Genomic DNA, 114637 nt, shown 5'->3' on the forward strand with positions numbered 1-114637 from the left:
ATGGATACGGCCTGGGGCTTCACGAAGCGGGAGTAATGATTCATGCTTCCCGGCCTGGTTTAGAGGCCGCGCGCTTTGTTTCAATGTACCGGCGCAACAACGGCTTTTTGCAAAACAGTATGGAGATCGCGGAAGCGTGGCTGCATAAATGGCCGGCGGCCACCAAGAAGGCGCTTTGCGGCATTCCGCTGGTACGCAGAATATACGGATCGGAACGCATCGAGCGCATCGAGCTGGGGCTGGACAGCAAAGTACTCGAAGCCGCCGTCACGGGCGTCGTGGCGATGCTCGGGCTTCAGCACGGTTACTACCGCGCGTTCATGGACGAACCGCTGCCCGAGCTGGGAGCGTTCACCATCAACCAGATAATTTCGGGTTGGCGCGTGCTGCAGTCTTTGGCCATGGCGATCTTCGATTCGCTCGGCCCGGTTTCGTCTAGCAACCCGCGCGAACTATTACGCTTTTCGCCCAGCATTCCGCATCATGTGCTGCGCGCCACGTTCGCCAAGGCGCTGGGTCTGGATGCCGAACGGGCCGAAGCGTTGCTCGATGTTTTCGTCTTCCGCCGCAACCGCTCGCAAGACATGTGGACACGGCCGTTGATGCGCATTGGGCAGGACTACTTCCTGGTCGTTTCATGCATTCATTCGGTTCACCTGGAGCGCATCTTGGAAGGCTGGATGCGGCAAGGCGGCCTGGACCTGGAACGGCGCGGCCCCGAGTTCGAAAAATACTGCCGCGAGCAACTACAACAGTATGCCAAGGCGTCTCCCATTGCAGCGGCCGTGACCATTCTGGACCGGGAACTAAAGTTCACGCCGGCTGGCGGCACGCAGGAAGAAATCGATATCGTCGTGTTGATTGGCGACGCGGTGTTGCTGGTTGAGGCAAAGTGCATTCTGTGGCCTGACGATCCACCGCAGTTCGCGAATTATCGGGCCACGGTCGAGAAAGCAGCGGCGCAGCTACGCCGCAAGCAAGAAGCGGTGGCGTCGGATTACCCTGCGTTCGCGCGGCGCCTGCGCGAACTGGGCCACGCCGCCCCCGCACCAGGAAAAATCTTGGGCTGCGTGCTAACCAACTCGGCCGTTTATGCGGGGTTTTCGATCGACGGCGTTCCGGTCATCGACCTGCCGATACTTGCCGCGTACCTGGAAAACCGCTACGTCAAGGCAGAAGTGCGCCAGGGAAGCAAAAGCCTGCATCAGCACCTGCTGCACTTCTATGACGATGCTGTGCAGGCAGGCATGCGACTTGAGCGCTACCTGGCCGACCCGCCGCAGTTGTCGGACATGAAGCGATATGTGAAGCCGCGAGACCTGGTCTTTCCGGTTGAAAGCCCCGCCTTTGGCAAGCTGGTGCACCGAAGCTACAGCGTAGAAGTGGATATTGCCGAAATGAAGCAGCGATACGGCCCGGCCGCGGCGGGCGGCGACGCTAGCGGGTAAGCACCGGGAATTTCATGTCGTGGTAACGCACGAAGCGCGACCCGCGCGCCAGGCGATAGCCGGCCCAGATCAGCAGGAACACGGGAATGCCTATATAGGTAGCCGCGGCACCCACCCAGTCGATGCGGTCTTGCAGGAAAGCCTGGTAATTCTGGCCCAGCGTGATGATCAGGCACAGCACGAAGGCGAACACCGGCCCGAACGGAAAAAACGGCGACACATACGGCAGGTCGGCCAGCCGGTTGCCCTGCGCCACGTAGCCGCGGCGAAAACGATAATGGCTGATGGCAATGCCCAGCCATGCAATAAAGCCCGTCATGCCCGACGTGTTCAGCAGCCAGATGTACACCTTGTTGGGGCTGAACACGAACGACAAGAAGCACAGCGCGGCCAGCGCGGTGGTTGCCAGCAAGGCCAGCACCGGCACGCCGCGGGCCGACACCCGCCCGAAGACGGCCGGCGCCTTGCCTTCGCACGCCAGCGCGTACAACATGCGCGTGGCCGCGTACATGCCCGAATTTCCGGCCGACAGCACCGAGGTCAGCACCACCGCGTTCATGACCGAAGCCGCGGCCAGCAGGCCGGCGCGATCGAAGATCAGCGCGAAGGGGCTGACGCTGATGTCGGTGACTTCGTTGCGCAGCAGTTGCGGATCGGTATACGGAATAAGCAGGCCGATCACCCCGATGGCCAGCACGTAGAACAGCAGGATGCGCCAGAACACCTGGCGCACCGCGCGTGGAATATTGCGGGCCGGGTCTTTCGATTCGCCAGCGGCAATGCCGATGAGCTCGGTGCCCTGGAAAGAAAACCCCACCACCATGGCCACGCCTATCATCGCGGCGAACCCGCCCGCGAAGGGCGCATCGCCCACCGTCCAGTTCTGCCACCCGCCGGTTTCGCCGCCGCGGATGATGCCCAGCAGCATCAACACGCCCAGCGTAATGAAGACCAGCACGGCAATGACCTTGATTAGCGCGAACCAGAACTCCGCCTCGCCGAAACCGCGCGCCGACAAGGCATTCAGGCCAAAGGTAATGGCAAGGAACAGCGCGCTCCAGTACACGCCCGGCACGTCGGGAAACCAGTAGGCCATGACAAGCTGCGCCGCCACCAGGTCCACGGCCACCGTCACCGCCCAGTTGTACCAATAGTTCCAACCCAGCGCGAAACCGAAGCCCGGCTCGACATAGCGCGAGCCGTAAGTGGAAAACGAACCGGCCACCGGCATGGCGGCGGCCAGCTCGCCCAGGCTGGTCATCAAAAAATAAACCATCAGGCCGATGAGCGCATAGCCCAGCAAGGCGCCGCCCGGGCCGGCCTGCGCGATGGTGTTGCCCGACGCCACGAACAGCCCCGTGCCAATGGAGCCGCCCACGGCGATCATGGACAAGTGGCGGGACGCCAGCGTGCGCCGCAGCCCTCCGGGCGTGGACACGTCTTTGCTGGGCATGCCGGCGGCGTGACGGGGTTCGGATTCGGCCAAGATGGTGGGTTCCTGTACGTGGCGGGGCGCCGGAACGGCTTGAAAACCCGCGAAAACCCGCAAGAATAACGCGTTTGACCCGTTTCCCGGCCCGCCCCCGGGGCGCCGCGGCCTTATTGCTGGGCGCCCACCCGATCTAGCGCGGCCACGGCCTCGGCCGGCAACGACAGCGAACCGGCGGCAAGGTTTTCCCGCAAATGCGCCAGCGACGACGTGCCGGGAATCAGCAGGATATTGGGCGAGCGCTGCAACAACCATGCCAGCGCCACCTGCATGGGGCTGGCGCCCACGCTTTGCGCCACCTGTCGCAGGCCGGACGATTGCAGCGGGCTGAAGCCGCCCAACGGAAAAAACGGCACGTAGGCGATTCCATCGCTGGCCAGGGCGTCGATCAGCGAGTCGTCATCCCGGCATGCCAGGTTGTACTGATTCTGCACGCAGACAATGGGGCACAACCGGCGGCCCTCGGCCACCTGCGCGGCAGTCACATTGCTGAGCCCGATGTGCTTGATCAGGCCTTGCTGACGCAGGCCCGCCAGCACGCTCAGCGGCGCTTCTATAGACCCTTCCGCCGGGCCGTGCACATCGAACATGATGCGCAAATTGACCACATCCAGCACGTCCAGCCCCAGGTTGCGCAGATTGTCGTGCACGGCCTGCGTCAGGGCCTCGGGCGAGTATGCCGGCAGCCAGTTGGCCTGGGCGTCGCGCACGGCGCCTACCTTGGTCACGATGGTCAGGCCTGGCCGGTAGGGGCTGAGCGCCTCGCGGATCAGCTGGTTGGTAATGTGCGGCCCGTAGAAATCGCTGGTGTCGATGTGCGTAACGCCAGCCTCTACCGCCGCGCGCAATACGGCCACCGCCGCATCACGATCTTTCGGCGGGCCGAAGACCCCGGGGCCGGCAAGCTGCATGGCGCCGTACCCCATGCGGGACACTTGCCGCTCGCCCAGCTGATACGAGCCGGCCTTCTCGACTTGGTTCATGACAGTCACCTTGAATAATGAAAGGCCCAGTCTAGGCCTTGACCCGTTGCTCGATAAGTACCCACAATCTGCACAGTTTGTGCGGAAAACCGAACAATGAAACCTAACCTGAGTGACCTGAACGCGTTCGTCGTCGTGGCGGCCAAGGGTTTTCGCGGCGGCGCCCGGCAAAGCGGGGCCAGCGCCTCGGCCGTAAGCGAGGCGGTGCGCCGCCTGGAAACCCAGCTGGGCGTGCGGCTGCTGCACCGTACTACGCGTTCTGTCGTGCCCACCGAAGCGGGACAGCGCCTGCTTGAACGCCTGGCCCCGGCGCTTGGCGAAGTCGAGGCGGCGCTGGACGTGGTGAACAATTTTCGTGAGCGGCCGGCCGGCACACTGCGCCTGAACGTGCCCATCAGCGCCGTGCGCCTGGTGTTGCCGGCTATCGTGCCGGGCTTCCTGGCGGCGTATCCCGACATCGTCCTGCACGTGGTGGCCGACGACAACTTTGTCGACGTGCTGGCCGAGGGCTGCGATGCGGGCATCCGCTACGACGAGCGGCTGGAGCAAGACATGATCGCCGTACCAATTGGTCCGCGCGTGCAGCGTTTTGCTTGCGCGGCGGCGCCCGGCTATCTGAAGCGCCACGGCAGGCCCAGGCATCCGCGCGAGATACTGAAACATTCATGCCTGCGTTTCCGCTTCCATAGCGGAGTCATGCCCGCCTGGGAGTTCACGCGGAAAAAAGAGACGCTGAAGCTCGAGCCCCCGGCCAGGCTGATCGTACAGGCGGGAGCGGCCGTCGATCTGGCTATCGAGACCGCGGTGGCAGGCACCGGAATGATTTATTTATTCGAGGACTGGCTGCGGCCTTACCTGGATCGTGGAGAACTCGAACCGGTACTGGAAGACTGGTGGCCCGCGTTTTCGGGGCCGTTTCTTTATTACCCGGGGCGGCGATTCGTACCGGCGGCGTTGAAGGCATTTGTGGCCTACGTGCGGCAATGCAATATCAACCAGGGGCAGGCACTGGTCTGACCACTTCCCGCAGTAGAAAGGCCTCCAGCGCGTAACTTTCCGTTTATTCTGATTGACATTTCATAACCATCGGAGCAATGTCACCAACGTTTCAACCTGGGGATTAATTTCGATTTACTGGGGCGTGGGTTTGTAGATTTATCAGCACGGACTGATAGACGCGGCACATGCTAGCTCGCCACAACAGGAGACGGTTCTAAATGAACGACAGAGTGGACGACACAAGCAATTCGAAAGGAATCAGCCGCCGCACCCTTCTCAAAATGGCAGCCACAACAGGCGCTGCCGCGATAGTTTCGCCGCGTATAGTCATGGCGGCCGGCGAGCAACCCGTGAAGTTCGGCGTGGACAACCCCGTCACGGGAACCTACGCAATCACCGGCAGGAACGAGCTGCAAGGCATGCAGCTTGCCATCGAGGAAATCAACGCCAAGGGCGGCATCCTGGGGCGCCAGGCCGTGCTGATCGTTGAAGACTCCACCAGCGGCGACGCTGGCGTAGCGGTGCAAAAAGCGCGCAAACTCATCGAGCGCGACCAGGTCGATTTTCTGATCGGCAATGTGAACTCCGGCCTGACCGAAGCCATTTCCCAGGTGGCTCACTCCAAAGGCGTATTCATGCTGGACCCGGGCGGGCACGCCGACCCCATCACCGGCACCGAATGCCACTGGAACGTGTTCCAGACCTGCCCGTCGACCACCTTGCTGGTCAACGCCATCGCGCCCGATCTGATCAAGCGCTTCGGCAAGAAGTTTTATTTCCTGGTGCCCGATTACGCGTTCGGCCATGGCCTGCTGGAAGCCTATAACGCCAACCTTAAAAAGTACGGCGCCACCAACGTCGGCGCCGACCTGATCCCCCTGGGCACCGCCGACTATTCTTCTTACCTGATCAAGGCGCAGTCGGCCAGCCCCGATGTCATCGTCATTCTGCAGAACGGCGACGACCAGACCAACGTGCTGAAGCAGGCCGTGCAGTTCGGCCTGGACAAGCGGTTTCACATTGCCGGCGCGAACATCGAGCTGGAAACGCTCGAAGCGCTGCCGCCCAATGCGCGCATCGGCAACTGGGTCATCGAGTGGTATTGGAACCAGCCCGACGTGCCCCATGTGAAGGCGTTCGTCGACGCCATCAAGAAGAAAACCGGCCGGGTGCCGACGGCGCGCACCTGGTTCGGCCACACCTCGATCCACGCCTGCGCGCTGGCAGCTGCCAAGGCAAAGTCGCTGGACGCGGTGAAGATGGCCAGAGCGCTAGACGGGCTGGTACTGCCGCCCGAAGTCGCCCTGCAACCGGGCGAGGCCGTCTACCGGGCCGGCCAGCACTTGCTTATCGGCACGCTGTGGGCCGGCCACGCCCAGACGCAGGGCAACGGCGACGACGACCTCTTCCATATCGATACCATCATCGATAGCAAGACCATCGCGCCAACCATAGAAGAAGCCGGCTGCAAGATGACCTGGCCCGCCTGACGGGCTGCGCCATGGGATAACCGGGCACATCCGCGCACTGTCGCGGATGGCCCGGCCCGCATCAACCCCGTCATACCTTGAGCCAGGCTGCCTCCCCTGCCGGGGACGAATCTTGCCTATTTAATGGAGAGCTGGCGTGACCCAGTTGATTCTTTTCAACATATTCAACGGGTTGGTCATCGGCGCGTTCTATGCATTGATGGCCCTGGGCTTGTCCCTGATCATCAACCTGACCAATGTCATCAACTTCGCGCACGGCGAATTCCTTGCGCTGGGCGGCTACATTGCCTACACGCTCGACCCTTACCTGGGATTCTGGTGGGCGCTGATCGTGTCGCCGTTCATCACGGCCATCATAGGGCTGGTCGTGGAGCGCGTGCTGATACGCCCCCTGTACAACCGCGACCCGCTCTACAGCCTGCTGCTCACGTTCGGGCTGGCCTACGTGCTGCAGGATTCGATCCGCTTCATCTGGGGCGCGCAAGGCTTGCCGCTGCAAACCCCCGCCGTTTTGAACTCGCCACTGAGCCCCACGCTGTTTTTCCTGACGGGCTACCGCGTCTTCATGGTGGCCCTGGTGGCGGTGGCCGTAGCGGTGCTGTTCTACGTGCTGAAGAAAACCCGGGTAGGCATGCGCATACGCGCCGGCACGCTCGACCTGGAAATGGTGTCCGCGCTGGGCGTCGACGTGCGCATTCTGCGCAACCTGAACTTCGGCCTGGGCATTTTTTTCGCGGGGCTGGCCGGCGTGCTGGCGGCCGGCATGCTGGGACTAACGCCCACCATTGGCGAAGGCCTGATCATGCCCAGCTTCGTGGCGGTCATTGTGGGCGGGCTGGGCAGCCTGGTAGGCACCCTGTTCGGCGGCCTGGTGATCGGCGTGGCGGCGGGCGTGGTAACGGTGTTCTACCCATCGGCCTCCGAAGCTTCCATCTACGTAATCATGGCGATCGTGCTGCTGTTCCGGCCGTACGGCCTGTTTGGCGAGAAAGGCGGGACCAAACTGTGAATCACCGCATGAAAATAGCAAAACACTCGCAGTGGGTCCTGTGGGCCGTGCTGTTGAGCATGCCTTACTGGATGACGCTTCTGGGAGGGTATACGGACCTGGCCTCGCGCCTGCTGGTGATCGGGCTGGCGGCCATGGCAACCAACCTGCTGGTCGGCCATACCGGGGTCAACTCGTTCGGCCATGCCGCGTACTTCGGGCTGGGCGCGTACGCCACGGGCCTTACGCTGAAGTACCTGATGCCCAGCACCCCCACGGCCTTCGTCATGGGCGTGGTGGTCGGCACGCTGGGCGGCATGCTGATCGGCGCGTTGATCGTCAGGCTGCGCGGCATCTACTTCGCGCTGGCCACCATTGCCTTCGGGCAGGTGTTCTACTTCATTGCGTTTCGCTGGAACTCGGTCACGGGCGGAGACAACGGCTTGCGGGGCTTCCAGCGCCTGGCCATAGACCTGGGGTTCACGCAGCTAGACATTACGTCCAGCCTGGCCTTCTACTATGTGGTGCTGGCCATCCTGGCGCTTTGCGCCTATGCCATGGCCACTATCTTGCGGTCGCCGTTCGGGCATACGCTGCAGGCCATCCGCGAAAACGAGCGGCGCGCGCAGTTCCTGAGCATTCCCGTCAACCGCCACATCTGGATCGCCTACACGATCTCGTGCTTCTTCGTGTCGATAGCGGGGTCGCTATACGCCCTGCTCAACAACTTCGCCAGCCCCCACGACCTGTACTGGACGCAATCGGGCGACTTCGTGCTTATGGCGGTCATTGGCGGCATGCGTTCCTTCTGGGGGCCGCTGCTGGGGGCCGCGATTTTCGTGTTGGCGCAAGACTATCTTTCCGGCGTCACGCAAGACTGGATGTTCTTCATCGGGATGATATTCGTGCTGGTCGTGCTGCTAATTCCCCGTGGTATCGCCGGACTTTTCCAACGGAGGGCGCAATGAGCCTTCTACAAGTCCATAACGTTTCCCAGCACTTCGGCCAGCTCGTGGCGGTAAACGACGTTTCGCTTACCGTTGAACCCGGCGAGCTGCACGCCATCATCGGCCCGAATGGCGCGGGCAAGACCACGTTCTTCAACATGATCAGCGGGTTCTACCGGCCCACGCACGGCCGCATCGTGTTCGACGGCGTGGACGTCACCGACGTGCAGCCGCAAGACCGCGTGGCCATGGGCATGGCGCGAACCTTTCAAATTACCGAAGTTTTTCGCGAACTGACCGTGCGGGAAAACCTGCGCGTCGCCGTCGAAGTCACGCAGGGCCTGCGGCTTAAGCTGTTCCGGTCGCGGCAACAGAGCAGCGAAACCGAAGACCGCATCGACGAACTGCTGGACATGGGCGGGCTGACGGACAAGGCGGATCGTCACGTCGGCGAACTGTCGCACGGCGACCAGCGCTCGGCCGAAATCATGATGGCGCTTGCCCTGAAACCCAAGCTGCTGCTGCTGGATGAACCGGCGGCCGGCATGGGCAACAAGGAAACCTACGAAACCGCGCTGCTGATACGCAAACTGCACCGCGCGCAAAAACTGACGATTGTCCTGGTCGAGCACGATATGCGCGTCATTTTCAACCTGGCAGACCGCATTACGGTTCTGACCGAAGGCGAAGTGCTGGAACAGGGCACGCCCGACCAGATCGCCGCCAGCGAGAAAGTACAAGTTGCCTATCTGGGAGAATCGCATGAAGGCGCTTGAGGTACAGCAGCTGAATACCTTTTACGGCAAAAGCCACATCCTTCACGGCATTGATATTGAAGTCAACGAAGGCGAACTGGTGACGCTGCTGGGCCGCAATGGCGCGGGCAAATCCACCACCCTGCGCAGCATCATGGGGCTGACGCCGGCCCGCAGCGGCCACGTGAAGATATTCGGCACCGATTCCACCCACCTGCCGCCCTTTCGCATTGCCGGCCTGGGCGTGGGCCTGGTTCCCGAGGGACGCCGCGTCTTCGCGAACCTGACCGTGGAAGAAAACCTTAAGGTGCCCGTGGACCGGCCAGGGCCGTGGGATATTGCCCGCATCTACAAAGCCTTTCCGCGGCTGGCCGAGCGCAAGAGCCACAAAGGCGGGCAGTTATCCGGAGGCGAGCAGGAAATGCTGTCCATCGCCCGCGTTCTGCTGCTGAACCCCAAGCTGCTGATGCTGGACGAACCCTCGCAGGGCCTGGCGCCGCTGATCGTGCAGAACGTGTTCGACATTATTGTTGCTGCGCGTAATGAAGGCGCTGCGGTGCTGTTGATTGAGCAAAACGTACGCGCGGCGATTGGCGTGGCGGATCGCGCGTATGTGCTGGATCGGGGGACGATTACGTATAGCGGCGTTGCGTCGGAGTTTGGTAAGGATGAGCAGCGGGTGCAGGAATTGGCGGGGGCGAGTGCGCAGAAGTGGGAGTTTCCGGGGGATTGATTTTGGGGGTGGGGAAGAAGTGGATTCTTGCGAATGGCTGCTTGCGGCCAGAAGCTGAAGTTCAAAAGATGCAATTGAGGGTCTGTTTTGCGGCGGTTGCTGTCCTTTGCTGGGGCAGCTCGTACTTACGGCGGAGTTCCGTCAAGCGGTCGTTCGCTCCGACGAGAAGCGATTGCACCTGGGGATCCTGCCCCTGGTGAAGTCCCTTCGATTATGCGAAGTCTTTTTGCCACCATTCACCTCAAGCAAGCGTTGCGCATGCACTGCTGTGCTAGTGTCTCCACTGCGCCGTGAGAGCTAGAACTCACCAACAGGTAAATATTCAATTACATCGCGGAGGTATCGTGGGCAGAAAGTCAAGGGAGAAGCGCGACGATCAGTTTGGCAAACGCAAACAGCTGAAAGACGCTTTCCTTGTCCAAGTGAAGCAGACCCGCACTCTCCTCAGTCAGTACGACGCCTCAGACGTCGCTCTTGCGATTTGCGTGTCCGAGCTCTGGCCGGCGAATGCCGGAAGTCACGTCAAACATGCGTTCGCATGGTGCGTGTTCTTGGACACCCCGCTCGAAGGACGCGGTGGTAGAAGAATCGAGAGCTATGCAGACTTCCAACAGTTTGCCGAAGCACTATATGCAACCTGGCCCCACTTTCCTACCCTTGAAGACTTCTCTCCTGAGGCTGACTGGGGACAGACCAAGGTGAGCCTCAGAGGCCGGTTCGTACCGGTCTTCTACGGCAGCAGCATCGAGCGAGTGCCAGACTTCATTGAAGCCTTTCGAATCACCTACGCCGATGTGCCCGACGCCCTGGCCCAAATGGACCTAGTCGTCGTGCTGCAAGCAATGATCATTGAAGCCATTCCACACCTCGCACAGCACCCTGTCGTCGATGCGGAACGTGGCCACGTAGAGCTTCCCCCCGAAGATTTCTGGCTCTTGTGCAGGGATGTGCTGCGGAACATCGGTCAGCAGAGTATCTCCTGGCGCCAGCGCGCGAGGACCTCTCTCGATGCGGACGTTGGTGGCTACAAGGCGCCGCTGACGTGGGAATCGTTCGGCAACGCAGCATTTACTGGCGATGCCGTTCCATTCTTGGGCGTCAACGTTGCCTCGACCTGGTACCCGCTGGCGGTACGAAGCGCTCCGGGGACGGTCGTCGACCACTGGGCAAAAAGGAGCGCGTCGGGTGTCGGCCCTAAGGTGCACAGGAGGCTTGGTCAGTTTATCTTCGAGCGCTTTGACGGCACGCTGCCAGGACCGGTGATGTTGATTCTCGGCGGCGAGATATGCAAAGAGCTGCCCATCAGCAGCGTGACATCCGCGCCGACAGGTGTGTACCTTGTTTGCGCTTGCGATCATAAACTGCTCGACAAGCAGTCGGCGGTTGCCGCCGCCGTTCTGGCCAAGGCCCGACAAGCGAAGGATATTCGCTTCAAGATCGTTGGAGGCCCAGAGGTCCTGCTCTCAGAGGACGGAGTCAACGGCCTGTCAGCCGATGAGCTGCACATCATCCTCGTTCCTATTTTGGCGGGTACCTCTGCAGGGCTACTCAACTGTCCTGACAAACCCGTGCGACTCCTGGCGCTTGCGGATCTCATCACCATCTTCGACAGCCTCGAGAATCTGGAGGATCTGCAGCGCTATTGGGCTTTTTGCGATGGGCAACGATCGGGCTTGGCTCCCTTCTCTCGTGGTCCTGCCGATCTATTCGCTTCATTCAAGGACACCGACGAGGTTCTGGTTGATGGCGCCATCGAGCCTACGATGATTAGCCTCGACCCAAGCTGGGGCACATCCTGGCGGTTCAAGGTACTAGCAGAATTCTGGTCGCGTGCGCCTCGCATTTTTCCTGACCGTACATCCGGCTGGCAGTTAAGTGGTGGGACTGAAGGCGTCACAGAAATGAAGTCCCGCGGCCATAAGGTCATCGCCTACTCCACCCTTGTCGGTGATTGCACCGTTCAAGCCTTGCTGGAAATCAAGGACGACCTAGACCTAGAAGACGGGCGCATGGTCGATCTGTTCATTCAAATCCTCGCCGACAGCTTATTCAGGTGTCGAGGACTTCTTGCCACTGCGCCATTGTTCCAGTTGGACCATGTTCTGTTCGTCTGCAAACGCAGCGCGTCCAGCACCATCATTGGCGATGATGGAACGGACTTCGGCACGGCCAAGAATACAAGCCCGGTCGTAACTGCTGCCGAAGGAAGCTTCGGCAGAGCTGCGGTTGTTCACCTTGATGTCGATGTACGTGCGGTACTCGGGGGCTTGACCGATGCTACCGACGGGAGTTTCGAGGTGCAGTGCCTTGTGGAGACAATTCGCAAGAGCCACGACGCCCTTGGTATGGCACTTCCAGAGGGTCTGAATGAGGCGGTTGTGTCAACGGCGGGTGAGCTCGCCCGATACACACTGCGGGTTGCCAATCGACGCGTCGACGTTCCCGACCACCCACCGACGGTTATCCCAAGGATGTCCGACTACAAGCTGGCTCGCAAGCAACTCGCTGAGGTGATCCGAGACCTGGACTTGGCACCTGGCCGATACGCGTTGTCGGAGGCCAAAGAGAAGATTGACCTGGCCAGCGCCAAATTCAGGCTTCGCATCGAAGGGCGGCTCGCTCAGCTTGACCGCCTTCAACTGATTCGAGCTTGCATCGAACAGCACGATGCGCTTCTGGCCACTGAGCGAGGCCAGATTGAAAGAGCGCGCCAGAGTCTGTCTCACGAGGTGGATTACGATCGAGTTGACACCGTTGAAGAGGCGCGTAAGCAATACGGCACTCTAGCTCGTCACTATCGATACCTGCTGGAGAAAGTCGTCAGCAACCAGGCATCTGGAACCCGAGAGGTCACTCACGATGTGCTGCGTGAACTGGTCGGAAAAGTTGACTGGCTCATGGCGCTTGCAGGCGCCAGCGACGTCCTCCACAACGGGGTCGATGTTGCAGGCGTTGCCATCAGTGATTCCTTCATCCCGGAGGTCTTCTACTCCGATGGTTCCAACGATCGGGAGGTTAGGTTCGCGAGAGAGTACGCCAAGACACGCCTGGGTCTGGGTGAGAACCGCAAGGATGTGGTCGAGGGAGAGTCGGAGGCCCTGTTGGAGTCAACCGATTTCAACAACGCTTTCGAGGCCGACCTTGGGTTCAACCTCTCGGATCTGTTCACGTCCCTATCCGTGCTGGCCCACGCGCAGCACTACGGTTTCGCGAAGGAGCTGTCACTTTCCTACGGCGCCAGTCCAAACAAACTGGCAGAGAAGCTTGCTTCCGAGATCAAGGACCTTGGACAGGAAAAATCAGAGCGCATCGTTGCCTTCCTGACCCTCTCAGAGACGGGGCTTCTGCGGCTCGCCGGCCGGGACGTCCAAGAGGAGGAGGTACCCTACTGGGAGCACAGCAAGCGTGTTCACCGATACGCCATCCGACCACTGGTGCAGGTAGGTGATGAGCTGCGCTGGGGCGCCGAGGCGGCGAGTCGCTGCATGTTCAATTGGATGTCGTCGGTGCGCGATGGGTACCTACCTGCCGATTTCGGTTGGCCTAACATCGAATACGTCGTTCGGCAGGTGAAGGCTGGCATCGAGAAGCGGCTGGAATTCCGCAGTGAAGAGATCTTCCGCCGGCATACCTCGTGTGTCGCGCGGGGCATCGACTTCCACCGGAAGTTTCGAGCAGAAGGATTCGAAGATGTTGGCGACTTTGACGTCCTCGCATATTGGCCCGATCAGAATCTGTTGGTTGCGGTCGAGTGCAAGTACAACCAGCCGGCCTACACAATGAAGGACGGTCGCCGGATTCGTGACAAGATCTTTGGTCGCAAGCACGACGACAAGGGTCAGATAGGAAAGGTGCTTCGCAGAGGTGTCTTCTTGGAGCTGCACCGAACCCGGATGCTAGAGCTCCTCGGATGGCCGAAGCCCGTCAACGCTGCAGAGCGATATGTCGAACTCTACGTCAGCCGGGATATCTCCTACTGGATGGTTCACCCTCCTTACCCTGTGCCAACCCACTTTGTGAGAGTTTCGACGTTAGATTCTTGGCTGAAGACCGAGCTCTTCACGGCTGCAGGCCTACCTTGAGCCTGTTAAATCAAGCAATCCCACCGTACTCCTCACAACAAAGGCTGCTTCCATATGACCCGTCGATTCAACATGGCAACACTAAAGGCCCTCGCACAGCCTCCAACTGACAAAGCCGCGGACTGGCTAGTTGGCGCGGAAGATTCGGTCACGTTCCTCAAGGCGAATGCGCAGAGTGAAGAAATCGTCATCTACGCGAGTGGCCCGGCCGTTCTGATACACGGCGTGCTCGCGCCCGTCCAGCAGGTGACGCCGGCAGACCAGGAAGACTTGATGCACTGCTTTATCCAGACTGACGAGAGCTGGGTAATCCAGAAGAGCTACGGGGGCGGTGAAGGTCACAAAGTCTACCTTGAGCCGCCGCTGAGGCAAGGGGGCAAGTCGCTCTCTGGCGGCGAGAAGCTGATCTTTCGCAGATCGTTCCAGGGTGTGCAGAAGGGAGAGAACCCTATCGAGTTGAGCCAGAAACTGGTGCATTCGCTTGGCCTACACTTTGTATCCGAACGCAATGCCTACTGCCGACTAGATGACCGCGGCGACATCGAAGACGTGATCCGCGTCCTGCGCACCGAGGTCGGAGACGGCCGCGAAAGCCTCACGGCCGTCACAATTTCCGCCAGAGATCTTTCGACGTACATGACATTGGCGGAGATGGCGCTGGTGTTCATGTTCGACTTCACGCGCTTTGCCCCGGACAGCTTCAACGGTTGGGCGATCATGACCGAATTGACCGAAGGGCTCCTGATCTTTTCTATCACGGTGGCGGCATTGCTAATGCCAGCTACGTAAACGGCCGGATGATCGTCCGCTCCGCCATTCCACTGCAGCAACTGATCGACGAGTGGAAGGAAGAGTCGAACCCGACCAAGCGCGAGTACGCGACTTTCAAGATATTCGACCGCAAGAATGGCGTCGAGATCGAAACATCCTGCGCTCCCGAGTTCCTCTCCAACTACTTCCAGGAGTCAGACCTTCCTTGGGAGATATCGCCGGCCTTCTTCCGGCCGGATGTCCTGCACCGCTTCAAGTCTGACCCTGAGAAGTACACGCTCGACGACCGCACGATCAGCTGCCGCAATGCGTGGTATCTGAAGGGCTACGACATTAACGAAGCAGGGCAGGTTCACGCCTATATCGGCGATCTCGCACGCCTCCCAATTGAAGAACAGCGCTACTGGCAATCGTTCAACGAATGGTCGAAGGGTCCCATCTCAAAGCGAGCGCATGAAAACGACATCATGGGCGAGTTCAGTTCTGAGTACGACCCGCTCCACCTCTTGAAATACAAGATTAGAAAGCTCAACGACACGCCGCCCGCATGGTGGCTGCCACGAAGCTCCGAGCATCTCGATGCCGCCCGCTACCCGGCAACCGATTCGACGTTTGAGTGGGCCAACGAGATCATGGCTCTCGACCAGCTAGTGGTCGAGGGGTTCCAACTCAAGCCATTGCGCAAGGTCCTCGAAGACAAGGGCGCGAAAGCGGAGTCCAGCTGGGCGTCGCTCCGGGTTCTAGGGGCCATTCTGGTTGCTACCGGACTATCCGAGGGCCAGGCTAAGACCACGCTCACGCCGCTTTCAAGGCTGCACGGATTGCGGAGTACGCTCCGGGCTCACAGCTCGGTCACTGAGAAGGACAAAGAGGAAAAGCTAGCACGATCCACCCATGGGACGCTGCGCGCTCACTTCAAGTGGTTGGCGGGTGAGTGCGACAAGGCTTTCGACGCCGTACTACAGGCTCTGGAAGCAGGAGATCTCAATCCCTGAAGGTCCGCGCATCGGCGCTTTCTGAACTAACTACGACTCTACGAAAAAGTGGGGGCGTTTGGCACCTCACGGCATCCACCCCTCTCGGCGGACTTGCAGATTCAGAAACATCAGGAATAAGTAGTTATGGACGATAAAAAATGGAAAGAGGCCGCGGCTTCCTTATTGAAAGACATGGAAGCCACATCCGCCCGCATGCGCGACCTGATCGTCGCTATGCCTCCGCATGATTTGCTCGGCTATATCTATGCACAGCGCATGATGAAAGCGATGGCAGACCAAAGCGCCGCCAAGGAGCAATGCCAAACGGACACCTCGCACGACCTGATCAACGAAAATCAGTTCTTGCTGGAGTACGTGCACGCGGGTCTCGCGTCAGATGCCGCTCCTGTGAATATGACATTCGACGAAGCCCAGTGTGCAGAGCTGTTTGAACTTGGCCGCAAACTGCGAGAGCAGGCCATGTTTTTCGCCATGGCCACGTCGGCTGAGACCAAAGATGGAATCTTTGGTCCCGACACCGCCGACATTGAATTTCACGCGAAATCTAATTGGGTCATGATGCGCGGGAACCGCTACCAAGTTTTGGAAGGCGAATTCTACCGCTACGTTCTGGCGCCTCACAATGATGTCCTAGAAGAAGTGTATGGCGTGGGTGCCACCGATATCGCGGAAGGCTTTCAGGCCATGGCTGACGCCACGCGTTCTGGGCATGCCGAAGCAACTATGGAGATGGTGAAGCAGTTTGAGTCGGCTCAGGTCTTCGCTGCGGCACAGGACAAGCCTCTGGAGGAGATTATGGAGGCATGGTTCGCGGCGAATGCGGAACAGGTGAAAGCCGCCGGACAGGCAATGGATGATATGTTTCGGGGCGGCATCGCCAACGTGAGCCGTCACACGAAGCTACCACCAACACTGCTCGCAGACTTGGCGTACCGACGCGGCGAGGAAACCGAGTTCTTCGCTGCTGGCGATTTTGCAGGGACACCCTATCGGACGCTACCGGTCCGGAAGAAGCCCCTAATTCAGCTTGGGTCAGATTACTACGCCGTCGATCCGTGTTTCGCCCGCGATGCGGGGTATCGTGCTCTTCTCTACAACCTGCTTCAACGAAAACCGGACTACAAGAAGACCTTTGAGGATCGTCAGAAGACGATGAGCGAAGCTGCCTTCGCCGACATCCTGGCCGATCAGCTTCCTCGCGCCACAGTTCTCCAGGAGATCTACTACAAGGATCCTGTCAGTAAGCAGTGGTCCGAAAATGACACACTCATCCTGATTGATGATGTGCTGTTTTTAGTTGAGGCCAAGGCAGGTGCGGCCGCCACCATAGCATCGCCAGCGCTTGATTTCGGCCGCCACGCCCAATCCGTTCAGGACTTGGTGCTTAAAGCGTACAAGCAATGTGAGCGCTTCTTCAATTACCTGAATTCGGCGGATGAAGTATCCCTCTATCGTCTAGTGAACGGCAAATATGAAGAGTGTGGCCGCGTCCGCCGCTCCGACTACCGAGTGATGGTGCCGATTGGGCTGACGGTCGAGTCATTCTCGCCCTTTTCAGCGTATTGCAAGAAACTGCCGCAGGTTGAGCCGCTACTTGGAAGGCATGCCTTCATTTCGCTGTCCATTGACGACCTGTTTGTACTCAAGCGACTGCTGCCCACACCCGGCCAGTTCGCCCACTACATGGAGGTGCGGCAAGCCGTCGCGGGGATGCGCCGGGCTCATCTCTTCGACGAGCTTGACCACCTTGGCGCGTACCTGAAGAAGAACCGTTTCGATCAAGAGATCGCCAAGCAACTACAGGACGGCAAGGTGAACATGCTTATCTGGGACGGCATGAGCGACATCGTTGATAGGAGCTTCGAGGGGGAAGGCTGGGAGGCCAGGCCGTTTCCGACCCAGGACTTCCCTGAAGAGGTGCTAAAGCTGCTTGATGCTCTTGACGTAACCCGAGTACAAGGTTGGCTTTCGGCGGAGAGCAATATCCGTGACCTAGGAGAAGAAGGCCGGAAAGATCTGGCCAAGATGCTCATCGACCTTCGCCGAACCCTGATTCAACATCCCGCCCGTTACTTTGTTCTGGCTGGGGACGGAGAGCCGCTCTTTGTCTGGCTACAACAACACGGCCGGCAAATTGACTGGAAAAAAGTAAATGAGAAGGCCAGTGCAGCTTCGTTAGCTGTTAAGGCTTCTAATATGGTCGGCGTCGTTGGAGATATTGGTTCCGATGGAACCTATCATCGGGCGCAATCGTTCGCAGTTCACATACCAACAGAGCGAACGGAAGAAAACGCCTCTATCTACGAAGACGCTGCCCGAATGACTCACCCAACGCGGGTGGTGAATCTTAAGCAACCGGAAAACGCGCCCTCTTTTGGGAAGATCAAAAAACCGGGGACGAAATGAGCCCTGTCCATGCGGCAGTGGCGCGAAATTCAAGAGGTGTCATGGCCGTTAAGAGCGCGCCGAAGCTGTCCAGTAACCAGTCGCGACGAATGTCTCTTGCGGGCCTTGTGCATGTTCAACCACTGCTGATCAACGACCGCAACCAGCCTCCACTGGACATTGGAGCCTGCCAACTGAATTTCCGCAATGGGTCGGAAGCGGGCTGTCGTCAAAGACTGCTCCCGACCCTGAGCCGCCATCCAACCAGAAGCTCCAAAGAGGTCAGTCATGGGGCGGCATAGCCTGAAAAACCTCGATTTGCTGCCGCTCCATGTCTCGGGATGCCGCAAACCGCGCCATTTCGCAAACGTGCGTACCCATTGCACATAGTCCAGCTCCGGGCATAGAGTATTAAAATATGTAACAAGTTCGCTCGCGCATCTGATCCAGTAACCTTGTAGCTCGCAACACAGGAGGGGTGGCGGGTTTATGGCGAAATTTAGTACAGCACTCTCAGACAGTTGGCACGTCGCAGCGCCAGGCTACAAGCCCCTTGCAGCATTTTTTAGCGTACCAATTTAGATCGCAAGCGCCAGATATGGTCTGCGCTTGTTCGCGGTCCACATTACGTTAGGCGTCGCAACCCAAAACATCCTATGCATATCGACTGGCAACTAGTACTCTCGTGGCTCTCAACCGCAATAGCTGGCGGTTGGTTCGCGTCTTGGTTGGCGCTTCGCAAGGACGAGCGCGCAGTTCAGATCGAGCAAGTCACAAAGGAACGAGCAAAGTGGCGCGACAGCATCCGCGTATTTGCGGAGGCTACCGCTACTGCGTGGGAAGAGCACCAAGTCGCGCCCAATCCAGCCAAGACGGCGGCGCTCCGAGCCAGGCTTGCCACCTCCATCAATCCAAAGGACGACGAGCAGGACGCGAAGATCCTGAGCCACTTCGACGACCTGTTCTCCGGGAAGGACGAGAATCTTGCTTTGTTCGGCCGCCGGCTGGCGCTTCTCCTCAAGCACGATTGGGAGCGAGTCAAGTGGGAGTGCACCCCTCTCTATATCAAGCCTTTTGTCCGCTACACCAAGAAGCAACGACTCTGGCGTGATAGCAAATATCGTGACGCCTAACCCTTCGCACGAGCGGACGGCCAACGGCATGGCGCCATCCGCCGCTGAGCTCAAACGCTAGGCATTCATTTAGAGACAATCAAGTCATGTCAATCGTCTTCCTTGCCATTTCACGGAATGGCCTTAAAGAAGCAATTGAGCTAGCCTCAGTCACAGAAAGTGCCATTTGGTGCAGTTCAGATGCCGTATCTGAGGCAGAGTACAAATCGCTTCAAGGTTTATCCGTCTCGCGCTTCAGCTACCCGCTGAGTGGTGAACCGCTGGATAAGTTACAAGATGCCATCTACACAATCGAAGAGCATCACCCGGGCGCCACCATCTGGGCGGAACAATCCAAGGCACAACAATGAGTGCAGCGGGTAATTGCGCATCTGCCACCGGCCTAACCAGTTGGTCAAGCCGACCTCCACAGGCTGCGCTTGCGGGTACCCTCCGTGCTGTGCACTCTGGCGCGGCTTATCGCAGGCGTTAGAGACCCCTCATGACCGCCCCTGTCGCACTCACCGTATCCGGTCTTGGCGCTTGCCGTATCTATCGTCACGGTGTGGTTGACGTTGTTTCGTCGCGGCCTCGTATGAATGACTCAGCCGACGGTCATATTCTTCAGCCCGGATGTGCCGCGTCCTGGCGCACGCACCGGCAAACCAAAGATCTATCTCCGCACATTGCTCTTCGCCACTTCAAAGCGCGGTCGGAAACCCACCAGAACTTCAACATTTGGGTGCATGGGGAGACCGACAAACTTGTCCGAGGCAGCGGCCTGTTCGACGGGGAAATAGGGGTTTCTGCCAATCGCCACTTCCTTGCACCCCAGGACGGAGGGCACTTCCAGTGGCTAACGGGACACTACCGGCTGACTTTCAATTGGGCTCCTGACTCATCGCACTACCTTCGGCGTGTTGATCGACGCCTCCGGGTGACGGGCCCGCATCAGCCTTTCGAAGCGCTGGGTCGAATCCTTCCTTCCAGCGGAACGCCTTCGGCGGCCGCTGAGGTAAAACGTTAGAACTCTTGGGGAGGTTCAGTGAAAATCACGTGGCGGCGCTGTCGCACATACGAGGAAGCTAAAGACCACTGCCGTGTGATTTATCTTCATGAATGGGACGACAAGCCTTTCTACTGGGGAAAAGCCCATAACAGTTTCTTTGGTGGGCACTCCCGGCAGATTGGGGATCTCCGTGCAAGTGGCCGGTACAACGCTGGCTATCGTCACTGGATCGAAGGATGCCAGAGGCATGGCGCGAAGCTGTATGTCGGGCGTCTTAGCGAGCTCGCGCTGGCAAACATCAACGATGTGGAGAATTGGCTCATACATACCTACGGGCATGAAATGAGCACGAGAGTTCGCACTCCAGACGTAGCGTTATGTGTTGAGCATCTCGGGGAGGTACCGGCATCAATTTCGCGGGCGAGAGCTAACCTGCAGGTCCAGTCGACGCCTAACGACGCGGCTGAATGCAATCGTTGAATGTCCGCTTTTACTCGCAGCCACCGGCAGTTCCTGGCCGGCAAGCGACCGCCCGCCGGCCAGGATGCATTAAACCTCTGTTTATTCAGCGATCTCAAGAGCATCGTCGACCTCGATGCCAAGGTAGCGAACTGTGCTTTCCAGCTTCGTATGCCCGAGCAGCAGCTGTACAGCCCGAAGATTCTTCGTCCGGCGGTAGATCAGCGAGGCTTTTGTACGGCGCATAGTGTGGGTTCCATATGCGGTATCGTCGAGGCCAATCGATGCTACCCAGCGATGCACAATCCGGGCGTACTGCCGCGTCGACAGATGCGGCGACGTATGCAACCGGCTCGGAAACAGAAAATCCGCCGCCTTTAGCCCTCGCGCTTCTATCCATGCTTCAAGGCTCTCACGGGTTTGCTCCGTAATCTCGAATTGGACCGGACGCTGGGTCTTCTGTTGCATCACGGTAGCTCTCGCGGCTACGTGGCTTCCGAGACGGATGTCCTGTACCTGCAATCGCGTGAGATCGCACGCTCGAAGCTTGCTATCAATTGCGAGATTGAACATCGCGAGTTCCCGGATGTTCGAAGCCATCTGTAGTCTCATTCGAATTGCCCAAATTTCTCGAAGCTTTAGGGGCGGCTTCTGCCCGGTGAGCTTTCCCTTGTTCCATGGCACACGACGGTCAACGGCGGCATTCGCGGATTCCATGGCAATCTCCTTTTGAGTAAAGGGAGATTCAGTGTGCTCCTACGGAGGGGCGCTATCCGACCCGATACGGCCACCCGAAATCGACCCAAAGTGGGCATTCCGCATCCATTCGACCGGCTCTACATTCCTGGCCTTTACCCGCGCGGGCACAGCGCTTGCTGGTCACGCGATTTGCCCCGCTATACCTCGAGGTTTCGCGGCGATGCCTTCTCCACGCATCGCAGGAGATATGCAATGAGCGACCCAGCCCAATTCCTTGTGTTCCTGGCAGCCGCTGGCGCGCTAGCCGTCATGCCGGGCCCAGGTTTGCTATATCTGACCGTTCGCACTCTAAGCGAGGGGCGTGCCGTGGCCCTGCGGTGCTGCGTGGGATCTTTCAGTGGTGGCTTGGTGCACGTCGTGGCCGGTTCGGCGGGCTTGTCGGCGTTGTTGCTGGCGAGCTCCACGGCTTTCAGCGTCCTTAAAATGGCGGGCGGTTTTTATCTGCTGTGGTTGGCATGGAACACGTGGCACCGTGCTGGCGTTTCCCAGGGCGTGCCTTGCATTCGAGGGCGCGGCGGACCGGTAATTCAGGGGTTCATTGTGGAAGCCACAAATCCGAAAACGGCTTTGTTCTTCCTGGCCTTCATTCCACAATTCATCGATGTGGAAGTCGGCCATGTCGCGATGCAGTTCATCGCTTTGGGCGTTGTATCCGTCGTGCTGAACACCGCTGTGGCACTCCTCGTAATTTTCACGGCGGCGAATATGCACCTACGCATCGCTCATCGTCGTGGCATGGTGGAGTACACGCAAAAGGGCTCAGCCCTATTGCTTGCAGCGCTTGGATTTGTCACTTTACTCGTTCGCAAGCCGCAAACGTGAAGGTTTACATACCGTTTTACGTCATCGCTGCACCGTTCGGTGAAGCAGCAAACCCATTGATCGACTGCCATCGCCCGATACCGAAGCAAGATCCGGATAGCTGCTCCCTCTCCTTTTCCGTACGCTGCAACTGGCGGATGCATCCTGGTCCGTGGCCAGATGAGACACCCATCGGCCCGCGTCCGCCAAGGGAGAACAAATGCGCCTCTACTATCACCCGGTTTCCTCCAACTCGCGCCGCGTTCTTCTGACGGCAATCGCATTGGAGGCCAAGCTGGAACTCATCACCGTTGATCTCCTCAAGGGGAAACATAAAGCTGAGGCGTATCTCCGGGTCAACCCGAACGGTAAGGTCCCCCTGTTGGAGGACGACGGTTTTTATCTTTGGGAATCTCACGCGATCATGCAGTACCTTGCCGACACGCAAGATGGGCACGCGCTATATCCCCAAGACGTAAAAATGCGCGCGGACGTCAATCGATGGCTTTTTTGGTCTGCGTACCATTTCACTCCCGCTGTGGGCATGATTAGTAGGGAGCGCGTATCCAAAAAGATGGTTGGTGGAACGGGCGGGCCTGACCCGGTGGAGATCGCGCGTGGCGAGGCGTTGCTGTTGGCGGCGGCGCAGGTGCTGGATGCGCATCTTGCTGATAGGCGCTGGATTGCTCAGGAAAGGCTTACCCTGGCGGATCTGGCGATTGCAGCGCCGCTTATGCATACGGAGGCCGCCGAGCTGCCGATTAGGGCATTCGAGCATCTGCAGCGGTGGTTCGCGCAGGTTTGTGGGTTGGAGGCTTGGAGGGCTTCGGAGCCTGCGCGGTCTGGTGAGCTGCGTGGGGTTTTGAGTGGGGGCCGGGGTGGGGACGACGGCGTGGGGGTCTGACGGCCTTGGAGGGCTGCTGTGTTTGTAGCGGTGTCTGACACCCTTCGGGAGTCAGACACCTATGGGGGCCCGTCAGACACTCGTGGCGCCAGTGGCGTCAGCCAACCACTTGTTGCGCCCCGTCAGACACCTCGGGCGCCCGGCAGACACCTGTGGGGCTCGTCAGACAACTGTGGGGGTCGTCAGACACCTGTGGGGCTCGTCAGTCCCCTATGCTGGTTATCTGCGGCGCCCTTGCTGTTTGCTCTGTCAGGCCAGCGGCACGCTTGGCATGGATGCCGACCGCGTTCCGGGCAGGGGCGTACAGCTCTGCGGGTAATAGGTGTGCACCAGCGACAGCTTTACCTGCTGGCTGCTGTTCTGGCGGGCGGCGTGCAGGGTGCGGCAGTGGAAGAATACGACGTCGCCGGGCTGCAGGTCGGGGCATACGGCGCGGCTGATCCAGGGCTGGTTTTCGGGCAGGTCGGCGCGGAAGAATTTCTTTTCGTCGAATTGTTCTGCCGAAAACGACTGGGCGTGCGATTCGGGAATGAAGAACAGGCCGCCGTTGTCGGCGGTTTCGTGGCCCAGCGCCAGCCAGGTCGACACCAGGTCGTCGTCGCTGAACGACCAGTAGCGGATGTCCTGGTGCCAGCCGGTCAGGCTGCCGTAGGCGGGGTGCTTGGTCATTACGCAGTTGTGGTGAGCGGTGGACAGCACCGGCGTGTCGGCGAAGTAGGCGCGCAGCCATTCCGCCACGGCCGGCGAGGTGGCCCAGGCCTGGAACAGCGGGCCGCGCCGGTAGGCGTTGAGCAGGCGCCGCACGGTAGAGCCGCCTTGCGCCTGGCGCGAGGCGGGCGCGCCGGGGTATTGCAGGTCGGCTTCGTATTCGATGGGTTCGTTTTGCCGGGCCAGTTCCTGCCGGGCCTGGTCGCGCAGCGCGGCCACGGTGTCGGGCGTGGCGAACTGCCGGGCCACCACGAAGCCTTGTTGGCGCAAAGTGGCCACCTGCTCGGCCACGGATGATGCAGACATTCTCAACCTCGGACTGATAAAAGCCAAACCTCGTTCAGCTTAGCCGCATTTGGCCCTGCGACCGCGCGCGGGCCTAGTCGCCGCGCGGTTCGGCGGCGGCGTTGACGTTAAGCCGCGCGGTATCGCGTTCGCGCTCGACGTTGCGCACCCATTCGCGCCACACCGCCACCAGCAGGGCCATGAGCACGGGACCGACGAACAGGCCGACGATGCCCATGGTCTTGACGCCGCCGATCAGGCCGAAGAAGGTGGGCAGGAATGGCAGCTTGACGGGCCCGCCCACCAGCCGCGGGCGCAGGGTTTTGTCGACGATGAACAATTCGATGGTGCCCCAGGCCAGCAGCGCCAGGCCCGCCACCAGGTGGCCCGAGCCGATCAGGTACAGCGACACCAGCGTGAACGACAGCGGCGCGCCGCCCGGAATCAGCGCCATGAAGCCGGTGACCACGCCCAGCAGCACGGGGGATGGCACGCCGGCCAGCCAGTAGGCCACGCCCAGCACCACGCCCTCGCCCACGGCGATGAGGCTCATGCCGGTAACGGTAGAGCCCACCGTGGCCGGCACTACGCGCGAAAAACGCTGCCAGCGCGTGGGCAGGATGCGCTCGCCCAGCACGTCGAGCTGGGCGATCATGCGATCGCCGTCTTTATAGACAAAGAACAGGGTGATCAGCATGAACACCACGTTCAGCAGCAGCTGGAAGGCGTTGCCGGTGGCCGACAGCACCATGCGGTAGATGTTGCCCAGGTGCTCGCCGCTGACCAGTTCGACCAGGGCGCCCAGGGCGTGCGGTTCGCCCAGGTAGGTTTGCCAATACACCGCCAGGCGCGGCCCGACGGCGGGCAGCGAGGAAATCCAGTCGGGCACCGCCATGCCGTGGCGGTTGGCGGCCAGGGCCCAGGCGAAGAAGTTGCTGGCTTCCTGTACCGCGTACGACAGCGCCAGGGCCAGCGGAACAATAATGACCAGGATGACGCCGATGAGCGCCAGGGTGGCGGCCAGGGTGGCGCGGCCGCCGCATTTTTGGACGATGCGCTGGAACAGCGGCCAGGTGGCCAGGCCGATGATCAGCGCCGCCAGGGCGGGCACCAGGAATCCGCTAAGGAAATAGGCGCCCGCCAACAGCACCAGCAGCAATAGCCAGCGGGCGATCAGGTACGCGGGTAGGACGGGCTGGTGCATTGGGGGGCTGACAAGGCTGCGTGACGCGACGCCCAAATATACAGTAAGGGAATCGCCCACCGCCCGGCGGCCCCCGCCGGGGCGGCTTTACAGCACGTATTCGGCCTCGACGGTGACGCCGCGCCGGGTGGCGCGTTCGGCCGCCGGCGTGAGTTCGGCCTTTTCGATGCCGTTGCAGCCTTCGGAGCCGTCGCCGCCGCTTAGCAGCGGGCAGCGCGCGAACAGTTCGGCCACCCAGTCGGAAAACACCCGCACCTTGGGCGAGAGCTGCCGGCTTTGCGGGTACAGCAGCGAAATCGGCACCGGACGCGGCTTCCATTGGGGCAGCACTTCGATCAGTTCGCCGGACTGCAGGTGCGGCAGCGCCATGAAGCGGGCGGTCTGCACCAGGCCGAAACCCTGCAGGGCGCAGGCCAGGTGGGCGCTCCAGTCGTTGACCGACACGCAGCCGGGCACGTCGACTTCGCGGGTCTTGCCGTCGATGACGAAGTCCCAGTTGCAGTTGCGCCCGGAACGGCTGGAAAAGTAATGCACGGCGTAGTGGCTTTTCAGGTCTTCCAGCGTATGGGGCATGCCCTGCCGTTCCAGGTACGACGGCGCCGCGCAGGTCAGCACCTGGAAGGTGCCGATGCGGCGCGCGACCAGGCTGGAGTCTTCCAGTTCGCCGCCTCGAATTACGCAATCGACGGCTTCCTGCACCATGTCGACCCGGCGGTCGCCCATGCCCAGCACCAGTTCCACGTCGGGATAGCGGGTGTGGAATTCACACAACGAAGGAATCAGGATCAGCCGGCCGATGCTGGCCGGCACGTCGATGCGCAGTTTGCCCTTGGGCCGCAGCGCCGCTTCCTGGAAGCAGGCCTCGGTTTCTTCGACCTCGGCCAGGATGCGCGTGCTGTGTTCGTAATAAGCGGCGCCGTCGGGCGTGAGACTGATGCGGCGCGTGGTGCGGTTGAGCAAGCGCACGCCCAGGCGGCGCTCGAGATTCTGGACGGCGGTGGTGACGGTGGTGCGAGGCAGCGCGAGGCTGTCGGCGGCCCGCGTGAAGCTGTTGGCGTCGACAACGCGCACGAAGACCTGCATGGCTTGAAAGCGGTCCATGGTCGTGTCCTGGATGGCAATAAATAAAGGAAGTGCGCCCAGCATACCGCGCTTTGGGCCGTTATTGTTCGGTTGGCTCGACTAGTGTTGACGATCCAGCAATGTTTATCCCCTGGTGGAAAACATTCAAAATGCAATCGTCTTGAATTGACCGATAGCCTCAGGCCAACGCCCCCCGCTGGCCCCTGTCCCCTGCGGGACGCCTGTTTTCCCCGCTGCCGCCGGTCATTCGTCCCCATATTATGTACAAGGAAACATCATGACTGTTTCGCGCCAACGTATTGTATTGCTGGCGGTTTTCGTGACCCTGGTCGCAGTCGGCGGCAGCTACACGCTGCTGCGCGGCCCGGCGGGCGGCGGCACGGCCCAGGCCCAGTCGGCCCCCGCCGCGCCCGCCGTGGACGTGGCGCCCGCCCTGGGCAAGACCATTGTCGACTGGCAGGATTATTCCGGCCGGCTGGAAGCCATCGACCGGGTGGATATCCGCCCGCTGGTGTCGGGCACGCTGACCGCGGTGCATTTTCAGGACGGCAGCCTGGTTCACAAGGGCGACCCGCTGTTCACGATTGACCCCCGCCCCTACGCCGCAGAAGTAGACCGCGCGGCCGCGCAATTGGCGGCTGCCCGCGCGCGGGTGGCCTTCACGGCGTCGGAATTGGCGCGCGGCAAACGGCTGCTGGCCGAAAACGCCATTGCCCGCCGCGATTTCGAGTCCAAGCGCAACGACGCGCGCGAGGCCGCCGCCAACCTGCAGGCGGCCGAGGCCGCGCTGGACGCCGCCAAGCTGAACCTGGGGTACACGGAAATCGTGGCGCCGGTGGACGGGCGCGTGTCGCGCGCCGAGATCACCGAGGGCAACGTGGTGGCCGCGGGCGCCGGCTCGGTGCCGCTGACCACGCTGGTGTCGGTATCGAAAATGTACGCCTCGTTCGACGTGGACGAGCAGGCCTACCTGAAGTACGTCAGTCCGGCGCGGGTGGCCGGCGTGTCGGTGCCGGTGCAGCTGGGCCTGTCCAACGAAACGGGTTATTCGCGGGATGGGGTTGTGCATTCGGTGGACAACCGCATCGACACCTTGTCGGGCACGATCCGCGTGCGCGCCGTGTTCGACAACCCCGACGGCCTGCTGGTGCCGGGTATGTATGCCCGCATCCGACTGGGCAGCACGCAGCCGCGCGAGGCGGTGCTGGTTGAAGAACGCGCCATAGGCACTGACCAGGACAAGCGCTTCGTGCTGGTGGTGGACGACGCCAACAAAACCGCGTACCGCCGCGTGTCGCTGGGCGCCAGCCAGGGCAACCTGCGCGTCATCACCAGCGGCCTGAAGGCTGGCGAGCGCATTGTGGTCAACGGCCTGCAACGGGTGCGCCCGGGCGACACCGTGGCGCCCAACCTGGTGTCGATGGACGCCTCGCCGGCCGCCGTGCAAACCGCCTCGGCCAGCCTGAACTAAGCGATCGGAAGCAAGCATGAATATTTCTAAATTCTTCATCGACCGGCCGATCTTCGCGGGCGTGCTGTCGGTGATCGTGCTGCTGGCGGGCCTGTTGGCCATGTTCCAGCTGCCGATTTCCGAGTACCCGGAAGTGGTGCCGCCCTCGGTGGTGGTGCGGGCGCAGTATCCCGGCGCCAACCCCAAGGTTATTGCCGCCACGGTGGCTTCGCCGCTGGAAGAGTCCATTAACGGCGTCGAAGACATGCTGTATATGCAGTCGCAGGCCAACAGCGACGGCAACCTGGCGGTCACCGTGTACTTCAAGCTGGGCGTCGACCCCGACAAGGCCCAGCAGCTGGTGCAGAACCGCGTGTCGCAGGCGCTGCCGCGCCTGCCGCCCGACGTGCAGCGCCTGGGCGTGACCACCACCAAGAGCTCGCCCACCCTGACGCTGGTGGTGCATTTGATCTCGCCCAACGACCGCTACGACATCACCTACCTGCGCAACTACGCGGTGCTGAACGTGAAGGATCGCCTGTCGCGCATCGGCGGTGTGGGCGAAGTGCAGATCTGGGGTTCGGGCAGCTACTCGATGCGCGTATGGCTGGACCCGCAGAAAGTGGCCCAGCGCGGCCTGACGGCTACCGACGTGGTCAACGCCATCCGCGAGCAGAACGTGCAGGTGGCCGCCGGCGTAATCGGCGCCTCGCCCACGCAGGGCGACGTGCCCATGCAGTTCTCGGTGAACGCCCAGGGCCGCCTGCAGAACGAGACCGAGTTCGGCAACATCATCCTGAAGTCGTCGCCCGACGGCGCCGTGACCCGGCTGTCGGACGTGGCGCGCATCGAGCTGGGCGCGCAGGAATACGGCCTGCGCTCGCTGCTGAACAACAAGCCCGCCATCGGCATGGGCATCATGCAGTCGCCCGGGGCCAATGCGCTGGATGTGTCGGCGCAGGTGCGCGAGACCATGAAAGAGCTGTCGGCGGATTTCCCGCCGGGGCTGGAATACCGCATTGAGTACGACCCCACGCAATTCGTGCGGTCGAGCATCAAGGCGGTGATCTCGACGCTGCTGGAAGCCATCGCGCTGGTGGTGCTGGTGGTGATCGTGTTCCTGCAGACCTGGCGCGCGTCCATTATTCCGCTGCTGGCGGTGCCGGTGTCTATTGTCGGCACGTTCTCGCTGTTGCTGTTGTTCGGCTATTCGATCAACGCGCTGTCGCTGTTCGGCATGGTGCTGGCCATCGGGATCGTGGTCGACGACGCGATCGTGGTGGTGGAAAACGTCGAGCGCAACATCGCGGCCGGGCTGACGCCGCGCGAGGCCACGTACCGCGCCATGCGCGAGGTCAGCGGGCCCATTATCGCCATCGCCCTGACGCTGTGCGCGGTGTTCGTGCCGCTGGCGTTCATGACCGGGCTGTCGGGCCAGTTCTATAAGCAGTTCGCCATGACCATCGCCATCTCGACGGTGATCTCGGCGTTCAACTCGCTGACCTTGTCGCCGGCGCTGTCGGCCCTGCTGCTCAAGGGTCACCACGACAAGCCCGACTGGCTGACGCGCGGCATGAACCGGGTGTTCGGCGGCTTTTTCAACTGGTTCAACCGGTTCTTCGGGCGGGCTTCCGACTCGTACGCCACCGGCATTACCGGCGTGATTCGCCGCAAGGGCGGCGCGATGGCGGTGTATGCGGTGCTGCTGGCGGCCACGGTGGGTATTTCGTACCTGGTGCCTGGCGGCTTCGTGCCCGCGCAGGACAAGCAATACCTGATCGGCTTTGCCCAGCTGCCCAATGGCGCCTCGCTGGACCGCACCGAAGACGTGATCCGCCGCATGTCGGACATTGCGCTGAAAGAGCCTGGCGTGGAAAGCGCCATTGCCTTCCCGGGGCTGTCGATCAACGGCTTTACCAACAGTTCCAGCGCCGGCATCGTGTTCGTGACGCTCAAGCCGTTCGACGAGCGCCACAGCGCGGAGCTGTCGGGCAACGCCATTACCGGCAGCCTGAACGCCAAGTTCGCCAGCATCAAGGACGCCTTCATCGCGGTGTTCCCGCCCCCGCCCGTCATGGGGCTGGGCACCATGGGCGGCTTCAAGCTGCAGATCGAAGACCGCGCCGCGCTGGGCTATGCCGAGCTGGACAAGGCCACCCAGGCCTTCCTGGCCAAGGCGCGCCAGGCACCCGAACTGGGCCCCACGTTCTCGAACTACCAGATCAACGTGCCGCAGCTCGACGTGGACCTGGACCGCGTGAAGGCCAAGCAGCTGGGCGTGCCGGTGACCGACGTGTTCGACACGCTGCAGATCTACCTGGGCTCGATGTACGTGAACGACTTCAATCGCTTCGGCCGCGTGTTCCAGGTGCGGGCCCAGGCCGACGCGCCGTTCCGCGCGCACCCGGACGACATTCTGCAACTGAAGACGCGCAGCGACTCGGGCCAGATGGTGCCGTTGTCGGCGCTGGTGGATGTGAAGCAGACCTTCGGCCCGGAAATGGTGGTTCGCTACAACGGCTATACGGCCGCCGACATTAATGGCGGCCCGGCGCCGGGGTATTCGTCGGACCAGGCGCAGGACGCGGCCGAGCGCATTGCCGCGGAAACGCTGCCGCGCGGCGTGAAGTTCGAATGGACCGACCTGACCTACCAGCAGATTCTGGCGGGCAACGCCGGCATCTGGGTGTTCCCCATCAGCGTGCTGCTGGTGTTCCTGGTGCTGGCCGCGCTGTATGAAAGCCTGACGCTGCCGCTGGCGGTGATCCTGATCGTGCCGATGAGCATTCTGGCGGCGCTGACCGGGGTGTGGCTGACGAGCGGCGACAACAACATCTTCACGCAGATCGGCCTGATGGTTCTGGTTGGGTTGTCGGCGAAGAACGCGATCCTGATCGTGGAATTCGCGCGCGAACTGGAAATGCAGGGCAGCACGCCGCTGCAGGCGGCCATCGAGGCCAGCCGGCTGCGCCTGCGCCCCATTTTGATGACCTCGATCGCATTCATCATGGGGGTGGTGCCGCTGGTGCTGTCCTCGGGCGCCGGCTCGGAAATGCGGCATGCCATGGGTGTGGCGGTGTTCTTCGGCATGCTGGGCGTGACGCTGTTCGGGCTGTTCCTGACGCCGGTGTTCTACGTGCTGTTGCGCACCCTGAGCGCGCGCAAGCTGCATTCGGCCGCGCAGCACGAGGCCCCGGTCACCGCGCCGCATACCGGCCATTGAAGAGAAACATGATCATGAAGCACTTATTGACACGTGCCCCCGCCCTGTTGGCCGCGCTGCTGGTGCTGGCCGGCTGCGCGGTGGGCCCCGAGTACCAGCGGCCAGAGGTTGACACGCCGGCGGCCTACAAGGAAGCCCTGCCCGCGCATGAAGCCGGCAGCTGGCAGACAGCCCAGCCGGCCGAAGAGGCGCTGCGCGGCGAATGGTGGAAGCTGTTCGGCGACGACACGCTGAACGCGCTGGAAACGCAGGCGCAGCAGGCCAACCACAGCCTGCAGGCCGCGGCGGCCCGCCTGAAGCAGGCGCGCGCGCTGCTGGGCAATGCCCGCTCGGAGCAGTTCCCCACCGTGGATGCCGGCTTCGGCCCCACGCGCCAGCGCCCTTCGCCGGCCTCGCAGGGCCTGTCGGCCAACGACTCGACCGACCCCTCGACACTGTGGCGCGCCCAGGTGGGCGTGTCTTACGAGGTTGACCTGTTCGGCCGCGTGGCGTCTACCGTGGACGCCGCCACCGCCGACGTGCAGCAAAGCGAGGCCCTGTACCGTTCGGTGCTGCTGGCCCTGCAGGCAGACGTTGCGCAGGCTTATTTCCAGGTGCGCGAGCTGGATGCCGGCCTGCAGCTGTACCGCCAGACCGTCGAACTGCGCGCCGAGACGCTGCAGCTGATCCAGCGCCGCTATGACGCGGGCGACATCAGCGAGCTGGACCTGGCGCGCGCCCGTTCGGAACTGGAGTCGGCGCGTTCCGAGGCGCTGGGCTTCGAGCGCCGCCGCGCCAATGCCGAGCATGCGCTGGCCGTGCTGCTGGGCAAGGCGCCGTCGGAGTTCAGCCTGCCCGCGCAGCCGCTGTCGCGGATCGCGGTGAATGTGCCGGCCGGCTTGCCGTCCACGCTGCTGGAGCGGCGTCCCGACATTGCCGCGGCCGAGCGCGCCATGGCGGCCGCCAACGCCCGGGTGGGCGTGGCGAAGTCGGCGTTCTTCCCCAGCCTGAACATCACGGGCGCGGCGGGCTTCGAGTCGGCGGAGCTGGGCGACCTGTTTGAATGGTCCAGCCGCACGTTCTTGCTGGGACCGCTGGTGGGCGCCGCGCTGTCGCTGCCGATTTTCGATGGCGGCCGCCGCCAGGCCGGCCTGGACCGCGCTCGCGCCGTTTATGAAGAAGACGTGGCGAACTACCGGCAAACCGTGCTGACGGCCTTCCGCGAAGTGGAAGACAACCTGGCCAACCTGCGCATCCTGTCCAGCCAGACCGAGGCCCAGGACGCGGCGCTGCAGGCGTCGCAACGCGCGGCGCGTATCTCGCACACGCAGTACCGCGAAGGCTCGATCAGCTACCTGGACGTGATCGAGGCCGACCGCACGGTGCTGGCGCAGCAACGCGTGTCGGTGCAACTGGACGGCGAGCGCGCACGCTCGGCGGTCAACCTGGTGCGCGCGCTGGGCGGCGGCTGGGACACGCCGCTGCCGCCATCGCTGGCGCAGCGCTGATCTAGCGCTGGTCCAGTGCTGATGCATTGGTGATGCAGTGCTGGTGCTGTGCTGACGCGTGGATGGTGCAGTGCTGGTGCTGTGCTGGTGCTGTGCTGATGCAGTGCGGATGCAACGCTGATGGCTGTGCTGCCAGGTGTCTGACTCCGAAGGTGTCAGACACCGCCCGGCGAGCGGACCATCTGGCCATGCCTCGGTGCCTGACACCATCGGAGCCGGACACCTTGTATCAAGCGCCTGTTACCGGAGTCGGCCATAATGTGGCGTCATGCCCGCCTCTTCCCGTTCCGATGTGCATGCCGCTGCGGCCACCCCGGCACGCCCGCGCCTGTTTTTCGCGTTATGGCCTGGGCCCGCACTGGCCGCCACGCTGGCGGACTGGGCCGCACAAGCCCAGGCCGCCTGCGGCGGGCGCGCCATGCGGCTCGATACCTTGCACCTGACCTTGGCATTTTTGGGCGCGGTCGACGCTGAGCGCGCGGCCGCGCTGGCCGCCGCCACGGCCCGGCAGCGCGCCGAGCCGGGCAGCTTTAGCCTGGACCGCTACGGCACGTTCGCGCGGCAGGGCATTGTGTGGGCCGGCCCCACCCTGGTGCCGCCCGCGCTGCAACGCACCCACGACGCCCTGTGGAACTGGCTGGAGCCGCTGGGCTTTGCGCGCCCGCCACAGGCTTTCAAGCCGCACGTCACGCTGCTGCGGCGGGCGCCCCGCCTGGACTGCGCGCCCGACGCGCCGCCGCCGGTGCAATGGCAATACCGGCGCTACGTGCTGGTGCAGTCCAGCCCCCAGAATGGCGTCGCCCACTATCGAGTGCTGGCCCGCTCGGCCGGCTGACCGCGCCCCTGGCGCGTGGCACAATCGGGGCCCGTTCCCGCCCCGGCGCACACCATGCTGATTCTGCTGGACCAAGACGGCGTCCTGGCCGACTTCGAACACGCCTTTCTGGCCGCGTGGCGCGCGCGCCACCCCGACATAGCGCCGGTGCCCTACGAAAACCGCCGCTCGTTCCGCATCCTGGACGATTACCCGCCCGAGCTGCGCGCCCGCGCCGAAGCCATTTACACCGCCCCCGGCTTCATCCGCGACCTGCCGCCGGTGCCCGGCGCGGTCGAGGCCTACCGGGAATTGCTGGCGCTGGGCATGGACGTGCGCATCTGCACCTCGCCCCTGCTGCAATTCGAGAACTGCGTGGCCGAAAAATACCTGTGGGTCGAACGCCACCTGGGCCGGGCGGCCACCGAACGCCTGGTGCTGACGCGCGACAAGACGCTGGTGCGCGGCGACCTGCTCATTGACGACAAGCCGCGCATCCAGGGCGCGGTGCGGCCCAGCTGGCGCCACATTGTGTACGACGCGCCCTACAACCGCCACGAAACCGGACAGCCCCGGCTGACCTGGGCGAACTGGCGCAATGTACTGGCCGGCGAACTGTACCGGGCCGACACCTAGCGCCCAGGACGGCGGGCCGTGGCCACGGCCGCGCGCCCAAATACTTATGCTGCCTGTCAGCGAAAACCGCTATCCTGGCGTTGACGGAAACCCCGCCGCGGGCCGCTTCCTGCCGGCCCCGGCGCCCCGATCGCCGAGGAGACTGCGCCATGAATCTGCATCGCCTGCTGAAGCAGCGCCAGGCCGACCACAAACCCTTGCGCGTGGCGCTGATCGGCGCCGGCAAGTTCGGATCGATGTTCCTCAGCCAGGCGCGGCGAACGCCGGGCATACAGCTCGTGGCGGTGGCCGACCTGCGGCCCGACCGGGCGCGCGCCGCGCTGACCCGCGTGGGCTGGCCCGCCGACGCCCTGCGGGCCGACAGCGCGCCGGATGCGCTGCGCTCGGGCCGGGTGTATTTCAGCGACGACGCGGCCGCGGTGATCGCCTCGCCGGAAATCGAGATCGTGATCGACGCCACCGGCCAGGCGGCGGCAGGCATTGCGCACGTGCTGGCCTGCTGCGAACACGGCAAGCACATCATCATGGTCAACGTCGAGGCCGACGCGCTGGCCGGCCCGCTGCTGGCCCGCCGCGCCCGCGAAGCCGGCATCGTTTATTCGCTGGCCTATGGCGACCAGCCCGCCCTGATCTGCGAGATGGTCGACTGGGCGCGCGCCAGCGGATTCGAGGTTATTGCCGCCGGCAAGGGCACCAAGTACCTGCCCGAGTTCCATACCTCGACGCCGGACACCGTGTGGCCCTACTACGGGTTCACCGATGAAATGGTGGCCGCCGGGGATTTCAACGCGCAGATGTTCAACAGCTTTCTGGACGGCACCAAGAGCGCCATCGAAATGGCGGCCGTGGCCAACGCCACCGGCCTGCTGCCGGCGCCGTCCGGCCTGCACTTTCCGCCCTGCGGCGTGGACGACCTGGCCCGCGTGCTGCGCCCGCGCGACGACGGCGGCATGCTGCACCATCGCGGCCAGGTCGAGGTGATTTCGTCGCTGGAGCGCGACGGACGCCCGGTATTCCGCGACCTGCGCTGGGGGGTGTATGTGACGCTGGCGGCCGACAGCGACTACGTGCGGCGCTGCTTCAAGGAATATGGCCTGATCACCGACCCCACCGGCAACTATGCGGCCATGTACAAGCCCTATCACCTGATCGGCCTGGAACTGGGCATCAGCGTGGCCAGCGTGGGCCTGCGGCGCGAACCCACAGGCTCGCCCTCGGGCTGGCACGGCGATGTGGTGGCCACCGCCAAGCGCGACCTGCCCGCCGGGCAGGAACTCGACGGCGAAGGCGGCTACACGGTGTACGGCAAGCTGATGCCGGCGCGCGACTCGGTGAAAGACGGTTATCTGCCGCTGGGTCTGGCGCACAAGGTGAAGCTGAAGAATCCGGTGCGGCAGTCGCAGGCCATACGCTGGCACGACGTCGATTTCGACGAACAGACGCCCGCCGTGCAGTTCCGCCGAGAAATGGAGCAGTCGTTCGCCTGACGGCGGGCGAACGCGTCAGATGCGTTCGGCGAAAAAATCCAGGAAGCAGGCAATGCGCCGCGCCAACTGCGTGTTGCGGTAGTACACCGCGTGCATGGGCTGCACGTAGTCAGTGCAGGCGTTTTCCAGCAGCTTCACCAACCGCCCCTCGGCCAGGTCGGCTTTCAGCATGAATTCGCTCAGGCAGGCAATGCCCACGCCATTAATGGCCAGCTGGCGCTGGGTTTCGCCGCTAGAGGCCGCCAGCGTGGGCACGATGGTGAATTCGGCACCGCCCGCGTGGCGCAGCGGCCATACGTTCAGGGTCTCGGGCTGGGTGAAGCCCAGCAGCTCGTGCTGGCGCAGGGCCTCGACCGTGGCCGGCGCCCCGCGGCGCGCCACATAGGCCGGACTGGCCACCACCAGGCGGCGCGATGGCCGCAGCGGCCGCGCGTGCAGGCTGGAATCCGACAACGGCCCGGCGCGCAGCGCGATGTCGGTGCGATGCTCGACCAGATCGACGATGCGGTCATTGCTGGTCAGTTCCAGGGAAATTTCAGGGTAGCGCTGGCGGAATTCGGCAATGTACGGCACCACGCAGTGGAGCATCACCGGCGCCGACGCATCTACCCGCAGCTTGCCGGCGGGCTGCTGGCGGCGGATGCGCATGCATTCTTCGGCGTCGTCCAGGTCGCCCACGATGCCGCGCGCGCGCTGCAGGAACAACTGCCCTTCTTCGGTGAGCTCCATGCGCCGAGTGGTGCGCGTCAGCAGCGTCACGCCCAGCTGGGTTTCCAGGCGCGACAGGCTGCGGCTGACGCCCGAAGCCGTCTGCCCCAGGAACTCGGCGGCGGCGCTCATGCTGCCTGTGTCCACCACCGCCAGAAAGACACGCAAGGCGTCGGAACTGAGCGCCATTTTTGACTCCCACGCATAAGTAAAGTGATTGTACGGCTATTTTTCTCATAGATCGTACGACGCACAATGCCACTCCTAGGGTAAACCCCGCTATTTCCAGGAGATTGAAATGCCTATCGCGCTATGGGCGCTGGCCGTGGGAGCTTTTGGTATCGGCACTACGGAATTCGTCATCATGGGCCTGCTGCCCGAGGTCGGGGCCGACCTGGGCGTGTCGCTGTCCAGCGCCGGCCTGTTGGTTACCGGCTACGCTTTGGGCGTGGTGGTTGGCGCGCCCCCGGTGGCCATCCTGACCACCCGGATGCCGCGCAAGACGCTGCTGCTGGCGCTGATGGTGATCTTTACGCTGGGCAACCTGGCCTGTGCCCTGGCGCCGGGCTACGGCACGCTGATGGCCGCGCGCGTGCTGACCTCGCTGGCGCACGGCGCGTTCTTCGGCGTGGGCTCGGTGGTGGCCACCAGCCTGGTCAAGCCCGAGAAACAGGCGTCGGCCATTGCGCTGATGTTCACCGGCCTGACCCTGGCCAACGTGCTGGGCGTGCCCTTCGGCACCTGGCTGGGCCAGGCCTGGGGCTGGCGCGCCACCTTCTGGGCGGTGACTGTGGTGGGCATTGTGGCGATGCTTGCCATTGCCACCTGGGTGCCGCGCAGCCGCGGCGACCGCGGCGGCGACCTGATGGGCGAACTGCGCGCCTTGAGCCGCCCGCAGGTGCTGCTGGGTTTCGCCATGACGGTGCTGGGCTTCGGCGGCGTATTCACGGCGTTCACCTACATTGCCCCCCTGTTGACCGAGCTGGCCGGCTTCAGCCCGGGCGCGGTGTCGCCCATTCTGCTGCTGTTCGGCGTGGGGCTGGTGGCGGGCAACACCTACGGCGGCAAGCTGGCCGACCGCCGGCTGATGCCTACCCTGGTGGGCAGCCTGGCCTTGCTGGCGATCGTGCTGGCGGTGTTCAGCCTGACGGTGCATGCCCAGTTCGCCGCCGTGGCCACAGTGGCCGTGCTCGGCGCCGCCGCATTCGCAACCGTGCCGCCCCTGCAGATGCGCGTGCTGGAGAAAGCCGGCGACGCGCCCAACCTGGCGTCGGCGTTCAACATCGCGGCCTTCAACCTGGGCAACGCCGCTGGCGCGTGGCTGGGCGGCCTGACCATCGACCACGGCCCCGGCCTGGCCGCCACGCCCCTGGTGGCGGCGGCTGTCACCGCCAGCGGGCTGGCCGTTGCCCTGTACAGCTGGAAGCTGGACATGCGACCCCGCGCGCTGGCCACGGCCTGAGCCGCGCCACGCGACAACAACATTGCCCCCTTATTCAACTTACTCAGGAAGCTTTTGATGATTCCCACCAAACCCCTGTCCCGCAGCGGCGGCACGATACCCGCGCTGGGCCTGGGCGTGTTCCGCATGCCTGCGGAAGATACGTCCCGCATGGTTAAGACTGCCTTGCAACTGGGTTATCGCCACGTCGACACCGCCCAGATCTACGGCAACGAGGCCGACGTGGGCCGTGGCCTGGCCGAATCCGGCGTGGCGCGTGAAGACGTGTTCGTCACCACCAAGGTCTGGGTAGACCACTACCGCGGCGCCGGCTTCCGCCAGTCGGTGCAAGACAGCCTGGACCGGCTGCGCACCGACTACGTAGACCTGCTGCTGTTGCACTGGCCCAGCAGCGCGGTGCCGCTGGCCGAGCAGATTGCCGGGCTGAACGAAGCGCACGCCAGCGGCCGCGCGCGCCACATTGGCGTAAGCAACTTCACCACCGCGCTGATGCGCGAGGCGGTTGAGCTAAGTGCCGCGCCGCTGGTCAACAACCAGGTTGAATACCACCCCTACCTGGACCAGTCGGCCGTGCGCGCCGAAGCGCAGCGCCTGGGCATGAGCGTTACCGCCTACTACGGCATGGCCGACGGCAAGGTGCTGCAAGATCCGGTTATTGGCGACATCGCGCGGCGCCTGGGCAAGACGCCGGCGCAAATCGCGTTGCGCTGGCTGGTGCAACAGGACAACGTCATTGCCCTGAGCAAGACCTTGCGCGCCGACCGGGCCGCCGACAATGCGCGCATATTCGATTTCGAACTCGACGCCGCGGACATGCAGGCGCTGGCCGGCCTGGCGCGCGCGGATGGCCGCCTGGTGTCACCCGACGGACTCGCGCCACAGTGGGATTGAGCCCACGTTTGTCGCGGCGCCTGGCGCGAATGGAGTATCGTTGATCGCCATCGATCTCTGGGAGCGCAAGGTGAATCTGAAACTGAACGGCAAGGTAACGGTCGTGACGGGCGGCAGCAAGGGCATCGGCCTGGCGGTGGCGAATGCGTTCGCCGCGGAAGGCGCCTACGTGGCCATCATCGCGCGCAACCCCGAAGGCCTGGAACAGGCGCGCGCGCAACTGCAGGCCAGCGGCCACAACGTGGCGGCCTACGCGGCCGACCTGTCCGACCCGCAGGCCGCCGCGCAAGCGATCGAACGCATCGAAACCGAGATCGGCCCCATCGACATTCTGGTCAACAGCGCCGGCGCGGCGCGCCGGCATCAGCCGGAAGATCTGGACCCCGCCAAGTGGCGCGCCGCGATGGACGCCAAGTTCTTTCCCTACATACACGTGCAGGACGCCGTGCTGCCGCGCATGCGGGCCCGCGCCGCCAACCGGCCGGCCGGCGCCACCAACGGCATCGTGGTCAATATCATCGGCAATGGCGGCAAGCGGCCCACCAGCATCCACCTGGCGGGCGGGTCGGCCAACGCGGCGCTGATGCTGTCTACCGTGGGCCTGGCGGCTCACTACGCGCAGTACGGCATACGCATCAACGCCATCAACCCTGGGCCGATCTTTACCCAACGGGTGGAACAGGCGCTGGACCTGGACGCCAGCCAACGCGGAATCACGCGCGATGCGGCCCTGGCCGAGAACCAGGCGCACATCCCGTTGGGGCGTTATGGCAAGGCAGAAGAAGTTGCCGACGTGGCGCTGTTCCTGGCCAGCGCGCGCGCCTCGTATGTGGTGGGCGCGATCATCCCGATGGATGGCGGCGCATCGGCCGTGATCTGACCGACCCCGAACAAGCGCCACGCGCTTTCCCCAGGGGCGACACTGGCGGACCGGCGCAGCCGGTTGCGCGGCGGTCCCAATGGAGCGGCGTCTATTTCATGCAGCAAGCGCGATCCGGTAGGTGTCTGACTCCCGCAGGGAGCCAGACACCTGCGTCACACTAGCGCTTGAGTTGCGACACGTCGCGCACGGCGCCGCGATCGGCCGAGGTGGCCAGGGCGGCATAGGCTTGCAGGGCCTGCGAGACCACGCGCTGGCGATCCACCGGTTTCCAGGCCTTGTCGCCGCGCGCTTCCATGGCGGCGCGCCGCTTGGCCAGTTCTTCGTCGGACACGGCCAGGTGGATCTTGCGGTTGGGAATGTCGATCTCGATGGTGTCGCCTTCTTCGACCAGGCCCACGTTGCCGCCTTCGGCCGCTTCCGGCGAGGCATGGCCGATGACCAGGCCCGACGAGCCGCCCGAGAAACGGCCGTCGGTGAACAGCGCGCAGGTCTTGCCCAGGCCCTTGGACTTCAGGTACGACGTGGGGTACAGCATTTCCTGCATGCCGGGGCCGCCCTTCGGGCCTTCGTAGCGGATCACCACCACGTCGCCGGCCACGACCTTGTCGCCCAGAATGCCTTCGACGGCGTCGTCCTGGCTTTCGAAGACCCGCGCGCGGCCGGTAAAGACCCATTGCGATTCGTCCACGCCCGCGGTTTTCACGATGCAGCCCTTGGGCGCCAGGTTGCCGTACAGCACGGCCAGTCCGCCATCTTTGGAATAGGCGTGTTCCTTGCTGCGGATGCAGCCGCCCTGGCGGTCGAGGTCAAGCGTAAGGAAGGTGGCGTCCTGGCTGAAGGCCACGGTGGTGGGAATGCCGCCCGGCGCGGCGCGGAAGAACTTCTGCGCCGCTTCGCCCGCGCCGCCGTTGATGTCCCACTGCTCGATGGCTGCGCCCAGCGTGCCGCTGTGCACGTTGCCGCAGGTCAGGTCCAGCAGGTCGGCGCGCGCCAGCTCGCCCAGAATGCCCAGGATACCGCCGGCGCGGTGCACGTCTTCAATATGGTATTTGTCGGTGGCCGGCGCGGCCTTGCACAGGCACGGCACCTTGCGCGAAATGCGGTCGATGTCGGACATGGTGAAATCCACGCCCGCCTCTTGCGCCGCGGCCAGCAGGTGCAGCACGGTGTTGGTGGACCCGCCCATGGCCACGTCGAGCGTCATGGCGTTCTGGAACGCGCTTTTGGTGGCGATGCTGCGCGGCAGGACCGACGCGTCGTCTTGTTCGTAGTAGCGGCGGCACAGGTCCACGACCAGGCGGCCGGCCTGCTCGAACAAGCCCCGGCGCCACGCATGCGTGGCCACGATGGTGCCATTGCCGGGCAGCGCCAGGCCGATGGCCTCGGTCAGGCAGTTCATGGAATTGGCGGTGAACATGCCCGAACACGAACCGCAGGTGGGACAGGCGCTGCGCTCGAACTGCTCGGCCTCGGCATCGGTCACGTTGGGATCGGCCGCCTTGATCATGGCGTCGATCAGGTCGACCTTGGCGATGATCTTGCCGTCGGTGGGCGACTTGATCTTGCCGGCTTCCATGGGGCCGCCCGAGACGAACACCACGGGAATGTTCAACCGCATGGCGGCCATCAGCATGCCCGGGGTGATCTTGTCGCAGTTCGAGATGCACACCATGGCGTCGGCGCAATGCGCATTGACCATGTATTCGACCGAATCGGCGATCAGTTCGCGCGATGGCAGCGAATACAGCATGCCGCCATGGCCCATGGCGATGCCGTCGTCCACGGCGATGGTGTTGAATTCTTTGGCGACGCCGCCCGCGGCCTCGATTTCACGGGCCACCAGGGCGCCCAGGTCGCGCAGGTGCACGTGGCCCGGCACGAACTGCGTGAACGAGTTGACCACCGCGATGATGGGTTTGCCGAAGTCGCCATCCTGCATGCCGGTGGCGCGCCACAGGGCGCGGGCGCCGGCCATGTTGCGGCCGTGGGTGGACGTGCGTGAGCGGTATTGCGGCATGGTCTTTCTCGGGCGGATAAGGTTCGCAAAAGGCTGGACGCGGCCTGCCGATGACGTTGGCAACCGATAAACAGCGTCAGCAAAACGCTAAATAATACGCCGGAACGCCCGCAGCCGCCCCGGCGGCGCGGATCAGGCGGGCGGCGCGCCCAGGGCCAGCAGGGCCGCGTGCAACTGGCCCAGCCCGCGATGCAAGGGCTTGTCGCTGCGCAGCACCACCGCCAACGTGCGCGACAGGCGCGGCGCCAACGGCCTGACCCGCAGGCCGGGCCGGCCCCGGCCTGCGGGCACGGCCATGCGGGGCAGAATGGCGCAGCCCAGCCCGGCCGCCACGATTTCCTTCATGGCCTCGGTGCTGCCCAGCTCCATGGCGGGCCGCACCCGCAGGCCGGCGGCTTCGAACCAGGCATCCACCAACCCGCGGGTGCGCGCGCCCGGCTCGAACAGCACCAGCGGCCGCTCGGCCAGCGCCTGCGCGGTGACACGCGCCGGCAGCCGGCCGCTGGCCGGAAAAATGGCCACGAACTCATCGTCGATCACCGGCGTTACCTGGAACATGCGGCCAGGCGCGGGCAGCGTGACCAGGCCGATGTCCAGGGTGTTGGCCTCGATGCCGCGCAGCACGTCGGCGGTATTGCCGGTGCTGGCCACGATTTCCAGGGCCGGGAAGCGCCGCCGCAGGTCGGCCAGCAGCGGGGGCAGCAGATATGTGCAGGCCGTGGCGCCCGTGCCCAGGCGCACCCGCCCGACCACCTGCGCGCTGTGCGCCTGCATGCTGCGCTCGGCCTGCTCGACGGCGGCATCGATGGCGCGGATGTGGGCCAGCAGGTCGGCGCCGGCGGCGGTGGCCGCCACCTTGCGCCCCACCCGCTCGGCCAGGCGCAGGCCGTAGCGGCGTTCAAGCTGACGCACCTGCAGGCTGACCGCGGGCTGGGTCAACCCATGCTTGTCGGCGGCGGCCGAGAAACTGCCGAGTTCGATGACATCGAGGAAGATGCGCAGATGGTCCAGGTTCAAGCCGCGCATGGCGCCATATCCAAAGAATTGCTTATGCTTTGAATAATAAACCAAAGCTTTATTTATGCCTGAGCTTGGCGCACACTGCGGAAAACCGTCGCGGGGCCAGCCCGCTTTTCCCAGTCCGACCCGTCTTGTCCATGCCCACGTCCCCTTCCGCCGCCCCGATCGTGCGCGACAGCCGCGCCGCCGACATCGACGCCATCCAGGCCATCTATGGCCATCATGTGCAGCACGGCACCGCGTCATTCGAACTTGATCCGCCTACGGTCGACGAAATGCGTGCCCGCCGCGAAGCCGTGCTGGCGCAGCGCCTGCCGTACCTGGTGGCCGAGCTCGACGGCGAACTGGTCGGGTATGCCTACTGCACCCCATACCGGCCGCGCCCGGCTTACCGCCACACGGTGGAAGACTCTGTATACGTAAAGCCGGGCCACGCCGGCCATGGCATTGGCGGCCGCCTGCTGGCCGCGCTGATCGAGCGCTGCACCGCCGGCGGCTGGCGGCAGATGCTGGCCGTGGTGGGCGACAGCCGCAACGCGGCCTCGCTGGCCCTGCATGCCAGCCAGGGATTCCATCCCGCCGGCACCTTGCGGTCGGTGGGCTACAAGTTCGGCGCATGGCGTGACACGGTGCTGATGCAACGCGCGCTGGGCGACGGCGACCATAGCGCGCCCGCCGAACGCGGCTGAGCCTCGCACGTGCCGTCCGTCATCCCCGCGCGCGCGGTCGTCTGCCTGGGCCTTACCCAGCTCGTGAGCTGGGGCGTGTCGTTTTACCTGATCAGCAATTTCGGCCCCGCGATGCAGGCCGAGCTGGGCTGGGGCGTGGCGCAGATCTACGGCGGCTTCTCGCTGGCCATTGTGGTCATGGCGGCGGCGTCTCCCATGGCGGGCCGCGCCATCGACCGCTGGGGCGGCGAGCGCGTCATGTCGGCCGGCTCGGTGCTGGTGGCGTTGGGCTGCGCGCTGCTGGCCATGGCACATGCGGCGCTGCCCTATTACGCGGCCTGGGTGGTGCTGGGCGTCGGCATGCGCCTGACGCTATACGACGCCGCCTTCGCCACGCTGGCCCGCATCGGCGGCCCGCAGGCGCGGCGCGCCATGTCGCAGATCACCCTGTTCGGCGGACTGGCCTCGACCGTGATGTGGCCGGTGGGCCAGTTGCTGGCGCAGTGGCTGGGCTGGCGCGGCGCGGTGCTGGCGTACGCGGGATTCTCGCTGCTGATACTGCCCTTGTACCTGGCGCTGCCGCGCGGACGCTACGCGGCCGGGGCCGAACAGTTGGCCGAGCGGCCCGGCCTGGCCCGCACGCCGGCCGACCAGCGGCTGGCGCAGGGCCTGTACGCGCTGATCGCCATGCTGGCCAATTTCCTGACCGCCGCCAATGCCACGCATCTCATCGCCATGCTGACCGGGCTGGGCCTGGCCGCGTCGGCGGCGGTCGGCATCTCGGCCCTGTGGGGCATCGGCCAGGTCAGCGCGCGCCTGCTGGAACTGCTGTTCGGCGCGCGGCTGCACCCGCTGATGCTGAACCTGGCCACCACCGTGGTCATGCCGCTGTGTTTTCTGGCCGGCACGATGGCCGGCCATCCTGTGGCGGCGGTGCTGTACACCTGCCTGTACGGCGCCTGCAACGGCCTGCTGACGATCACGCGCGGCACCCTGCCGCTGGCCCTGTTCGACTACCGCATTTATGGCGCGCTGGTGGGCCGGCTGCTGGTGCCCAGCTTCCTGCTGACGGCGGCGGCGCCGGTGGCGTATGGAGAACTGATCGCCTGGCAGGGACCGCGCGCGGCGATGCTGGTGTCGATGCTGCTGGCCGTGGTGATCTTGGCGGCGTCAGCCTGGCTGTACCTGCGGTTCCGGAAGTAAAGCCAGCCGCTTGCGGGCCGCGTCAAGGGGTCAGGCATCGCCCGCCTGGTCGCGCCAGCGCTGCCAGCCGGCTTTGCGCAGCGCGCAGGCCGGGCATGTGCCGCAGCCGTAGCCCCAGTCGTGCCGCGCGCCGCGCTCGCCCAGGTAGCAGGTATGGCTGTGCTCGACAATCAACGCCACCAGGGCCTGCCCGCCTAGCTGCCTGGCCAGCGCCCAGGTGTCGGCCTTGTCGATCCACATCAGCGGCGTCTCGATGGTGACGCGCGTGCCCAGCCCCAGGCCCAGCGCCACCTGCTGGGCCTTGATGGTGTCGTCGCGGCAGTCGGGGTAGCCCGAAAAATCGGTTTCGCACATGCCGCCCACCAGCACGTCGAGCTGCCGCCGGTAGCCCAGCGCGGCCGCCAGCGCCAGAAACAGCAGGTTGCGTCCCGGCACGAAGGTATTGGGCAGCCCGTTGGCCTGCATCTCGATGGCGCGTTCGCTGGTCATGGCGGTGTCGCCCACCTGCCCGAGCACGCGCAGGTCGAGCAGGTGGTCTTCGCCCAGCCGGCCGGCCCACTGCGGAAACTGCGCGCGCAATTCGCGCAGCACGTTCAGCCGTGCATCCAGCTCGATGCGGTGGCGCTGGCCGTAGTCGAACGCCACGGTCTCGACATGGGCATAGCGGTCGAGCGCCCACGCCAGGCAGGTGGTGGAATCCTGGCCGCCGGAAAACAACACCAGCGCGCGGCGGGAATGGTTCTGCATAGACACTCTCGGGCAAAAACAGGCAAGGCGCCATGGCGGAACTGTACCGCAACGCGAAGAGTAAGAATGGCTGCGTACAATGGCCGGCGTCACTGTATTCGCTGTTTTACGTATCGCCCCAAAACCTCACCATAACCCTTTGCCCGACGGATTCCTTACCCCATGAAAGCCATCCGCCCGCAGTCTGCGACTGCCGAACCTCTGCGTCACGACATCCGGCTGCTGGGCCGGCTACTGGGACAAGTCATCCAGGCCTGCGAAGGCGAACGGGTATACGACACTATCGAGACGCTGCGCCGCACCGCGGTGCGCTTCCGGCGCGAAGGCAACGAGGCCGACGGCAAGCTGCTTGAACAGCGCGTCAAGCGCCTGCGCGGCAATGATCCGAATTCGGTGGCGCGCGCGTTCAGCTATTTCCTGCACCTGTCCAATATTGCCGAAGACCGCGACCAGAACCGCGCCCAGCGCATGCGCGCACTGGCCGACGACACGCCCGCGCGCGGCAGCCTGCGCGAAGCTGTCGCGCTGCTCAAAGAACAGGGCGTGGGCACCGCGCGCATCCGCCGCCTGCTGGCCGAAGCCCGCGTGGTGCCGGTGCTCACCGCGCACCCCACCGAAGTACAGCGCAAAAGCACGCTGGACGTGCACCGCGAAATTTCCACGCTGCTGCTGCAGCGCGAAGGCCCGCTGACCGCCGAAGAAATCGCCGACCTCGATCTCGCCCTGCTGGGCCGCGTGGCCACGCTATGGCAGACGCGCATGCTGCGCTACACGCGCCTGACCGTGGCCGACGAAATCGAGAACGCCCTGTCGTACTACCGCAGCACGTTCCTGAACGTGATTCCGCGCGTCTACGGCGAGCTCTCGCGCCTGCTGGGGCGCGATTCCGCCAAGCCTTTCGCGGCCCCGCCCGCCCCGCTGGAACCCTTTCTGCGCATGGGCAGCTGGATCGGCGGCGACCGCGACGGCAACCCCAACGTGGATGCCAGCACGCTGGAACTTGCGCTGCTGCGCCAGGCCACGGTGCTGTTCGAGTACTACCTGCAAGAAGTCCATGCCCTGGGCGCGGAACTGTCGATTACCACCCTGCTCATCGATGCCGATCCGGCCTTGCAGGCGCTGGCCGACAGCGGCGGCGACAATTCGCCGCACCGGCGCGACGAGCCCTACCGCCGTGCGCTGGTGGGCATCTACGCGCGCCTGGCAGCGACCGCCCAGCAGCTTACCGGCCGCGACCTGGCGCGCCGCGTCACCCACCCGGCGCCTGCGTACGGCGCGCCGCAAGAGCTGGCGCAAGACCTCGCCATCATCGCCGCGTCGCTGTCTGCGCACCACGCCGCGCCCATCGCGCGCCTGCGCCTGACCGGCCTGCAGCAGGCCGTCGAAGTGTTCGGCTTTCATCTGGCTACGGTAGACCTGCGGCAGAGTTCCGACGTGCACGAGCGTGTGCTGACCGAACTGTTCAAGCGCGCCGGCGCGCAGCACGACGGCAAGCCGGTGGATTACGCCCGCCTCGACGAAGACGCCCGCGTGGCCCTGCTGCGCGCCGAACTGGCGCTGGCGCGCCCGCTGGTGTCGCCCTGGCTGACCTACAGCGAAGAAACCACGCGCGAGCTGGCGGTGCTGCGCGCCGCCGCCGCGGGCCGCGCCCGCTACGGCAAGCTGGCCGTGCAGCAGACCATCGTGTCGCATACCGAAACGCTTAGCGACCTGCTCGAAGTCCTGGTCCTGCAGAAAGAAACCGGCCTGATCGTCGACCCCGAACCGGGCGCGTCCATTGCCTCGGGCGACGGCCTGATGGTGGTGCCGCTGTTCGAGACCATTCCCGACCTTCAGCGCGGCCCGGAAATCATGGCGGCCTGGCTCGACCTTCCCGAAGTGCGCCAGCGCGTCAAGCAGGCCCAGGATGGCACTCAAGAAGTCATGCTGGGGTATTCCGACAGCAACAAAGACGGCGGCTTTCTCACGTCGAACTGGGCGCTTTACCAGGCCGAGCGCGCATTGGTGGACGTATTCAGCGCGCGCGGCGTGCGGCTGCGCCTGTTCCATGGCCGCGGCGGCTCGGTAGGCCGCGGCGGCGGCTCCAGCTTCGACGCCATTCTTGCTCAACCCCCCGGCACGGTGGCCGGGCAGTTGCGCCTGACCGAACAGGGCGAGGTTATCCAGAGCAAGTACAAAGACGCCGAAGTGGGCCGCTGGCACCTGGAGCTGCTGGTGGCCGCCACGCTGGAATCGACCCTGGCGCCGCGCGCGGCCGCTACCAGCGCCGAAGACGCGCACATGGCCCATTACGGCCCGGCCATGTCGTTCATGTCGGATACCGCGCAGCGCAGCTACCGCGGCCTGGTGTACGACACGCCGGGCTTTGCCGAGTACTTTTTCGCCGCCACGCCCATCAGCGAAATCGCCGGGCTGAACATCGGCTCGCGCCCCGCCTCGCGCAAGCAGGGCCAGCGCATCGACGACCTGCGCGCGATCCCGTGGGGGTTTTCCTGGGCGCAGTGCCGCCTGATGCTGACCGGCTGGTACGGCATGGGCTCGGCCATCGAGGCCTACCTGGAAACGGGCGCCGCCGGCGCGCCCCGCTCGCGGCGCGCGCGTCTGGCGCAGTTGCGCGAGATGGCGCGCGAGTGGCCGGCCTTCCGCACTTTGCTGTCCAACATGGAGATGGTGCTGGCCAAGTCCGACCTGTCCATCGCGGCGCGCTATGCGCAACTGGTGCCCAACCGGGCGCTGCGCAACCGCATCTTCGGCCAGATCAGCGCCGAGCATGGCCGCACCATCGCGATGCTGCGCCTGCTGACGCAGCGCGAACTACTGGCCGACAACCCCGCCTTGCTGGCTTCGCTGCGTGAGCGTTTTGCCTATATCGACCCGCTGAATTACCTGCAGATCGAGCTGATCCGCCGCTATCGGAGCGCGCAGCGCGACGGCGATGGAGAGCCTGACAAGCGGGTACGGAGTGCGATTCATCTGACGATTAATGGGATTGCGGCGGGGTTGCGGAATTCGGGGTGAAGGTTGCGGTGGGTTCTTTTGACGCCGTGGCGGGCGCCTGGGGCCGGATCGGCTTCACGACGCCGTCCGGGCGCCCCGCGCGCCCGGGCCCGGCGCCGAGGCGCCTCACCGTCCCCAGGCACCCACCACGGCTGCATTGACTCCAGATCGCTACGCCGCTGGGACGGGTGGGGTTCTGGCATTCTTGTCGTCAGCCTTTTTTTAGAGAAAAACGTTGCGGGGCCGCGCGGGAAGGCCGCCCTGCGCGGCCTTCCCGCGCATTCGGGTGGTGATGGGCGGGGGGTTGCTGAGGATGAGGGGTTCGGGATCTTTGGGATTTAGGATTTTGGGGTCAGGCTCCAAAGGTGCCTGACCCCGATGTGTGCTGGGAGTATTCCAGTGGGGCAATACCCTGCGGGACGCAAACGCCCGGCAAGACAGTTCCCACCCTCAACCCACCATCGCCCGAATGCCGGATAAAGCCGCGCAGGGCGGCTTTATCCGGGGCCCGGCACGACCTTCCTCCTCCCCCTTCCGGCGGCAAACACGCAAAAACCCAACCCTTCCCGCCGCCGTTGGAAATTGCATCTTCCTTGAGTCGTGGCGGGGCGAGGGGTGGGGATGGGGCGCCTCGGGGGCGAGCGAGGGAAACCGAAGGAGGCCGCGCAGGCCGACGAGGTTGACGACGCGATGTCGGCCGCGAAGGCGGTCGACCGCCCCCGTGAAGCCCCATCCCTACCCCCCGCCCCGCCACGACGGCTAAAGAATCCAATCCCCCAACCCCGCTACCCACGCCAAACGCCGGCCCTTAATTTGTCGCCCACCCTCATTTCTTAGTACTATCAATAAATTCTATATACGTACAAATGTTCGTATATAGAACACCATATTTCCCCGCCCGCGCGGGAGTGCATCCGGAACTGGGCGTGCTGCAATGCGCCTGGCCGTCCGGCGCGAGCATTTCAAGAGCGTATCGACATGGATCTTCCTATCCAGAGCCTGGCCGTGGTCGGCGCGGGCGCTATGGGCAGCGGCATCGCGGCCCTGTTTGCGGCCAAAGGGCTCGACGTGGTGTTGATCGACCCGGTGCCCGGCGCGCTGGAGCGTGCCGCCGGCGTCATCGACCGCCAGCTTGGCGTATACGCCCCCGGGGCGGTAGCCGAAACGCGGCGCCGCATTCGCATGGAGGCCGGCCTGGAAGCCGCCTGTTCCTGCAACCTGGTCATCGAGGCCGTTCCCGAAAAACTGGAACTCAAGCGCGACGTGTTCGCGCGGCTGGATACGCTGTGCCAGCCCGCGACCATCTTCGCCACCAATACCTCGGGCCTGTCCATCAATGCCATCGCCGAAGCGGTGACGCGGCGCGAGCGCTTCGTGGGCACGCATTTCTTCACCCCCGCCGATGTCATCCCGCTGGTAGAAGTGGTGCGCAACGACGACACCGCGCCGGCCACCGTCGAGACGGTGATGGCGGCGCTGCGCTACGTGGGCAAGCGCCCCGTGCTGGTCAACCGCGACATTCCCGGCTTCATTGCCAACCGCATCCAGCACGCGCTGGCCCGCGAGGCGATGTCGCTGCTGGAAAAAGGCATTGCCAGCGCCGAAGACATCGACGAAGTGGTCAAGTGGAGCCTGGGCATCCGCCTGGCGCTGACCGGCCCGCTGGAACAACGCGACATGAACGGCCTGGACGTGCACCATGCCATCGCCACTTACCTGTACCCCGACCTGGAAAACCGCACGACGCCCTCGCCCCTGCTGGCCGGGAAAGTCGCCAGCGGCCAGATCGGCGCCAAGGCCGGCCAGGGCTTTTACGCCTGGCCCGCCGAACGCCGCGAGCAAGTCCTGCGCGACAAGAGCGCGGCCCTGGGCGAACTCGTGGCCTGGCTGAACAGCCGGCAAGACGGGTGACCCTCGCAGTTTCTCCCCTACTGACCTTTTACTGACCCGGCAAGCCGCCGCGCCAGGCGGCCCCGTTTGAACGCGCCTTACCAAGGCAAAGTTGGAAGCAGCATGAATAAACTGACGTCGTTTTTCACGGAGCTGATGCGCAAGTATCTGCCCGATCCTTTTGTGTTCGCCATCGCGCTGACACTGCTGACCGTCCTGATGGCCATGGGCATCGAAGGCCAAGGCCTGGGCCAGATCACCCGTGAATGGGGCAAAGGCTTCTGGAGCCTGCTGGCCTTCACCACGCAGATGGCCGTGATCCTGGCCATGGGCTACGTGCTGGCCACCGCGCCGCTGACCGACCGCCTGCTCGACCGCATCGTCGGCCTGGTGCACCAGCCGCGCACCGCCATTATCGTGGCTACGCTGGTGGGCGGCATCGGCAGCTACCTGAATTGGGGCTTCGGCCTGGTGATCGGCGGCGTCGTGGCGAAGAAGCTGGCGCTGAAGGTCAAGGGCGTGCACTACCCGCTGATCATCGCGGCCGCCTACAGCGGCTTCACCATGTACGGCCTGGGCCTGTCGGCCAGCATCCCGGTGCTGATCGCCACGCCCGGCCATCCCATGGCAGACCAGATGGGCATCGTGCCGCTGTCCGAGACCATTTTCTCGACGCCCATGCTGCTGACCAGCCTGGTCATCATCGTGACGCTGCCGTTGCTCAATGCCTGGCTGCACCCGCGCGCGGGCGACAAGGTCGTGGAAGTGGACCCGGCCATCGACAAATCAACCGAACCGCCTGCCGCGGGCGAACTGGCCGAGCAGAACACCATTGCCTCGAAGCTGAACAACAGCCGCCTGCTGAGCCTGCTGATCGGACTGCTGGGCGTGGCCTATGTGGCTTTCCACTTTACCGACGGCGGTTCGCTGGACCTGAACCTGATCAACTTCATCATCCTGTTCCTGGGCATTTTGCTGCTGGGCACGCCGGCCGCCTACGTGGCCAAGCTCAACGACGGCATCAAGACGATCTCGGGCATCATCCTGCAGTACCCCTTCTACGCCGGCATCATGGCCATCATGGCCGGCTCGGGGCTGGTGAACACCATCTCGCATGTGTTCGTAGACGTCGCCACGCCGGGCACGCTGCCTTTCTGGGGGCTGATCAGCTCGTTTTTCATCAACTTCTTCGCGCCCTCGGGCGGCGGCCACTGGGTGATCCAGGGTCCGTTCATGGTCGATGCCGCCAAGGAAATCGGCAGCGCGGTCAACCAGACTTCGATGGCGGTCATGCTGGGCAATGCCTGGAACGACCTGGTCCAGCCGTTCTGGATCCTGCCGGCGCTGGCGCTGTCGAAACTGAAGCTGCGCGACGTGATGGGCTACACGGTCATCATGATGCTGTGGGTAGGCGTCATCCACATCGCCGCGGTGCTCTCGTGGGGCATCCTGACTCACTGATCCGCAAGAGGCTACCCAAATGAAACCCAAGGCTTACCTGGTAACCGGCGGCAGCGCCGGCATCGGCGCCGCCATCGTGCGCGCGCTGCTCGACGCGGGCCACCGCGTGGTCAACATCGACTACCGCCTGCCGGACAATCCGCCCGAGGGGCTGGTGTCGATCCAGGCCGACCTGACCGACGAAGCGCAAACCAAGGCCGCCGCGGCCCAGGCCACGCGCGACCACGCCATTGTGGGCCTGGTGAACAACGCCGGCGCCACCCGGCCCGGCACCGCCGACACGGCCACCCTGACCGACCTGGACTACGTCGTGGCGCTGCACCTGCGCACCGCGCTGATCCTGGTGCAGGCCGTGCTGCCCGACATGCGCGCGGCCGGCTTTGGCCGCATCGTCAATATGTCGTCGCGCGCGGCGCTGGGCAAGCCCGACCGCGTGGTGTACTCGGCCACCAAGGCGGGCTTGGTGGGCATGACCCGCACGCTGGCCATGGAACTGGGCGGCGACGGCATCACCGTCAACGCCATCGGCCCCGGCCCCATTGCCACGGACCTGTTCCGCAACAGCAATCCCGACGGCGCGCCGCAGACGCAGCGCATCATCAACAGCATCGTGGTCAAGCGCCTGGGCACGCCCGAAGACGTGGCGCGCGCCGCGATGTTCTTCCTGTCGCCCGACAACGGCTTCGTCACCGGGCAGATGCTGTATGTGTGCGGCGGCACCACGCTAGGCGTGGCGCCGGTCTGAATGAACGGCCGCGCCGCCCTCGCCCCCGGCCGCCGCGCCCTAGCGGCGGCGCAGCGCCTGGTCGATCTGTTCGGCCGCGCGGCGCAATGGCGGCAAAAAGGCATCCAACATGGCCTCGCGCGAATAGCGGTTGGCATGTCCGCTGACGTTCATGGCCCCGATCACGCGGCCGCCACGATCGACGATGGGCACCGCCACCGACTGCAGGCCGGGTTCGAGTTCCTGCACCACGCAGGCATAGCCGTCGGCGCGCACCTGCGCCAGGATGCGCTTGAGCTCGCCCAGGTCGGTCACCGTGTGCGGCGTCAGGGCGCGGATATCGCTGGCGGCCAGCACGCGGTCTTGTTCGGCTGGCGGCAGCCCGGCCAGCAGCACGCGGCCCATCGACGTCACCCAGGCGGGCAGGCGGCTGCCCACCGACAGGTTGATGCTCATTACCTTGTGGGTGGACAGGCGCAGTATGTACACCACGTCGGCGCCGTCGAGCACCGACACCGAACACGATTCGCGCGTGGTCTCGGCCACTTCTTCCATATAGGGCAGCGCCAGGTCCCACAGCGGGGTGGCCGACAAGTACGAATAACCCAGCTCGAGAATGCGCGGGGTCAGCGAGAACTTGCGGTCGTCCATCGACACATAACCCAGGTGCGCCAGGGTCAGCAGAATGCGGCGCGCGCCTGCGCGCGTCAGGCCGCAGGCGGCCGCCACTTCGGACAGCGTCATTTGCGGGCGCTGGGGGCCGAACGCCCGGATCACCGACAGCCCGCGCGCGAACGATTGCACGTAGGTATCGCTGGGTTGCTGGGTTTCCTGCGTATCCATAACCATGCGTGCGCCAACCCTGATCACCACCCGGGAACACGCCAGGCGCATCCGCCTTGACACTCCCGGGTCACCATGAAACGATGTTCTTAAAAAGAACGAAAGTTCTAATAAAGAACAAATTATGACACGCCCTTTTTATCGCGGACACTCATGATCTCAAAGCTCGTTGCAAACGCGGCAGCCGCCCTGGCGGACGTACCCGACGGCGCCACCGTCCTGATTGGCGGTTTCGGCACGGCCGGCCAGCCGATGGAACTGATCGACGCCCTGCTCGAACAAGGCGCCAAAGACCTCACCATCATCAACAACAACGCCGGCAACGGCACCACCGGCCTGGCCGCGCTGCTGGGCGCGGGACGCGTGCGCAAGATCATCTGCTCGTTCCCGCGCCAGGTTGATTCGCAGATTTTCGACGGCCTGTACCGCAGCGGCAAAATCGAGCTGGAACTGGTGCCGCAGGGCAACCTGGCCGAGCGCATCCGCGCCGCCGGCGCCGGCATCGGCGCCTTCTTCACGCCCACCGGCTACGGCACGCCGCTGGCCGAAGGCAAGGAAGTGCGCGAGATCAACGGCCGCCACTACGTGCTCGAATACCCGCTGCATGCCGACTACGCACTCATCAAGGCCGACCGCGGCGACCGCTGGGGCAACCTGGTGTACCGCAAGACGGCGCGCAACTTCGGGCCCATCATGGCCAGCGCCGCGCGCGTGGCTGTCGCCCAGGTGCGCGAGATCGTCGAACTGGGCGAACTCGATCCCGAAACCGTCGTCACCCCCGGCATCTTCGTCAAGCGCGTCGTGCAGATCGACGCCGCCCCGGCCGCCAAGGAGCAGCAATGAGCAGCAAACTGACCCGCGACCAGATCGCCGCCCGCGTCGCGCAAGACATCCCCGAAGGCGCCTACGTCAACCTGGGCATTGGCCTGCCCACTCTGGTGGCCAACCACCTGCCGGCCGACCGCGAAGTCATCCTGCACACCGAGAACGGCATGCTGGGCATGGGGCCCGCCCCCGCCAAGGGCCAGGAAGACTATGACCTGATCAACGCCGGCAAGCAGCCCGTCACCGAGCTGCCCGGCTGCTCGTTCTTCCACCACGCCGACTCGTTCGCCATGATGCGCGGCGGCCACCTGGACATCTGCGTGCTGGGCGCCTTCCAGGTGTCGCAGCACGGCGACCTGGCCAACTGGCACACCGGCGCGCCCGATGCCATCCCGGCCGTGGGCGGCGCCATGGACCTGGCCATCGGCGCCAAAGACGTCTTCGTGATGATGGAGCTGCTGACCCGCGACGGCCAGAGCAAGCTGGTGGCCGAATGCAGCTACCCGCTGACCGGCGTGCGTTGCGTGTCGCGCGTGTACACCGATCTGGCCGTGTTCGACATCCGTTCCGACGGCGTCACCGTCATCGACATGTTCGGCGACATGAGCGCCGACGAGCTGCTGCGCCTGACCGGCCTGCCGCTGAAGTTTTCCCGCTGAACACGATTGGAGATAGTCCATGCTTTTCATGGTCCAGATGCAAGTGAACCTGCCCGTGGACATGCCGGCCGAACGCGCCGACAAGCTCAAGGCCGATGAAAAAGCCCTGGCGCAGCAACTGCAGCGCGACGGCAAATGGCCGCACCTGTGGCGCGTGGCCGGGCGCTACGCCAACGTCAGCATCTTCGACGTGGCCAGCAACGACGAACTGCACCAGTTGCTGTCGTCGCTGCCGCTGTTTCCGTACATGGACATCCAGGTAACGGCGCTGGCGCGCCATCCCTCGGCTATCTGATCCCTACGCGAGCCCGCCATGCCCTACATCATCGAAACCTTCGACAAGCCCGGCCACCAGGCCGTGCGCCAGCAACAGCGCGCCGCGCACCTGGAATTCCTGGATGCCAACAAGCACCTGCTGCTGGCCTGCGGCGCCAAGCTGCAGGACGACGGCCAGGATGCCGGCGGCGGGCTGTACGTGGTGGACCTCGACACGCGCGAGGCCGCCGAAGCCTTCATCGCCGCCGACCCGTTCAGCCAGGCGGGCCTGTTCGAGCGCGTAACCATCACGCGCTGGCGCAAGGCCTACGTCAACGGCCAGTGCCTGCTGTAAGCGCGGCCCGCCATTCCAGGAATCTCTTATGTCTTATGCAGACCTGAGCCACGTACGCCTGTATTACGTCATTGACGGCCCGGCCGATGCCCCCGTGCTGGTGCTGTCGAATTCGCTGGGCACGTGCGCCGACATGTGGGCGCGCCAGGTGCCGGCGCTGTCGCGACACTTCCGCGTGTTGCGCTACGACACGCGCGGCCACGGCAAGTCGTCGGTGCCCGCGGGCGAATACAGTTTTGCGCAACTGGCCGGCGACGTGGCCGAACTGCTCGACCACCTGAATATCGCGCAGGCCGACTTCTGCGGCCTGTCGATGGGCGGCCCCACCGGGCTGCAGTTGGCGCTGGACCACCCGCAGCGCGTGCGCAAGCTGGTGCTCAGCAATACCGCTGCCCGCATCGGCAGCGTCGAAGGCTGGTCGGCGCGCATCGCCGCGGTGGCGCAGAATGGCCTGGAAGCCATGGCGCCCGGGCTGGTCGAGCGCTGGCTGTCGCCGGCGTTCCGCGCCGAGCAGCCGGGCCTGACCCAGGTGCTGGTCGACATGCTGCGGCGCATTTCCAACGAAGGCTACAGCGGCAACTGCGCGGCCCTGCGCGACGCCGACCTGCGCGGGCGCCTGGGCGAAATCAAGGCGCCCACGCTGGTGATCGCCGGCACGCAAGACCCGGCGGCTACCCCGCAAGACGGCCGCGAGCTGGCCGCCGGCATCGCCGGCGCACGCTATGTAGAACTGGACACCTCGCACCTTTCCAACTGGGAAAAACCGGAAGCCTACACCCGCGCGGTGGCCGACTTCCTTACGGAGTAAGCCTATGCAACGCTGGAAGCAACGCCCCGAAGGTTCCAACTGGGGCGACTACGGCCCCGACGACCAGCTGGGCCGACTGAACCTGCTGACCGAAGCGCAGGTGCTCAAGGGCGCGCGCGAGATCCGCGCCGGCAAGACGTTCTGCCTGTCGCTGCCGCTGGACCTGCCGGGCGGCAACGTGCTGAACGCCCGCCGCCATCCGCCGCAGCTCAGTCCCACGCGGCTGCAGGACACGCCGTACCTGAACTTCCCGCTGCGCAACCTGAACCCCGACGCGGTCGACGTGCTCAGCGACGACCAGGTGCTGCTGTCGATGCAGTATTCCACTCAATGGGACTCGCTGGCCCACGTGGGCGCGCTGTTCGACGCCGACGGCGACGGCCGCGCCGAGCTTTGCTACTACAACGGCTACCGCGCCGGCACCGACATCATCGGCCCGGCCGACGCCGACCACGCGGGCTGCGGCTGCAACAGCGGCGGCCCCTCGGCCGCGCTGAAGCTGGGCGTGGAGAACCTGGCCTGGCAAGGCATGCAGGGGCGCGGCGTGCTGCTCGACCTGGCCCGCCATTTCGGCACCGGGCGCACGCTGATCGGCCACGCCGAACTCATGCAGGTGCTGCAGGCCGACGGCATTACGATCGAATCGGGCGACATGCTGGTGCTGCGCACCGGCTTTGCCGAGAAGGTCGTCGAAATGGCCGGCCAGCCCGACCCGAACGTGCTGCACGCCTACGGCGCCGCCCTGGACGGCACCGACGCGGCGCTGCTGCAATGGATTACCGACAGCGGCATCGTGGCGATCTGCGCCGACAACTATGCGGTCGAGGCCTACCCGGCGCGCGACCGCCAGGGGCCGCGCGCCATGCTGCCGCTGCACCACCACTGCCTGTTCAAGCTGGGCCTGCCGCTGGCCGAGCTGTGGTACCTGAAAGACCTGGCCGACTGGCTGCATGCCAACGGCCGCCATCATTTCATGCTGACCGCGCCGCCGCTGCGCATGCCGCATGCCATCGGCTCGCCCGTGACGCCCGTCGCAACGGTGTAGCCGGCAGGCGCCTGCCCGGCCACTGCTTGCGCCGGCGGCCGGGCCGTTCTATGGTGGAAAGCGGGCCACACACAGGGAACCCGCCATGAAGAAGATCCTGGCCACGCTGGCGCTCGCGTCGGTGCTGGCAGCCGCCACGGCCGCCGCCCAGAGCCTGCCCTACGGCGTATCCATCAGCAACCTGGCCGCCACCCGCCAGGCCGACGGCAGTTCGGTCATTACCGGCGTCGTGTCCAATCACGGCGACAAGCCCGTGCAGGGCTTGTCGGTCACCTTCGTGCTGTACGACGCCCAGGGGCGCGAAGTCGGCCGCGCCACGGGCCGGCGCGACACCGCCCTGGCGCCTGGGGAAACCTGGCAGGTGCTCGCCCCGACCCCGCACGCCTTCACTCGTTTCACCGCCCTGGACATCAAGGCGCAATGACGCCCCGCCCCGCTTGCGGCCGCGCGCGGGCCCGCGCGGCGCATGGCAAGTTTGTAAGGGTGGTGTGGGAAAATGGCGTAGCACACACGCCACAACAACAGGAACACCCCCATGTTTCCGAAACGACTTACCGAAGGCTACCAGGCATTTCTTGACGGCCGCTTCCACAACGAACGCAAACGCTACGAACAGCTGGGCGAAACTGGCCAAAGCCCCGAGATCCTGCTGATCGGCTGTTGCGATTCCCGGGTGTCGCCCGAAGTGATCTTCGACGCCGGCCCCGGCGAAATGTTCGTGATCCGCAACGTCGCCAACCTGGTGCCCCCGTACGAAGGCGAAGCCGAGTCCTCGTCGTACCACGGCACCAGCGCGGCCATCGAATTCGCGGTCAATGCGCTCAACGTCAAACACGTCGTGGTGCTGGGCCATGCATCCTGCGGCGGCGTGCGCGCCGTGTTCGACGACGCCAAGCCGCTGACCGCGATCGACTTCATCGGCAAATGGATGTCGCAGATCACCCCGGTGGCCGAGGCATTGCCGCGCACGGGCGACCGCGCCACCGACGTGCAGCAGCTGGAATGGGCCGTGGTCGAACACAGCCTGAAGAACCTGATGACCTTCCCGTCGATCCGCCGCCGCGTCGAGCGCGGCGCAATGGAGTTGCACGGCGCGTATTTCGGCGTGGCCACCGGCCTGCTGTTCCTGCGCGACCCCGCAACCGGTAAATTCGCGCCCTGCCAGCCGCAGGCGGCCGCCTGAACCAGGAACCCCGCATGAAACTGTATTTCTCGCCCGCTTCTCCCTTCGTGCGCAAATGCATGGCGGTCGCCCATGAAACCGGCCTGGTCGGCCGAATCGAAAAGCTGCCCAGCGCGGCGCATCCGGTCAACCGCGACCAGACCATCATCCCCAGCAACCCGCTGGGCCAGGTGCCCACCCTGATCACCGACGACGGCCAGGCGCTGTACGACAGCCGGGTCATCTGCGAATACCTGAACGACCTGGGCGGCGGCACGCTGTTCCCGGCCGCCGGCCCGGCGCGCTGGCAAGCGCTGGCCGACCAGGCGCTGGCCGACGGCATCCTGGGCGCGGCGTTGCTGGCTCGCTACGAAGTCACCGCGCGCCCCGAGCCCAACCGCTGGAGCGCCTGGATCGACGGCCAGATGAGCAAGGTGGCCGACGCCCTGGCGCAATTCGAGCGGCGCGCGGCCTCGCTGGCCAACCGGCTGGACATCGGCACGCTTACGCTGGGCTGCGCGCTGGGCTACCTGGATTTCCGCTACGCCGACTACGACTGGCGCAGCGCCCACCCCGGGTTGGCCGCGTGGTACGCCAGCGCCAGCCAGCGCCCGTCGCTGGCCGAAACGGCGCCGCCGGCACCCGGCGCCTGACGCGCGCCACGGGTATCGGCACAGGCGCCGCGGGCTTCTATTCTTATTACCAGAATGACTTAGACAAGCCAATCTAGCGGCTGTTACGGTTATGAGAATAGAACCCCTGCGGCGTCGGGCGGCGGCGTGTGTCCGTCGCATCTTTGCGGGCCGCCGCAAGCCGCAGGCTGTTCCCTTGCGCCCCCCCGGGCGCCCCCAGAAGGGCAACCTGCCATGTATGTGTACGACCCCGTCGATCAACAACTTGTCGAACAGCGTGTCGCGCAGTTCACCGACCAGACTCAACGCTATCTTGCCGGCCAGCTGACCGAAGACGACTTCCGCACGCTGCGCCTGCAAAACGGCCTGTACATCCAGCGCCATGCGCCGATGCTGCGCATCGCCATTCCCTATGGCCTGCTGGCCGCGCGCCAGTTGCGCACCCTGGCGCACATCGCGCGCACCTGGGACCGCGGCTACGGCCACTTCAGCACGCGCCAGAACATGCAGTTCAACTGGCCCAAGCTGGAAGACGTGCCCACCATCCTGGCCGAACTGGCCAAGGTGCAGATGCACTCCATCCAGACCAGCGGCAATTGCATCCGCAACACCACCTCCGACCACTTCGCCGGCATCGCGCCCGACGAACTGGTGAACCCGCTGGTGTGGTGCGAGATCATCCGCCAATGGTCTACGCTGCACCCTGAATTCGCCTTCCTGCCGCGCAAGTTCAAAATCGCCGTCAGCGGCGCCGAAGAAGACCGGGCCGCCGTGGGCGTGCACGACATCGGCCTGCAGGCGGTCGAGCGCGACGGCGTGCTGGGCTTTCGCGTGTGGGTGGGCGGCGGCCTGGGCCGCACCCCCATGGTGGGCCACCTGATCAACCCGTTCGTGGAATGGCAGCACCTGCTTACCTATCTGCAGGCCGCGCTGCGGGTCTACAACATGCATGGGCGGCGCGACAACAAATTCAAGGCGCGCATCAAGATCCTGGTCAAAGACCTCACGCCCGAAGTCTATGCGCAGCAGGTCGACGAACAATGGCAACTGACCAAGGGCGGCCCCGACACACTTACCCAGGAATACGTCGACACCATCGCCAGCCGCTTCACCTGGCCCGATTACGACCCCGCCGCCGCCGGCGAGCCCGATCCCACCGAGATGCACGCCGCGGCGCACCCCGCTTTTGCGCGCTGGCTGCGCAAGAACGTGCATGGCCACAAGGTGCCGGGCTACGCCGCGGTCACCCTGTCGCTCAAGCCCACGGGCGTGCCGCCCGGCGACATCACCGCCGAGCAAATGGAGGCCGTGGCCGACCTGTCCGAACGCTATGGCTACGGCGAAGTGCGCGTGTCGCACGAGCAGAACCTGGTGCTGGCCGACGTGCGCCGCGCGCAGCTGTTCGAGCTGTGGCAGGAACTGCGCGCGCTGAACATGGCCACGCCCAACATCGGGCTGCTGACCAACATCATCTCGTGCCCGGGCGGCGACTTCTGCGCGCTGGCCAACGCCGTGTCGATTCCCGTGGCCGAAGCCATCCAGCGCCGCTTCGATGACCTGGACTACCTGTTCGAAATCGGTGAGCTCGACCTGAACATCTCGGGCTGCATCAACGCCTGTGGCCACCACCACGTGGGCCATATCGGCATCCTGGGCGTGGATAAGAACGGCGAAGAGTGGTACCAGGTCACCATCGGCGGCCGCCAGAACGGCGCGGCCAAGCCGCTGCCCGACCTGCAATCGCTGCGCGGCGGCGGCGCGGCCATTGGCCGCATCATCGGCCCCTCGTTCGCCCGAGACCAGGTGCCCGACGTCGTCGAGCAACTGGTGCGCACCTACCTGCGCCTGCGCGACAGCGAAGCCGAGCGCTTCATCGACGTGGTCGACCGCCTGGGCATCGCGCCCTTCAAAGAAGACGTGTATTCCGATCCGGCGCTGGCCAAGGCCGCGCCGGCGCCATCCCGCGAGGCTGTTCATGCTTGATGCCACTGCCCCTCATACCGCCGCCGCGCGCCTTATCCGCCACGGCCGCCTGCAAGTCAATGACTGGCGCGTGTTCGCGCCCGAGGCCGACGCCGAATCGAACGCCGAAGCCGGCGCGCAACTGCCCGCCGACGAACCGGGCTGGATCGTGCCGCTGCCGGTCTGGACCGCGGCGCGCGACACGCTGCGCCAGCGCCGCCATCCAGTGGCCGTGCTGCTGGCGCCGGCCACCAACCTGAACGAGCTGGTGGGCGCGGACGACCGCGTCGACCCCACCGGCATCGCGTTCATCGCCATTGATTTTCCCGTCTACACCGACGGGCGCGGCTATTCGCTGGCGCAGTTGCTGCGCACGCGTCATGGATGGCAGGGCGAATTGCGGGCGCTGGGCGACGTCATGATCGACACCATCCACTACCAGGCCCGCGTCGGCTTCGACAGCTTCCTGGTCAAAGAAGGCCACGACCCGCACAAGGCCCTGGCGGCCTTCAAGACCTTCACGGTGCACTACCAGAAAACCTACCCCAAGCCCCGCACGCCGGAAGAACTGCTGGCAGCGTAACCGCATGAGTCTGGTAGCAGACAGACGTCCCCAGCCTGCACGCCTGACCCCGCAGATACTAGGTGTCGGTGTCAGGCTCCGCAAGGTGCCTGACCCCGCAGAGGCCAGTTGGTGGCCTTCCTGCGCGCCTGACACCCCAGAAGCCAGGTGTCAGGCTCCGCAAGGTGCCTGACACCAAAGTGTGCCCACACCGCCTCAACACCGCGGCGCCCGCCCCCCTTACGAGAGCCAGACACCCAGCCCTCGCCTACATCCCTTCCCAGTGCGGCCCCGGCACGTGAATGTCGAACAGCTCCAACACCCGCGCCACGGTGTGATCGACCATCTGCTCGATGGACGCGGGGCGATGATAGAACGCCGGCAGCGGCGGAAAAACAATACCGCCCATTTCGGTCACGGCGGTCATGTTGCGCAGGTGCGCCAGATTGAAAGGCGTTTCGCGCACCATCAGCACCAGGCGACGGCGTTCCTTCAGGGTAACGTCGGCCGCCCGCGTGATCAGGTTGTCGGACAGGCCGTGCGCCACGGCCGCCAGGGTGCGCATCGAGCACGGCACGATCACCATGCCGGCCGTCTGGAACGCGCCGCTGGCCAGGGTGGCGCCCACGTCACGCACGCTGTGCACGTGATCGGCCAGCGCGTAGACGTCGTGGCGGCTGGTATCCAGCTCGTGCTTGATATTCAGCACGCCCGACGCAGACACCACCAGGTGCGACTCGACGTCATCCACCCCGCGCAACGCCTGCAACAGGCGCACCGCGTACAGGGCGCCGGTGGCGCCCGTGATGCCGACGACCAGCCGCCGCGGGGATGTCATGCGGTGGTGGCGCCAGCGGTTTCGAGCAGCGTCTTGAGTTCGCCGTTCTCGTTCATTTCGGTCATGATGTCCGAACCGCCGATGAACTCGCCGCTGACGTACAGCTGCGGAATGGTGGGCCAGTTGGAATATTCTTTGATGCCCTGACGCACTTCGTCGTCTTCGAGCACGTTGACGGTCACCAGCTTCTTCACGCCACAGTCTTTCAGGATCTGGATGGCGCGGCCCGAAAAGCCGCACTGCGGAAATTGGGCAGTGCCCTTCATGAACAGCACGACGGGGTGCTGGGTAACGGTGTCGCGGATGAATTCTTGCACGTCGCTCATGGTGGTCTCACAAACAGGAAAAGCAGGGGTGGCGGAATAAACTCATTATAGGGACCCGCCGGAAATCCGCTCGATGCCGGACAGGTCGCGCCGGCTGGTTATTTGATCGAACCCCGCCGCGGCCAGCAGCTGCCGTACCGCGGCAGCCTGGTCCCAGCCGTGTTCTACCCACAGCGCCCCGCCGGGGCGCAGCCGGGCCGCTGCTCCGGCCACGATGACGGCCAGGTCGCGCAGGCCGTCGGCGCCGTCCGTCAGGGCGTTGCGCGGCTCGAACCGCAAATCGCCCTGGTCCAGGTGCTGGTCGTCGCGCGCGATGTACGGCGGGTTGGACACGATCAGGTCGTAGCGCGCGCGCGCCGGCAGCGCGTCGTACCAGCTGCCCTGCGCAAAATCGACCCGCGCGCCCAGCCGCGCCGCATTGCGCACCGCCACCTGCAGCGCGGCCGCGCTGGCATCGGTGGCGGTCACGGCGGCTCGCGGAGCGCCCAACGCGATCGACACGGCAATCACGCCGCTGCCGGTGCCCAGATCCAGCACGGCCGCCTCGGGGCGGTCGGCCAGCCAGGCCAGCGCGGTCTCGACCAGCAGCTCGGTTTCGGGCCGCGGAATCAGCACGTCGGGCGTCACCGCGAAATCGTGCCCCATGAATTCGCGATGGCCCACCAGGTAGGCCATGGGTTCGCCCGCCAGCCGGCGAGTGGCCAGCGCCTGGTATTGCTGCGCCTGCCAGGCCTCGATGGGATCGGTATCGTGCGCCAGCATCCAGGCGCGCGGCTTCTGCAAGACGTGCTCCAGCAGCATGCGCGCCTCCAGGCGCGGCAGGCGCGGGTCTTGCAGAAAGGCCTGCAGGATGGGGCGGCTCACGTCAGACATCATCCCCCAGCGCCGCCAACTGCTCGGCCTGATGTTCGGCGATCAAGGCGCCGGTGAGTTCTTCGAGATCGCCTTCCATGATCTGCTGCAGCTTGTACAGCGTCAGGTTGATGCGGTGGTCGGTCACCCGCCCCTGCGGGAAGTTGTAGGTGCGAATGCGCTCGGACCGGTCGCCCGAACCCACCAGGCTCTTGCGCTCGGCCGCTTCCTTGCTCTGGCGCTCGCGCAGCTCGCGGTCTTTCAGGCGCGCGGCCAGCACCTGCATGGCCTTGTCTTTGTTGCGGTGCTGCGAGCGGTCGTCCTGGCATTCCACCACCAGGCCCGTGGGCAGGTGCGTAATGCGCACGGCCGAGTCGGTCTTGTTGATGTGCTGCCCGCCCGCGCCGCTGGCGCGGAACGTGTCGATGCGCAGGTCAGCCGGGTTGATCACGATGTCGCTCATGGCGTCGGCCTCGGGCATGACCGCCACCGTGCAAGCCGAGGTATGAATGCGGCCCTGCGCCTCGGTGGCGGGCACCCGCTGCACGCGGTGCGCGCCCGACTCGAACTTCAGCCGGCCATAGGCGCCGTCGCCATCGATGCGCGCGATCACTTCCTTGTAGCCGCCCAGCTCGGACGGGCTTTCGGACATCAGTTCGACGCGCCAGCCGCGCTGCTCGGCATAGCGCGAGTACATGCGCAGCAGGTCGCCCGAGAACAGCGCGCTTTCGTCGCCGCCCGTGCCGGCGCGAATTTCCAGGAACAGGCTGCGGCCGTCGTTAGGGTCGCGCGGCAACAGCAGCACCTGCAATTCGGATTCGAGCTTCTCCAGGCGTTCGCGGCCGGTCTTGATCTCGTCTTCCGCCATGGCCTTCATGTCGGGATCGGCCAACATTTCCTGCGCGGTGGCCAGGTCGTCTTCGGTGCGGGCGAACTGCGCGAACGCCTGCACCACCGGTTCGAGTTCGGCCCGCTCGCGCGACAGCTTGCGAAAGCGTTCCATGTCGGCAGCCGTGTCGGGCTCGGCCAGCAAGGCGTCAACCTCGATCAAACGGTGGGACAGCTGTTCCAGCCGGCTGCGCATGGAAGATTTCATAAGGGATACCAGGGTGACAAATTGCGGATTGGCGAAAAGCGGGCGCCCGGAAAGCGAACGCCCGCCATGAAGGCGGGCATTGCGGCAGCAGCGCTAACGGCGCGAATCGCGGCCCGGGAACAGGCGCGGCATCCAGGCGAGCAATTGCTTGCGTTCATCGCCTTCGCTGCGGTTCAGCGCCGCCAGCGGGCCGTGCAGGTACTTCTGGGTAAGCCCGTGCGCCAGCTGGTCGAGCACGGCTTCGGGCGACTCGCCGCGCGCCAGCAGGCGGCGGGCGCGCTCGAGCTCGGCGGCGCGCACGTCTTCGGCGGCCTGGTGCAGGTCGCGGATGACGGGCACCACTTCGCGCGACTGCATCCAGTGCATGAAGCCCTGGACGCGCGTTTCGATGATGGCTTCGGCCTGCACCACGGCCGCGCGGCGCGCATCGGTGCCGCTTTGCACCAGCCGGCCCAGGTCGTCGACCGAATACAGATAGACGTCGTCAAGGCGGCCGACTTCGGGTTCGATGTCGCGCGGCACGGCCAGGTCGATCATGACCATGGGGCGGTGGCGGCGCAGGCGCGTGGCGCGCTCGACCAGCCCCAGCCCCAGAATGGGCAGGGAACTGGCCGTACAGGACACGATGACGTCGAATTCGGCCAGGCGCTCGGGCAGGTCGGCCAGCTTCATGGTGCCCGCCGAGAAGCGCCCGGCCAGCGCCTCGGCGCGCTCGGCCGTACGGTTGGCCACCACCATGCTGCGCGGGCGCTGCGCGGCGAAGTGGGTGGCACAGAGTTCGATCATTTCGCCGGCGCCGATGAACAGCGTGCGGGCCTGGTCCAGGTTGCCGAACACGCGCTCGGCCAGCCGCACGGCAGCGGCCGCCATGGACACGGAATGCGCGCCGATGGCAGTTTGCGAGCGGACTTCCTTGGCCACCGAGAAGGTGCGCTGGAACAACTGGTGCAGCAGCGTGCCCAGCGAACCGGCTTCGCCGGCCGCGCGCACCGCGTCTTTCATTTGCCCCAGGATCTGCGGTTCGCCCAGCACCATGGAATCGAGCCCGCTGGCCACGCGGAACGCATGGCGCACGGCGTCGTCTTGCTGGTGGCGGTACAGATGCGGGGTGAGCGCAACCGCCTCGATGCGATTGTGGTCGGCCAGCCACGCCGGCAATTGCTCGGCCACCTGCGCCTCGGCGGCGCAATAGACCTCGGTGCGATTACAGGTGGACAAGATGGCCGCCTCGCGCACCGAACCGCCAAAGGCCGAGCGCAGTCCTTCCAGCGCCGGCCGCACCAGGTCGACCGGCATGGACACGCGTTCGCGCACCGACACGGGCGCGGACGTGTGATTCAGGCCGAAAGCGAGAACAGCGACGGACATGGGACGCGGCAAGCGCCAACCGGCGAGGGTCGGCGCATTTGTAACATTAGGTCGATGAAAATTATACCTCTGCGGGTAATCCCGGGGGTAGTGGCCGCAAGCGGGTTTGAAATCGGAACGCCTGCAAGGATCAAGAAAATTGTGTATAGTTGCGGACTTCGTTGGCCTGGTAGCTCAGTTGGTAGAGCAGCGGATTGAAAATCCGCGTGTCGGTGGTTCGATTCCGCCCCAGGCCACCATTCATTTTCCCCAGAACGTCCCAAACAAGCCTAAAAAACCTTAGAAACCAAGGGCTTATCGGTAAAATCTGACTCACTGGGTTCATAGTCGTCTCAAGAAATCCCAAGCTTGCGGGTCCCCTACGGGGTCCCCCATAATGATTTCGTCGAAATCGCATTTTGGGGGGACCCCATGGGACTGCTCACTGACGTCAAAGTCAAAACCGCCACGCCGCACGGTAAAGAATATTTACTGTCCGATAGCGACGGCCTGTACCTGCGAGTACGCCCATCCGGCAAGACCTGGCTCTATATCTACAAACATCAAGGCACCAAGACCAAACTCGGACTCGGCAGCTACCCCGTTGTTTCGCTGGCCACTGCTCGCCAAAAGGCGCGGGCCGAGGCTGAAAAACGCGCCAGTGGTATCGACCCCAAACAGGCACGCCGACAGGAAGAAGAGCGCGAGCGTGTTTCCCGGCTCAACACATTTGAGCGCATGGCACGTGCATGGCATGCACAGTCCAAAGTGGACCGCGTGTGGTCGGATGATTACGCGAACAAGCTTATCCGCCATCTAGAACTGCACATCTTCCCTTGGGTCGGCAAACTAACTATCGACAGCATTCAACCCACCGAAATTGTGCGATGCCTGCACCGCATCAAAGAGCGTGGCCATCTTGAAACCGCCCAGCGCGTCCGCGAAGTTGTTCAGAATATCTACCAACACGCGGTCGATGTCGGCGCCCTGGAGCCGGCCAAGAACTTCGTCAACAATCGGACGGGCGGACTGCCAGCGCCGCGTAGTCGCCACTATGCCGCCATCACCGATCCCAAGAAACTCGCTCAACTGTTGATCGACATTCGGGCATACAGCGGGCATGTCATCACGCGCAGCGCCCTGCTCCTGTCACCCCTAATCTTTCAACGACCCGGCCAGATACGGCTGGCCGACTGGGAGGATGTCGATTTCGAGCAGGAGCTGCTGCGCAGTCCGCCCGAAAAAATGAAGATGCGCGAATGGATGAAACGCGATAACCGGACTCCCGCGCACCTGACTCCCCTGCCCCATCAAGCGATGGCGATCCTCCAAGAACTGTATCCGCTGACCGGCCCCACCGGGCCAATCTTTCGGAGCATGGCAAAACGCTCAGAAGGCAGCCGCTACATGAGCAACAACACCATCAACAGTGCCTTGAGAACGCTCGGTTACGACACTCAGGAGGAGATCACGGGACATGGCTTTCGAGCCACTGCGCGAACGCTCATCCGCGAATACCTGGGATGGGATAAGGACGTAATCGAGCGCCATCTGGCACACGTCTCAGATGAAGAACTGGGCGGTAGCTATGATCGCGCCGTTTTTCTCGCGCAGCGACGCAGGATGATTCAGGAATGGTCCGATTTTCTGGACGACTTGGCCGCAGGCAAAGAGGTCGTACCGGTAGATGGCATCACGCCCGAAGCGCAGCCGGCTCGGCTCAAAGTCAGACACAAGGCAGTTCAATTGCCCAGAGAGGAGCAATCTATGGCGTCGGAGCGGGCAGCCTGACGGCCTGATAAGTATCGGGACTGTTAATCCATTCCTGCAAGTCGTTGCTCGGCCATGCGGAAGCACGGCCACCCAAATGAATCGGCGCGGGGAAACGGCCTTCGGCGATTCGCCGATAAACCGTTGACCGACTCAACGCGGCAATACGAACTACGTCACGCAGACGGTAGAACGCAGGCGCAGCGTCAGACGACGATGGGGCGGGGCTGATGGCAAGTCTATGGTGAACAGGCATGGCACGCCTCCTTATTTACCAGGTAGACCTAGCTTGCCGCACTGTCCGTAGGAAGCACACTTAGCACAGCATGGTTCAACGTATTCAAGCGGATTCTCGGGCTTATTTGGGCCGACGCGAGAGGACGCACAGAACGAAGTGCTTGAGCCCAACGAGCTAGAAAGATCATTGCATGAAATACATTTTTGTAGTAACATTTTAGTATGTTCACGCAGTTTGAATGGGATGCTGCCAAGGCGGGAGCCAACCTACGTAAACACGGTGTGAGCTTCGAGGTCGCGATGCGGGTGTTTGCCGACCCTTTGGCGTTAACTGGGCTGGATCGCGTGGAACGAGGCGAGCAACGCTGGCAGACGCTTGGCATGGTGGATGGGTATCTCCTGCTTCTGGTGGCTCATACCGTTCTTGAACTGAACGCGGACAATCAATCCATTGAAGTTATCCGCATCATCTCGGCCAGACGGGCCGACAGGAAAGAAAGGCGACGTTATGAGCAAGAAATCCGTTAAACATGAGGTAAATCTGGCTAACCTGCCTCCCCTTAGCGACAAACAGAAAGCCGAACTGGCCGCGCTGTCGACGCGCGCTGATGAGGATGTCGATTACGGCGACATCCCTCCGTTGACGGCGGAGTTCTGGAAGACCGCTGAACGCGGCAAGTTCTATAAGCCGACCAAGACGTCCACCACCGTACGCATTGATTCAGATGTCCTAGCATGGTTGCGGTCGCAAGGCAAAGGCTATCAGTCTCGCATCAATGCGATTCTGCGACGGGAAATGCTGTCATCACTAAAGTAAGCAGTGATCAGCCCATACCAGCGATCAACACAGTAGAGGCTCCTAGCTCTGTTGCCGCGCTTAACGTATCGGCTGAGGGCCGCCCCTTCCCCTTCTTCGTACCCCTGACGACCTATCCGCAAAATCCTGTAATTGTTGCAGATACCCAGGTCACTTATTGGCTATCGGTCAGGTCTAAGACTAAGTTGGCCCAACGCTTCAAGTGTCCTAACGACAGCCTCCACATGGTCGCATTAGGCACATTGCCGGTAACGCGACGTTGGTAGTTTCCATCGTGATACCGAAGCAAATAGACTTTGCAATTGCCGCGCCGCTGAACAGGTATCCGCGGCCAAGCAATAGGGCCGGACCGCACTTCGCTTCGAACCTCTTGCAGAGTTTCGCCCCATGCGGGTATCCACTATTCCCTCGCTGCGCTCGGTTGACACCTTCGACCCGACTTATCGCTTCGGGCCTGCGCGTGCTTCGCACTTGCACCAAATGGCAGCGAGACGGTGGGTGGCGGACTTGCCGTTCCGGTCAGTGTGTCACGGCGTTCTCGGATTCAAGGGCTGCACGCCGGCGGCGCTTGCGGCCCGATAGGCCGGTGCCCCCTTGAGTCCTGCCCTGCGCCGTGCCTGTTCCCCGGAGACAGGGCAATTCCGCTCTGATTACCGGAGAAAACGATGAATACGACGACTTCCTTAACAGCTTCGGCCATCACTGGTCCGGCTCGTCTGAACTTCTTGCCTAAACTCTTTACCGAGCAAAGCTACTTTTATGGTGAGCGTGCGGTATTTGAATGGATGCGCCGACGGTGCCAGGACTACAACGGCGGATACCGGGAGTATTACGCGGTATCGAACGGTGCGTATTTCATGGCGCCGCATCGCCCTGAACCCATGCGCTTGCAGTGGGCGCTGAACTGGTCGAATGAAACGGTGTCGTCCGAGACGGCTGGCATCGTGGCGACATTGTTCGGCATCTATGAAATTCTGGAGTCTTTTCCCGACGAAGATTTGGCTGAGCACTATCGCTTGTTGTGCCAGTATGCGTATGAATTACCTGAGAGCTGCTCCATCATGCGCTTGATTGACTAATCCATCTTGGGGCTTGCGTGGAAACGCAGGCCCCACTTTTCTCGGTCAGATACTCTTTTGATTCACGCGCTTGCTTAATTCCTCGGCACTTTCCTTACGTTCGCTATAGCGGTCCACTAGATACGTTGTGGCATTGCGTGTCAGCAGCGTGAACTTCATCAGTTCTTCCATCACGTCTACGATGCGATCGTAGTAGGCCGACGGCTTCATGCGTCCGGCTTCGTCGAACTCTAGCCACGCTTTGGCAACCGACGATTGATTGGGAATCGTCAGCATACGCATCCATCGGCCCAGTACACGCATCTGATTAACCGCATTGAACGACTGCGAACCACCGGATACCTGCATGACGGCCAGTGTCTTGCCTTGTGTGGGGCGTACCGCACCGACTGAAAGCGGTATCCAGTCGATCTGGGTTTTCATCAGGCCGGTCATCGCACCATGGCGTTCGGGCGAGCACCACACCATGCCCTCAGCCCACTGCGCGAGTTCGTGTAGCTCCTGTACCTTGGGGTGATCGGCGGGCGCATCATCGACCAGCGGCAGCCCAGAGGGGTTGAATAGGCGAGTTTCACCACCGAGGACATGCAGGATGCGCGCGGCTTCTTCGGCGGCCAGGCGACTATACGAGCGTTCGCGCAGCGAGCCATAGAGCAGCAGAAAGCGCGGGGCATGGGTAGCACGCGCCGGGGTGAATAACCGCTGTGTATCGGGCTGTTGGAATAATTCCGTGCCGATATTGGGTAGATCCATCTGCAATGCCTTAGACACGACGACCCTCGGCATCAATCACAGGCTCGCCGTCTTCCTTGGTGAACGCACCACGTTGCGGTTGGGGCAGAATGTCCAGCACGATTTCCGATGGGCGGCATAGACGCGTGCCCATCGGGGTGACGACGATAGGGCGGTTCATCAGGATAGGGTGCTGTTCGATAAAATCGAGCAACTGTTCATCGGTCCATTTGGGGTCGCCTAGTCCGAGTTCGGCATACGGTGTGCCTTTTTCGCGGAGCACGTCGCGCACGCTCAAGCCTGCATCGGCCAACAGCTTGACCAGTGTTGCGCGCGTAGGCGGTGTTTTCAGGTACTCGATGACCGTGGGGTCTTCGCCGCTGTTGCGAATCAGAGCCAGGGTGTTGCGGGATGTGCCGCAGGCGGGATTATGGTAGATCGTAATGTTGCTCATAGTAGTTCCGGCTTATCTCTGGGAAACGCTGGCGCTGGCTTCGTACCAGCCCTTGCTTTGGTTGACGATACGCACCACCAGCAGCATGACGGGTACCTCGATCAGCACGCCGACCACGGTGGCCAGTGCAGCCCCCGATTCAAAACCAAACAGGCTGATGGCAGCCGCCACGGCCAGCTCGAAGAAATTGCTCGCTCCGATCAAGGCTGACGGGCAGGCAATGTTGTGTTTTTCACCTGCGCGGCGGTTGAGCCAATAGGCCAGCCCCGAGTTGAAAAATACTTGGATCAGGATAGGCACGGCCAGCATGGCGATGACCAGCGGTTGTTGCAGAATGGCTTGCCCCTGGAAGGCAAACAGCAACACCAGTGTCAGCAGCAAGGCCGCAATAGATAGCGGGCCAATGCGTTCCAGTGCTTGATCAAAGGCTGCTTGGCCCTTGCGCAGCAGTGCCTTGCGCCAGAGTTGAGCGATGATGACAGGTACCACAATGTAGAGGGCGACCGACACCAACAACGTGTCCCACGGCACGGAGATGGCAGAAAGGCCGAGCAGCAACCCGACAATGGGTGCAAACGCAAACACCATGATGGTGTCATTCAGTGCGACCTGTGACAGCGTGAATACCGGATCACCGCCGGTCAGTCGGCTCCACACAAACACCATGGCTGTGCAGGGAGCAGCAGCTAGCAGAATGAGCCCTGCGACATAGCTGTCAAGTTGTTCTGCAGGCAACCATTGGGCAAAGACATGGCGGATAAAGATCCATGCCAGCAACGCCATCGAAAACGGTTTGACTGCCCAGTTAATAAACAGCGTGACGCCAATGCCGCGCCAATGTTGTTTGACCTGTCCCAATGCGCTGAAGTCGACCTTCAGCAGCATTGGGATGATCATGACCCAGATCAGAATACCGACAGGCAGATTGACCTGGGCGATCTCCATGCGACCAATGGCCTGGAATACGTCGGGAACGAATTGCCCCAACGCAATGCCCACGACAATGCACAGGAAAACCCATACCGTCAGATAGCGCTCGAATACGCTCATCGTTGGCACCGGTGTGAGTCGGGCCGTTTCAATCGCTGCGGTCATGAGTGCCTCACTTCTTGCCGATGTCGCGCAACTCTTGTTGCAACGACAGGCTATCCAGGCGCTGGAAAGGCAATGAGATGAACAATTCAATGCGTCGGCGAAGCGCCATGGCGGTGTCGGAAAAGGCTTTGCGTTGCTGTTCTTCGGGGCCTTCAACTGCTGCAGGGTCTGGTACGCCCCAGTGAGCCGATACCGGTTTGCCCGGCCATATCGGACAAACTTCCCCCGCAGCGTTGTCGCAAACCGTGAAGATGAAATCAAACACGGGCGCGTCGGGCGCGACGAACTCGTCCCAGCTTTTGCTGCGGTAGCCCGTTGCAGGCAGATGCAGTCGTTCCAGCGTCGCTAACGCTAACGGGTGAACTTCGCCCTTGGGATGACTACCCGCAGAATAGGCACGAAAACGGCCATTGCCCAAGCCATTGAGCAAGCCTTCAGCGAGGATGGAACGGGCCGAATTGCCCGTGCAGATGAATAACGCGTTGTAGGTGGTATCGGTCGTCATGGTGTCAGCAGTCGCAGTGAGAGGATTCGGAGACTTCGCATACGCCGCCCTGGCAGCAATGTTCAGTCAGGTAGCCGAGTAGCCCATTCATCTGGGCAAAGTCGGCGCGGTAGATGAGGTTGCGGCCTTGCTGCTCAACCGTGACAAGACCTGCATGAGTGAGTTCTTTCAGGTGGAAGGACAAAGTGTTGCGGGCCACAGCAAGTTGCTCGGCCAGTACGCTGGGCGTCAGGCCTTCTAGGCCAGCAATAACCAAGGCGCGAAACACCCGAAGGCGTTGCGTGTGGGCCAAGGCGCTAAGTGCGGAGACAGTTTGAGCTTCGTTCATATTTCCATGATACAACGTTTGTTGAATTAATGCATAGAGGAATGTCGAAATGCTGCGCCGTATCCCTCGCAGTGTGCCTTGAGGCGTTGCGCAGATAGTCAAGACCATGCAACGTCAATCAATAGACTTGCCTTGTAAGGCGACACAGGGCACCCGCATCATCTGCTGTTGGAGAATGAATGGGCGGCCTTGCTTTTAGGCCATCATGCCACGACGTGCTCCGCGTCAAGGGCGGCGCGTGCTGTGCACGCTGGCGGCCTGGTGGCCGTCTGTGACCCTGTGACGGCGTGCGCTGCGCCGTGCCTCTTCGGTTATCCGGGCAATTCCGCCCAGTTACCGGAGAAGGTCATGAGCGACAAATCCCACGTTTCGCTGGAGCAGCATGTCTGCCTGGTGTGCGGCACCACTTTCGATACCGGCAGTCTGCTGCTGGACAAGCGTCTGCGTCAATGCATGGAGCACCACACGGTTACCGGCTGGGGCCTGTGCCGTGAGCACGAACAAGTGTTTAAGGATGGCTTCGTCGCCTTGGTTGAATGCGACCCAGCGCGTAGTGGTGGCGTGAAATCGGGGTGCATGAAACCCGAAGACGCTTATCGCACAGGTCGAGTGGCCCATCTGCGGCGCGAAGCATTCGCTCAGGTGTTCAACGTGCCGATTGAAAACACACAACCTTGCGTCTTTGTCGAGCCCGGCGTCCTCGCACATTTGCAGGCGATGGTCGAACCCGCATCGGACTGATGCGTCTGGCGCGCCGCCCCATGTCGTATCCGGGTGCGGCGCGCTTTTTTATGCGCGGCAGTCGATGGATGTACGACGCTAAGTGTCCATGGCCTGCCCTGATTCGACAGGGGTATTACACAGGTTTGCCGCCAAGGGTCTTGCCGATGGCGATGAACGGGTCAATCAGCGCGTGACCCGTGTGGTGCGTCATCGCTTGCAACGTCACGCCGTCTCGGTAGGTGTCATCGGTGTACCAAACGCCTTGTACGTCTTGCCGGGACAACAAGCAAAGCACGGTGAGGGCATAGTCCATGACGGGTCCTTCTGGGTAATGCTCGCTCCCCCCACAGGTGACGTACTGGATGTGGTGCAAGCGGCCTTGAATGAAAGGCACGTTTGACAGCGCGCCAGGCCGCGGGCGGGACAGGTATTGAAGCTCACCTTCGGCACAGACATTCGCTACCAAGTCCGCGTCCTCTACGGCATGGATGCGATCGTACGATGCGTGGCTCGGTACGAAGGGGCGGCCAATTCGGTTGGCAATGCGCAGGTGCAATTGCGCAAGATCCGTGTCCGATGGGGCGTGCTGGAACAGCACTTTCCCGCGTTGATGGAATGACCGCGTAGTGCGTCTCCCGGCCGGGCCGCGCTGCTCCAGGTTCGCTTTTCGCTCATCCCTGACGGGACGGGTCAAGCCCGCCTTGCGTATCGCTGACGCGGCGCGCGCGATGCGCGCTCAACGTCACCCCACTTCCATTCTCTGCTGTTGAGACAGGTGGCGGCTTTGCTTTGCCGTCAGTGTGTCACGGTGTGCTCCCAGTCAAGGGCGGCGCGTGCCGGGCACGCTTGCGGCCGATGGCCGTCTTTGACCCTGTGACACGGTGCGCGGCGCCGTGCCCTTGCCGGTTTCCCGGGCAATTCCGCCCGATTCCGAACCGGAGGCAGTCATGCAGCAATATTCCCTTTTCGTCGATAGTCCGATCAACCCGAGTAATACGCTGCTGGTGCGCGAGGCCGATGGCGCGATGCGCCCGGCCCAGCGGGCCGAGATTCTGGCCGTGGCGCGTGAGCTGGTGTCGATCGACACGTTACATGGCGAGGATCTGAGCAATCCCGATAAAGCTAAGGCATTTCTGCAGTTGCGTCTGGCGGGCCTGGAACACGAGGTGTGCGCGTTGATGCTGCTCGATGTGCAATTGCGGTTGATCACATACCTGGAGCCATTTCGCGGCACCTTGAGCCAGGCGCCCGTTTATCCGCGCGAAATCCTCAAGCTGGCCCTACGGCATAATGCGGCCGGACTCATGATGGCCCACAACCATCCGTCGGGTCTGGCCGAAGCCAGTCAGGCGGATAGGCAATTGACCCAGGCCGTGCAGCAGGCCTTGGCGCTCATTGATGTGCGGCTGCTCGATCACTTCATTGTCGCCGGCACCACGGTGGTGTCGATGGCGCAGCGCGGGCAGCTCTAGCCGGTTGTGCCGAAGGCGGGCGATGCCCGTCTGACTTCCTTTCATGGGGTCGATGGCGACGTTTTTGACGGGTAACACGGCGGTTAGGGACGCCTGCGCGCGCCGGGCGGCGCTTGCCTGGCATGTCTGGGGCGCATCCGTCAAGGGTCGCGTCCGGCCCCCGTGTCCTCGCTGCGCTGCGGGCCGCGCCAGGGCCGTGCGCTTTGTCCCCTTGACGGTGCGCTCCCGGGACATGCCGCGTGGTGGCCATGGGCACGAAGGGCCACTCCGGCCCTACGTGCCCAGATGGGAACTCACCCCCGGGCTTCTCTTACGCAAGGAGCGCATCATGAACACCACGATTTTCTCTGAAACCACCGCCGTGCAAGCCGTCAGTGACAAGGTATCGCAAGACGCGGCACAGCAAGCGCACACCGTGCTCGACCACGTTCAAGCCGCCGTCCAGACGGATGAAGGCGTGTCGCCCCAGCCGCAGGCCCCGGCGGCTGAACTGCGCTTTATCGCGCTCTCGCGCTTGCGCCTGTCCCAGCGCAATGTGCGCAAGACCGCCGGGCCGGTCGATGCCCTGGCCGATAGCATCGAGCGCGTGGGCCTGCTGCAAAACCTGATCGTCGTACCGCATGCGGACGGCAAAACGTTCGACGTCGTGGCAGGCGCTCGGCGTTGGGCCGCATTGCGCCTGCTGGCCAAGAAAAAACGCATGGCCCGCGAGCAGACCATTCCGTGCTTGGTCGTGCCCGATGCCCGCGCCATCACCGTCAGCCTGACTGAGAACGTGCAGCGCGAAGCAATGCACCCGGCTGATCAGTTCGAGGCGTTTCTGGCGATGGTCAACGAGGGGCGGCCTATCGAGGATATTGCGGCCGATTTTGGCGTGACGCCGCTGGTAGTGCAGCGCCGCCTGAAACTGGCCCGCATCTCTCCGCGCCTGATGGCGGCGTACCGCCAAGGCGATGTCACGCTGGAGCAATTGATGGTGCTGACGCTGACCGAGGACCACAAGGCGCAGGACGCCGCGTACTTCGATGCGCCACCCTATGAGCGCGAGCCTTACGCGCTGCGTCGGCGGCTCACGCAAGGCGACGTGGACGCGGCGCGTAGCCCCTTGGCGCATTTTGTGGGCGTGGACGCCTATACGGCGGCAGGCGGTGGCATCCGGCGCGATTTGTTCGCCCAAGACGGCGATGGCGTGTATCTCACCGATGCGGATCTGCTGGCGCGGTTGGCGGCAGACAAGCTGGAAGCGCTGGCCGCAGACGTTCGCGCCGAGGGGTGGAAATGGGTTGAAGCGGTGGCCGTGTTCGGCTACAGCGAACTGGCCGCGTTTCGCCGCGCCCCGCAGATCGAGCGCCAGCCCACCGCCCGGCAAGCCAAACGCCTTGCCAAGCTGCAAGCGCGGCAGGCAGCCATTGAGCAAGCGCTGCATGCCGCCGAAGACGCCGAGGACGAAGATGCCGCCGCTACGCTCTACGAGGAAGGCGACCGCGTGGGCGAAGCGCTGGACGCGCTCTATGCCGATTTGCTGGCCTACGCGCCTGAAACGATGGCGGCATCCGGCGCGGTGGTGACCCTCGATCACGATGGGCAAGTCCTCGTTCATCGCGGCTTGCTGCGCCCGGAGGACGCCAAGGCCATCGAATCCCCCAGCCACGCCAAACACCCCAGCAGCGGCGACGGTGAGCCAGACAGCCAGAGCGACGCCGCCGACGCGCCACCTGCCAAAACGCTGTCCGAACGGCTGGTGCGCAACCTGAGCGCACACCGAACCGCCGCGCTGCAAGCCACGCTGGCGAAAAAGCCCGAGGTGGCACTGGCCGCGTTGGTGCATCGACTGGCGTTGACCGTGTTCTATCACGGCGGCGACAGCCTGCTGCAAATCGCTGCGCAACCGCAGGATGGTTTGACACACCATGCGCCGGAACTGGCCGAGAGCAAGGCGGCAGGCGAGTTCGCTGCGCTGCGCACCGCATGGCGTGAACGCCTGCCTGCCCGCGAGGACGAGTTGTTCGACGCCGTGCGCCAGATGAAGCGGGCCGATGTGCTGGCGCTGTTGGCGGTGTGCGTGGCAGGCACGGTTGATGCCGTGGTACGCAGCGAACACGACACCCACGCTGACGCATTGGCGCAAGCCGTGGCGCTGGACATGAGCACTTATTGGCAACCCACTGCCCAAGCGTACTTCAATCATGTCTCCAAACCCCACATTCTGGCGGGATTGCAGACCTTCAAACCCTCGGAAGTGAACCGCGTGGGCGGCTACAAGAAGCCGCAGATGGCCGCAGAAGCCGAGCGGTACGCCACGGCGGCGGCATGGTTGCCTGACATGCTGCGCACATCAGTGTAAACGCGTCCGATACGCATGGGCCTTGGCGGCGCAGGTTCGCGCCGTCAGGCGGATGCGGCATCGCCCGCCGTTGTGAGGTCATGAGCGGCGGGCGTTTTTTGTGCCGACGATTTGCCCGTCCATCGGGGGCCGTACAAACCGCGCCCGCTCGCGCCTGTAGGCTCAGGCGCGAGCGGGCAACGGCCAGGGCCGCGTCGGCCTGGACGCGGCCCAGTACGCGCCGCAGAGCGGCGACAAACGCAACCAGTCGCGCATCGGCAGATAGACCACGTGAGGTAATGAACACGCCCGGCGAACCGGGCAGGCGAATCCGCCGCTACGCTGGAATGCGACCAGATCGGTTGTGTAGGAGCCGGCCGTACTCGATCCTATTGCGTAGGCGTGCCGGCGAGGGCACCTCAGCGCCCAGCGATGGGAGCGACCGTCGACCTTGCGCCATGCCGCGCCGATGTACCCATCACACCGCACCGACACCTTATCGCAAATCCCGGACGGATCACTCGACATGCCCAGGCATCACACCGCGCGCCGCTGCACCGTCATGACATTGACCGAGCCAGCCATGAAGACTCTTGCGTACCGTCCGTCCCAAGGCGGCCTTGTTGTTGTGAATCCTGGCTCCGGCACGGCGGCCCGGCAAACCTCACCGGGCCGCCTCGGGCTTGTGCGGTGCAACCGGCTGTCACAACGATTTTCCCCTGCGCGTGCCGCGCCTTCCTCGCGAGTCAAAATCGCCGTGCCTACCGGTCGTCCACTGGCGTTCCCGCCCCAAGGGGTGCACCGCGCCCGACCTGCGCCTGATCGGAATCACACAAGGACGCGATGGGCGCGGACTTGAAACTTCAGGAGAGTCATCATGGCTAACATCGGCACCTTCACCGCTCAGGACAACGGCTACACCGGCACGGTGCGCACCTTGACCTTGAACGTCAAAGTCAAGTTCGTTCCGGCCGACAAGGACAGCGACAAGTCGCCCGACTACCGCATCGTGGTGGGCAGCTACGAGATCGGCGCGGCATGGCGCAAGGTCTCCAAACAGGACCGTTCCTATCTGTCGGTCACGCTCGATGATCCGTCGTTCCCGGCCACCATCTACGCCCGGCTGATCGGGAACGAGGCCGGCGATTTCGACCTCATCTGGTCGCGTCCAGCGAAGGCGAACTAGGGTTCGCCCGCACGCCCGGTTCGCCGGGCGTGCTTCACATTCCGTTACTATCGGAATATGGACGCTTTGAACTCCCGTCCTTCTTCTGCAAGTGGCCGTTCACGGCTTACCGTCCGCGCTTTTGAAATGGCGGCGCGCCTGCGTTCGCGTCGTAAGAATCTTAAACTGACATGCCGTTTCGTTGCCGAAAGATTAGGCATTCCCGCCGTGCGCTATCGTTTCTGGGAAAAGCAATTTGGCCCTGCTGCTGAAAAACAGTACCTTGAGGCTGTTGCGCAAGTGCTTCAAGTCTCGCCGGAGTGGTTGGCCCATGGCACAGGGATCTTGCCTATTCCGGCAGATCAGGTCGAATCTGCAAAATTCGTGGATTCATTTGCGAATCGCAAGGCGACAGAGGAAGAACGAATCGTGCTTGGCCAACGAGCACTGGCTAGGCGAGTCGCACTTGAACTAAGCCGTCAGGAAATTGCCTTGCGAATCGGTATCGCAACCTATCTTCTTGCCAACTGGGAGCGTGTGCTGCCACTTAAACCCAAAGTCGAGTTTGAGAATAAATGGGAAGAGGCGTTGGGCGTCCCCGCAGGATGGTTGCGCCGGATAGACATCGAAACGCCAGCTCCTTCGAAGGAGGCTGTGACTCAAATCATTGAGGCAAGAACGGCCGATAGTGTGGCAGCCGAAATTCGTACTGCTGGGACATGGCTTTGCCGCGCGTCTTTCGCGCGTCGAACTGTTCTCCATCACGAACTCTCGCCGACTGAACAGCGGTTAGCGGACATCTTTGCGCTGCGATATGGTGTCGACGGAGAAGCGCACACGACCTTGCAAGTCATCGGGGATCGCTATGGTCTGACTCGCGAACGTATCCGCCAGATCGTGGAAAAGATGGTGGAGCGTTCGGCACGAATGCAGCTTCTTACCCCGCATATTGACAGGCTTGCCGACGAAATCCGTCCGTTGTTACCGGCAACGATGGACGCAGTGGATACTCAACTGCGAGGCCGACTCGGAGAGCGCTTGTCTATTGAGAGCGTCAGTCGGTTTTGCCGTGAAATTCTCGGGCGTAATATCGTTGCGTTAACGGATCGGCCAGCTGATATGGCCTATCTATGGTCACCTACAGTCATCGATCCCGCAACCCATGATGTAACCCGTATTCGCGCCGCACGCGATGCGGCGTTGCGACTAATTCGAAGCTGCGGTGCTGCGCAAGCCATGTTTGTTGCGGGCGCTGCAAGTGAAATTACGGGAACGGGCCTCACACCAGACGAAGCCATGCAAGGCTGTCGTATGGTGCCAGGCTTTGAGTGGCTTTCAGAAAGGGATGGCTGGTTTTGGTTCGGCGAGGGTAACGAAAACCGTTTGGTGACGATCGCTCTAAAAGTGCTAGCGGTCTCCGGCCGTCGAGTCGATGCAGAGGAGATTCTGGCCAGCTTTATTCGTGCGCGCCGTGGTTACTATCCACCGGAGCAACTGCGGCCTTATCTCATTGAGCCACCGCTACAGATTGTCGTCGAAGTGTTGCGTCGGGTGAAAGGACTAAAGAACGTGCAGTCGGACGATTTCTTGCTCGACAAACCTGTTCCCGTCGAAACGGTGTTGTCCGATGCGGAGCTTGCGGTCTATAGCCTAATGCGAGATAACGGCAACATCATCTCTCGCCATACCCTCGTCACCGAACTGGTCAAGACAGGCAAGGTGAAGCTGATGGCACTGCATGTCAGTCTCAATAGTTCTCCCATTTATCGCCAATTAGATCGAGGCGTCTTTGCGTTGCGGGGAGCCACCTTGAATCCCGCGTCTCTGCGCGAGGCACAGAGAACCGTTGGTGGCGACGCGAGCAAATCGGCACGAATCAGCGAGCGTGACAAAGATGGCTACTACCATTTCACCTTCGAACTCACGGAGTATATGGTTAGAACCCGTGTCTGGGAGGTGCCGCGCGCGCTGGACGACCTCATTACAGAAGAAGGAAACGTGACTCTGCAAGGATCAGAGCAACCGGTAGTGTTCGCACGCCTACCTAGCGGCTCGTGCCGCCTCAAGCAGTTTGTATCCAGACTTTTACAGCAAGGTTTCGTAGCGGGAGATATGCTTAACCTTGCTCTCCATCCCGAGCAGCGTCTGATTCGCGTAACCCAACTTGGACCAATCATGCAACGGGCCGAGACTGGCGATCAACCTAGGCTTTTTTAGTCCAAAGGTGCTTGGTTTGTCGCTCGCCAGACCATACCCAGTTCTCCCTCTACCTGCGATAACAAGCTTTTAGCCTGGCTTGCATCGTCAACATAAGCCAGTGCCATTAAGGTCAGCGGGTGAATCTGCATGACTTCGCACAGCTCGGCCAGCTTGCTGAGCGTAGGGTTCTTCAGGCCGCGTTCGAGCGTGCTCAGATAGGTCCGGCTGGAGACGTCCGAAAACGCTTCTTGGCTCAAGCCACGCAGCGTGCGTACGGTTTTGATGGCTTGGCCTATGTCATATTGTTCCGCCATCCGCCTGTCATCCCCAAAATGAAGAATGACACCTGACAGCGCCCTATAGAGCTACAATCTATAGTGTTCATTGTGCTGGCCATATCAGCCGGTTTTACGGATTCACGGTTTTGCACATTGGTGGGAAACCGCTTTTCCGTATTGGCGGATTTGCGCCAATACGGAAAAGCGGCGTTACGATATCGCGTAAAGTCGGCTTTGCGTATTGTCGATGGCGCGGCTCGGCGTGCTGGTGCGTTGCCCATTTTGTGCTTGTGGCTTGGAGGCCATTATGCCGCTGCTGACTGACGCTCAACAGGCGCAACTGCTGGCCCATGGTCAGCGGCGCGCTAACGATCCGGGCTTCGATCCCATGCCGGTGGTCAAGCTGTACACGCCCGATGCGGGCGCGGTCTGGTTGCTGGCCTTTGCTTATCCCGACGATCCGGGCCGGCTACACGCCTTGTGCGATGCCAATACGGGCTGTCCGCAACTGGTCGATATCCGCTTGGACGAACTCGAAGCCATGCGCGGGCCGAACGGCTACCGCGTGGCCGTGGATGCAAGTTTTAGAGCCGCGCGTACGCTGTCGGATTACGCCGCCCGGGCGCACGCCCGAGGCGCTTACACCGAGGACTAGCGCCTGGCGGGAGCCTTCCCACCGCTTTTGGCTGGCGGCCACAATAAGCCGTCGGCGAGTCACTTCTCGACATCCTGTTCGGGGTCGGGGGACTTATAGCGGGAGGAAGGACCATGGTCATGACCATTGGGGCCGCGCCCTGGCAGGCGACGGCGGCTTATCTGTACCTGTTGCGGCTCGATGCCGCGAGCCTCGCCTGGGAATATCTGCGCCGTAATGCCGACTACCGCGCATGTTGGCGCCGCTACGGTCGTACCGCGGCCGTGAGTGTTACCCGGCCCTGGGGGCTGGCGCTGCTGGAAGATCCACAGCTTGACGCACGGCGTGCGCATCCGGTCTGGGACAACCGGCTGTCGGCACTCCTGCACATCCAGGCGGATGATCATGCCGCGCAATCCGGCCTGGACCTGTGGCATATTCCCGGTCCCAAAGACGTGATTGTGTTGCCGACGGGCGTGGCAGCGCTATGCGTGCGTGCTTCGGTACCAAGCACGACACTGCGGGCGCGCCTTGGGCCGGGCGTGCTCGACGGTCGCCCGGCGCTGTGCGCCGTGCCGCTTGATACGCGTCTACACGCCCAGGCGGCACTGCTGACCTTGCACGCGGCCCGGTTCGCGCCGCGCCGGGCCTGTCCCGTCCGGCCTATCCCCTGCGCCGCCCTCACTGCCAAGGTGGACCAAGCCCACCTACACCATCTGCACGCCTTGCAGGCGCTCGATGGCGTACAGGCCGGCGCATCCCAGCGTCGCATCGCCGACGTGCTGTACGGACGCGAACGCATGCGCCGCGACTGGCATGCTGACAGCGCCCTGCGGGCGCAGGTGCGCCATAGCCTTGCGCGGGCCGTCGCACTGATGCGTGGCGGCTACCGGGACCTGGCCGGGCTATCCCCGGACGACCTCGACCAATAGTTCGCTTGCGTCCGATCAGGGGGAGAAAAATGTGCCCCCCTGAAGATACTCCCTTACGCACCTGCCTCGGCTTGCGCAGACTGTCTCCAGCCAGCGGGAATTGTCCCGCGTGCGCATCGCATTGCTGGAGGCAACATGATCTCGTCACACGCTGTCCTTGCCGCACCGTCCACGCCCGCACTCACCGCCGTACCGACGGCAACTTCGGCACGCTATCTGACCAACAGCGAAGCGGCCGATTATCTGCGTCTGTCGCCGCGCACGCTCGAAAAACTGCGCGTATTGGGCGGCGGCCCACGTTTTCGTAAGTTCGGCCGACGCGTGCTGTATGCCGCCGTCGACCTGGAGGCGTGGGCCGACGATCACAGCTACGCCATGACGTCTGACCCCGAATACCTCGAACACCGCGCTGGCCGTTAACGGCTGGGCGCGCAACGAGAAGCGGACATGGCTGCGCGGCGACTCCCGCCAAGCGAACGCGATCAGCTCACGCTGTTTCGCGCGCTGCCGGGCGACATGCGTCCGCGCGATGCGCAGGACCTCATGGCCTATCCGTTCTTCTCGTTGTCGAAATCGCACCGTGTGGTGCCCATCGACTTCACGGCCGGGCCGGTGCGTATTCAGGTCGAAGCCGTCCCCGAACACGGCATGGCGACAATCTGGGATGCGGACATCTTGATCTGGGCGGCCAGTCAGATCGTCGCGGCCCGCGACCGCGGACTGCCAACGTCTCGGCTGATTGCGGCCACCCCGCACGAAATCCTGACCTTCACCGGGCGCGGCACCGGCGCACGCGACTACCGGCGCCTGCGTGCGGCGCTTGATCGCCTGCAATCGACCACGGTAGCCACGTCGCTGCGTCAGGCCGATGGCCGGCGTCTGCATCGGTTCTCGTGGATCAATGAATGGAAGGAAGTCGTTCACGCCGATGGCCGCTCGGCGGGTCTCGATCTGATCCTGCCCGACTGGTTCTACAGCGGCGTGCTTTGCAATGCGCTGGTGCTGAGTATCGACCCGCGCTACTTCCGGCTAACCGGCGGCATCGAGCGCTGGCTGTACCGCCTGGTGCGCAAGCACGGCGGCGCCCAGCGCATGGGGTGGCGTTTCGAGCTGCGCCACCTCTATGTCAAATCCGGCAGCCATGCCCGCTATGCCGACTTTGCGCTGGACGTCCGTCGTTTGGCTCAGCGCCAGACGCTACCGGGCTATCGCCTGCGTGTGGCATATGCGGGTGGCGCCGAACAGTTGTTCTTCTACCGACATCCTGCGCAAGCCGGCCACTTGCCGGCCCCTGTGGCGAGATGTGAACGGAGCACATCAACATGTGGATAACTTGTGGGCAACCCTGTGAACATCCTGTGGATGCATTCGTGCTATCGGGCGCATCCGGTTCGTGCTATCAGGCGCAAAACAGTCGTGCTATCAGGCGCAGCGATGCCTTGAAACCCGCGCCAATCAAGGCGCTCCGGGCCGTTCCTAACTCTCTAACTAAAAGACTAACTAAGACTACTAGCGCGAGGTTGTTTGGTCAAAAATTGACCAGTGAACCATGCGAGGCCGTTAAAAGCAGTAGACAACCGGAGCCATTACCGGTCGTTATCGGCGCGCTGGATGCCGACCTCGGTCGGCCTCACACTGGCCGAGTCATTGCGCTACTGAACCAGAAAGGCGGCTCGGGCAAGACGACGCTGGCTACACACCTGGCTGGGGAGTTGGCCAGCGAGGGATTCAACGTCGCGTTGCTCGACGCCGATCCGCAAGGCTCGGCCTCGGGCTGGGCCGAGCGACGTGCACAAAACGGGCACAAGCGCCTGTACGGTGTTTTCGGCCTGGCACGCGAGTCCTTGCATGTTGACGTGCCGCACATCGCGCGCAGCGCCGATTTTGTCGTGATCGACGGCCCGCCGCGGACGGCGGCCATCACGCGCTCAGCGCTGCTGGCCTGCGATATCGTGCTGATTCCTGTGCAACCCTCGGCCTATGACGTGTGGGCCAGCCAGGAGATGGTACGTCTCATCGAGGAAGCGCGCCTGTACCGCCCGCAGCTTCGGGCGGCCTTTGTCATCAACCGGCGCGTCGTGGGCACCGTCATCGGCCGCGAAGCGCGTGCCGCACTAGCAGAGCAGATCCTACCGACACTGGCGGTCGAGATAAGTCAACGCATTGCGTTTGCGGACAGCGTGGCCGGCGGCTTGCTAGTGCGCGAGCGCGACGCCCGTGGCGCGGCCGCTCGCGAGATCGCGCGGCTTGCCGCTCAAGTGCGCAAGGCGCTGCGATGAGCGAGTCCCGCGAGCGTCCCATGATCGGTACGCGACCCGCGCCACGCGGCGCGACTGCCTGGGTAAAGCATGGCGACGGGCCTGCGCCCGTTTACAGCGCACGGCTGACCATTGATGTAACGCCCGCGCTGCGCGGGCGCATCAAGGTGGCCGCATTCCAGCATGGCGTGACCGCCGCCACCATGCTGCGCACCGTATTGGAACGCGAGTTCCCGGAGCGCACGTCATGACGGTGCCGCCATGTACGTGACGCGCGTGGCGCTGGCGAGCATAGGTCGGCACGTACGCATCCGGCTGCGCTTTGGCGCGCCGCAACGCATCGTGCGGCTGGATGCATACCGGCGCCTGGCGATCTTCATGCCCGGCGCGGTGTGCTGCCGCGTGAGCTGGGCCGCCAATGCCTACGGTACCGTGGCCTGGACGCTGATGGTGATGCAAGCGGCTACACCGCTTGATGCCGTCCAACGCATCTCGGGCGTTGTGCCCGGGGCGCGTCTCTTGCTGCGCGTTGATGGCAAGCGGCAGGTCAAAACCGTGCTTGCGCTGATCGATGCCGTCGAGGTCGGCGGCATCGCACCTGTGACGGTTTCGCCCGCCTACTGGCGCACCGTGGCCAACCGGCTCGCGGCTCGGCAAGCGCCACCGGTCTACACGGCCGAGCGGCATGCCGCTTACCTTGCGCGTCGCACTTTACAGGGAGTAAATGATGTCTGATGTGCCATGCGTTGCGTGCCGGCCCGCCTGGCGCTATCGCGTAGCGGTGCTGGCCAGCACGACGGTCGGTCTGGCGGCAATTTTGGCGTCCGGCCTGCTGCGTGCCGTAGCGCCTGCCGCCGCGTCCGGCGATCCGGTTGCTACATTCGCGCCCCGCCTAGTCTACAACGCCAGCGACAGCGTGCCGCGCGGCTTCTATGTTATCCATGCGCAGCCGCCGCGTGTGGGCGATACCATCCTCACGCGCTTGCCCGGCGATGCCGCGAGGCGGGCTGCCGAGCGCGGCTACTTGCCAGCTGGCGTGCCGCTGATCAAACCGATCGCCGCTGGCTATGGCGATCATGTCTGCGTGCGCAACGGTATCGTGCGCATCAATGGCCGTGTGGTGACGCGCACGCTCACACACGACCGCCAGGGCCGGCCAATGTCTGCCTGGCCAGGCTGCCGGCTATTGACCATACACGAATGGTTTTTGCTCGGCACGACGCACCCGGCGTCGTTCGACAGCCGCTATTTTGGTCCCGTTACGCACGCGGCCGCCTACGGCGTGGCCGTGCCGCTCTGGGTGTGGGGCACGCCATGAGTGGCGTGTTGTCGGTCAGTCACTTTGCGCGCCGGTTGCACTGCGCTATGCGGCGCGTATGCGGTGTTCGGCGCAGTGGCCATGTCAGCGGCTTGGCCAGATGGCTGCGCCCCGGCGTGCAGACCGCTTACCCTCGCGGCGGCTCGCCGTCTACGTCTGGCTGGCCCGGCCTGTGGCCGTCGCCCGCGCCCGGCGCACCCGGCATCGACCGGATCGCCAGTCTATTCCCGTCACCAAGACGGCGGCAAGGGGCGCAGGGTGACAGCGAGGGCAAGATAAAAGGGCCAGCACGTGGTTGGCCGCAAACCCTTGTCTGCACGTGTGGGGAGACGACACGCGGGTCGGTGGACCGTGTGCCGTGGAAGGACGCTTGGGCTCATGGGTGCAGGCGTCGCCGTGTGCTGTCTGCGCTCGTGTGCGCTTGCCTTGTCGGGAGTGTGGCCGATGGCGCAACCTGACGACGATCGTTTCCGGCCCCAGCCCGGTGCGCCTCGCCAGCGCGGCGGTGGCGGCGAACGCTTTGTGTCGCTGGTGCGCCGTCAGGTGGCCAAGACAGGCCAGGCGGCCGGCCGCTCGATGCGTGGCCGCCAGTTCGGCCGGGGCCGGGTCGCGGCTCGATTGAGAGGGCGCACGCCGACGCTGCGCAGCCGGCGCGTCGTCATCAAATCGCGTTTCGTGATGATCAAACCCGGCTCGGATGCCATCGCCGCGCACCTGCGCTACATCGAGCGCGATGGCGTCACCCGCGACGGCGAACGCGGCCAGGCCTATGGCGCCCAAACCGACGCGGCCGATACGCAAGCTTTCGCCGATCGCTGCCAGCAGGACCGGCACCAATTCCGATTCATACTTTCCAGTGAAGATGCTGTGGAGATTGGCGATCTGCGCGCCTTCACTCGCACCTTCATGCAGCGCATGGAAGTCGATCTGCAAACCCGACTGGATTGGGTGGCCGTCGATCACTGGGACACCGACAATCCGCATACGCATATCGTGCTGCGCGGACGGGCCGATAACGGGCAGGATCTAGTCATTGCACCGGAATATATGAGCCATGGCATGCGCGAGCGCGCTGCCGAGCTGGCCACCGAGTGGCTCGGGCCACGTACGGAACGCGAGATCGCCGACACCTTGCAGCGCGAAGTCCAGCAAGAGCGGTTCACCACCTTGGATCGGTCACTGTTGCGCCTGTCAGTCGACGCCGAGGCAACAGGTGCATCGGGCTTGCGCGGCGACTCGTCTTATCAGCACGCGCTGGCCGCTCGCTTGCAGCATTTGACCGGCATGGGTTTGGCCCATTTGAACGATGATGGCCGCTATCAGCTTGATGCAAAGTTGGAGGCCACGTTACGCAGCCTGGGCGAGCGCGGCGACATTCTGCGCGCCTTGCACCGGGCAATGCGCGACCAGGCACGCGAATACGTCATCGAATCCGGGCCAGCGCTGCGCCATCCCATCATCGGCCGCATTGCCGACAAGGGGCTTGCCAATGAGCTGTATGACAAAGGTTATCTCGTCATCGACGCGGCCGATGGCCGGGCGCATTACCTAGCATTGCCGCCCGGTATGGTGCTGGCCGACTTCCCGACGAATGGCATCGTAGAAGTGCAGCCTATCCCGGAAAGCGCTGCCGACAGAAACATCGCCAAGCAAGCGGCGGGCGGTCTATATCGACCCGGCGAACACTTGGCCGAACTCGAACGCTGGCAAGCGCAGCGTGAAGACAGTCAGGATCAGAAACGCCTGCCCAGTCCCGAAGCCATGGTGCGCTCGCATGTGATGCGTCTCGAAAGTCTGCGGCGTGCCGAGATTGTGGAGCGTGTGGACGATGAAACCTGGAAGGTGCCAAACGATCTCATCAAGCAGGGGCGGGAACATGATCTGAAGATGCGCCACGGCATCAACATCACGGTACGCTCGCACCTGCCTCTGGCGAACCAGATCGACGCGCGGGGCGCAACCTGGCTGGATCGCAAGCTGATCGACAACGGCAAAGACCTGACAGGACAGGGTTTCGGCGGCGAGGCGCGAGAGGCCATGCGGGCGCGTGCGGCCCACTTGGAAAGCGAGGGGCTGGCTCGACGTCAGGGGCTGCACGTCATCGTTGCGCGTGGACTGCTCAATACGCTGCGTGACCGGGAAGTGGCAGCGGTAGCTCAGCGGCTGGCCATGGAAACGGGCCTGACGTATCAGCCGCTGGGCGAAGATGGCCAGGCCGCCGGCGTCTACCGGCGTTCACTAATGCTGGCCAGCGGTCGCTACGCCATGCTGGACGATGGGCTGGGTTTTACGCTAGTGCCATGGCGGCCGGTACTGGCGCAGCGGCTGGGTGAATCCATGTCGGTCTCGATCGAGAATGGCCGGGCGACGTGGGAGTTAGGTAAACAGCGCGGCCGAGCATTGTGAGGCTAATGTCGGGGTTCGCTCTCAACCTGACGCGCCAACTCCAAATAGGCCTGCTCCAGATACTCCGCTTCAACATCTCGTGCGCCCATGGCTTCCAGGGCCTGTAGCAGCGACTCGGCCACAATTGTGTCCCCTTCCTTGCATGCGCGTTTGAACGCTGCAAGTACGTCGTCACCTAAGGTTGAAGCTGCTTTGTCCATGATTTAGCCCGCGAACTCTCACAGCACTCGCAAAAAAGAAGCCGCTCGGTCCATAAGTGACTAATTTCGTTTGGCCTTTTGAAGGCGATAATAATGGGTTCCACGATTCATTTACGTTTCGACCGCAGCAATTCCCGCCTCTTTCTCCGTAATCCCATTCCAGCCTTGTGAGATTGACCGAGCTACGGCCACGCACCTCACTTACGTGCTTTATTTGCTGTTTCCTGAAACGTCTTCAGCATTAACTAATCAAAAATTGCCCCATCATTCCAGCATCCTCGTGCTCAAGAATATGGCAGTGATACATAAATGGCGAACTCACCGCAGTCTGCGAAAACTTCACAAGCAACTCGACCGGCTCCTGAACTATGACCGTATCTCGGAGACCTTGATCACGGATGCCCGGGCTCGAGCCATTTCGACTCAGTACCTCAAAGTGAACACCGTGAATATGGAACGGATGCGCCATCATCTCACCTGAGACTTCCCAAATCTCGGTGTCTCCAAGTCGAATCCTTTCGTCAATCCGCGACATATCGAAAGCGCGGCCATTGATGCCGAACATTGTCATTCCGCCGCGCATTTGGCCTCCCATACCTATGTTCATTTCGAAACGACGCCGCCGAACGGCATTCGAAACGTTCGGGCGCTCCCAGCTGACAAGCTTGTCCGGCACGGCCTTCACCAGTGCCTCTCCTGACTGCGGTTCGAACCTGACAACCGTCTCGCGTCCGATACCACCCAGATTAGTGACGCCTGTCATTGTTCTCATCATCATCGACATGGTGTTGTCTGGCCCCGCTTCGAGCAGAGCGGGACGGCCATCAGAAAAATCAACAATAATCTCAGCCCGCTCGCCGGGAGCAAGCCTCAAAGAACGCAATTCCACTGGCCCTTCGAGTAGCCCGCCTTCGGACGCAATCCATTGAAATGACCGGCCATCGTCAAAGGCGAGATCAAAGTCTCTGGAGTTGGCCCCATTGACCAAGCGAAGCCGAACTAGACGACGTGGCACTCGAGCCACCGGATTGACGGTTCCGTTGACCATCAACGTATCGCCGCGTCGGCCGTGCATCATCGACATCATTCCTTGCGGGAGGACAAGCATCCCATCCTGGAATTGTCGATCCTGCAATACCAACGGAAGATCATCGACGCCATACTCAGACGGTAGTCCGAGCGCTCTTTCTTCGTCGTCAGAAACGATCAGGACGCCGGCCAGCCCGGCATAGACTTGCTCGGCGGTACGACCATGGGCATGCGAGTGATACCAGAGCGTCGCTGCAGGCTGACGAATGGGAAGCACGGGTCGCCACGTAGCACCTGGACGGATCGTCTGGTGTGGACCGCCATCAAGCTCTCCGGGAATGAGTAACCCATGCCAATGGACTGTTGTATCTTCGCGAAGGGAGTTGGTGACGGCAATTTGCACGTCATCACCGCGATGGACACGCAACGTCGGTCCAAGATAGCTGCCGTTATAGCCCAAGGTATCGCTTTCACGCCCGGAGTAGAAGGCTGTTCTGCCGGACTGCGCGGTCAGCACAATCGCTTGCCCCTTCGTGCGGGCATCAATCAGCTCAGGAATTCGTAACGCCGTTGAAGCGCTATTAGCCCTAGAAGGCCATAGGAGGGATCCCGCCAGGAACGAACCTCCTGCCAGGCCTGCCCCTGTGAGGAAAGATCGTCGGGTCAATGTCATAGCGAAGTTTTCTCAATTCCAGGCCATGCTTTGCACCCAGCTTTAAGTCAAAACGCTCACTGACAATTAGAAGGATGCTTCGCCCAGCCGATGCCTCGCCGCACTCCCATTGCTTCGGGGACATGTATGTCATATGCGGCAATGGTAATTAGCGTAAACCTTACCACCATGGAAAGGTCAAGCATCCCTCTCAAATTGGATCTAAAGTGCCCCGCGAGATCCTCCCGTGTTTTCACTCTCTCGAATGCACATTACTCGTCAATTTTCGCGACTCTAAGCCTCAACGCGTTACCGATCACGCTCACAGATGACAACGCCATAGCCGCCGCCGCAATGACGGGAGAGAGAAGGACGCCAAAAATCGGATACAGCACACCGGCGGCAACGGGAATGCCCGCCGCGTTATAAATAAACGCAAAAAACAAGTTCTCTTTGATGTTTCGCATCGTTGCTTGGGAAGCACGCCGTGCGCGTACGATGCCCATGAGGTCGCCTTTCAGCAGCGTCACGCCGGCGCTTTCCATCGCCACGTCAGTACCGGTCCCCATGGCTATACCAACGTTAGCGGCGGCCAAAGCGGGCGCATCATTGACGCCGTCACCAGCCATGGCAACAATTCTGCCCTCTGCCTGGAAGCGCTTTACGGCAGCGCTTTTATCTTCGGGCAGCACTTCGCCTATAGCCTCATCGATGCCGAGCTGCTCGGCAACGGCACGCGCAGTCGCTTTGCTGTCCCCGGTAAGCATCACAACTCTGACTCCCGACCTGTGTAGCGCATCGATCGCCTGGGGTGTCGACTCCTTGATGGGATCGGTGATGCTAACGAACCCGGCGTAGTGACTATCAATCCCGACATAAATGACTGTGGCGCCTTTCGCTCGTAGCGAATCGCCCGAGTCCTCGGCTGATATCACAATGCCGTGCTCTGCCAAGAATTTGGCGCTGCCGCAAACAATGTGCTTTTTGTCGACGGTTCCAATTACCCCCTTACCAACGGGAGAATCAAAATTCTCTACGGGTAAAAGCGCCAACTTCGCCTCTTGTGCAGCATCGACGATCGCAGTGGCTAATGGGTGCTCGCTGGCGCGCTCCACGCTGGCCAGCATTTGCAGCAGCACAGCGCGGTCTACGGCTGCCGCGGGCTGAATACTGGTGACCTTTGGTTTGCCTTCGGTCAACGTCCCCGTCTTGTCCACAATTACCAAATCAACTTTCTGCATCTGCTCGAGCACTTCGGCGTCTCGGATAAGCACCCCATGCTGTGCAGCACGCCCCACCCCGACCATGATCGACATAGGTGTAGCCAGCCCCAACGCGCAAGGGCACGCAATGATCAGCACAGACACCATCGCGATGAGTGCATACGTGAAGGCAGGAGCCGGTCCCCAGTAAAGCCAGGCGGCAAAGGCAACCACAGATGCCACGATTACCGCAGGCACGAACCAGCCAGCCACTTGATCAGCCAGCCGCTGAATTGGCGCTCGACTGCGTTGCGCGGCCGCGACCATCTGTACGATTTGCGCTAGAAGCGTATCTGCCCCTACCCGCTCTGCCCGCATGACGAAACTACCAGTTTGGTTCAGCGTCCCCGCAGTAACAGAGGACCCTGGCGCCTTTGTCACCGGAATTGGTTCACCCGTTATCATCGATTCATCTACGGTGCATCGTCCCTCCAGAACCTCCCCGTCTACAGGGACTTTCTCACCCGGCCGAACTCGCAGTCGCTCGCCGACTTGGATCGACTCCAACGCGACAGTCTCGTCGCTGTCATCTTCTCTGACCCTAACCGCCGTCTTTGGCGCGAGGTTCAACAGCGCTTTAATCGCTCCAGAAGTCCGCTCTCGTGCGCGCAGCTCCAGCAGCTGCCCCAGTAGGACAAGCACCGTAATAACAGCAGCCGCCTCAAAGTAGACTGCGACAGCTCCCTGAGTCCGAAAGTTTTCGGGGAACCATTGTGGCGCGACCGTGGCGACGACGCTATAGATCCACGCAACGCCAGTGCCCAATGCAATAAGTGTGAACATGTTCAGACTTCGAAACACGAGCGACTTCCACGCTCGCACGAAGAATGGCCATCCCGCCCACCACACTACGGGGGTGGCCAACACAAATTGCAGCCAATTCGATAACTGTGGACTCACCAGTCTATGAATGTCGAATAGGTGCCCTCCCATCTCGAGTACGACTACGGGCAACGTAAGCACCAGGCCGATCCAGAATCGACGAGAAAAGTCACGCAACTCGCTACTTTCTTGCTCGCCGTCTAACGACACAGTCACCGGCTCGAGCGCCATGCCACAGATAGGGCAACTGCCCGGTCCAATCTGCCGAATCTGCGGATGCATCGGACATGTGTATTCCGCACTCGATGATCCGGCACGCGATACGCCAGCGTCAGTCGTTCGGCCATGAGAGGAGCCATGATGATGGTCATGTCCTTCACAAGCGTGCCTCGTTGAAGGAGCCTTAGCGTCCTTCTCATCCCGATGATGACTGTGCTGGAACGCGTGTGTCGCAGGCCCATGCTTGTGGTCCGCCAAGTCCTGCTTTGGTAATGACTTCCGCGCCATGCCAACCTCCAGTGACTGAGGTTCTAAGCCTAAACCTTCCCCCCATTGGAATGTCAAGCTCTAAAGCTGGGCATTCAGCAAAACTATCGAGCCATAATCTCGATAGCGATACCCAGACGAAAGATAGGCCACTTGTGCTTGCGCTGAATCACCACATGATCCATCACGGCTAGTGCCTTTAGTGCTTACACATTATAATTTTTCACCATGGCTCTATTACGCATACTAGTTATCGTTTTACTGACGCTGGCGGTCCCCGTTGCGACCACGGCGAGCGTACTCGCGCCTCACGCCATGCCTGCGATGCAGATGTCCGTTCAGCCGCACGATACTGCAACAACCCAAAATTCGATGTCCGACGGGCACTGCGCAACAGATTCGGCCGATACGAAGTCGTCTCCGCACTCCAGCGGATCCAAGCCATGTAAGCCGAGTGCAGCCTGCAAGCTCTGCCATTCCTTTCCGTCTCCTCAAGCCGTCTCTTGGCAACCGTCGTGGACTATCCAGCCACACCTGCTGCTCTTGACTGATACGGCAGTCAGCACGCGCGACCCATCAGGGTTGTGGCGCCCTCCTCGTTCGCTCTAACGCTCCCTAGATTTGGTGTCCCGCCAGTTTGACTGGCGGAGATCGATGCGCGTCCCCGTCACGCGTAGGCCCCGTCATGGAGTTGGAGCATGTCTCCTCGTTTGGATTTTCTTACCCTGCCATTGTTGGTAGGGTGGGTGGCCGTGGCTCACGCCGCCCCGCTTTCGTTTGAACAGGCAATCTCTTTAGCACAACAAGAATCCCCCGCCTTACGCGCCGATACCGCGGAAATACGAGCCGCTCAGCTTTCGGTCATCCCTGCAGGAGAACAACCGGATCCCAAGATTGCGCTCGGCATCGACAACTATCCCGTATCGGGAATGGGCCGATGGACCATGAATGGAGAGTCGATGACCATGCAAAAGGTCTCCATCATGCAAGACTTCATCAACTCGGATAAACGAGAGGCTCGCAAAGACGGTGCTCGCGCCGCCGTTGGTGTGGCCCAGGCCCAGCGGCGTGTTGCGCTACTGGACATTCGGCGGGCTGTCGCCCAAGGGTGGATCACCCGGTATTACCTCGAGCGCAAAGTGGAGGTTCTCAACAATATCCACCGCGACAACAGAATTGCGGTAACGACGGCCGGCGCACAAGTCACAGCCGACCGCCTATCGCCGTCCAATGCTCTTGAACCCCGTATCGCGGCGGCTGATATCGAAGACCTGAAAGACCAACTGACGCGAGACATTTCAAAGTCCAAAGCGAACTTGCGGCAATACATCGGCTCGGCGGCCGATGAACCCTTAATAGGCGCTCCGCCACCCATGGAAGTTGAAATCGGTGCATTGCGCGAAGGGCTAGATCGCCACCCTCTGTGGGACTCCTATGATGCTCAGGCGCGCAGCGCCAGTGCCGCCATTCGAGAAGCCGATGCGGAGAAGAAACCCGACTGGGGCGTAGAACTCGGATTCCAGCGGCGAGACCCGCAATTCGGCAATATGGTGTCCCTGCAATTCACCTGGGAATTGCCTATCTTTTCATCGACGCGACAGGGACCTCGCGCCGACGCCAAACGTCAAGATCTCATACGTGTCAACGCCGAACGCGAGACAGCCAGGCGGGAACGCAGTAGCGCTCTCGAGAGCACATTTTCCGATTACGAGGCGGCATCCCGCCTGGGCCACCGTTTGGCCACCACGACGCTGCCGCTCGCACGATCCTCTGTGGACTTGCAGTACGCCAGCTATCGAGCCGGAAAATCCTCTCTGAAGCAAGTTCTGGCGGTTCGTCGCCTGCTGCTCGATCAGCAACTCAAACTCATTGACCTGCAATGGCAACAAGCGATGCTCGCCGCAGAACTCTACTTCAGCTATGGAGAGTTAGCCCAATGAAGGCCTCATTCACTCTCGGTCAAATCACGCTTGGCATGGTCGTAGCCGCAGCTATTGCGGCAGGCGCAGGCTATGCCCTAGCCAATCGCAACGTACCGACATCATCGGCCGTATCTACTGCCATAAATTCCAAGGGCGATCGGCAAGTACTCTACTGGTATGACCCCATGGTGCCCACTCAGCACTTTGATAAGCCGGGAAAGTCCCCCTTCATGGACATGGAGTTAGTGCCTAAATACGCCGACGAAGGAAACGGCGCGCAAGGCATCATGATCGAACCTACCATCCAACAGAACCTGGGCATTCGAATCGTCAAAGTTCAACAAGGTCCAATACCAGGCGCTATTGAAGCGACGGCCAGCATAAAGTTGAATGACCGCCTCGTAACCATACTGCAGGCGAGAACCACCGGATACGTTGACAAAGTCTACCCCCTGGCGCCGGGCGACGTTCTAGCGAGCGGAACACCCATTGCCGAGTTGATTGTTCCAGAATGGGAAGGGGCGCAATTAGAGTTTCTCGCCCTGATGCGAAGTGGCGAGCGCTCCCTCGCTCGCGCCGCTCGCGAACGCATGCGGCTTTTGGGGATGCCAGACGATTTGATCGAGCGTGTCGAGCGCACCCGCAAGGCGCAACCCACCTTGACAATCAGAGCCCCATCAACCGGACTGCTCCAGACACTCAACGTGCGTAACGGAATGGCTGTCAGCGCGGGAACAGTTCTGGCGCAACTCAATGGATTGGATGCGGTCTGGCTCGATGCCGCTGTTCCTGAGACCCAAGCCCGAGCGATGCGGCCCGGCCTAGAAGCGAAGGTGAGTTTCCCTGCATTCCCCGGACACACAGTCGTTGGGAAAGTCAGCTACATCCTGCCTGAGGTAGACGCAGCCAGTCGGACGGCGCGGATACGCATCGAACTCCAAAATCCGGATGGCCAGCTCAGACCAGGTCTATTTGCCAAGGTAGAGTTTGCTCACACAGGAGAAAAGGCCGGCCTACTTATTCCTTCCGAATCGGTAATCCGCTCAGGCAAGCGGAATGTGGTCATCGCAGTAACCGACAACGGCCGATTTTTGCCGACGGAAGTACAGCTAAACGGCGAGGCCGATGGAAAGACGGTGGTCGCGAAAGGCCTCAAAGAGGGCCAAGGCGTAGTGGCTTCAGGACAGTTCTTGATCGACTCTGAAGCGAATCTACGCGGGGTACTCGCGCGCTTGGCGACCGACAGCTCGGCTGCAGCAACACCTTCCGCCGGGCCAACAACCGGTGCCAGCCACCACAAGGCGACGGGCACAGTGAAAACCATTACGCCGACAGATATAACCATATCGCACGGCCCCGTCCCATCGATAGGCTGGCCCGCCATGACAATGACGTTCAAAGTGATCGATCCCGGGCTGACGCGGGATATCAAGACTGGCGAGGCAGTCGCATTCCAATTCGTTCAAGAAGAGGACAGCTATGTGGTCCAGACCATCCAAGCCTCGGGAGCATCTCGATGATAGAGAAACTCATACGGTGGTCTATCAACAATCGGTTCCTGGTGCTCTTGGCCACACTCTTTCTATTCTTTTGGGGACTCTGGGCAATCAAGAATGCGCCCATCGATGCACTGCCAGACCTCTCCGACGTCCAGGTCATCGTCCGCACCACGTATCCCGGGCAAGCGCCTCAAATTGTAGAGAACCAGGTCACATATCCCCTGGCCACAACCATGCTTTCGGTCCCCGGGGCCAAGACCGTACGGGGCTACTCCTTCTTTGGCGACTCGTTCGTATACATCATCTTCGAGGACGGAACTGATCTCTACTGGGCACGCTCCAGGGTGCTCGAATACTTGAACCAAGTTCAAGGGCGACTGCCCGCCACGGCAAAGCCATCTTTGGGCCCGGACGCCACCGGAGTCGGCTGGATATACGAATATGCGTTGGTCGACCGGTCCGGAAATCATGACCTCTCACAGCTACGAGGACTTCAAGACTGGTTCTTGAAATATGAACTGAAGAGTGTGCCGGATGTCGCTGAAGTCGCGTCGATCGGAGGCATGGTAAAGCAATATCAGATCGTGATTGATCCGATAAAACTCGCGGCATTCGGCGTGACTCAGGATCAGGTCATCCAGGCCGTACGCGCCTCAAATCAGGAAGTGGGCGGCTCCGTTCTGGAGCTTGCCGAGGCCGAATACATGGTACGCGCCTCAGGATATCTCGCAAGCCTGGAAGACTTTCGGAATATTCCTCTGGCGGTCAAATCGGGCGGAACACCCATTCTGCTTGGCGACGTGGCCACGATCCAGCTAGGGCCCGAAATACGACGCGGGATTGCCGAGCTCAACGGCGAGGGTGAAACCGCCGGCGGCGTGGTGATCCTTCGCTCGGGCAAGAACGCCCGACAGGCCATATCCGCGGTCAAGGCGAAGTTGGACGAGCTCAAGGCGAGCCTGCCGCCTGGCGTGGAAATCGTACCCACGTATGACCGCAGCAAACTGATTGATCGCGCAATCGAAAACCTCACATCCAAACTCATCGAAGAGTTCATTGTCGTTGCTCTCGTATGCGCGATCTTTCTTTGGCATTTGAGGTCTGCGCTGGTGGCGATTATTTCTCTGCCTCTTGGAGTGCTAACCGCCTTCATCATCATGCATTATCAAGGCGTGAGCGCAAATATCATGTCGCTTGGCGGCATCGCGATTGCCATTGGCGCCATGGTGGATGCAGCAGTCGTGATGATTGAGAACGCTCACAAGCACGTCGAGACATGGCGCCACGAGCACCTGGGACAAGAGCTCAGGGGCGAAGCGCACTGGCGGGTAATGGCCAACGCGGCAGCTGAAGTAGGGCCGGCGCTATTCTTCAGCCTACTGATCATTACGCTATCGTTCATCCCCGTTTTTACCCTCCAAGCGCAAGAAGGTCGCTTATTTGGCCCTCTGGCGTTTACCAAAACCTACGCCATGGCCGGTGCAGCTGGACTGGCCGTCACACTTGTCCCAGTATTAATGGGTTACTGGATTCGAGGGCGCATTCCGCCAGAGGAAAAGAATCCGCTTAACCGATTCTTGATACGAATCTATCGGCCTTTGCTTGATGCCGTACTGAGAAGGCCTCGCACAACTCTTGCTGCGGCGTTGATCATCCTGCTAACCGCGATATGGCCCGCAACACGCCTTGGCGGTGAATTTCTGCCGCCCTTAGACGAAGGCGACCTACTCTACATGCCATCTGCTTTGCCGGGCCTGTCGGCTTCGAAGGCATCCGAGCTCCTTCAGCTGACCGACAGGATGATCAGGACGGTACCAGAGGTGGCGAGCGTATTCGGCAAGGCGGGCCGCGCCGAGACAGCCACGGATCCTGCTCCGCTTGAGATGTTTGAGACGACGGTCCAACTCAAACCACACGATCAATGGCGCCCAGGAATGACCGTCGACAAGCTGATCCAAGCGCTCGACGATGCGGTCAAAGTTCCCGGGCTTGCCAACATATGGGTTCCGCCTATTCGCAACCGGCTGGACATGTTGGCTACAGGCATAAAAAGTCCTATCGGTGTAAAGGTGGCGGCGGCCAACTTGGCCGATATAGAGAGCGTAGCGCTCGCTATCGAGCAGGTCGCCAAGACAGTCCCAGGAGTAAGTTCCGCTTTGGCCGAACGCCTCACAGGAGGTCGTTATGTCGACGTCCAAGTTGATCGCATCTCCGCCGCACGCTATGGGCTGAGTATTGCCGATGTGCAGTCGGTCGTGTCAGCCGCAGTGGGTGGAGAAAATATCGGGGAGACCGTAGAAGGCCTGGCACGCTATCCGATCAATGTCCGCTATCCCCGAGAAATACGAGACTCGGTCGAAGGCCTTCGCAACCTCCCCATGTTTACCAGCAATGGCCAGCAGATCACATTGGGAACGGTTGCACGTATCGCTATCGAGAACGGGCCGCCGATGCTCAAGAGCGAGAATGCCAGGCCGACAGGCTGGGTCTACATCGACGTACGAGGACGCGACCTGGCCTCCGTGGTCTCAGACCTACGCCATGCGGTTGCACAACAAGTAGCGCTCAAACCGGGCATGAGCATCTCGTTCTCTGGGCAGTTCGAATATATGGAGCGCGCCACGGCCCGTCTGACCCTTGTGATACCCGCTACGCTATTGATCATTTTTGTCCTGCTTTATCTGACATTTCGACGATTCGATGAAGCACTTCTCATCATGGCCACACTTCCTTTCGCGCTGGTCGGTGGTGTCTGGTTCCTGTATCTCCTGAACTATCACTTATCCGTTCCGGCAGGCATCGGATTCATCGCTCTTGCTGGTGTATCGGCCGAATTCGGCGTGGTGATGCTTTTTTACCTGAAGCAGGCGGCCGCATCCCGCCAGGACAGCGGCTTATCGTTAACGCCATCGGTTCTTGAAGACGCCATTCGCGAAGGTGCCGTAATGCGCGTACGCCCCAAGGCCATGACAGTTGCAGTCATCTTGGCGGGTCTGCTGCCGATTCTGCTTGGCAGCGGCGCAGGCTCAGAAATCATGAGCCGTATCGCCGCGCCCATGGTCGGTGGAATGATCACCGCCCCTCTGCTTTCCATGTTCGTCATACCCGCCGCATATCGTCTGATGCGCGGTCGAGTCAACGCGTCTTCGGACGCATCAACAAGCCCTCACGCTAAAGGAACCTGAAATGAAGTCTCCACGTTTTACCATTCCGCTCATCATGCTTACCACGCTGGCCTCACCCGCAATGGCGGCCGGCATGCAAGGCATGTCCTCGAGCCAGATGCAACAGATGCCAATGAAGCAAATGGGAATGTCCCAATCAAGTAATTCGGATTCGACCGCGCAAAGTGCTGAAGGGACCGGAGCGATCGACGCCCTGGACACGCAGTCTGGCACCGTCAAACTATCGCATGGCCCAATCAAATCCTTGAACTGGCCTGCCATGACAATGAGTTTTCCCGTCGCGGAAAAAAAACTGCTCCAGGGCCTCAAAGTGGGGGACAAAGTGAAATTCTCTCTTCGTAATGGGAGTTCTTCGCCCGTCATAACGAAGATCACACCGACGCAGTAACCCTTCCCATGATGTGGCATCGGTAACAGGGCACACCGATGCCACACCGTCACTCTTTAATACTTCGCCTGTGTGGATTGACTGCTGTGTGCTTTGTGCGTATGGGTTCGCGGCAGCCTGTCGAAGAAGGAAGTGCTGCTTATGATGACATTCGCAAGGACATTAACGTCCTTCTCTGTGTGCGTTACGTTGGCACTGCGATCTGGCAATGCTCAGGCGCAGATGATGGGAGAGGCCATGATGGGCGGGATGATGTGGCTGATGGTTATTTTTCTGCTGCTCATCGCCGCGGTGCTTATTCTTGCCATCGCAGCGCTGGTGAAGCATCTTTTTAAGAAATGGTGACCTAATGGGCGAGCCAGAAAACTTGGAACCAATTCTTCATAGCTGACGAAAAAGTAATACTACTGTTGGATTGGGGTCAGGCTCCCCCTGTCAGAATTGTTCTTACGCATCCCGGCACCCAAGGCGCACATCGGATACCCCGCTTGTACGAACGGCTTGCCGAATTTAGAAAAGGCAGTGTCTCTGGATGCGCGAGGCATTACCCCTTTATTGAGGATGATTACCATGAATCGACTTGCTATTGTGACCATCGCTTCTGTTCTGTTCGCCACCGCTTCGGGCGCCAATGCGGATCCCTTGCCGAGCGGTTCCGCGAACGTTGCAAATTCCTCGCTCACTCGTGCTCAAGTTCAGGCCGATCTCGCGCTCTGGAAACGTGCGGGGATGGAACGTCTTCAAAAACGAGCGGAAGTGGATCCGAGCGTCTATGCCTCAACGGATTATCGGGCTCACTATGCAGAGTATGTACGCTTGCGCTCCAATCCGGATTCCGCACGCAACTGAGTCTTCAATGAACGCGTGCGTCGCTAGGACATCGGGCAACACGAAGGCCGCAATGATCTTCGGTGAGGTGTTGCCCACGACTATGCCTCTTGTCTGGTGCCACTAACTAAAGGGCGCTTGAAACGTTGCCTAAGGTGAAACCCTCTTTATCGCTATCGATGGTCGCCGAAAAATTGAACGCATCGAACAGTTTCTTGTCTATTCATCTATCGGCCAACCGTTAATTTTCAGGAGCAGATATGAACACGAAAACCCTTCTTGCCGGCATTGTGACGTCAACTGCCATGGCATTCGGCGTGCCCGCCATCGCCGCAACCCCCGCACACGATGGCGGCAACATGAACACCGGCATGCACGACATGCAGGGCAACGGCAAGAACATGCCTATGGGGGACATGATGGGGATGATGAAAAATTGTCCCATGATGGCTCAGTTGCCTCCTGGCAACGAAAAGCTTTCGATGCAGATGCATGCCGCAATGATGAAGGCTATGGGGGATATTCTTAGCAAGTATGCCGATCAGGTCAAAGTCCCTGAGGGCAAGTAGCTGGAACGTAACGATTGAACCTTAGCTTGCCCGATTTGGAGGAACCCAAAATGCAATGCAGCAAAAAGACGATGGCGTATGTGGCCGTGGGAGTCGTGGCGGCTATCGCCGCAGCCTACGCACTCCTTCCTGGTATGCGTGAAACGCTACTGGGTGTGGCCCCGTTGTTGCTGGTGCTGGTTTGCCCGTTGTCGATGCTATTCATGATGAAAGCGATGGGTGGCCAAAATCAAGCAAAAGAGGCTGACCGGCCCCACGTAGACGTAGATCCGGTCGCACAAATAGGCTCGAAGGCTTCGCAGTAGGATGCGAGGTCACGGAGTGAAACCGAACTGCAGAGGGTCTCTTCTTGCGTCACCTGGCATCGGCTCGGAGGCCTATTGCACTACGCCCGTATTCACATTCCTGCATTCCCGCCGATATCGCATGCTGAATCCCACAGGCACGGGCCTCACTCACAGCAGTGAGGCCACAGCCTCGCGCCTCTTCGTCTGAGATTTACGGCATGAGCGCACCGTTGCTGGTCCAAACCCTGTTGGCTATCGGTGCCGGACTGCTGCTCAATCTCACTCCGTGTGTCCTGCCCGCTGTGCCGCTCAAGGTACGCGCAGTGTTGCGCGAAGCGGGCGAACGTCAGGCGATGCGCGTGACCTCCGCAGCACTCTTTGCTGCCGGATCAGTAGCTTTTTTTGGCAGCTTGGGATTGGCCACCTCCCTCTTGCAGTGGCGTTGGGGAGTGCTCTTCCAGTCGCGACCACTCCTGATTGCCATGAGCGCTCTGCTTACCGCCTTGGCCATTCTGAGTTTCTTTGGGCGCAGCCTGCCTCTGCCCAATGCTTTGGTAACGCTGCGCGGCAGACGTCTGCTTGAACCTTTCGTCTCTGGACTGGTAAGCGCGCTACTGTCCACTCCCTGCACCGGGCCGCTTCTGGGCGGCGTGTTGGTCTTTGCGCTAGCACAACCGCTTGCCAACATTCTCGTTATCTTTGTCGCAATCGGTCTGGGACTGGCGGCACCTTATGTCGTGCTCATTTTGCGACCGAGCCTACTCAAGCGTATGCCACGTGCCGGAGCATGGACGGCAGTTGTGCAGCAAAGCTTTGGCTGGTTGCTGCTCGCAGCAGCACTTTTTTACGCACAAAGCGTGCTACCCGCCGCGTGGGGTACCCCCATATGGATAGCGCTGCTTATCGCCATACTCGGATGGGCGGCCGTCACGTTCCAGCGGGCCACAGAGCGCAGTGCCCGAACAGCCGCAATATCGGTGGGTGTCATAGCGGTAGTGCTCGGCTACTTCGGTTCTGGACTCGGCCAGTCGTCAGAAACCGCCATCGCGTGGCAACGGTTGCGCGCTACCGATGTAGAGGCCCTACCCACGCTCGGTCGGCCTGTCTTAATGGAATTTACCGCTCAGTGGTGCATCAACTGCAAGGTTCTGGAGAAAACGGTGTATGCGGACAGAGATGTCGTCGCGGCCCTGAAACACACTGGAACCGTTCCACTGCAGGTGGATCTCACTCGCCCCGCCCCGATTCTTGAACACCTACTCGCCTCGCACGGTGGGGTGGGCCTGCCCTTTGCCGTCGTGCTCGATGACAAGGGGCGCGAAGTGCAAGCGCTCTCGGGTCTTTTTACCAGCACCAGCCTAGTGCAAGCGCTGAACAAAACCCTGACACAGGAGAACGGATCATGAATCGCCAGACCCGATACGGACTAGGCATGCTTGCCGCTATCGTGGTCGTCGCGGGCGTCGCCCTCCTGATTGCTGGCACGCTCCAGACTTCCCTCGATTCGCCTGCGGGCGGCATCACTACGTATACAGAATTTGCCGATTCGGCCAATCATGTCAAGGCATCACTCACGAAGACGGGACAGGACGGAGTAATTACGCTGCACATTGGCGACGGTTGGCACGTCAACGCCAACCCAGCCTCTCTAGACAACCTGATCCCGACTTCCGTACTCGTTGTGGGCGATGGCGAGGAGCGTTCAGTGCAAGCTGATTACCCGGCCGGCAAAAATAGTGGAATCAAGATCGATACAACCGATATCATGGTTTACGATGACGGCACGCGCATTCCGGTGCATCAAATCGAGATCGACGCGGGCGAACACCTCGTCATGCGGGTTCAGGCCTGCAACGATCAAGGGATCTGTCTCGCACCTGCGACGATTTCTGTCGTTCAGGAGCAAGTCTAACTGCGGAACCCGCGCCACGCGGAGCAAACAAAGATCCTGTCAAGCGTAGGATATGGCGACTGCGGACGAATCATGACTTTCAACGTTCGGTAAATCACCTCAAGAGGAACATTTATCATGCACACAGTAAAGAAATTGGCCTTGGGTGTGGCGCTCGGCCTGCCGCTCTCAGTCTTTGCCGCCGGTATCCCTGTCAAAATGTACAAAAATCCCGACTGCGGATGCTGCGATCGATGGGCCGCATACATGGAAGCCAACGGCTTTGCCGTGGAGACTATCAACACACGTGATCTCGCCTCCATCAAGGCGAAATACCATGTCCCCGCGAGCCTTGCTGGCTGCCATACAGCACTGATTGAAGGCCATGTAGTAGAAGGCCTGGTGCCTGCCAAGTATGTCAAGCGGATGCTCTCGGAGCACATTGCAGGCCAGGGGTTATCGCTTCCCGGCATGCCGGTGGGCGCGCCGGGCATGCCCGGTGACCAGGCAGGACCTCTCACCGTCTACACCCTGGGTCCGGGCGCCCAGTCCAAAGCGTACGCAAATTTCTAGTATCGAAGAAGCGAGCTGCAGACCAGCGTCGTCACCGCGGCCGCTGCTGTTCGGTCACTTCCTTCTGCATGCGCAGGACGTCGGACGACCACGTGCTCTTGATGTAGGCGAGCACCGCAATAATCTGTTCATCGCTCAACGTACTACCGAATGCTGGCATGTCGCTCTGATAGTCCGATGGCGCGGTTCGTCCTGGAATCAGGCCGTTTTTCACTAGATCAAAAAGCACTGCATCGGGATGGTGCCAGGTATGGCCAGTATCATCGTGTGGCGGCGCGGGCAGTCGTCCATTGGCTAAGCGCTCACGCCAACGTGGCTGTCCCTGCAACTTTGCCCCATGGCAAGCAGCGCAAGCGTACGCATAAATAGCCTTCCCCTGCATAACATGCCCTGAGTTCGTGGGATCGATGAACGTCGCACTGGACGGAAGGTTGACCCAATACAATAGGGATGCTCCCCCAACGGCAGTCATACCAATGGCTGCAACGGCCCATTTTCTATTGAATTGGAGAAATGCCATAGCCTGATGAGTATTCCAGTCGGTGGTAATTAACGAGTCCAATGTAAGTCAAAGCCAGTAGTCGATTGCGCTACTCGCGCTGCTACAGGAGAGAGTACTCCCAACCAATCCATACTTGCCAAGATACGGCGAGCGTCGATTCCATGAACAGGCTCTCAAGCTTGATACAGCCGCGGCGGCGGTTAGCCTTAAACAGCGAATCAGCGTGATCAAGCGCCGAACATAGACGAACAACATCATTGCTGACGGTGGCGATCTTCCTCCCACCTTCGCCTCCACGGATGCACCAATCGATTAGCAGACCGTGCATTCGAAGCGGCTTACCTGCACCATATTCCTCGCCCCTGAAAAATGCACGACGCTCCTCCATCTACTAACAGCCTCATCTACTTCGCCGCTCGGACTGCGGCAAAACTAACGAGAGCAGATACAGAACACGTGCTGAAGGGAGGCAGCCAATATGAGTTCATGATTGCTCCTTTTGCAAAAACTACGCCTGCTTTCTCCGCGCCGTTAATAGCGCGTGTTTATGACAACCTCCCACCCGGTCGTTAGTCTGCATCCCCCTAACGCATGTCAAATATTAGGTTCCGTTGGGAGAAAGAATGCCTAGCCATGCGACACCCGCGAAAATCAGAACCGCTAAGCTTGCCTCCATGAACAGACTCTGCCGTAGTTTGACAACTGCCTGCGTGCGATTTTCGCCTTTCAGCGACGCTTCCAGAGCGGGACTCAACCTAAACCGATTCGCCGCCGCAAGCGCGAGCATTCCTCCAAATAACAAGAGCTTCCCTAAAAGCAGACGGCCATAAAGCGTTGAGGAAAGCGGACTAAGAGATGGTCCAGCGATCATCAAGTAATTGAGGACTCCACTCACGACCAGCGTTGCCACGATCAGCGTACCAATCCGTGCGAAGCCATTGGAAGCTCGGCTCAGGAGTTCTACCGAACCGTGAGCGGTGCCCGGCTTGATTACTGCAAGCATAAAGAAGGCAACCAAAGCGCCTATCCAGGCGCCCGCCGCCCAGAGGTGCATGACGTCGGAAGCGAGATGAATGTATCCGCGCACGCCATCATCCATAGCGCCGTGGCCCGCCCAGGCAAGTGTCGCAAGTCCCACGCCGCTTGAGACTGCCATAACAGAAAATCGCAATCTTGGATTCAATTTGAGTATTGCGATGACTGCACAAGTCATCAGCGCTAGGATACGAACGCACCAGGCGATTCCCAAATGGGTACCTGTAAGGAGCATTTCGAATACATGCGTCGACAGCTCGGCGTAGTTTTGCGCGCCAGACATGACCTTGGCCATGAGCGCCAATGCCCACATTGACAATGCAATGCCGATTACTGCAAACGCGCCAACAAGTATTCGATAACGTCTTGAGATCGCAGAAGATCGCTCGTCATGCCCCAAAGCGTAGACACCGAACATGGCGACGCCAAATGCCGCGGTAATCCCCCCGCAAAAGCGCTGCAGCCAGAAGTAGAATTTTCTCATTGAGGAGTTCTACAGCATGAAGAAGTCGCGATTCACGGATAGCCAGATCATCGAAGCGATTAAACGCGTCGAGGCGGGTCTGGCGGTGCCGGAGCTATGCCGGGATCTGGGCATCAGCTCGGCCACGTTCTACAAGTGGCGGTCGAAGTACGGCGGCATGGATGTATCGCTGATGGCGCGCATGAAGGAGCTCGAGGCTGAGAACGCGCGGTTGCGCAAGATGTATGTCGAGGAGAAGCTCAAAGCCGAGATCGTGACGGAGGCGCTCGAAAAAAAGTGGTGAGGCCATCTCGCCGCCGCGAGATGGCCCAACGTGCCGTGCAAGATCGCGGCGTATCGATCCGGATAGCTTGCGAAGCGTTCAGCATCAGCCAGACCTGCTATCGGTACGTCGCCAAGACTGACGCCGAGAACAAGGAAATCGCCGATTGGCTGCTACGTCTGACGGACAACCATCGCAATTGGGGCTTCGGGCTGTGCTTTCTGTACCTACGCAATGTCCGAGGTTTTGCCTGGAACCATAAGCGCGTGTACCGGATCTACCGCGAACTGGAGTTGAACCTACGGATCAAGCCGCGCAAACGGCTGGTTCGGCACACGCCTGAGCCACTGACCGTTCCGACACACGTGAACCAGGTATGGTCGATGGACTTCATGCATGACCAACTTGGCGATGGGCGCAGCATCCGCGTGTTGAACGTTATCGACGACTTCAATCGGGAGGCCCTGGGCATTGAGGTCGACTTTTCGCTACCGTCCGAGCGCGTGATCCGCACGCTCAAGCAGATTATCGGATGGCGGGGAAAGCCTTCGGCTATTCGCTGCGACAACGGCCCAGAATACCTGAGTGCAGCGATCGTCGAGTGGGCTGGCGCCTGGGATATTAAGCTTGAATACATCCAGCCAGGCAAGCCGCAGCAAAATGCCTATGTGGAGCGGTTCAACAGAACCGTACGCTACGAGTGGCTGTCCCAGTATCACTGGGACGACCTGGACCACGTTCAGCGCGCCGCTACTCAGTGGATGTGGTCCTACAATCACGAGCGCCCAAACATGGCTCTGGGCGGATTTACCCCGAAACAGCGGTTGGCCATGACCGTATAGCATTCCTACTTCTGGCAATCGCTATAAATGGGGGGATTACCCCGCCGCCACGTCCAGATAGAGTGCGAGGCGCAACGCGATAGTCAACCAATCCCCAGCCATGGGTTATTTCACCTGGAAATCCACATTACCGGTGATCGGATGCGTATCCGACGAAACTGCGCGCCATTCCACGCGGTACTCGCCTGGCTGCAATGCTTGTGCCGGTGTAATAATCATGGTTTTTCCATCACTGGCACCGGACACGCTGGCGCTTATCTTCATCGCACCGTGATTCGGCATACCGGCCATGCCTGTCATGGACAAGCTAGCGGCAGAGAATTGCGACACGAGCGTTTCGGAAAACTTCAAATCGATAGTGGCAGGTGCAGTGACCTGAGATTTGTCGGCGGGCGTCGACGACACCAGCGAAGGGTGCGCAAATGCAGCGGTGGCGAACAAGCCGGCGGCGATTGGCGCAACGAATTTTGCAATGAAGTCTAAACGAAGCATAGATTTCCTACCTTAATGTGTGATGGTGGTTAAGTAAGCAATGCTTAGGCAGCTAGTGTCTCAAGCATTTAACGTCACAACCGTTTTCAACTCAATAAGCAACCGCACGCTGAGATAGCGCACGTGCATTCTTAATGCAGAGATGCTTGGAAGTGATTTTGACAGGATCACCCTGACGCGAATCAAACGACGGCATTACTCTTTCGTAAGCATTCAGAATAGTTCGCCACTCTGACCCAATGCAACGGACGCGACGCCGCATAAGCATACTCAAATAAAGTGTAGCGACAGTGCGGCGACCAAACTAAGCCGGAACGAAATTTGCTGCACACCAAAAGTCAAAATCAATCTGCGCCGTTCGCATGGGCGCTGTGCTTGGCATGGCAACAACCAGCGCACAACAGGGAGTCGACAATGGACAACACCGAAAGAAAATCAATGAAGATGAGTTACGGACGCTTTGCGCTGATGATCATTGCCGCTACAGTCATCATGTACGGGCTCATGTATTTGAATGTCTACGTCTTATCGCATATTGAGTTCAGTCAAATGCGAATATGGATGGCGATCCTAATGGGTGCGGTGATGGCCATCGTCATGCTTGGCTTCATGTGGTCCATGTATAGGAGCGCGAAAGCCAACATCGCCATCGTGATCAGCAACGTAGCAGCCTTCGCCATTGCACTGTGGTTGGCACGCAGTCAAACCACAGTTGACGATATCTCTTACATGAGAGCAATGATTCCTCATCACTCTATCGCAATTTTGACGAGCGAACGTGCTCGCATTCGCGATCCGCGAGTCCGGAAGCTAGCAGACGGGATTATTCGAGCACAGCTCAAAGAAATAGAGGAAATGCAGCAGTTGATCGCCGACCTGGAAACAAACCCGCCGGCAAACGATACGCCTGTTCTCCGAAGCTATCGAACACTTGGCTTACCGCCTCCGAAACCACAGTAGGAAACCCACTCTAGCGGTATTGCTGATACACGCTGGCTTCGCCAGCATTCCCGATCAGAAAAACATCATATGCGAATCGCTTGCCACCATAGGCCGGTCCGTCCATCCCCGGAGAACCGAGGGGCATACTTGGCACGGCCAGGCCCACGGCGGCCGGACGCTCACGCAATAACCGCCTGATCTCACGTGCTGGAACATGTCCCTCAAGGGCATATCCCTCAACCCGGGCGGAGTGGCACGACCCATAATCGTCCGGAATTCGGTTCTGACGGCGAGCTACTGAAGTGTCCGTCACGTCACGGACGCTCACTTGAAAACCATTATCTTGAAGATACTTCACCCAGTCTTTGCAACAACCGCATGTAGACGTCTTCCATACGTCAACCGTCACCGCCGTTTTTGCTAAAGACGCGACGGGAATTAACGCAACGGCCGCCAGCATTGCACGGCGGCTTAGATATCCGCCTTCAGATTCGAGTAGCGTCATCCTTACGCTCCATTGATTGAAAAATTTGCTGAGCATCTAGAACCAAATTCGGACACCAGCCAAGATCGTCCGTTCAGATCGGCTTTCCCCATCCTCGCTCGCGTATCTGGCTGTCTTACCGAACTTGCGGCCGAACGACACGCCAATATACGGTGCTACCTCTCGCGTTATCTCGTAGCGAAGCCGCAACGACAGCGATGCATCGGATAAGCCCGCGCCTATACCACGCGCTTTGTCATCCTTTCCGTAAAGACTGGCCTCGACCTCGGGCGTCAAGATCAACCGCTGGGTAAGCAGCAGATCGTACTCGGCTTTCAACGCCAATGCGGTCCGTCCTGCCTCACCAACGTAGGCAGTTAGCTCCGTTTCAAATTTGTACGGCGCTAGACCTTGGATGCCCATTGCCGCCCAATTGCGTTTAGGTCCGGTACCAAAATCGCGGCGGGCACCTAGTTGGAAGTCCCAATATGGAGAAAAGGTATGACTCCAGAAAGCCTCTAGTTTACCATCGGTGCTGCCATTGACACGATCGCCCTCACTCTTGATCCAGAGCTTATTCAAATCACGCCCGATCCAAAATTGACCATCCCATTGCAGACCGGTCTCGCCATCTCGATTATAGGCCACCCCTAGTTTGTCAAAAAGCAGATGGGTCGTAATCATGTCATCCATCATGTGAGGATGAATATCGTAGGCTGAATAGCGGTGATCGGTTGTACCGTCACTTGTCGGCAACGTCCCCACTGCAGGCCCATTCTGAAAAGATCCCATCAACATCCCATCCATGGAGCCGTGGTCCATTCCTTGCATAGGCTGATTCTTCGCCCCCTCCGACATACCCGGCATCGAACTATGATCCATGCCTTTCATTGAATTTTGGCCCATGCCCTTCATCGAGCCATGATCCATCTCTTTCATGGGCGACGCCTTCGCTCCTTCCGACATACCGGGCATCGAACTATGATCCATGCCTTTCATTGAATCCTGGCCCATGCCCTTCATCGAGCTGTGATCCATTCCCGGCATCGACTTATGGTCCATACTCGTAGCATCGGCCTGAGCCAGAGCCGCGGTAGCTGCAAATCCCATGAATGCACCGCTCAGAACCGATGCCAGCCGTTTTCGTTCCACGCTTAACGTCCCCATTTTGACTTACTCCACGACGACGGCGCGGAACATGCCCGCTTCCATGTGATATAGCAGGTGGCAGTGATACGCCCAGTTCCCTCTAGCATCCGCGCTTACGCGATAACTGACACGTTGCGCGGGATTGAGGCTTATCGTGTGCTTACGAACTTGAAAATTACCCTCAGGCGACTCGAGGTCGCTCCACATCCCATGCAAGTGAATCGGGTGCGTCATCATCGTGTCATTGACCAAGACGAATCGCACGCGCTCGCCAAACTTCAGGACAATAGGCTTCGCTTCAGTGAATTTCAATCCGTTGAAGGACCACATGTACCGTTCCATATTTCCCGTGAGATGCAATTCGATCTCCCGAGTGGGCGGTCGATTATCTGGGGGCTCGACCATCGAATGCAGATCGGCGTAGGTCAAAACCTTGCGCCCATTGCCTCGTAGGCCCACACCAGGATCATCTAGCCTGGTTGACACCACATCAGGAGGCATAGTCGTTGCGGGACTATTCTCTGCGGGATAGGGATGCTTGACTTCAACCATCCCTCCTTCCCCGTCTCCAGCGCCATGATTCATCCCGCCGTGACTCATTCCCGCCATGCCGCCCATACTGCCGTGGTCCATTCCGCTCATCGCGCCTTGGTTGCCTGCGCCCGACGAGGATTGATCAGCGTTGCTCATTGAGCCATGATCCATCCCCTTCATTGAGCCGCCCGACTCTCCGCCCATATCCATTCCGGACATATCGTGAGCCATTCCCATATCCATCATGGTGAGGACCTGTACCGGATCCGTAGGTGGCACTTCTGCCGCCATACCCTCACGCGGAGCCAGCGTGGCGCGCGCGAATCCAGAGCGATCCATAGCCTGTGAGAAGATCGTATAGGCCCGATCTTCACTCGGCTCCACAATGACATCGTATGTCTCGGCGACAGCAATTCGGAATTCTTCTACTTCCACCGGCCGGACTGGTTGGCCATCAGCAGACACCACTGTCATTTTTAATCCCGGGATACGAACGTCAAAATACGTCATCGCTGAACCATTAATGAAGCGTAGGCGAACGCGTTCTCCAGGCTTAAACAGGCCTGTCCAATTTCCCGCTGGGGCCTTACCGTTGGTAAGAAATGTATAGGTCGCACCGGATACGTCAGCCAGGTCGGTCTGATTCATGCGCATTTTCTGCCACATGAGACGCTCGTTTAGGGCATTCTTCCACCCGCTCTTCTTTGCGTCATCCATCAGGTTTTCTACGGATGGCTGGATATAGTTGTAATAATCGGGCATGACCTTAAGCTTGCGGAACACGCTCATCGGGTCTTCGTCTGTCCAATCGGAGAGCAGCACGACGTAATCGCGTTCAGCTCGCACAGGATCTGGACGCTTGGGTTCAATAACAATCGCCCCATACAGGCCCGTCTGCTCTTGGAAGCCAGAATGGCTGTGATACCAGTACGTACCGCTTTGACGCACTTCGAATTGGTAGGTAAACGTTTCGCCAGGACGAATCCCTGGAAAGCTCAACCCAGGGACACCATCCATGCCTGTCGGCAACAAGATGCCATGCCAATGAATTGACGTATCCTCGCTCAGGCGATTTGTGACGCGCAGCGTTACCGTATCCCCTTCCTTCCAGTGCAGGGTCGGCGCGGGCAACATGCCGTTGACGGTAGTTGCCATTCGGGGAGACCCCGTGAGGTTGGCCGGGGATTCACCTATTTCCAGATCAAACTCAGTGCCAGACAGTACATTGGCCTGCTCGGGAGTTGGGAGCGCCCACGCCGGTTGCCGCCAAAGCCCCAGACCGGTCAACAATCCACCCGCTGCCAGGCCTTGAACAAACTGGCGGCGTTGGTTCGAAACAGCTTTTGTCATTTGCTCTCTCCCCGGACTGCCACTGGCCGCCCGGCTCCGAATTACCATCATTTGACCGAAACGGCCCCCTTCATGCCCGCGGGATAATGCCCCGGCTCAAGACATGCGAACGCCACGTGACCCGCCTTATCGAATTGCCAGACGATTTCGCCGGTCTTGCCAGCCTCCAGAGAGACGGAATTCGCCTCTTCGTGGCGCATACCTGGATCCTTCAGCATCATTTGATAATGGCCACTCAGGTCAGCCTCAGTACCCAGCACCATTTCGTGACGGATCTTGCCCGAGTTAGTAACCCTAAAACGCACCGTTTCGCCGGCTTTAACGTCAATACGGTCCGGTGTGAACCGCATGGCGTCTGTCATGACGACATCGATGGTGCGAGACACTTTGGATGCGTTGCCAGCCTTACCAATCGGAGCAGCTGTCTCGTGACCACCGCTATGGTTGCTACCATGCTCACTTCCGTGCGAACCCGCAGCTAGAGCACCAAACGAAATTACCGCGGCACCAACCGCAGCAATTAGGCGAACGCGATTGATCACTTTGCTCATCTTCATCCTCGACAATCGAAGTTGGGAAAGGCTGCCACTGTAACGAGCCACCCCTAACTACAGTCTGTCAGAAAGATTACTTTTTTGTAATGTCCTGATCGCGTTGAATTGTAAAACCCACTTCTGAACCGTGATTATCCGATTTCGCAAACGCGGCACCGCCATGCATCCGGGCAATTGCGCTAACGATTGCGAGCCCCAAGCCGTGTCCGTCTGCCCGTCCACTGCGAGCGTCATCCGCGCGAAAGAATCTATCGAAGATTCTGGGTAGCGCATCCCGGTGAATCGGTGTCCCTGGATTCCTGAGGCTGATTTCGACGAACTGATCGTCTTGTGCGCAACGAGCAAGTATCGTCTGACCATTTGGCGTAGCTTTTATCGCATTGCTCACGAGATTTGCAATGGCTCGTCTTAACAAGCGTGAGTTTGCGTGTACTTGCACATTTCCATCAACCACTAAGCGCACCCCGGCCTCTTCCAAAGCCGCCTCGTAGTATTCAACCACCTGATCTATCTCATCGCGAACCATCACGGGCCGGAGGTCGCGGGCAGTCTCGCCACCATCGGCACGCGCGAGAAACAGCATGTCGTTAATGAGCGCCTTCAGGCCGTGAAGCTCCTCCAGGTTGGATGCCATCACATCGCGCAATTCCTCAATGGAACGCTCCGAAGAAAGAGTAACTTCTGTCCCGTTGATCAACGTGGCCAGCGGGGTGCGCAATTCATGCGCTACGTCAGCGTTGAACCCCTCCATCTGCTGATAAGCAGCCTGGACACGTGCCAACATTTTGTTGAACGTGTGCGTGAATTCTCTCAATTCACGATCGATCCCACCCTCTGGCAACCGCACCTTTAAATTATCAGGCCCGATCTGGGCCGCGCGGGCGGACAGCCGACGGATAGGGGCAAGGGATCGTCGAACCGCCCAAGCTGACAGTATCACCGTCACACCTATCCAAATGATGCATATCAGCACTAAAGCTGTAGCGAAGGCATAAAGGAACTCCGCACTGGGACGCACATTGACAGCGACAAGGAGCTGACCTTGCGGAAAGAGCTTTCCGTCAAGGGCAGCCTGCATTCCGCGCATATGCAATCCATCTTGCGTTTGAAGAGACACTTCGCCATCGGAAAATACTCGAGTGATCTGCGGTGCCTCGGCACCGTAGAAAACTTCACCATTGGGCCGTATGATCCACACCCGGAGATTGGTGTGCCCGACGAGAATACCGTCAAGCGTCTGACGCAAGCCATCGTACTGCGACGGCTCCGTCTGCATATCCACCATGTGGTCGATAAGCTCGAGCTTTCCCGAAACTTCCGTCATCTCCTGGCGTTGAACCTCACGCTTTAACGCCAGGAACAATGTGCAGCCTGCCACCGTGGACACCACGAGCGCAATCAAACCTAACAAAAGAGTGAGGCGGACCTGAATAGAATTCGTTGGAAGTAACCTCATTCACCGCGTTCCTCTAACACATAACCCATACCACGTACCGTATGCAAAAGCCTCCTGTCAAAAGGGTCGTCGATCTTAGCTCGCAAGCGTCGCACAGCGACTTCAATCGCATTCGTGTCGCTATCGAAGTTCATATCCCAAACTTGTTCAGCCAACATCGTTCTGGACAGAACTTGCCCCTGCCGGCGCAATAAAAGCGCAAGCAGCGTGAACTCCTTCGCCGTCAAGTCCAGTCGCATACCCGCGCGATGCGCCTTTCGCCGAGCAAGGTCCAACTCGAGATCGCCCAGTTTAAGCAGCGTTGATTCCTGGCCGCGGCCTCGCCGAAGCAATGCCTGGATACGCGCCAGTAACTCAGAAAACGCAAACGGCTTCACCAAATAATCGTCAGCTCCGTTCTCAAGGCCCCGCACCCTATCCTCCACTTTGTCTCGCGCAGTGAGCATGAGAACGGGAGTGTCCTTGGTTTCACGCAAGTCCTTCAGAATCCAAAATCCGTCGATTCC

General features: G+C 61.8%; 111 protein-coding genes and 1 tRNA gene (2 of these 112 only partly in view). 75 read left to right on the plus strand and 37 right to left on the minus strand.

What is annotated here, in order from left to right; genetic code table 11:
• Positions 1-1448, plus strand: the 3' portion of a protein-coding gene (locus BPET_RS22765) for a hypothetical protein (protein ID WP_012251315.1). Its footprint begins 562 nt before the window's first position; only the last 1448 of its 2010 coding nucleotides appear in the window; the start codon falls outside the window, past its left edge; its stop codon occupies positions 1446-1448.
• On the opposite strand, the gene BPET_RS22770 is transcribed toward BPET_RS22765, so the two are convergent.
• Together BPET_RS22770 and BPET_RS22775 are read right to left on the minus strand one after the other, a co-directional pair.
• On the minus strand, positions 1438-2901 hold the full coding sequence (locus tag BPET_RS22770) for an amino acid permease (RefSeq protein ID WP_012251316.1): 1464 nt from the start codon (positions 2899-2901) through the stop codon (positions 1438-1440). The genes BPET_RS22765 and BPET_RS22770 overlap by 11 nt on opposite strands.
• A gap of 146 nt (positions 2902-3047) precedes the next feature.
• Positions 3048-3920 carry an aldo/keto reductase family oxidoreductase gene (locus BPET_RS22775; RefSeq protein WP_012251317.1) on the minus strand — a complete coding sequence of 291 codons (873 nt, stop codon included), beginning with the start codon at positions 3918-3920 and terminating at the stop codon, positions 3048-3050.
• A 96-nt stretch (positions 3921-4016) separates the two neighbouring features.
• Here BPET_RS22775 and BPET_RS22780 point away from each other — a divergent pair, with 96 nt between their 5' ends.
• The 13 genes from BPET_RS22780 (at position 4017) to BPET_RS26215 (ending at position 19551) form a co-directional block, all read left to right on the plus strand.
• Positions 4017-4937, plus strand: coding sequence for a LysR family transcriptional regulator (locus BPET_RS22780; RefSeq protein ID WP_012251318.1), 921 nt, complete (start codon positions 4017-4019; stop codon positions 4935-4937).
• Between the two features lie 200 nt (positions 4938-5137).
• Positions 5138-6409, plus strand: coding sequence for an ABC transporter substrate-binding protein (locus BPET_RS22785; protein WP_012251319.1), 1272 nt, complete (start codon positions 5138-5140; stop codon positions 6407-6409).
• Between the two features lie 136 nt (positions 6410-6545).
• Entirely contained in the window at positions 6546-7418 is an 873-nt protein-coding gene (locus BPET_RS22790) for a branched-chain amino acid ABC transporter permease (protein WP_012251320.1), read from the plus strand.
• A gap of 8 nt (positions 7419-7426) precedes the next feature.
• Complete coding sequence (locus BPET_RS22795) at positions 7427-8365, plus strand: branched-chain amino acid ABC transporter permease (RefSeq protein WP_012251321.1); 939 nt, start codon at positions 7427-7429, stop codon at positions 8363-8365.
• The gene (locus BPET_RS22800) at positions 8362-9120 is read left to right on the plus strand and encodes an ABC transporter ATP-binding protein (protein ID WP_012251322.1); all 759 of its coding nucleotides are present in this window, start codon (positions 8362-8364) and stop codon (positions 9118-9120) included. The genes BPET_RS22795 and BPET_RS22800 overlap by 4 nt, the downstream gene beginning before the upstream one ends.
• Entirely contained in the window at positions 9107-9832 is a 726-nt protein-coding gene (locus BPET_RS22805) for an ABC transporter ATP-binding protein (RefSeq protein ID WP_012251323.1), read from the plus strand. The genes BPET_RS22800 and BPET_RS22805 overlap by 14 nt, the downstream gene beginning before the upstream one ends.
• Positions 9833-10176: 344 nt before the next feature.
• A complete protein-coding gene (locus BPET_RS22810) occupies positions 10177-13914 on the plus strand; it encodes a hypothetical protein (protein ID WP_041863182.1) in 3738 nt (1245 codons plus the stop codon).
• Between the two features lie 54 nt (positions 13915-13968).
• The gene (locus tag BPET_RS27225; protein ID WP_012251325.1) at positions 13969-14703 is read left to right on the plus strand and encodes a hypothetical protein; all 735 of its coding nucleotides are present in this window, start codon (positions 13969-13971) and stop codon (positions 14701-14703) included.
• A gap of 8 nt (positions 14704-14711) precedes the next feature.
• Positions 14712-15680, plus strand: coding sequence for a hypothetical protein (locus BPET_RS27230; protein WP_012251326.1), 969 nt, complete (start codon positions 14712-14714; stop codon positions 15678-15680).
• A 126-nt stretch (positions 15681-15806) separates the two neighbouring features.
• Positions 15807-18089, plus strand: a complete 2283-nt coding sequence (locus tag BPET_RS27420) for a hypothetical protein (RefSeq protein ID WP_012251327.1) — start codon at positions 15807-15809, stop codon at positions 18087-18089.
• The gene (locus BPET_RS27235; RefSeq protein ID WP_231852726.1) at positions 18058-18141 is read left to right on the plus strand and encodes an SEC-C metal-binding domain-containing protein; all 84 of its coding nucleotides are present in this window, start codon (positions 18058-18060) and stop codon (positions 18139-18141) included. Before BPET_RS27420 ends, BPET_RS27235 begins: the two co-directional genes overlap by 32 nt.
• Before the next feature lie 583 nt (positions 18142-18724).
• Positions 18725-19201: an anion permease gene (locus BPET_RS22825; RefSeq protein WP_012251328.1), complete on the plus strand. Its 477-nt coding sequence runs from the start codon at positions 18725-18727 to the stop codon at positions 19199-19201.
• 86 nt (positions 19202-19287) lie between these two features.
• A complete protein-coding gene (locus BPET_RS26215) occupies positions 19288-19551 on the plus strand; it encodes a hypothetical protein (protein WP_012251329.1) in 264 nt (87 codons plus the stop codon).
• Between the two features lie 1199 nt (positions 19552-20750).
• On the opposite strand, the gene BPET_RS22830 is transcribed toward BPET_RS26215, so the two are convergent.
• Positions 20751-21365, minus strand: coding sequence for a tyrosine-type recombinase/integrase (locus BPET_RS22830; protein ID WP_012251331.1), 615 nt, complete (start codon positions 21363-21365; stop codon positions 20751-20753).
• 234 nt (positions 21366-21599) lie between these two features.
• Between BPET_RS22830 and BPET_RS22835 the strand changes: the two genes are divergently transcribed.
• Together BPET_RS22835 and BPET_RS22840 are read left to right on the plus strand one after the other, a co-directional pair.
• On the plus strand, positions 21600-22229 hold the full coding sequence (locus BPET_RS22835) for a LysE family translocator (RefSeq protein WP_041863183.1): 630 nt from the start codon (positions 21600-21602) through the stop codon (positions 22227-22229).
• Positions 22230-22428: 199 nt separating this feature from the next.
• Complete coding sequence (locus BPET_RS22840; RefSeq protein ID WP_012251333.1) at positions 22429-23112, plus strand: glutathione S-transferase family protein; 684 nt, start codon at positions 22429-22431, stop codon at positions 23110-23112.
• A gap of 249 nt (positions 23113-23361) precedes the next feature.
• Here BPET_RS22840 and BPET_RS22845 read toward each other — a convergent pair whose 3' ends face one another.
• The 3 genes from BPET_RS22845 to BPET_RS22855 all read right to left on the minus strand — a co-directional run bounded on the left by BPET_RS22845 (position 23362) and on the right by BPET_RS22855 (position 26410).
• Positions 23362-24126, minus strand: a complete 765-nt coding sequence (locus BPET_RS22845; protein WP_012251334.1) for a phytanoyl-CoA dioxygenase family protein — start codon at positions 24124-24126, stop codon at positions 23362-23364.
• A gap of 73 nt (positions 24127-24199) precedes the next feature.
• Entirely contained in the window at positions 24200-25309 is a 1110-nt protein-coding gene (locus tag BPET_RS22850) for an AI-2E family transporter (RefSeq protein ID WP_041863184.1), read from the minus strand.
• Positions 25310-25396: 87 nt separating this feature from the next.
• Positions 25397-26410 (minus strand): LysR family transcriptional regulator, encoded by a 1014-nt coding sequence (locus BPET_RS22855; RefSeq protein ID WP_041863186.1) that lies wholly within the window; start codon positions 26408-26410, stop codon positions 25397-25399.
• Positions 26411-26669: 259 nt separating this feature from the next.
• Between BPET_RS22855 and BPET_RS22860 the strand changes: the two genes are divergently transcribed.
• The 6 genes from BPET_RS22860 (at position 26670) to BPET_RS22885 (ending at position 35489) form a co-directional block, all read left to right on the plus strand.
• A complete protein-coding gene (locus BPET_RS22860) occupies positions 26670-27863 on the plus strand; it encodes an efflux RND transporter periplasmic adaptor subunit (protein ID WP_012251337.1) in 1194 nt (397 codons plus the stop codon).
• Between the two features lie 16 nt (positions 27864-27879).
• Positions 27880-31065, plus strand: coding sequence for an efflux RND transporter permease subunit (locus BPET_RS22865; RefSeq protein ID WP_012251338.1), 3186 nt, complete (start codon positions 27880-27882; stop codon positions 31063-31065).
• Positions 31066-31079: 14 nt separating this feature from the next.
• On the plus strand, positions 31080-32552 hold the full coding sequence (locus BPET_RS22870) for an efflux transporter outer membrane subunit (protein WP_162098135.1): 1473 nt from the start codon (positions 31080-31082) through the stop codon (positions 32550-32552).
• A 268-nt stretch (positions 32553-32820) separates the two neighbouring features.
• The gene (gene thpR / locus BPET_RS22875) at positions 32821-33387 is read left to right on the plus strand and encodes an RNA 2',3'-cyclic phosphodiesterase (protein WP_012251340.1); all 567 of its coding nucleotides are present in this window, start codon (positions 32821-32823) and stop codon (positions 33385-33387) included.
• 54 nt (positions 33388-33441) lie between these two features.
• On the plus strand, positions 33442-34002 hold the full coding sequence (locus BPET_RS22880) for a 5'-3'-deoxyribonucleotidase (RefSeq protein ID WP_041863188.1): 561 nt from the start codon (positions 33442-33444) through the stop codon (positions 34000-34002).
• Between the two features lie 149 nt (positions 34003-34151).
• Positions 34152-35489: an NAD(P)H-dependent oxidoreductase gene (locus BPET_RS22885; RefSeq protein WP_012251342.1), complete on the plus strand. Its 1338-nt coding sequence runs from the start codon at positions 34152-34154 to the stop codon at positions 35487-35489.
• Positions 35490-35504: 15 nt separating this feature from the next.
• Here BPET_RS22885 and BPET_RS22890 read toward each other — a convergent pair whose 3' ends face one another.
• Entirely contained in the window at positions 35505-36386 is an 882-nt protein-coding gene (locus BPET_RS22890; RefSeq protein WP_012251343.1) for a LysR family transcriptional regulator, read from the minus strand.
• A gap of 109 nt (positions 36387-36495) precedes the next feature.
• Here BPET_RS22890 and BPET_RS22895 point away from each other — a divergent pair, with 109 nt between their 5' ends.
• The 3 genes from BPET_RS22895 (at position 36496) to BPET_RS22905 (ending at position 39430) form a co-directional block, all read left to right on the plus strand.
• Positions 36496-37659, plus strand: coding sequence for an MFS transporter (locus BPET_RS22895; protein WP_012251344.1), 1164 nt, complete (start codon positions 36496-36498; stop codon positions 37657-37659).
• A 57-nt stretch (positions 37660-37716) separates the two neighbouring features.
• Positions 37717-38550 carry an aldo/keto reductase gene (locus BPET_RS22900; protein WP_012251345.1) on the plus strand — a complete coding sequence of 278 codons (834 nt, stop codon included), beginning with the start codon at positions 37717-37719 and terminating at the stop codon, positions 38548-38550.
• A 70-nt stretch (positions 38551-38620) separates the two neighbouring features.
• Positions 38621-39430: an SDR family oxidoreductase gene (locus tag BPET_RS22905; RefSeq protein WP_041864386.1), complete on the plus strand. Its 810-nt coding sequence runs from the start codon at positions 38621-38623 to the stop codon at positions 39428-39430.
• A 160-nt stretch (positions 39431-39590) separates the two neighbouring features.
• On the opposite strand, the gene ilvD is transcribed toward BPET_RS22905, so the two are convergent.
• Both ilvD and BPET_RS22915 read right to left on the minus strand, forming a co-directional pair.
• A complete protein-coding gene (gene ilvD / locus BPET_RS22910) occupies positions 39591-41450 on the minus strand; it encodes a dihydroxy-acid dehydratase (protein ID WP_012251347.1) in 1860 nt (619 codons plus the stop codon).
• A 132-nt stretch (positions 41451-41582) separates the two neighbouring features.
• Positions 41583-42476, minus strand: a complete 894-nt coding sequence (locus tag BPET_RS22915; protein ID WP_041863190.1) for a LysR family transcriptional regulator — start codon at positions 42474-42476, stop codon at positions 41583-41585.
• A gap of 131 nt (positions 42477-42607) precedes the next feature.
• On the opposite strand from BPET_RS22915, the gene BPET_RS22920 reads away from it, so the two are divergent.
• A complete protein-coding gene (locus BPET_RS22920) occupies positions 42608-43159 on the plus strand; it encodes a GNAT family N-acetyltransferase (RefSeq protein WP_012251349.1) in 552 nt (183 codons plus the stop codon).
• Positions 43160-43168: 9 nt separating this feature from the next.
• Positions 43169-44341, plus strand: a complete 1173-nt coding sequence (locus BPET_RS22925; protein ID WP_012251350.1) for an MFS transporter — start codon at positions 43169-43171, stop codon at positions 44339-44341.
• A gap of 30 nt (positions 44342-44371) precedes the next feature.
• On the opposite strand, the gene queC is transcribed toward BPET_RS22925, so the two are convergent.
• Positions 44372-45088 (minus strand): 7-cyano-7-deazaguanine synthase QueC, encoded by a 717-nt coding sequence (gene queC / locus BPET_RS22930; protein ID WP_012251351.1) that lies wholly within the window; start codon positions 45086-45088, stop codon positions 44372-44374.
• Positions 45089-45250: 162 nt separating this feature from the next.
• On the opposite strand from queC, the gene ppc reads away from it, so the two are divergent.
• The 4 genes from ppc to BPET_RS22950 all read left to right on the plus strand — a co-directional run bounded on the left by ppc (position 45251) and on the right by BPET_RS22950 (position 52181).
• Complete coding sequence (gene ppc / locus BPET_RS22935) at positions 45251-48106, plus strand: phosphoenolpyruvate carboxylase (RefSeq protein WP_012251352.1); 2856 nt, start codon at positions 45251-45253, stop codon at positions 48104-48106.
• A gap of 957 nt (positions 48107-49063) precedes the next feature.
• The gene (locus BPET_RS22940) at positions 49064-49996 is read left to right on the plus strand and encodes a 3-hydroxyacyl-CoA dehydrogenase family protein (RefSeq protein WP_012251353.1); all 933 of its coding nucleotides are present in this window, start codon (positions 49064-49066) and stop codon (positions 49994-49996) included.
• 102 nt (positions 49997-50098) lie between these two features.
• The gene (locus tag BPET_RS22945) at positions 50099-51436 is read left to right on the plus strand and encodes a short-chain fatty acid transporter (protein ID WP_012251354.1); all 1338 of its coding nucleotides are present in this window, start codon (positions 50099-50101) and stop codon (positions 51434-51436) included.
• Between the two features lie 19 nt (positions 51437-51455).
• Positions 51456-52181, plus strand: coding sequence for an SDR family NAD(P)-dependent oxidoreductase (locus BPET_RS22950; protein ID WP_012251355.1), 726 nt, complete (start codon positions 51456-51458; stop codon positions 52179-52181).
• Positions 52182-52220: 39 nt separating this feature from the next.
• Here BPET_RS22950 and BPET_RS22955 read toward each other — a convergent pair whose 3' ends face one another.
• Positions 52221-53003: an IclR family transcriptional regulator gene (locus BPET_RS22955; protein ID WP_041863193.1), complete on the minus strand. Its 783-nt coding sequence runs from the start codon at positions 53001-53003 to the stop codon at positions 52221-52223.
• 153 nt (positions 53004-53156) lie between these two features.
• On the opposite strand from BPET_RS22955, the gene BPET_RS22960 reads away from it, so the two are divergent.
• The 11 genes from BPET_RS22960 (at position 53157) to BPET_RS23010 (ending at position 61289) form a co-directional block, all read left to right on the plus strand.
• On the plus strand, positions 53157-53846 hold the full coding sequence (locus tag BPET_RS22960; RefSeq protein WP_012251357.1) for a 3-oxoacid CoA-transferase subunit A: 690 nt from the start codon (positions 53157-53159) through the stop codon (positions 53844-53846).
• Positions 53843-54487: a 3-oxoacid CoA-transferase subunit B gene (locus BPET_RS22965; RefSeq protein ID WP_012251358.1), complete on the plus strand. Its 645-nt coding sequence runs from the start codon at positions 53843-53845 to the stop codon at positions 54485-54487. The genes BPET_RS22960 and BPET_RS22965 overlap by 4 nt, the downstream gene beginning before the upstream one ends.
• Positions 54488-54506: 19 nt before the next feature.
• Complete coding sequence (gene catC / locus BPET_RS22970) at positions 54507-54782, plus strand: muconolactone Delta-isomerase (RefSeq protein WP_012251359.1); 276 nt, start codon at positions 54507-54509, stop codon at positions 54780-54782.
• Between the two features lie 18 nt (positions 54783-54800).
• On the plus strand, positions 54801-55097 hold the full coding sequence (locus BPET_RS22975) for a YciI family protein (RefSeq protein WP_012251360.1): 297 nt from the start codon (positions 54801-54803) through the stop codon (positions 55095-55097).
• Between the two features lie 28 nt (positions 55098-55125).
• Positions 55126-55905: a 3-oxoadipate enol-lactonase gene (gene pcaD, locus BPET_RS22980; protein WP_012251361.1), complete on the plus strand. Its 780-nt coding sequence runs from the start codon at positions 55126-55128 to the stop codon at positions 55903-55905.
• Between the two features lie 4 nt (positions 55906-55909).
• A complete protein-coding gene (locus BPET_RS22985; protein WP_012251362.1) occupies positions 55910-56950 on the plus strand; it encodes a cyclase family protein in 1041 nt (346 codons plus the stop codon).
• Positions 56951-57035: 85 nt separating this feature from the next.
• Positions 57036-57374, plus strand: coding sequence for an FxLYD domain-containing protein (locus tag BPET_RS22990; protein WP_012251363.1), 339 nt, complete (start codon positions 57036-57038; stop codon positions 57372-57374).
• A 111-nt stretch (positions 57375-57485) separates the two neighbouring features.
• Positions 57486-58133 carry a carbonic anhydrase gene (locus tag BPET_RS22995; protein WP_012251364.1) on the plus strand — a complete coding sequence of 216 codons (648 nt, stop codon included), beginning with the start codon at positions 57486-57488 and terminating at the stop codon, positions 58131-58133.
• Between the two features lie 14 nt (positions 58134-58147).
• A complete protein-coding gene (locus BPET_RS23000; protein WP_012251365.1) occupies positions 58148-58765 on the plus strand; it encodes a glutathione S-transferase in 618 nt (205 codons plus the stop codon).
• A 213-nt stretch (positions 58766-58978) separates the two neighbouring features.
• Entirely contained in the window at positions 58979-60727 is a 1749-nt protein-coding gene (locus tag BPET_RS23005; protein WP_012251366.1) for a nitrite/sulfite reductase, read from the plus strand.
• The gene (locus BPET_RS23010; RefSeq protein ID WP_012251367.1) at positions 60720-61289 is read left to right on the plus strand and encodes a DUF934 domain-containing protein; all 570 of its coding nucleotides are present in this window, start codon (positions 60720-60722) and stop codon (positions 61287-61289) included. The genes BPET_RS23005 and BPET_RS23010 overlap by 8 nt, the downstream gene beginning before the upstream one ends.
• A gap of 247 nt (positions 61290-61536) precedes the next feature.
• Here the strand turns inward: BPET_RS23010 and BPET_RS23015 are convergent, their stop codons facing one another.
• From BPET_RS23015 to hemA, 5 genes are all read right to left on the minus strand, one after another.
• Entirely contained in the window at positions 61537-62106 is a 570-nt protein-coding gene (locus BPET_RS23015; protein ID WP_012251368.1) for a UbiX family flavin prenyltransferase, read from the minus strand.
• The gene (gene grxD / locus BPET_RS23020) at positions 62103-62432 is read right to left on the minus strand and encodes a Grx4 family monothiol glutaredoxin (RefSeq protein ID WP_012251369.1); all 330 of its coding nucleotides are present in this window, start codon (positions 62430-62432) and stop codon (positions 62103-62105) included. The genes BPET_RS23015 and grxD overlap by 4 nt, the downstream gene beginning before the upstream one ends.
• A gap of 45 nt (positions 62433-62477) precedes the next feature.
• On the minus strand, positions 62478-63233 hold the full coding sequence (prmC, locus tag BPET_RS23025; RefSeq protein ID WP_050978356.1) for a peptide chain release factor N(5)-glutamine methyltransferase: 756 nt from the start codon (positions 63231-63233) through the stop codon (positions 62478-62480).
• 64 nt (positions 63234-63297) lie between these two features.
• Positions 63298-64380, minus strand: a complete 1083-nt coding sequence (gene prfA, locus BPET_RS23030) for a peptide chain release factor 1 (protein WP_012251371.1) — start codon at positions 64378-64380, stop codon at positions 63298-63300.
• 93 nt (positions 64381-64473) lie between these two features.
• A complete protein-coding gene (hemA, locus tag BPET_RS23035; RefSeq protein ID WP_012251372.1) occupies positions 64474-65748 on the minus strand; it encodes a glutamyl-tRNA reductase in 1275 nt (424 codons plus the stop codon).
• A gap of 163 nt (positions 65749-65911) precedes the next feature.
• Between hemA and BPET_RS23040 the strand changes: the two genes are divergently transcribed.
• Positions 65912-65987 (plus strand) — tRNA-Phe (locus BPET_RS23040).
• A gap of 172 nt (positions 65988-66159) precedes the next feature.
• Positions 66160-67518: a tyrosine-type recombinase/integrase gene (locus BPET_RS23045; protein ID WP_012251373.1), complete on the plus strand. Its 1359-nt coding sequence runs from the start codon at positions 66160-66162 to the stop codon at positions 67516-67518.
• Here the strand turns inward: BPET_RS23045 and BPET_RS26225 are convergent.
• A complete protein-coding gene (locus BPET_RS26225) occupies positions 67493-67753 on the minus strand; it encodes a helix-turn-helix transcriptional regulator (protein WP_012251374.1) in 261 nt (86 codons plus the stop codon). The genes BPET_RS23045 and BPET_RS26225 overlap by 26 nt on opposite strands.
• 203 nt (positions 67754-67956) lie before the next feature.
• Here BPET_RS26225 and BPET_RS23050 point away from each other — a divergent pair, with 203 nt between their 5' ends.
• From BPET_RS23050 to BPET_RS23060, 3 genes are all read left to right on the plus strand, one after another.
• On the plus strand, positions 67957-68262 hold the full coding sequence (locus tag BPET_RS23050) for a BrnT family toxin (RefSeq protein ID WP_041863196.1): 306 nt from the start codon (positions 67957-67959) through the stop codon (positions 68260-68262).
• Complete coding sequence (locus BPET_RS23055) at positions 68243-68551, plus strand: BrnA antitoxin family protein (RefSeq protein WP_012251376.1); 309 nt, start codon at positions 68243-68245, stop codon at positions 68549-68551. Before BPET_RS23050 ends, BPET_RS23055 begins: the two co-directional genes overlap by 20 nt.
• A gap of 665 nt (positions 68552-69216) precedes the next feature.
• Positions 69217-69630 (plus strand): antirestriction protein, encoded by a 414-nt coding sequence (locus tag BPET_RS23060; RefSeq protein WP_012251377.1) that lies wholly within the window; start codon positions 69217-69219, stop codon positions 69628-69630.
• A gap of 45 nt (positions 69631-69675) precedes the next feature.
• Here BPET_RS23060 and arsH read toward each other — a convergent pair whose 3' ends face one another.
• From arsH to BPET_RS23085, 5 genes are read right to left on the minus strand one after another with little or no spacing between them, the layout of a single operon-like run.
• Positions 69676-70416 (minus strand): arsenical resistance protein ArsH, encoded by a 741-nt coding sequence (arsH, locus tag BPET_RS23065; protein ID WP_012251378.1) that lies wholly within the window; start codon positions 70414-70416, stop codon positions 69676-69678.
• Positions 70394-70816, minus strand: a complete 423-nt coding sequence (gene arsC, locus BPET_RS23070; RefSeq protein ID WP_012251379.1) for an arsenate reductase (glutaredoxin) — start codon at positions 70814-70816, stop codon at positions 70394-70396. Before arsC ends, arsH begins: the two co-directional genes overlap by 23 nt.
• 12 nt (positions 70817-70828) lie before the next feature.
• The gene (arsB, locus tag BPET_RS23075) at positions 70829-71911 is read right to left on the minus strand and encodes an ACR3 family arsenite efflux transporter (RefSeq protein WP_012251380.1); all 1083 of its coding nucleotides are present in this window, start codon (positions 71909-71911) and stop codon (positions 70829-70831) included.
• Positions 71912-71918: 7 nt separating this feature from the next.
• Positions 71919-72416: an arsenate reductase ArsC gene (locus tag BPET_RS23080; protein ID WP_012251381.1), complete on the minus strand. Its 498-nt coding sequence runs from the start codon at positions 72414-72416 to the stop codon at positions 71919-71921.
• A 4-nt stretch (positions 72417-72420) separates the two neighbouring features.
• Complete coding sequence (locus tag BPET_RS23085; protein WP_041863198.1) at positions 72421-72744, minus strand: ArsR/SmtB family transcription factor; 324 nt, start codon at positions 72742-72744, stop codon at positions 72421-72423.
• Positions 72745-73092: 348 nt separating this feature from the next.
• Between BPET_RS23085 and BPET_RS26230 the strand changes: the two genes are divergently transcribed.
• On the plus strand, positions 73093-73485 hold the full coding sequence (locus BPET_RS26230; protein WP_081483037.1) for an ATPase: 393 nt from the start codon (positions 73093-73095) through the stop codon (positions 73483-73485).
• A 115-nt stretch (positions 73486-73600) separates the two neighbouring features.
• Here BPET_RS26230 and BPET_RS26805 read toward each other — a convergent pair whose 3' ends face one another.
• A complete protein-coding gene (locus BPET_RS26805) occupies positions 73601-73780 on the minus strand; it encodes a hypothetical protein (protein ID WP_151208990.1) in 180 nt (59 codons plus the stop codon).
• Positions 73781-73897: 117 nt separating this feature from the next.
• On the opposite strand from BPET_RS26805, the gene BPET_RS26810 reads away from it, so the two are divergent.
• The 5 genes from BPET_RS26810 (at position 73898) to BPET_RS26235 (ending at position 80644) form a co-directional block, all read left to right on the plus strand.
• Positions 73898-74086: a hypothetical protein gene (locus tag BPET_RS26810; RefSeq protein WP_151208991.1), complete on the plus strand. Its 189-nt coding sequence runs from the start codon at positions 73898-73900 to the stop codon at positions 74084-74086.
• 328 nt (positions 74087-74414) lie between these two features.
• Positions 74415-74939 (plus strand): JAB domain-containing protein, encoded by a 525-nt coding sequence (locus BPET_RS23100; protein WP_012251385.1) that lies wholly within the window; start codon positions 74415-74417, stop codon positions 74937-74939.
• A 328-nt stretch (positions 74940-75267) separates the two neighbouring features.
• On the plus strand, positions 75268-77283 hold the full coding sequence (locus BPET_RS23105; protein ID WP_158310099.1) for a ParB/RepB/Spo0J family partition protein: 2016 nt from the start codon (positions 75268-75270) through the stop codon (positions 77281-77283).
• A gap of 856 nt (positions 77284-78139) precedes the next feature.
• Positions 78140-78448 (plus strand): DUF736 domain-containing protein, encoded by a 309-nt coding sequence (locus BPET_RS23110; protein ID WP_012251387.1) that lies wholly within the window; start codon positions 78140-78142, stop codon positions 78446-78448.
• A gap of 57 nt (positions 78449-78505) precedes the next feature.
• Positions 78506-80644 carry a sigma factor-like helix-turn-helix DNA-binding protein gene (locus BPET_RS26235; RefSeq protein WP_081483038.1) on the plus strand — a complete coding sequence of 713 codons (2139 nt, stop codon included), beginning with the start codon at positions 78506-78508 and terminating at the stop codon, positions 80642-80644.
• On the opposite strand, the gene BPET_RS23120 is transcribed toward BPET_RS26235, so the two are convergent.
• Positions 80641-80940, minus strand: a complete 300-nt coding sequence (locus tag BPET_RS23120; RefSeq protein ID WP_012251389.1) for a helix-turn-helix domain-containing protein — start codon at positions 80938-80940, stop codon at positions 80641-80643. The two genes, BPET_RS26235 and BPET_RS23120, sit on opposite strands and share 4 nt — an antisense overlap.
• A gap of 271 nt (positions 80941-81211) precedes the next feature.
• On the opposite strand from BPET_RS23120, the gene BPET_RS23125 reads away from it, so the two are divergent.
• The 9 genes from BPET_RS23125 (at position 81212) to BPET_RS23165 (ending at position 88452) form a co-directional block, all read left to right on the plus strand.
• Positions 81212-81559, plus strand: a complete 348-nt coding sequence (locus BPET_RS23125; protein WP_012251390.1) for a DUF2958 domain-containing protein — start codon at positions 81212-81214, stop codon at positions 81557-81559.
• Between the two features lie 113 nt (positions 81560-81672).
• The gene (locus BPET_RS23130; RefSeq protein WP_012251391.1) at positions 81673-82470 is read left to right on the plus strand and encodes a DUF2285 domain-containing protein; all 798 of its coding nucleotides are present in this window, start codon (positions 81673-81675) and stop codon (positions 82468-82470) included.
• A 135-nt stretch (positions 82471-82605) separates the two neighbouring features.
• Complete coding sequence (locus tag BPET_RS23135; protein ID WP_012251392.1) at positions 82606-82890, plus strand: helix-turn-helix domain-containing protein; 285 nt, start codon at positions 82606-82608, stop codon at positions 82888-82890.
• Positions 82891-82917: 27 nt separating this feature from the next.
• Complete coding sequence (locus BPET_RS23140) at positions 82918-83802, plus strand: replication initiator protein A (protein ID WP_012251393.1); 885 nt, start codon at positions 82918-82920, stop codon at positions 83800-83802.
• Positions 83803-84077: 275 nt separating this feature from the next.
• On the plus strand, positions 84078-84749 hold the full coding sequence (gene parA / locus BPET_RS23145) for a ParA family partition ATPase (protein WP_050978357.1): 672 nt from the start codon (positions 84078-84080) through the stop codon (positions 84747-84749).
• Entirely contained in the window at positions 84746-84979 is a 234-nt protein-coding gene (locus BPET_RS23150; protein WP_041863204.1) for a hypothetical protein, read from the plus strand. Before parA ends, BPET_RS23150 begins: the two co-directional genes overlap by 4 nt.
• A gap of 10 nt (positions 84980-84989) precedes the next feature.
• Positions 84990-85463 carry a DUF2840 domain-containing protein gene (locus BPET_RS23155; RefSeq protein ID WP_012251395.1) on the plus strand — a complete coding sequence of 158 codons (474 nt, stop codon included), beginning with the start codon at positions 84990-84992 and terminating at the stop codon, positions 85461-85463.
• 46 nt (positions 85464-85509) lie between these two features.
• Complete coding sequence (locus tag BPET_RS23160) at positions 85510-86046, plus strand: S26 family signal peptidase (RefSeq protein ID WP_041864394.1); 537 nt, start codon at positions 85510-85512, stop codon at positions 86044-86046.
• Between the two features lie 444 nt (positions 86047-86490).
• Entirely contained in the window at positions 86491-88452 is a 1962-nt protein-coding gene (locus BPET_RS23165; RefSeq protein ID WP_012251397.1) for a relaxase/mobilization nuclease domain-containing protein, read from the plus strand.
• Between the two features lie 2 nt (positions 88453-88454).
• Here the strand turns inward: BPET_RS23165 and BPET_RS23170 are convergent, their stop codons facing one another.
• The 3 genes from BPET_RS23170 to BPET_RS23180 all read right to left on the minus strand — a co-directional run bounded on the left by BPET_RS23170 (position 88455) and on the right by BPET_RS23180 (position 92699).
• Positions 88455-88652 carry a hypothetical protein gene (locus BPET_RS23170; RefSeq protein ID WP_041863205.1) on the minus strand — a complete coding sequence of 66 codons (198 nt, stop codon included), beginning with the start codon at positions 88650-88652 and terminating at the stop codon, positions 88455-88457.
• Positions 88653-88893: 241 nt separating this feature from the next.
• Positions 88894-90354 carry a multicopper oxidase family protein gene (locus BPET_RS23175; protein ID WP_012251398.1) on the minus strand — a complete coding sequence of 487 codons (1461 nt, stop codon included), beginning with the start codon at positions 90352-90354 and terminating at the stop codon, positions 88894-88896.
• Positions 90355-90605: 251 nt separating this feature from the next.
• Positions 90606-92699, minus strand: a complete 2094-nt coding sequence (locus tag BPET_RS23180; RefSeq protein WP_269446939.1) for a copper-transporting P-type ATPase — start codon at positions 92697-92699, stop codon at positions 90606-90608.
• Positions 92700-93601: 902 nt separating this feature from the next.
• Between BPET_RS23180 and BPET_RS23185 the strand changes: the two genes are divergently transcribed.
• The 11 genes from BPET_RS23185 to BPET_RS23230 all read left to right on the plus strand — a co-directional run bounded on the left by BPET_RS23185 (position 93602) and on the right by BPET_RS23230 (position 104045).
• Positions 93602-94843 carry a TolC family protein gene (locus BPET_RS23185; protein ID WP_012251400.1) on the plus strand — a complete coding sequence of 414 codons (1242 nt, stop codon included), beginning with the start codon at positions 93602-93604 and terminating at the stop codon, positions 94841-94843.
• A complete protein-coding gene (locus BPET_RS23190; protein WP_012251401.1) occupies positions 94840-96345 on the plus strand; it encodes an efflux RND transporter periplasmic adaptor subunit in 1506 nt (501 codons plus the stop codon). The genes BPET_RS23185 and BPET_RS23190 overlap by 4 nt, the downstream gene beginning before the upstream one ends.
• A complete protein-coding gene (locus BPET_RS23195) occupies positions 96342-99509 on the plus strand; it encodes an efflux RND transporter permease subunit (protein ID WP_012251402.1) in 3168 nt (1055 codons plus the stop codon). Before BPET_RS23190 ends, BPET_RS23195 begins: the two co-directional genes overlap by 4 nt.
• Before the next feature lies 1 nt (position 99510).
• Positions 99511-99897 carry a copper-binding protein gene (locus BPET_RS23200; RefSeq protein ID WP_041863211.1) on the plus strand — a complete coding sequence of 129 codons (387 nt, stop codon included), beginning with the start codon at positions 99511-99513 and terminating at the stop codon, positions 99895-99897.
• Positions 99898-100038: 141 nt separating this feature from the next.
• Positions 100039-100242, plus strand: coding sequence for a hypothetical protein (locus BPET_RS23205; protein ID WP_041863212.1), 204 nt, complete (start codon positions 100039-100041; stop codon positions 100240-100242).
• A gap of 225 nt (positions 100243-100467) precedes the next feature.
• A complete protein-coding gene (locus BPET_RS26240; protein ID WP_085970280.1) occupies positions 100468-100746 on the plus strand; it encodes a DUF4148 domain-containing protein in 279 nt (92 codons plus the stop codon).
• A gap of 239 nt (positions 100747-100985) precedes the next feature.
• Positions 100986-101294, plus strand: a complete 309-nt coding sequence (locus tag BPET_RS23210; RefSeq protein ID WP_012251406.1) for a hypothetical protein — start codon at positions 100986-100988, stop codon at positions 101292-101294.
• A gap of 50 nt (positions 101295-101344) precedes the next feature.
• Positions 101345-101599 carry a DUF2933 domain-containing protein gene (locus BPET_RS23215; RefSeq protein WP_012251407.1) on the plus strand — a complete coding sequence of 85 codons (255 nt, stop codon included), beginning with the start codon at positions 101345-101347 and terminating at the stop codon, positions 101597-101599.
• A gap of 200 nt (positions 101600-101799) precedes the next feature.
• Positions 101800-102987 carry a protein-disulfide reductase DsbD family protein gene (locus BPET_RS23220; protein ID WP_012251408.1) on the plus strand — a complete coding sequence of 396 codons (1188 nt, stop codon included), beginning with the start codon at positions 101800-101802 and terminating at the stop codon, positions 102985-102987.
• Positions 102984-103493 (plus strand): protein-disulfide reductase DsbD domain-containing protein, encoded by a 510-nt coding sequence (locus BPET_RS23225; protein ID WP_012251409.1) that lies wholly within the window; start codon positions 102984-102986, stop codon positions 103491-103493. Before BPET_RS23220 ends, BPET_RS23225 begins: the two co-directional genes overlap by 4 nt.
• Before the next feature lie 117 nt (positions 103494-103610).
• On the plus strand, positions 103611-104045 hold the full coding sequence (locus tag BPET_RS23230) for a DUF411 domain-containing protein (RefSeq protein ID WP_012251410.1): 435 nt from the start codon (positions 103611-103613) through the stop codon (positions 104043-104045).
• A 31-nt stretch (positions 104046-104076) separates the two neighbouring features.
• Here the strand turns inward: BPET_RS23230 and BPET_RS23235 are convergent, their stop codons facing one another.
• The 3 genes from BPET_RS23235 to copD form a co-directional block, all read right to left on the minus strand.
• Complete coding sequence (locus BPET_RS23235) at positions 104077-104565, minus strand: c-type cytochrome (protein WP_041863213.1); 489 nt, start codon at positions 104563-104565, stop codon at positions 104077-104079.
• An 82-nt stretch (positions 104566-104647) separates the two neighbouring features.
• Positions 104648-104935: a hypothetical protein gene (locus BPET_RS23240; RefSeq protein WP_012251412.1), complete on the minus strand. Its 288-nt coding sequence runs from the start codon at positions 104933-104935 to the stop codon at positions 104648-104650.
• Positions 104936-105148: 213 nt separating this feature from the next.
• A complete protein-coding gene (gene copD, locus BPET_RS23245; RefSeq protein WP_012251413.1) occupies positions 105149-106066 on the minus strand; it encodes a copper homeostasis membrane protein CopD in 918 nt (305 codons plus the stop codon).
• Between the two features lie 16 nt (positions 106067-106082).
• Between copD and BPET_RS23255 the strand changes: the two genes are divergently transcribed.
• Positions 106083-107170 (plus strand): IS3 family transposase gene (locus BPET_RS23255; protein ID WP_085970230.1). Its coding sequence is split into 2 segments (ribosomal slippage): positions 106083-106335 and positions 106335-107170, totalling 1089 coding nucleotides; the frame shifts between segments, so codons are not numbered across the junction.
• A 105-nt stretch (positions 107171-107275) separates the two neighbouring features.
• Here the strand turns inward: BPET_RS23255 and copC are convergent.
• Positions 107276-107662 (minus strand): copper homeostasis periplasmic binding protein CopC, encoded by a 387-nt coding sequence (gene copC, locus BPET_RS23260; protein ID WP_012251414.1) that lies wholly within the window; start codon positions 107660-107662, stop codon positions 107276-107278.
• A 414-nt stretch (positions 107663-108076) separates the two neighbouring features.
• On the opposite strand from copC, the gene BPET_RS23265 reads away from it, so the two are divergent.
• On the plus strand, positions 108077-108622 hold the full coding sequence (locus BPET_RS23265) for a DUF305 domain-containing protein (protein WP_012251415.1): 546 nt from the start codon (positions 108077-108079) through the stop codon (positions 108620-108622).
• A gap of 10 nt (positions 108623-108632) precedes the next feature.
• Here BPET_RS23265 and BPET_RS26245 read toward each other — a convergent pair whose 3' ends face one another.
• The 6 genes from BPET_RS26245 to BPET_RS23290 all read right to left on the minus strand — a co-directional run.
• Positions 108633-109109 carry a DUF411 domain-containing protein gene (locus BPET_RS26245; protein ID WP_012251416.1) on the minus strand — a complete coding sequence of 159 codons (477 nt, stop codon included), beginning with the start codon at positions 109107-109109 and terminating at the stop codon, positions 108633-108635.
• A 36-nt stretch (positions 109110-109145) separates the two neighbouring features.
• Complete coding sequence (locus BPET_RS23270; protein ID WP_012251417.1) at positions 109146-109970, minus strand: copper resistance protein B; 825 nt, start codon at positions 109968-109970, stop codon at positions 109146-109148.
• A gap of 291 nt (positions 109971-110261) precedes the next feature.
• Positions 110262-112121: a copper resistance system multicopper oxidase gene (locus tag BPET_RS23275; RefSeq protein WP_012251418.1), complete on the minus strand. Its 1860-nt coding sequence runs from the start codon at positions 112119-112121 to the stop codon at positions 110262-110264.
• A gap of 47 nt (positions 112122-112168) precedes the next feature.
• Positions 112169-112672, minus strand: a complete 504-nt coding sequence (locus BPET_RS23280; RefSeq protein ID WP_012251419.1) for a cupredoxin domain-containing protein — start codon at positions 112670-112672, stop codon at positions 112169-112171.
• 76 nt (positions 112673-112748) lie between these two features.
• Positions 112749-114131 (minus strand): heavy metal sensor histidine kinase, encoded by a 1383-nt coding sequence (locus BPET_RS23285; protein ID WP_012251420.1) that lies wholly within the window; start codon positions 114129-114131, stop codon positions 112749-112751.
• Positions 114128-114637, minus strand: partial view of a heavy metal response regulator transcription factor gene (locus tag BPET_RS23290; RefSeq protein ID WP_012251421.1) — the 3' portion only. Its footprint extends 165 nt past the window's final position; only the last 510 of its 675 coding nucleotides appear in the window; its start codon lies off the right edge, out of view — the gene reads right to left on this strand; its stop codon occupies positions 114128-114130. The genes BPET_RS23285 and BPET_RS23290 overlap by 4 nt, the downstream gene beginning before the upstream one ends.

The sequence above is a fragment of the Bordetella petrii genome (assembly GCF_000067205.1).
Lineage (GTDB): Bacteria > Pseudomonadota > Gammaproteobacteria > Burkholderiales > Burkholderiaceae_B > Bordetella_A > Bordetella_A petrii.

Coding starts and splice junctions, on each gene's coding strand:
- BPET_RS27225 (WP_012251325.1), top strand. CDS start 13,969: ATGACCCGTCGATTCAACATGGCAACACTAAAGGCCCTCGCACAGCCT.
- BPET_RS23050 (WP_041863196.1), top strand. CDS start 67,957: ATGTTCACGCAGTTTGAATGGGATGCTGCCAAGGCGGGAGCCAACCTA.
- thpR (WP_012251340.1), top strand. CDS start 32,821: ATGCCCGCCTCTTCCCGTTCCGATGTGCATGCCGCTGCGGCCACCCCG.
- BPET_RS23185 (WP_012251400.1), top strand. CDS start 93,602: ATGTCTCCTCGTTTGGATTTTCTTACCCTGCCATTGTTGGTAGGGTGG.
- ppc (WP_012251352.1), top strand. CDS start 45,251: ATGAAAGCCATCCGCCCGCAGTCTGCGACTGCCGAACCTCTGCGTCAC.
- BPET_RS23135 (WP_012251392.1), top strand. CDS start 82,606: ATGATCTCGTCACACGCTGTCCTTGCCGCACCGTCCACGCCCGCACTC.
- BPET_RS22920 (WP_012251349.1), top strand. CDS start 42,608: ATGCCCACGTCCCCTTCCGCCGCCCCGATCGTGCGCGACAGCCGCGCC.
- BPET_RS23230 (WP_012251410.1), top strand. CDS start 103,611: ATGCACACAGTAAAGAAATTGGCCTTGGGTGTGGCGCTCGGCCTGCCG.
- BPET_RS26240 (WP_085970280.1), top strand. CDS start 100,468: ATGAATCGACTTGCTATTGTGACCATCGCTTCTGTTCTGTTCGCCACC.
- queC (WP_012251351.1), bottom strand. CDS start 45,088: ATGCAGAACCATTCCCGCCGCGCGCTGGTGTTGTTTTCCGGCGGCCAG.
- BPET_RS22915 (WP_041863190.1), bottom strand. CDS start 42,476: ATGCGCGGCTTGAACCTGGACCATCTGCGCATCTTCCTCGATGTCATC.
- BPET_RS22955 (WP_041863193.1), bottom strand. CDS start 53,003: ATGGATACGCAGGAAACCCAGCAACCCAGCGATACCTACGTGCAATCG.
- BPET_RS22880 (WP_041863188.1), top strand. CDS start 33,442: ATGCTGATTCTGCTGGACCAAGACGGCGTCCTGGCCGACTTCGAACAC.
- BPET_RS22960 (WP_012251357.1), top strand. CDS start 53,157: ATGATCTCAAAGCTCGTTGCAAACGCGGCAGCCGCCCTGGCGGACGTA.
- catC (WP_012251359.1), top strand. CDS start 54,507: ATGCTTTTCATGGTCCAGATGCAAGTGAACCTGCCCGTGGACATGCCG.
- BPET_RS23205 (WP_041863212.1), top strand. CDS start 100,039: ATGATGACATTCGCAAGGACATTAACGTCCTTCTCTGTGTGCGTTACG.
- hemA (WP_012251372.1), bottom strand. CDS start 65,748: ATGTCCGTCGCTGTTCTCGCTTTCGGCCTGAATCACACGTCCGCGCCC.
- arsB (WP_012251380.1), bottom strand. CDS start 71,911: ATGACCGCAGCGATTGAAACGGCCCGACTCACACCGGTGCCAACGATG.
- BPET_RS23000 (WP_012251365.1), top strand. CDS start 58,148: ATGAAACTGTATTTCTCGCCCGCTTCTCCCTTCGTGCGCAAATGCATG.
- BPET_RS22900 (WP_012251345.1), top strand. CDS start 37,717: ATGATTCCCACCAAACCCCTGTCCCGCAGCGGCGGCACGATACCCGCG.
- BPET_RS27230 (WP_012251326.1), top strand. CDS start 14,712: ATGATCGTCCGCTCCGCCATTCCACTGCAGCAACTGATCGACGAGTGG.
- pcaD (WP_012251361.1), top strand. CDS start 55,126: ATGTCTTATGCAGACCTGAGCCACGTACGCCTGTATTACGTCATTGAC.
- BPET_RS22860 (WP_012251337.1), top strand. CDS start 26,670: ATGACTGTTTCGCGCCAACGTATTGTATTGCTGGCGGTTTTCGTGACC.
- BPET_RS22785 (WP_012251319.1), top strand. CDS start 5,138: ATGAACGACAGAGTGGACGACACAAGCAATTCGAAAGGAATCAGCCGC.
- BPET_RS23220 (WP_012251408.1), top strand. CDS start 101,800: ATGAGCGCACCGTTGCTGGTCCAAACCCTGTTGGCTATCGGTGCCGGA.
- BPET_RS26235 (WP_081483038.1), top strand. CDS start 78,506: ATGGACGCTTTGAACTCCCGTCCTTCTTCTGCAAGTGGCCGTTCACGG.
- BPET_RS22805 (WP_012251323.1), top strand. CDS start 9,107: ATGAAGGCGCTTGAGGTACAGCAGCTGAATACCTTTTACGGCAAAAGC.
- arsC (WP_012251379.1), bottom strand. CDS start 70,816: ATGAGCAACATTACGATCTACCATAATCCCGCCTGCGGCACATCCCGC.
- BPET_RS22775 (WP_012251317.1), bottom strand. CDS start 3,920: ATGAACCAAGTCGAGAAGGCCGGCTCGTATCAGCTGGGCGAGCGGCAA.
- BPET_RS23175 (WP_012251398.1), bottom strand. CDS start 90,354: ATGACATTGACCCGACGATCTTTCCTCACAGGGGCAGGCCTGGCAGGA.
- BPET_RS23235 (WP_041863213.1), bottom strand. CDS start 104,565: ATGGCATTTCTCCAATTCAATAGAAAATGGGCCGTTGCAGCCATTGGT.
- BPET_RS23110 (WP_012251387.1), top strand. CDS start 78,140: ATGGCTAACATCGGCACCTTCACCGCTCAGGACAACGGCTACACCGGC.
- copC (WP_012251414.1), bottom strand. CDS start 107,662: ATGCTTCGTTTAGACTTCATTGCAAAATTCGTTGCGCCAATCGCCGCC.
- BPET_RS23240 (WP_012251412.1), bottom strand. CDS start 104,935: ATGGAGGAGCGTCGTGCATTTTTCAGGGGCGAGGAATATGGTGCAGGT.
- BPET_RS22870 (WP_162098135.1), top strand. CDS start 31,080: ATGAAGCACTTATTGACACGTGCCCCCGCCCTGTTGGCCGCGCTGCTG.
- BPET_RS23015 (WP_012251368.1), bottom strand. CDS start 62,106: ATGACATCCCCGCGGCGGCTGGTCGTCGGCATCACGGGCGCCACCGGC.
- BPET_RS22780 (WP_012251318.1), top strand. CDS start 4,017: ATGAAACCTAACCTGAGTGACCTGAACGCGTTCGTCGTCGTGGCGGCC.
- prfA (WP_012251371.1), bottom strand. CDS start 64,380: ATGAAATCTTCCATGCGCAGCCGGCTGGAACAGCTGTCCCACCGTTTG.
- BPET_RS26225 (WP_012251374.1), bottom strand. CDS start 67,753: ATGCCTGTTCACCATAGACTTGCCATCAGCCCCGCCCCATCGTCGTCT.
- BPET_RS22985 (WP_012251362.1), top strand. CDS start 55,910: ATGCAACGCTGGAAGCAACGCCCCGAAGGTTCCAACTGGGGCGACTAC.
- BPET_RS23265 (WP_012251415.1), top strand. CDS start 108,077: ATGGACAACACCGAAAGAAAATCAATGAAGATGAGTTACGGACGCTTT.
- BPET_RS23215 (WP_012251407.1), top strand. CDS start 101,345: ATGCAATGCAGCAAAAAGACGATGGCGTATGTGGCCGTGGGAGTCGTG.
- BPET_RS22830 (WP_012251331.1), bottom strand. CDS start 21,365: ATGGAATCCGCGAATGCCGCCGTTGACCGTCGTGTGCCATGGAACAAG.
- BPET_RS23140 (WP_012251393.1), top strand. CDS start 82,918: ATGGCTGCGCGGCGACTCCCGCCAAGCGAACGCGATCAGCTCACGCTG.
- BPET_RS23195 (WP_012251402.1), top strand. CDS start 96,342: ATGATAGAGAAACTCATACGGTGGTCTATCAACAATCGGTTCCTGGTG.
- BPET_RS22850 (WP_041863184.1), bottom strand. CDS start 25,309: ATGCACCAGCCCGTCCTACCCGCGTACCTGATCGCCCGCTGGCTATTG.
- BPET_RS23280 (WP_012251419.1), bottom strand. CDS start 112,672: ATGAGCAAAGTGATCAATCGCGTTCGCCTAATTGCTGCGGTTGGTGCC.
- BPET_RS22975 (WP_012251360.1), top strand. CDS start 54,801: ATGCCCTACATCATCGAAACCTTCGACAAGCCCGGCCACCAGGCCGTG.
- BPET_RS23125 (WP_012251390.1), top strand. CDS start 81,212: ATGCCGCTGCTGACTGACGCTCAACAGGCGCAACTGCTGGCCCATGGT.
- BPET_RS23085 (WP_041863198.1), bottom strand. CDS start 72,744: ATGAACGAAGCTCAAACTGTCTCCGCACTTAGCGCCTTGGCCCACACG.
- BPET_RS22865 (WP_012251338.1), top strand. CDS start 27,880: ATGAATATTTCTAAATTCTTCATCGACCGGCCGATCTTCGCGGGCGTG.
- BPET_RS26230 (WP_081483037.1), top strand. CDS start 73,093: ATGAGCGACAAATCCCACGTTTCGCTGGAGCAGCATGTCTGCCTGGTG.
- BPET_RS23210 (WP_012251406.1), top strand. CDS start 100,986: ATGAACACGAAAACCCTTCTTGCCGGCATTGTGACGTCAACTGCCATG.
- BPET_RS22890 (WP_012251343.1), bottom strand. CDS start 36,386: ATGGCGCTCAGTTCCGACGCCTTGCGTGTCTTTCTGGCGGTGGTGGAC.
- BPET_RS22855 (WP_041863186.1), bottom strand. CDS start 26,410: ATGGACCGCTTTCAAGCCATGCAGGTCTTCGTGCGCGTTGTCGACGCC.
- BPET_RS23180 (WP_269446939.1), bottom strand. CDS start 92,699: ATGCATCCGCAGATTCGGCAGATTGGACCGGGCAGTTGCCCTATCTGT.
- BPET_RS27420 (WP_012251327.1), top strand. CDS start 15,807: ATGGACGATAAAAAATGGAAAGAGGCCGCGGCTTCCTTATTGAAAGAC.
- BPET_RS23165 (WP_012251397.1), top strand. CDS start 86,491: ATGGCGCAACCTGACGACGATCGTTTCCGGCCCCAGCCCGGTGCGCCT.
- ilvD (WP_012251347.1), bottom strand. CDS start 41,450: ATGCCGCAATACCGCTCACGCACGTCCACCCACGGCCGCAACATGGCC.
- BPET_RS22895 (WP_012251344.1), top strand. CDS start 36,496: ATGCCTATCGCGCTATGGGCGCTGGCCGTGGGAGCTTTTGGTATCGGC.
- BPET_RS26805 (WP_151208990.1), bottom strand. CDS start 73,780: ATGGACTATGCCCTCACCGTGCTTTGCTTGTTGTCCCGGCAAGACGTA.
- BPET_RS23005 (WP_012251366.1), top strand. CDS start 58,979: ATGTATGTGTACGACCCCGTCGATCAACAACTTGTCGAACAGCGTGTC.
- copD (WP_012251413.1), bottom strand. CDS start 106,066: ATGAGAAAATTCTACTTCTGGCTGCAGCGCTTTTGCGGGGGGATTACC.
- BPET_RS23190 (WP_012251401.1), top strand. CDS start 94,840: ATGAAGGCCTCATTCACTCTCGGTCAAATCACGCTTGGCATGGTCGTA.
- BPET_RS22885 (WP_012251342.1), top strand. CDS start 34,152: ATGAATCTGCATCGCCTGCTGAAGCAGCGCCAGGCCGACCACAAACCC.
- BPET_RS23010 (WP_012251367.1), top strand. CDS start 60,720: ATGCTTGATGCCACTGCCCCTCATACCGCCGCCGCGCGCCTTATCCGC.
- BPET_RS23275 (WP_012251418.1), bottom strand. CDS start 112,121: ATGACAAAAGCTGTTTCGAACCAACGCCGCCAGTTTGTTCAAGGCCTG.
- BPET_RS22995 (WP_012251364.1), top strand. CDS start 57,486: ATGTTTCCGAAACGACTTACCGAAGGCTACCAGGCATTTCTTGACGGC.
- BPET_RS22840 (WP_012251333.1), top strand. CDS start 22,429: ATGCGCCTCTACTATCACCCGGTTTCCTCCAACTCGCGCCGCGTTCTT.
- BPET_RS22770 (WP_012251316.1), bottom strand. CDS start 2,901: ATGCCCAGCAAAGACGTGTCCACGCCCGGAGGGCTGCGGCGCACGCTG.
- BPET_RS23150 (WP_041863204.1), top strand. CDS start 84,746: ATGAGCGAGTCCCGCGAGCGTCCCATGATCGGTACGCGACCCGCGCCA.
- BPET_RS22845 (WP_012251334.1), bottom strand. CDS start 24,126: ATGTCTGCATCATCCGTGGCCGAGCAGGTGGCCACTTTGCGCCAACAA.
- prmC (WP_050978356.1), bottom strand. CDS start 63,233: ATGCTGCTGGAGCACGTCTTGCAGAAGCCGCGCGCCTGGATGCTGGCG.
- grxD (WP_012251369.1), bottom strand. CDS start 62,432: ATGAGCGACGTGCAAGAATTCATCCGCGACACCGTTACCCAGCACCCC.
- BPET_RS23225 (WP_012251409.1), top strand. CDS start 102,984: ATGAATCGCCAGACCCGATACGGACTAGGCATGCTTGCCGCTATCGTG.
- BPET_RS23170 (WP_041863205.1), bottom strand. CDS start 88,652: ATGGACAAAGCAGCTTCAACCTTAGGTGACGACGTACTTGCAGCGTTC.
- BPET_RS23130 (WP_012251391.1), top strand. CDS start 81,673: ATGGTCATGACCATTGGGGCCGCGCCCTGGCAGGCGACGGCGGCTTAT.
- BPET_RS23120 (WP_012251389.1), bottom strand. CDS start 80,940: ATGGCGGAACAATATGACATAGGCCAAGCCATCAAAACCGTACGCACG.
- BPET_RS22825 (WP_012251328.1), top strand. CDS start 18,725: ATGCATATCGACTGGCAACTAGTACTCTCGTGGCTCTCAACCGCAATA.
- BPET_RS26245 (WP_012251416.1), bottom strand. CDS start 109,109: ATGACGCTACTCGAATCTGAAGGCGGATATCTAAGCCGCCGTGCAATG.
- BPET_RS23105 (WP_158310099.1), top strand. CDS start 75,268: ATGAACACCACGATTTTCTCTGAAACCACCGCCGTGCAAGCCGTCAGT.
- BPET_RS23270 (WP_012251417.1), bottom strand. CDS start 109,970: ATGGATCATAGTTCGATGCCGGGTATGTCGGAGGGGGCGAAGAATCAG.
- BPET_RS23285 (WP_012251420.1), bottom strand. CDS start 114,131: ATGAGGTTACTTCCAACGAATTCTATTCAGGTCCGCCTCACTCTTTTG.
- BPET_RS23055 (WP_012251376.1), top strand. CDS start 68,243: ATGAGCAAGAAATCCGTTAAACATGAGGTAAATCTGGCTAACCTGCCT.
- BPET_RS22965 (WP_012251358.1), top strand. CDS start 53,843: ATGAGCAGCAAACTGACCCGCGACCAGATCGCCGCCCGCGTCGCGCAA.
- BPET_RS22835 (WP_041863183.1), top strand. CDS start 21,600: ATGAGCGACCCAGCCCAATTCCTTGTGTTCCTGGCAGCCGCTGGCGCG.
- arsH (WP_012251378.1), bottom strand. CDS start 70,416: ATGCCGAGGGTCGTCGTGTCTAAGGCATTGCAGATGGATCTACCCAAT.
- BPET_RS23060 (WP_012251377.1), top strand. CDS start 69,217: ATGAATACGACGACTTCCTTAACAGCTTCGGCCATCACTGGTCCGGCT.
- BPET_RS23200 (WP_041863211.1), top strand. CDS start 99,511: ATGAAGTCTCCACGTTTTACCATTCCGCTCATCATGCTTACCACGCTG.
- BPET_RS23080 (WP_012251381.1), bottom strand. CDS start 72,416: ATGACGACCGATACCACCTACAACGCGTTATTCATCTGCACGGGCAAT.
- BPET_RS23155 (WP_012251395.1), top strand. CDS start 84,990: ATGTACGTGACGCGCGTGGCGCTGGCGAGCATAGGTCGGCACGTACGC.
- BPET_RS22990 (WP_012251363.1), top strand. CDS start 57,036: ATGAAGAAGATCCTGGCCACGCTGGCGCTCGCGTCGGTGCTGGCAGCC.
- BPET_RS22940 (WP_012251353.1), top strand. CDS start 49,064: ATGGATCTTCCTATCCAGAGCCTGGCCGTGGTCGGCGCGGGCGCTATG.
- BPET_RS26215 (WP_012251329.1), top strand. CDS start 19,288: ATGTCAATCGTCTTCCTTGCCATTTCACGGAATGGCCTTAAAGAAGCA.
- BPET_RS22945 (WP_012251354.1), top strand. CDS start 50,099: ATGAATAAACTGACGTCGTTTTTCACGGAGCTGATGCGCAAGTATCTG.
- BPET_RS22950 (WP_012251355.1), top strand. CDS start 51,456: ATGAAACCCAAGGCTTACCTGGTAACCGGCGGCAGCGCCGGCATCGGC.
- BPET_RS22800 (WP_012251322.1), top strand. CDS start 8,362: ATGAGCCTTCTACAAGTCCATAACGTTTCCCAGCACTTCGGCCAGCTC.
- BPET_RS22795 (WP_012251321.1), top strand. CDS start 7,427: ATGAAAATAGCAAAACACTCGCAGTGGGTCCTGTGGGCCGTGCTGTTG.
- BPET_RS23100 (WP_012251385.1), top strand. CDS start 74,415: ATGCAGCAATATTCCCTTTTCGTCGATAGTCCGATCAACCCGAGTAAT.
- BPET_RS23045 (WP_012251373.1), top strand. CDS start 66,160: ATGGGACTGCTCACTGACGTCAAAGTCAAAACCGCCACGCCGCACGGT.